Source organism: Arthrobacter sp. zg-Y1219 (assembly GCF_030125545.1).
Lineage (GTDB): Bacteria > Actinomycetota > Actinomycetes > Actinomycetales > Micrococcaceae > Arthrobacter_B.
The window spans coordinates 337,588-435,304 of sequence record NZ_JASKLY010000013.1 but is presented as its reverse complement, the minus strand read 5'-3'; the positions used below and the strand labels follow the sequence as shown (position 1 = coordinate 435,304).

General features: G+C 66.4%; 97 protein-coding genes, 2 tRNA genes, 2 pseudogenes and 1 riboswitch (1 of these 102 cut by a window edge). Of the genes and pseudogenes, 45 read left to right on the top strand and 56 right to left on the bottom strand.

Going from position 1 to position 97,717, the window contains the following annotated elements:
• Positions 1 to 1,293 (bottom strand): HNH endonuclease signature motif containing protein (locus tag QNO00_RS11300; RefSeq protein WP_284024582.1); only part of this gene is annotated, 1,293 nt, incomplete at its 3' end.
• Positions 1,294 to 1,862: 569 nt separating this feature from the next.
• Here QNO00_RS11300 and QNO00_RS11295 point away from each other — a divergent pair.
• A complete protein-coding gene (locus tag QNO00_RS11295; RefSeq protein WP_502863347.1) occupies positions 1,863 to 3,164 on the top strand; it encodes an Nramp family divalent metal transporter in 1,302 nt (433 codons plus the stop codon).
• Here the strand turns inward: QNO00_RS11295 and QNO00_RS11290 are convergent.
• Genes QNO00_RS11290 through arsB form a run of 4 tightly spaced genes read right to left on the bottom strand, consistent with a single transcriptional unit; the run spans position 3,161 to position 7,238 of the window.
• On the bottom strand, positions 3,161 to 4,693 hold the full coding sequence (locus QNO00_RS11290; protein ID WP_284024581.1) for an FAD-dependent oxidoreductase: 1,533 nt from the start codon (positions 4,691 to 4,693) through the stop codon (positions 3,161 to 3,163). The two genes, QNO00_RS11295 and QNO00_RS11290, sit on opposite strands and share 4 nt — an antisense overlap.
• On the bottom strand, positions 4,694 to 5,662 hold the full coding sequence (trxB, locus tag QNO00_RS11285; RefSeq protein WP_284024580.1) for a thioredoxin-disulfide reductase: 969 nt from the start codon (positions 5,660 to 5,662) through the stop codon (positions 4,694 to 4,696).
• A 29-nt stretch (positions 5,663 to 5,691) separates the two neighbouring features.
• Complete coding sequence (locus QNO00_RS11280) at positions 5,692 to 6,111, bottom strand: arsenate reductase ArsC (protein WP_284024579.1); 420 nt, start codon at positions 6,109 to 6,111, stop codon at positions 5,692 to 5,694.
• Complete coding sequence (gene arsB / locus QNO00_RS11275) at positions 6,108 to 7,238, bottom strand: ACR3 family arsenite efflux transporter (RefSeq protein WP_284024578.1); 1,131 nt, start codon at positions 7,236 to 7,238, stop codon at positions 6,108 to 6,110. The genes QNO00_RS11280 and arsB overlap by 4 nt, the downstream gene beginning before the upstream one ends.
• 234 nt (positions 7,239 to 7,472) lie before the next feature.
• Between arsB and QNO00_RS11270 the strand changes: the two genes are divergently transcribed.
• From QNO00_RS11270 to QNO00_RS11260, 3 genes are all read left to right on the top strand, one after another.
• Positions 7,473 to 7,790, top strand: a complete 318-nt coding sequence (locus tag QNO00_RS11270) for an ArsR/SmtB family transcription factor (protein ID WP_442860521.1) — start codon at positions 7,473 to 7,475, stop codon at positions 7,788 to 7,790.
• On the top strand, positions 7,783 to 8,331 hold the full coding sequence (locus QNO00_RS11265) for a GNAT family N-acetyltransferase (RefSeq protein WP_284024577.1): 549 nt from the start codon (positions 7,783 to 7,785) through the stop codon (positions 8,329 to 8,331). The genes QNO00_RS11270 and QNO00_RS11265 overlap by 8 nt, the downstream gene beginning before the upstream one ends.
• An 87-nt stretch (positions 8,332 to 8,418) precedes the next feature.
• A complete protein-coding gene (locus tag QNO00_RS11260; RefSeq protein WP_284024576.1) occupies positions 8,419 to 8,997 on the top strand; it encodes a GNAT family N-acetyltransferase in 579 nt (192 codons plus the stop codon).
• A gap of 18 nt (positions 8,998 to 9,015) precedes the next feature.
• On the opposite strand, the gene QNO00_RS11255 is transcribed toward QNO00_RS11260, so the two are convergent.
• The 3 genes from QNO00_RS11255 to QNO00_RS11245 form a co-directional block, all read right to left on the bottom strand.
• Complete coding sequence (locus QNO00_RS11255; RefSeq protein ID WP_229966281.1) at positions 9,016 to 9,894, bottom strand: ABC transporter permease; 879 nt, start codon at positions 9,892 to 9,894, stop codon at positions 9,016 to 9,018.
• Positions 9,891 to 10,826 (bottom strand): ABC transporter ATP-binding protein, encoded by a 936-nt coding sequence (locus tag QNO00_RS11250; protein WP_284024575.1) that lies wholly within the window; start codon positions 10,824 to 10,826, stop codon positions 9,891 to 9,893. Before QNO00_RS11250 ends, QNO00_RS11255 begins: the two co-directional genes overlap by 4 nt.
• 63 nt (positions 10,827 to 10,889) lie before the next feature.
• Complete coding sequence (locus QNO00_RS11245) at positions 10,890 to 11,435, bottom strand: GNAT family N-acetyltransferase (protein WP_284024574.1); 546 nt, start codon at positions 11,433 to 11,435, stop codon at positions 10,890 to 10,892.
• An 80-nt stretch (positions 11,436 to 11,515) separates the two neighbouring features.
• On the opposite strand from QNO00_RS11245, the gene QNO00_RS11240 reads away from it, so the two are divergent.
• Positions 11,516 to 12,196, top strand: coding sequence for a DUF6308 family protein (locus QNO00_RS11240; protein WP_284024573.1), 681 nt, complete (start codon positions 11,516 to 11,518; stop codon positions 12,194 to 12,196).
• An 88-nt stretch (positions 12,197 to 12,284) separates the two neighbouring features.
• On the top strand, positions 12,285 to 12,683 hold the full coding sequence (locus tag QNO00_RS11235; protein WP_284024572.1) for a hypothetical protein: 399 nt from the start codon (positions 12,285 to 12,287) through the stop codon (positions 12,681 to 12,683).
• 8 nt (positions 12,684 to 12,691) lie between these two features.
• Here QNO00_RS11235 and QNO00_RS11230 read toward each other — a convergent pair whose 3' ends face one another.
• The 3 genes from QNO00_RS11230 to QNO00_RS11220 all read right to left on the bottom strand — a co-directional run bounded on the left by QNO00_RS11230 (position 12,692) and on the right by QNO00_RS11220 (position 16,551).
• Positions 12,692 to 13,837 carry a glycerol dehydrogenase gene (locus QNO00_RS11230; protein WP_229966286.1) on the bottom strand — a complete coding sequence of 382 codons (1,146 nt, stop codon included), beginning with the start codon at positions 13,835 to 13,837 and terminating at the stop codon, positions 12,692 to 12,694.
• A gap of 123 nt (positions 13,838 to 13,960) precedes the next feature.
• A complete protein-coding gene (locus QNO00_RS11225; RefSeq protein WP_284024571.1) occupies positions 13,961 to 15,610 on the bottom strand; it encodes an ABC transporter permease in 1,650 nt (549 codons plus the stop codon).
• The gene (locus QNO00_RS11220) at positions 15,607 to 16,551 is read right to left on the bottom strand and encodes an ABC transporter ATP-binding protein (RefSeq protein ID WP_284024570.1); all 945 of its coding nucleotides are present in this window, start codon (positions 16,549 to 16,551) and stop codon (positions 15,607 to 15,609) included. The genes QNO00_RS11225 and QNO00_RS11220 overlap by 4 nt, the downstream gene beginning before the upstream one ends.
• A 208-nt stretch (positions 16,552 to 16,759) precedes the next feature.
• On the opposite strand from QNO00_RS11220, the gene QNO00_RS11215 reads away from it, so the two are divergent.
• The 5 genes from QNO00_RS11215 (at position 16,760) to QNO00_RS11195 (ending at position 21,543) form a co-directional block, all read left to right on the top strand.
• Complete coding sequence (locus QNO00_RS11215) at positions 16,760 to 17,377, top strand: DUF2867 domain-containing protein (protein WP_284024569.1); 618 nt, start codon at positions 16,760 to 16,762, stop codon at positions 17,375 to 17,377.
• Positions 17,364 to 17,987, top strand: coding sequence for a TetR/AcrR family transcriptional regulator (locus tag QNO00_RS11210; protein WP_284024568.1), 624 nt, complete (start codon positions 17,364 to 17,366; stop codon positions 17,985 to 17,987). Before QNO00_RS11215 ends, QNO00_RS11210 begins: the two co-directional genes overlap by 14 nt.
• 50 nt (positions 17,988 to 18,037) lie before the next feature.
• Positions 18,038 to 18,469 carry a LexA family protein gene (locus tag QNO00_RS11205; protein WP_229966291.1) on the top strand — a complete coding sequence of 144 codons (432 nt, stop codon included), beginning with the start codon at positions 18,038 to 18,040 and terminating at the stop codon, positions 18,467 to 18,469.
• A gap of 32 nt (positions 18,470 to 18,501) precedes the next feature.
• Positions 18,502 to 19,788, top strand: coding sequence for a Y-family DNA polymerase (locus QNO00_RS11200; RefSeq protein ID WP_284024567.1), 1,287 nt, complete (start codon positions 18,502 to 18,504; stop codon positions 19,786 to 19,788).
• 237 nt (positions 19,789 to 20,025) lie between these two features.
• Complete coding sequence (locus tag QNO00_RS11195) at positions 20,026 to 21,543, top strand: P-loop ATPase, Sll1717 family (protein ID WP_284024566.1); 1,518 nt, start codon at positions 20,026 to 20,028, stop codon at positions 21,541 to 21,543.
• Between the two features lie 858 nt (positions 21,544 to 22,401).
• Here the strand turns inward: QNO00_RS11195 and QNO00_RS11190 are convergent.
• Positions 22,402 to 22,476, bottom strand: a tRNA-Ala gene (locus QNO00_RS11190).
• Between the two features lie 52 nt (positions 22,477 to 22,528).
• Positions 22,529 to 22,663: pseudogene (locus QNO00_RS11185) on the bottom strand (site-specific integrase); the annotation flags it as partial.
• 134 nt (positions 22,664 to 22,797) lie between these two features.
• On the opposite strand from QNO00_RS11185, the gene QNO00_RS17400 reads away from it, so the two are divergent.
• From QNO00_RS17400 to QNO00_RS11180, 3 genes are all read left to right on the top strand, one after another.
• Entirely contained in the window at positions 22,798 to 23,025 is a 228-nt protein-coding gene (locus QNO00_RS17400) for a helix-turn-helix transcriptional regulator (protein ID WP_502863341.1), read from the top strand.
• Positions 22,995 to 24,011: an HNH endonuclease gene (locus QNO00_RS17395; RefSeq protein WP_502863340.1), complete on the top strand. Its 1,017-nt coding sequence runs from the start codon at positions 22,995 to 22,997 to the stop codon at positions 24,009 to 24,011. Before QNO00_RS17400 ends, QNO00_RS17395 begins: the two co-directional genes overlap by 31 nt.
• 319 nt (positions 24,012 to 24,330) lie before the next feature.
• Positions 24,331 to 25,086, top strand: a complete 756-nt coding sequence (locus QNO00_RS11180) for a hypothetical protein (protein ID WP_284024565.1) — start codon at positions 24,331 to 24,333, stop codon at positions 25,084 to 25,086.
• A 246-nt stretch (positions 25,087 to 25,332) separates the two neighbouring features.
• Here the strand turns inward: QNO00_RS11180 and QNO00_RS11175 are convergent, their stop codons facing one another.
• Together QNO00_RS11175 and QNO00_RS11170 are read right to left on the bottom strand one after the other, a co-directional pair.
• Entirely contained in the window at positions 25,333 to 25,614 is a 282-nt protein-coding gene (locus QNO00_RS11175; RefSeq protein ID WP_284024564.1) for a hypothetical protein, read from the bottom strand.
• A 471-nt stretch (positions 25,615 to 26,085) separates the two neighbouring features.
• Positions 26,086 to 26,158: transfer RNA gene (locus QNO00_RS11170), tRNA-Ala, on the bottom strand.
• Positions 26,159 to 26,387: 229 nt separating this feature from the next.
• Here QNO00_RS11170 and QNO00_RS11165 point away from each other — a divergent pair.
• A complete protein-coding gene (locus QNO00_RS11165) occupies positions 26,388 to 26,804 on the top strand; it encodes a four-helix bundle copper-binding protein (RefSeq protein WP_229966295.1) in 417 nt (138 codons plus the stop codon).
• Positions 26,805 to 26,831: 27 nt separating this feature from the next.
• Here QNO00_RS11165 and QNO00_RS11160 read toward each other — a convergent pair whose 3' ends face one another.
• Complete coding sequence (locus QNO00_RS11160; protein ID WP_284024563.1) at positions 26,832 to 27,347, bottom strand: mycothiol transferase; 516 nt, start codon at positions 27,345 to 27,347, stop codon at positions 26,832 to 26,834.
• Positions 27,348 to 27,529: 182 nt separating this feature from the next.
• Here QNO00_RS11160 and QNO00_RS11155 point away from each other — a divergent pair, with 182 nt between their 5' ends.
• The 3 genes from QNO00_RS11155 (at position 27,530) to corA (ending at position 30,912) form a co-directional block, all read left to right on the top strand.
• Complete coding sequence (locus tag QNO00_RS11155) at positions 27,530 to 27,754, top strand: hypothetical protein (protein WP_284024562.1); 225 nt, start codon at positions 27,530 to 27,532, stop codon at positions 27,752 to 27,754.
• 134 nt (positions 27,755 to 27,888) lie between these two features.
• Complete coding sequence (locus tag QNO00_RS11150) at positions 27,889 to 29,802, top strand: heavy metal translocating P-type ATPase (RefSeq protein WP_284024561.1); 1,914 nt, start codon at positions 27,889 to 27,891, stop codon at positions 29,800 to 29,802.
• Positions 29,803 to 29,916: 114 nt separating this feature from the next.
• Positions 29,917 to 30,912 carry a magnesium/cobalt transporter CorA gene (gene corA / locus QNO00_RS11145; protein WP_229966299.1) on the top strand — a complete coding sequence of 332 codons (996 nt, stop codon included), beginning with the start codon at positions 29,917 to 29,919 and terminating at the stop codon, positions 30,910 to 30,912.
• Here corA and QNO00_RS11140 read toward each other — a convergent pair.
• From QNO00_RS11140 to QNO00_RS11120, 5 genes are all read right to left on the bottom strand, one after another.
• Entirely contained in the window at positions 30,890 to 31,432 is a 543-nt protein-coding gene (locus QNO00_RS11140) for a hypothetical protein (RefSeq protein ID WP_284024560.1), read from the bottom strand. The two genes, corA and QNO00_RS11140, sit on opposite strands and share 23 nt — an antisense overlap.
• Positions 31,433 to 31,518: 86 nt before the next feature.
• Entirely contained in the window at positions 31,519 to 31,968 is a 450-nt protein-coding gene (locus QNO00_RS11135) for a glycosyltransferase family 2 protein (protein WP_284024559.1), read from the bottom strand.
• A gap of 100 nt (positions 31,969 to 32,068) precedes the next feature.
• Entirely contained in the window at positions 32,069 to 32,950 is an 882-nt protein-coding gene (locus tag QNO00_RS11130) for a manganese catalase (RefSeq protein ID WP_284024558.1), read from the bottom strand.
• A 169-nt stretch (positions 32,951 to 33,119) separates the two neighbouring features.
• Positions 33,120 to 34,001 (bottom strand): manganese catalase, encoded by an 882-nt coding sequence (locus QNO00_RS11125; protein WP_229966301.1) that lies wholly within the window; start codon positions 33,999 to 34,001, stop codon positions 33,120 to 33,122.
• Between the two features lie 152 nt (positions 34,002 to 34,153).
• A complete protein-coding gene (locus QNO00_RS11120; RefSeq protein ID WP_284024557.1) occupies positions 34,154 to 35,314 on the bottom strand; it encodes an acyl-CoA dehydrogenase family protein in 1,161 nt (386 codons plus the stop codon).
• 138 nt (positions 35,315 to 35,452) lie between these two features.
• Here QNO00_RS11120 and QNO00_RS11115 point away from each other — a divergent pair, with 138 nt between their 5' ends.
• Positions 35,453 to 36,919, top strand: coding sequence for a S10 family peptidase (locus QNO00_RS11115; RefSeq protein ID WP_284024556.1), 1,467 nt, complete (start codon positions 35,453 to 35,455; stop codon positions 36,917 to 36,919).
• Positions 36,920 to 36,938: 19 nt separating this feature from the next.
• Here QNO00_RS11115 and QNO00_RS11110 read toward each other — a convergent pair whose 3' ends face one another.
• Positions 36,939 to 37,439, bottom strand: coding sequence for a DUF456 domain-containing protein (locus tag QNO00_RS11110; protein ID WP_229966304.1), 501 nt, complete (start codon positions 37,437 to 37,439; stop codon positions 36,939 to 36,941).
• A gap of 182 nt (positions 37,440 to 37,621) precedes the next feature.
• On the opposite strand from QNO00_RS11110, the gene QNO00_RS11105 reads away from it, so the two are divergent.
• Positions 37,622 to 38,614: a hypothetical protein gene (locus tag QNO00_RS11105; RefSeq protein WP_284024555.1), complete on the top strand. Its 993-nt coding sequence runs from the start codon at positions 37,622 to 37,624 to the stop codon at positions 38,612 to 38,614.
• 103 nt (positions 38,615 to 38,717) lie between these two features.
• Here QNO00_RS11105 and QNO00_RS11100 read toward each other — a convergent pair whose 3' ends face one another.
• Both QNO00_RS11100 and QNO00_RS11095 read right to left on the bottom strand, forming a co-directional pair.
• Positions 38,718 to 39,626, bottom strand: a complete 909-nt coding sequence (locus QNO00_RS11100) for an SDR family oxidoreductase (RefSeq protein ID WP_284024554.1) — start codon at positions 39,624 to 39,626, stop codon at positions 38,718 to 38,720.
• A 255-nt stretch (positions 39,627 to 39,881) separates the two neighbouring features.
• A complete protein-coding gene (locus tag QNO00_RS11095) occupies positions 39,882 to 41,051 on the bottom strand; it encodes a multidrug effflux MFS transporter (protein ID WP_284024553.1) in 1,170 nt (389 codons plus the stop codon).
• Positions 41,052 to 41,220: 169 nt separating this feature from the next.
• On the opposite strand from QNO00_RS11095, the gene QNO00_RS11090 reads away from it, so the two are divergent.
• Positions 41,221 to 41,667, top strand: a complete 447-nt coding sequence (locus tag QNO00_RS11090) for a universal stress protein (protein ID WP_284024552.1) — start codon at positions 41,221 to 41,223, stop codon at positions 41,665 to 41,667.
• A gap of 10 nt (positions 41,668 to 41,677) precedes the next feature.
• On the opposite strand, the gene QNO00_RS11085 is transcribed toward QNO00_RS11090, so the two are convergent.
• Positions 41,678 to 43,204, bottom strand: a complete 1,527-nt coding sequence (locus QNO00_RS11085) for an MFS transporter (RefSeq protein ID WP_284024551.1) — start codon at positions 43,202 to 43,204, stop codon at positions 41,678 to 41,680.
• A 122-nt stretch (positions 43,205 to 43,326) separates the two neighbouring features.
• Between QNO00_RS11085 and QNO00_RS11080 the strand changes: the two genes are divergently transcribed.
• Genes QNO00_RS11080 through QNO00_RS11070 form a run of 3 tightly spaced genes read left to right on the top strand, consistent with a single transcriptional unit; the run spans position 43,327 to position 44,980 of the window.
• On the top strand, positions 43,327 to 43,899 hold the full coding sequence (locus tag QNO00_RS11080) for a TetR/AcrR family transcriptional regulator (RefSeq protein WP_229966310.1): 573 nt from the start codon (positions 43,327 to 43,329) through the stop codon (positions 43,897 to 43,899).
• Between the two features lie 22 nt (positions 43,900 to 43,921).
• Positions 43,922 to 44,389 (top strand): ribonuclease E activity regulator RraA, encoded by a 468-nt coding sequence (gene rraA / locus QNO00_RS11075; protein ID WP_284024550.1) that lies wholly within the window; start codon positions 43,922 to 43,924, stop codon positions 44,387 to 44,389.
• Positions 44,390 to 44,398: 9 nt separating this feature from the next.
• Positions 44,399 to 44,980 (top strand): dienelactone hydrolase family protein, encoded by a 582-nt coding sequence (locus tag QNO00_RS11070; RefSeq protein ID WP_284024549.1) that lies wholly within the window; start codon positions 44,399 to 44,401, stop codon positions 44,978 to 44,980.
• On the opposite strand, the gene QNO00_RS11065 is transcribed toward QNO00_RS11070, so the two are convergent.
• The 7 genes and pseudogenes from QNO00_RS11065 to uraD form a co-directional block, all read right to left on the bottom strand.
• Entirely contained in the window at positions 44,977 to 45,822 is an 846-nt protein-coding gene (locus QNO00_RS11065) for an HpcH/HpaI aldolase/citrate lyase family protein (protein ID WP_229966313.1), read from the bottom strand. The two genes, QNO00_RS11070 and QNO00_RS11065, sit on opposite strands and share 4 nt — an antisense overlap.
• Positions 45,823 to 45,940: 118 nt before the next feature.
• The gene (gene allB / locus QNO00_RS11060; RefSeq protein ID WP_284024589.1) at positions 45,941 to 47,290 is read right to left on the bottom strand and encodes an allantoinase AllB; all 1,350 of its coding nucleotides are present in this window, start codon (positions 47,288 to 47,290) and stop codon (positions 45,941 to 45,943) included.
• Positions 47,290 to 48,150: a bifunctional allantoicase/(S)-ureidoglycine aminohydrolase gene (locus tag QNO00_RS11055; protein ID WP_284024548.1), complete on the bottom strand. Its 861-nt coding sequence runs from the start codon at positions 48,148 to 48,150 to the stop codon at positions 47,290 to 47,292. Before QNO00_RS11055 ends, allB begins: the two co-directional genes overlap by 1 nt.
• Complete coding sequence (locus tag QNO00_RS11050) at positions 48,151 to 49,455, bottom strand: DUF6986 family protein (RefSeq protein ID WP_284024547.1); 1,305 nt, start codon at positions 49,453 to 49,455, stop codon at positions 48,151 to 48,153.
• A complete protein-coding gene (gene pucL / locus QNO00_RS11045) occupies positions 49,455 to 50,519 on the bottom strand; it encodes a factor-independent urate hydroxylase (RefSeq protein ID WP_284024546.1) in 1,065 nt (354 codons plus the stop codon). The genes QNO00_RS11050 and pucL overlap by 1 nt, the downstream gene beginning before the upstream one ends.
• 3 nt (positions 50,520 to 50,522) lie before the next feature.
• Positions 50,523 to 50,864 (bottom strand): hydroxyisourate hydrolase, encoded by a 342-nt coding sequence (uraH, locus tag QNO00_RS17390; RefSeq protein WP_229966675.1) that lies wholly within the window; start codon positions 50,862 to 50,864, stop codon positions 50,523 to 50,525.
• Positions 50,865 to 50,870: 6 nt separating this feature from the next.
• Positions 50,871 to 51,377 (bottom strand): annotated as a pseudogene (uraD, locus tag QNO00_RS17385) (2-oxo-4-hydroxy-4-carboxy-5-ureidoimidazoline decarboxylase); the annotation flags it as partial.
• Between uraD and QNO00_RS11035 the strand changes: the two are divergent.
• The 4 genes from QNO00_RS11035 (at position 51,376) to QNO00_RS11020 (ending at position 56,825) form a co-directional block, all read left to right on the top strand.
• Positions 51,376 to 51,570 carry a hypothetical protein gene (locus QNO00_RS11035; RefSeq protein ID WP_284024545.1) on the top strand — a complete coding sequence of 65 codons (195 nt, stop codon included), beginning with the start codon at positions 51,376 to 51,378 and terminating at the stop codon, positions 51,568 to 51,570. The pseudogene uraD and the gene QNO00_RS11035 overlap by 2 nt on opposite strands.
• Before the next feature lie 429 nt (positions 51,571 to 51,999).
• Positions 52,000 to 53,142, top strand: coding sequence for an XdhC family protein (locus tag QNO00_RS11030; protein ID WP_349643481.1), 1,143 nt, complete (start codon positions 52,000 to 52,002; stop codon positions 53,140 to 53,142).
• 9 nt (positions 53,143 to 53,151) lie between these two features.
• A complete protein-coding gene (locus tag QNO00_RS11025; protein ID WP_284024543.1) occupies positions 53,152 to 54,015 on the top strand; it encodes an FAD binding domain-containing protein in 864 nt (287 codons plus the stop codon).
• The gene (locus QNO00_RS11020) at positions 54,012 to 56,825 is read left to right on the top strand and encodes a molybdopterin-dependent oxidoreductase (RefSeq protein WP_284024542.1); all 2,814 of its coding nucleotides are present in this window, start codon (positions 54,012 to 54,014) and stop codon (positions 56,823 to 56,825) included. The genes QNO00_RS11025 and QNO00_RS11020 overlap by 4 nt, the downstream gene beginning before the upstream one ends.
• A gap of 10 nt (positions 56,826 to 56,835) precedes the next feature.
• Here the strand turns inward: QNO00_RS11020 and QNO00_RS11015 are convergent, their stop codons facing one another.
• The 4 genes from QNO00_RS11015 to QNO00_RS11000 form a co-directional block, all read right to left on the bottom strand.
• Complete coding sequence (locus QNO00_RS11015; RefSeq protein WP_284024541.1) at positions 56,836 to 56,997, bottom strand: hypothetical protein; 162 nt, start codon at positions 56,995 to 56,997, stop codon at positions 56,836 to 56,838.
• A 46-nt stretch (positions 56,998 to 57,043) separates the two neighbouring features.
• On the bottom strand, positions 57,044 to 58,441 hold the full coding sequence (locus QNO00_RS11010) for an FAD-binding oxidoreductase (RefSeq protein ID WP_229966323.1): 1,398 nt from the start codon (positions 58,439 to 58,441) through the stop codon (positions 57,044 to 57,046).
• Between the two features lie 2 nt (positions 58,442 to 58,443).
• Positions 58,444 to 60,300, bottom strand: a complete 1,857-nt coding sequence (locus QNO00_RS11005; RefSeq protein ID WP_284024540.1) for an L-lactate permease — start codon at positions 60,298 to 60,300, stop codon at positions 58,444 to 58,446.
• Between the two features lie 226 nt (positions 60,301 to 60,526).
• The gene (locus tag QNO00_RS11000) at positions 60,527 to 62,101 is read right to left on the bottom strand and encodes an alanine/glycine:cation symporter family protein (RefSeq protein WP_284024539.1); all 1,575 of its coding nucleotides are present in this window, start codon (positions 62,099 to 62,101) and stop codon (positions 60,527 to 60,529) included.
• Positions 62,102 to 62,300: 199 nt separating this feature from the next.
• Between QNO00_RS11000 and QNO00_RS10995 the strand changes: the two genes are divergently transcribed.
• From QNO00_RS10995 to QNO00_RS10980, 4 genes are all read left to right on the top strand, one after another.
• Positions 62,301 to 63,785, top strand: a complete 1,485-nt coding sequence (locus QNO00_RS10995) for a mannitol dehydrogenase family protein (RefSeq protein ID WP_284024538.1) — start codon at positions 62,301 to 62,303, stop codon at positions 63,783 to 63,785.
• 289 nt (positions 63,786 to 64,074) lie between these two features.
• Positions 64,075 to 65,298, top strand: coding sequence for an ABC transporter substrate-binding protein (locus QNO00_RS10990; protein WP_229966327.1), 1,224 nt, complete (start codon positions 64,075 to 64,077; stop codon positions 65,296 to 65,298).
• Complete coding sequence (locus QNO00_RS10985; protein ID WP_284024537.1) at positions 65,295 to 66,239, top strand: carbohydrate ABC transporter permease; 945 nt, start codon at positions 65,295 to 65,297, stop codon at positions 66,237 to 66,239. The genes QNO00_RS10990 and QNO00_RS10985 overlap by 4 nt, the downstream gene beginning before the upstream one ends.
• A gap of 2 nt (positions 66,240 to 66,241) precedes the next feature.
• Positions 66,242 to 67,132 carry a carbohydrate ABC transporter permease gene (locus tag QNO00_RS10980; protein WP_442860510.1) on the top strand — a complete coding sequence of 297 codons (891 nt, stop codon included), beginning with the start codon at positions 66,242 to 66,244 and terminating at the stop codon, positions 67,130 to 67,132.
• Positions 67,133 to 67,156: 24 nt separating this feature from the next.
• Here QNO00_RS10980 and QNO00_RS10975 read toward each other — a convergent pair whose 3' ends face one another.
• The 7 genes from QNO00_RS10975 to gcvP all read right to left on the bottom strand — a co-directional run bounded on the left by QNO00_RS10975 (position 67,157) and on the right by gcvP (position 75,307).
• Positions 67,157 to 67,579 (bottom strand): ChaB family protein, encoded by a 423-nt coding sequence (locus QNO00_RS10975; RefSeq protein ID WP_229966329.1) that lies wholly within the window; start codon positions 67,577 to 67,579, stop codon positions 67,157 to 67,159.
• On the bottom strand, positions 67,579 to 67,875 hold the full coding sequence (locus QNO00_RS10970; RefSeq protein WP_229966330.1) for a hypothetical protein: 297 nt from the start codon (positions 67,873 to 67,875) through the stop codon (positions 67,579 to 67,581). Before QNO00_RS10970 ends, QNO00_RS10975 begins: the two co-directional genes overlap by 1 nt.
• Positions 67,876 to 67,963: 88 nt before the next feature.
• A complete protein-coding gene (locus tag QNO00_RS10965) occupies positions 67,964 to 69,379 on the bottom strand; it encodes an L-serine ammonia-lyase (RefSeq protein WP_229966331.1) in 1,416 nt (471 codons plus the stop codon).
• Between the two features lie 12 nt (positions 69,380 to 69,391).
• On the bottom strand, positions 69,392 to 70,693 hold the full coding sequence (glyA, locus tag QNO00_RS10960; protein WP_284024536.1) for a serine hydroxymethyltransferase: 1,302 nt from the start codon (positions 70,691 to 70,693) through the stop codon (positions 69,392 to 69,394).
• The gene (gene gcvH, locus QNO00_RS10955; RefSeq protein ID WP_229966332.1) at positions 70,690 to 71,067 is read right to left on the bottom strand and encodes a glycine cleavage system protein GcvH; all 378 of its coding nucleotides are present in this window, start codon (positions 71,065 to 71,067) and stop codon (positions 70,690 to 70,692) included. Before gcvH ends, glyA begins: the two co-directional genes overlap by 4 nt.
• Before the next feature lie 193 nt (positions 71,068 to 71,260).
• Positions 71,261 to 72,382, bottom strand: a complete 1,122-nt coding sequence (gene gcvT / locus QNO00_RS10950) for a glycine cleavage system aminomethyltransferase GcvT (RefSeq protein ID WP_284024535.1) — start codon at positions 72,380 to 72,382, stop codon at positions 71,261 to 71,263.
• Between the two features lie 18 nt (positions 72,383 to 72,400).
• Complete coding sequence (gcvP, locus tag QNO00_RS10945; RefSeq protein ID WP_284024534.1) at positions 72,401 to 75,307, bottom strand: aminomethyl-transferring glycine dehydrogenase; 2,907 nt, start codon at positions 75,305 to 75,307, stop codon at positions 72,401 to 72,403.
• A gap of 150 nt (positions 75,308 to 75,457) precedes the next feature.
• A riboswitch (glycine riboswitch) is annotated at positions 75,458 to 75,600 on the bottom strand.
• Between the two features lie 280 nt (positions 75,601 to 75,880).
• Between gcvP and cycA the strand changes: the two genes are divergently transcribed.
• Positions 75,881 to 77,434, top strand: a complete 1,554-nt coding sequence (gene cycA, locus QNO00_RS10940; protein WP_284024533.1) for a D-serine/D-alanine/glycine transporter — start codon at positions 75,881 to 75,883, stop codon at positions 77,432 to 77,434.
• On the opposite strand, the gene QNO00_RS10935 is transcribed toward cycA, so the two are convergent.
• The 6 genes from QNO00_RS10935 to QNO00_RS10910 all read right to left on the bottom strand — a co-directional run bounded on the left by QNO00_RS10935 (position 77,431) and on the right by QNO00_RS10910 (position 80,773).
• Positions 77,431 to 78,285, bottom strand: a complete 855-nt coding sequence (locus QNO00_RS10935; RefSeq protein ID WP_284024532.1) for an MBL fold metallo-hydrolase — start codon at positions 78,283 to 78,285, stop codon at positions 77,431 to 77,433. The two genes, cycA and QNO00_RS10935, sit on opposite strands and share 4 nt — an antisense overlap.
• Positions 78,286 to 78,289: 4 nt before the next feature.
• Positions 78,290 to 78,889, bottom strand: coding sequence for an Asp23/Gls24 family envelope stress response protein (locus QNO00_RS10930; RefSeq protein WP_284024531.1), 600 nt, complete (start codon positions 78,887 to 78,889; stop codon positions 78,290 to 78,292).
• A gap of 87 nt (positions 78,890 to 78,976) precedes the next feature.
• The gene (locus QNO00_RS10925; RefSeq protein WP_284024530.1) at positions 78,977 to 79,543 is read right to left on the bottom strand and encodes a DUF6286 domain-containing protein; all 567 of its coding nucleotides are present in this window, start codon (positions 79,541 to 79,543) and stop codon (positions 78,977 to 78,979) included.
• Positions 79,540 to 79,959 (bottom strand): Asp23/Gls24 family envelope stress response protein, encoded by a 420-nt coding sequence (locus QNO00_RS10920; protein WP_229966339.1) that lies wholly within the window; start codon positions 79,957 to 79,959, stop codon positions 79,540 to 79,542. The genes QNO00_RS10925 and QNO00_RS10920 overlap by 4 nt, the downstream gene beginning before the upstream one ends.
• A complete protein-coding gene (locus QNO00_RS10915) occupies positions 79,956 to 80,135 on the bottom strand; it encodes a hypothetical protein (protein WP_229966340.1) in 180 nt (59 codons plus the stop codon). Before QNO00_RS10915 ends, QNO00_RS10920 begins: the two co-directional genes overlap by 4 nt.
• 74 nt (positions 80,136 to 80,209) lie before the next feature.
• A complete protein-coding gene (locus tag QNO00_RS10910; RefSeq protein WP_284024529.1) occupies positions 80,210 to 80,773 on the bottom strand; it encodes an Asp23/Gls24 family envelope stress response protein in 564 nt (187 codons plus the stop codon).
• A gap of 209 nt (positions 80,774 to 80,982) precedes the next feature.
• Between QNO00_RS10910 and QNO00_RS10905 the strand changes: the two genes are divergently transcribed.
• From QNO00_RS10905 to ald, 7 genes are all read left to right on the top strand, one after another.
• The gene (locus QNO00_RS10905; protein WP_284024528.1) at positions 80,983 to 81,618 is read left to right on the top strand and encodes an RNA polymerase sigma factor; all 636 of its coding nucleotides are present in this window, start codon (positions 80,983 to 80,985) and stop codon (positions 81,616 to 81,618) included.
• Entirely contained in the window at positions 81,609 to 82,169 is a 561-nt protein-coding gene (locus tag QNO00_RS10900) for a hypothetical protein (protein WP_229966343.1), read from the top strand. The genes QNO00_RS10905 and QNO00_RS10900 overlap by 10 nt, the downstream gene beginning before the upstream one ends.
• Positions 82,162 to 82,566, top strand: a complete 405-nt coding sequence (locus tag QNO00_RS10895; protein ID WP_284024527.1) for an Asp23/Gls24 family envelope stress response protein — start codon at positions 82,162 to 82,164, stop codon at positions 82,564 to 82,566. Before QNO00_RS10900 ends, QNO00_RS10895 begins: the two co-directional genes overlap by 8 nt.
• Positions 82,567 to 82,574: 8 nt before the next feature.
• Positions 82,575 to 83,219, top strand: a complete 645-nt coding sequence (locus QNO00_RS10890; RefSeq protein WP_284024526.1) for a hypothetical protein — start codon at positions 82,575 to 82,577, stop codon at positions 83,217 to 83,219.
• Between the two features lie 94 nt (positions 83,220 to 83,313).
• Positions 83,314 to 84,912, top strand: a complete 1,599-nt coding sequence (aceB, locus tag QNO00_RS10885; RefSeq protein WP_284024525.1) for a malate synthase A — start codon at positions 83,314 to 83,316, stop codon at positions 84,910 to 84,912.
• A gap of 121 nt (positions 84,913 to 85,033) precedes the next feature.
• Positions 85,034 to 85,513 carry a helix-turn-helix domain-containing protein gene (locus tag QNO00_RS10880; protein WP_284024524.1) on the top strand — a complete coding sequence of 160 codons (480 nt, stop codon included), beginning with the start codon at positions 85,034 to 85,036 and terminating at the stop codon, positions 85,511 to 85,513.
• Positions 85,514 to 85,585: 72 nt separating this feature from the next.
• Entirely contained in the window at positions 85,586 to 86,704 is a 1,119-nt protein-coding gene (ald, locus tag QNO00_RS10875; RefSeq protein WP_284024523.1) for an alanine dehydrogenase, read from the top strand.
• On the opposite strand, the gene QNO00_RS10870 is transcribed toward ald, so the two are convergent.
• Entirely contained in the window at positions 86,701 to 87,441 is a 741-nt protein-coding gene (locus QNO00_RS10870) for a GAF and ANTAR domain-containing protein (protein ID WP_229966349.1), read from the bottom strand. The two genes, ald and QNO00_RS10870, sit on opposite strands and share 4 nt — an antisense overlap.
• Before the next feature lie 187 nt (positions 87,442 to 87,628).
• On the opposite strand from QNO00_RS10870, the gene QNO00_RS10865 reads away from it, so the two are divergent.
• A complete protein-coding gene (locus QNO00_RS10865) occupies positions 87,629 to 87,778 on the top strand; it encodes a hypothetical protein (protein WP_284024522.1) in 150 nt (49 codons plus the stop codon).
• Positions 87,768 to 88,190, top strand: coding sequence for a hypothetical protein (locus tag QNO00_RS10860; protein WP_284024521.1), 423 nt, complete (start codon positions 87,768 to 87,770; stop codon positions 88,188 to 88,190). Before QNO00_RS10865 ends, QNO00_RS10860 begins: the two co-directional genes overlap by 11 nt.
• A gap of 118 nt (positions 88,191 to 88,308) precedes the next feature.
• On the opposite strand, the gene QNO00_RS10855 is transcribed toward QNO00_RS10860, so the two are convergent.
• Together QNO00_RS10855 and QNO00_RS10850 are read right to left on the bottom strand one after the other, a co-directional pair.
• Entirely contained in the window at positions 88,309 to 90,528 is a 2,220-nt protein-coding gene (locus QNO00_RS10855) for a catalase (protein WP_229966352.1), read from the bottom strand.
• Between the two features lie 96 nt (positions 90,529 to 90,624).
• Positions 90,625 to 91,230, bottom strand: coding sequence for a TetR/AcrR family transcriptional regulator (locus tag QNO00_RS10850; RefSeq protein WP_284024520.1), 606 nt, complete (start codon positions 91,228 to 91,230; stop codon positions 90,625 to 90,627).
• Between the two features lie 105 nt (positions 91,231 to 91,335).
• On the opposite strand from QNO00_RS10850, the gene QNO00_RS10845 reads away from it, so the two are divergent.
• Entirely contained in the window at positions 91,336 to 91,896 is a 561-nt protein-coding gene (locus QNO00_RS10845; RefSeq protein ID WP_284024519.1) for an NAD(P)H-dependent oxidoreductase, read from the top strand.
• Between the two features lie 94 nt (positions 91,897 to 91,990).
• On the opposite strand, the gene QNO00_RS10840 is transcribed toward QNO00_RS10845, so the two are convergent.
• Together QNO00_RS10840 and QNO00_RS10835 are read right to left on the bottom strand one after the other, a co-directional pair.
• Complete coding sequence (locus QNO00_RS10840; RefSeq protein ID WP_229966355.1) at positions 91,991 to 92,182, bottom strand: hypothetical protein; 192 nt, start codon at positions 92,180 to 92,182, stop codon at positions 91,991 to 91,993.
• A gap of 36 nt (positions 92,183 to 92,218) precedes the next feature.
• Positions 92,219 to 93,178, bottom strand: coding sequence for a lantibiotic dehydratase C-terminal domain-containing protein (locus tag QNO00_RS10835; RefSeq protein ID WP_229966356.1), 960 nt, complete (start codon positions 93,176 to 93,178; stop codon positions 92,219 to 92,221).
• Between the two features lie 494 nt (positions 93,179 to 93,672).
• On the opposite strand from QNO00_RS10835, the gene QNO00_RS10830 reads away from it, so the two are divergent.
• Both QNO00_RS10830 and QNO00_RS10825 read left to right on the top strand, forming a co-directional pair.
• Entirely contained in the window at positions 93,673 to 94,641 is a 969-nt protein-coding gene (locus tag QNO00_RS10830) for a helix-turn-helix transcriptional regulator (RefSeq protein ID WP_284024518.1), read from the top strand.
• A gap of 47 nt (positions 94,642 to 94,688) precedes the next feature.
• Entirely contained in the window at positions 94,689 to 95,981 is a 1,293-nt protein-coding gene (locus QNO00_RS10825) for an aminotransferase-like domain-containing protein (protein ID WP_284024517.1), read from the top strand.
• Here the strand turns inward: QNO00_RS10825 and QNO00_RS10820 are convergent.
• Together QNO00_RS10820 and QNO00_RS10815 are read right to left on the bottom strand one after the other, a co-directional pair.
• Entirely contained in the window at positions 95,978 to 96,187 is a 210-nt protein-coding gene (locus tag QNO00_RS10820; protein ID WP_284024516.1) for a hypothetical protein, read from the bottom strand. The genes QNO00_RS10825 and QNO00_RS10820 overlap by 4 nt on opposite strands.
• 120 nt (positions 96,188 to 96,307) lie before the next feature.
• Positions 96,308 to 97,717, bottom strand: partial view of a dihydrolipoamide acetyltransferase family protein gene (locus QNO00_RS10815; protein ID WP_284024515.1) — the 3' portion only. The gene runs 51 nt beyond the window's last position; the window shows 1,410 of its 1,461 coding nt (coding positions 52-1,461); the start codon falls outside the window, past its right edge — the gene reads right to left on this strand; the stop codon is at positions 96,308 to 96,310.

Genomic DNA, 97,717 nt, shown 5'->3' with positions numbered 1-97,717 from the left:
TTCCCGGGACAGGCTCAGTTGCGGTTCGGTGCGGTAACACCTGCCGCCCGGTGAGGTCCACTCAATCACCCCGGGACGAGGCTGCCTGGCTTTCCAGAACCCTTCGGATTTGAACATGTGATGCCGCCGGCACAAATGCTCCAGATTGTCATGATCCGTCGGCCCGCCCCGAGCCCACGGCTTGGTGTGGTCGATCTCGGAAATTACCGCATTGGTCCGGCACCCCGGGAACCGGCAGGTTCCGTCCCGCACCCGCAGGACCCGTTTCAGTCCGTCGGGGACCTTTCGTCTTTTCCCGACCCGCAGGATCTCTTCGGTGTCCGGGTCGCGTTCCACCGGCGTCCATTTCATGGCCTCGCGGGCCATCCGCCGGGCCGTTACGGGACTGATCGGTCCGTATCCGTTCAGTTCGGCTGGCTGGTCATCGGCTCCGAAGATGGTTTCGGCGTTGATCAGCACCAGGATCTCCGTCCGAGCCTTGGGACCATGGCCAATACGGCAGGACCCGGGCCCCTTCCCGGAACCGGAATTCTTGCCGAGGCCCTTGCCCTTCCTGCCCTTCCCGCCCTTTCCGGCCCCTCGACCGGCGCCGTCGGCATCACCGCATTCATGGTCGTGCCCGCCGAGTAAGTCCGTGAGAATATCCGTGCGCAACTGATCCACCGTGCGCGTGTCCCCGGCGGCCTGCTCACCCCGGGCCGCAACACTGAGCTGAGTAAAAATGGCCTGGGCTTTCTCGGCCGGCAGTAACGCCGAGAGCCAGGACATCCCGTCCGGCTCCGGCCGCACCCACACCGTCCGCTGCTCAAACGCCGTCAACTGCCGCTGCACGATGGTCTCCGGATAGTACTGCTCCCGCAGCCGGTGAGCCTTCACCCGGAACTGGGTTCTGGTCTGGCCCGCCGCCAGACCCAGCAGCTCCGCCTCGAACCCGGTCAGCTCGCCCGGCACCACGCCCACACACTGCTCCACCAGGGTCTCGACGTGCCCGTAACTGATCTGTCCGGACTCCAACGCCTTCAGTGTGGCCGTGTTCCTGGTGCAGAGATCACCGGCCTGACTCATCAACGCCTTTCCGGTACCGGCAGGCACCCCCAGAATGGTCGCGGCTTCCTCCGCGGCGAGACTGAACGCCATCTCCGCGTCCCGCAACCCGGTAACGGATAGCGTCTCGTCCTCGTAAACGGTCTGCAGCCGGGACAGGACCCGAGCCTGCTGCGCCTGCACCCACCGCGACAAATGATTGAGCCGGGCCAACACCGTCCCGGTTTGCTCCTCGGTCAACGACTCCACATTCTGCAGGGTCAGGAACCCGGTAAACCCGTCCCGGTAACCGGCGCCAGACGCCTCAGGGGAATGGACAGAATCAACAGAGGATGAAGGAACTGGAGAGCCACCGGATCCTTGAACGTCAGCCCCGTCGCCGGCAACAGGATCAACCCCGGCACCGGCAGCAGGATCAGTGCCGGCCACCCCAGGCTCGGCGACAAAGACGAACCGACTGCAAGCTGCAGTCTCACCGCCAGTGCCGGGAGTCCCGGTCGAAGATCCGTTCTGATCCATGACTTCAGACTTTCACCCGGCACTGACATTTCCGTCTCGGAAAAGGCCTAAAACAGTCCCAAACAGGACGATTTGGTGACCCGCAAATACCTGTCTTTTTCAACGGACTACCTACGCCCCTTCATGTCGAGCATTTCCTCTTCCGCGCGTCCAGCCCGGAGACCCAGACCCCTCCCCCAGACCACACCCCACGACCTTCCCCGGCTCCCCAGGTCCCATAGGTCAAGACTTGGCTCCCCTTTTTCGAGACACCGCTAACTTTTCTTCGGCCTACCGAACTACCGTGCTAGGTTGCTGGTATGAGCCGCAAGACGCCACTCCTCCAACCAGGGGGATCCGAACCGGCGGGACACCCACCAGCGGGTTCCCCACCGCCGGTATCACCGCCTGCGCCCAAACGCCTGCTCTGGATGCTTGGCCCGGCACTGGTTGCCGGGGTCGCCTATCTGGATCCCGGCAACGTCGCCAGCAACATGACTGCGGGAGCCCGCTTCGGCTACTTGCTGGTGTGGGTTGTGGTTGCGGCGAACACCATGGCGTGGCTCATCCAATACCTCTCAGCCAAGCTGGGACTGGTCACCGGCAAGTCGCTGCCCGAACTTCTGGGCGAGAGGATCGGCCGCAAATCCGCGCGCCGGCTCTACTGGCTCCAGGCCGAACTGGTGGCGATGGCTACCGACGTCGCCGAAGTCATCGGCGGAGCAGTGGCCCTCTGGCTGCTGTTCGACCTGCCACTGCTGCTCGGCGGCGTCATCACCGGCTCAATTTCCTTGGCCGTGCTGGCGCTGCAGGGCAGCGGGCGGCACCGGACCTTCGAATACGTCATCATTTCCATGATGGCGATCATCGCCGTCGGGTTTACCGCCGGCGTCGTTATGGCGCCGCCCGACGCCGGTGCCCTGGCAAACGGCCTGGTTCCCAGGTTTGAGGGCAGTGAATCCGTGCTGCTTGCCGCTTCCATTCTTGGCGCCACCGTCATGCCGCACGCCATTTACGCGCATTCCGCACTGACCCGGGACCGCTTCCCGGACCGCAGCGCCAGCCTGACCACACCCATGCTGATCAGGGCCACGCGGTGGGATGTCACCATTGCCTTGGCAGTGGCCGGAACGGTGAACCTGGCAATCCTGCTGCTGGCGGCGAGTTCGCTGCAGGGGGTCGAGGGCACCGACACGTTGGAGGGCGCGCACGCCGCCATCGCTGCCTCGCTGGGCGGCGTCGTCGCGACCCTCTTTGCGGTGGGACTCCTTGCCTCCGGCCTGGCCTCGACGTCGGTGGGCGCCTATGCCGGCGCGGAGATCATGCAGGGGCTGCTGAAGGTTCGGATTCCGATGCTGCTGCGACGCCTGGTCACCCTGATTCCGGCCCTGCTGATCCTTGCGGCTGGCATCGACCCCACCTGGGCGCTGGTCCTGAGCCAGGTCATCCTGTCCTTCGGTATCCCGTTTGCCCTGATTCCGCTGGTCTGGCTGACCTCCCGCAAGGACCTGATGGGCGTGCACTGCAATCGCTGGTGGACGACGGCGCTGGGCGTGGTGATTGCGCTGCTTCTGGTGGGGCTGAACATCACGCTGCTGGTGCTGACCTTCAGCGGCGCCTAGCAGCAACCGCCTGTGCCTGGAGATCCCGGAGCGCCGGAGGATCCGGAGCCGGATTCCCCCGAACGTCCGTGAGCACTCCCGGTGGCGAAACCAAGCGAGACCGGCTGTGGTCCCGCCGCCGGGGCTTCACAGCACGACGACGCCGAAGCCGCCGGCTCGGTCTCGGTTTCGCAGCACGACGACGCTGCCGCTGCCGACGCCGGCTCGGCTTCGGCTTCGCAGCACGACGACGCCGACGGCTCAGTGTCACAGCCGCCCCCGCCAAGATCGGTGGAACAGACGCCGGTCTCCGGAAGCTCCAGCTCGAGCTGGTCAGCAGCAACCCAGTTGCCCGCCAGAGCGGCAGCAACGGACCGGACCTGCTCGTAGCCGGTGGCCAGCAGGAAGGTGGGCGCCCGGCCGTAGGACTTCATGCCGACAATGTAGAAGTCCTTCTCCGGATGGGCCAGCACCCGGGCTCCGTGCGGCGGCACCGTGCCGCAGCTGTGGAATTCCGGGTCAATCAGCGGTCCCAGGGCGCGGGGCGCTTCCACAGCAGGATCCAGATCCAGCCGGATTTCGCGCAGCATTTCCAGCTCGGGCCGGAAGCCGGTCGCCGGGATCAGGACGTCGACCTCCAGGGAGGTTTCGCCGTCGGGCGTTGAGCCGGTGACCAGCAGCGAATCCGCCGCCTTCAGTGCGGTGAGGGTGAAGGAGGTGTGCAGTTCGATCCCGCCCGACCGGACCAGATCCCGCAGCCGGGATCCGAGGGCACCCCGTGCCGGCAGCCCGTCCAGGTCTCCCCCGCCGTACAGCCGCGTGGCGTCGGCGCCGCGGATGGCCCACAGGATGCGGGTGTCCGGTGCGCTTTCAGCCAGATCGGCCAGGGACAGCAGCGTGTTGGCCGCGGAATGCCCGGCGCCCACCACCAGGACACGGCGGCCGGCGAAACGGTCCCGGTCGCGGCCGGTGACGTCGGGCAGGGGACGGGAAATCAGCTGCCGTGCGTCCTGCTCACCGAGGGCCGGAAGACCGGCCTGCCCCAGCGGATTCGGCTGGCTCCAGGTGCCGGAGGCGTCGACGACGGCGCGGGCCAGGTGGTCGGTGATGCTGCCGTCGGCGGCCTGCACCCGGAGAAGGAAGGGCGCGGCATCCCGGCCGGCGGTTCGGGTGCGGTCCAGGCCGGCGCGGCTGACAGCGAGCACACGCGAGCTGGTGTGCAGGGCTGCTGCAATCGGAGCAATGCGTGCCAGCGGTTCCACATACTGCTCGACCAGCTCGGTGCCGGTGGGCAGCGCCGCCGGATCCGGTGCCTGCCAGCCGTGGGCCTCGAGCAGCCGGCGCGCAGCGGCGTCCACGTTGTACTGCCACGGCGAGAACAGCTGCACATGGCCCCAGTCCCGCACGGCGGCGGCAGGCTGGTCTCCGGCTTCAAAGATCAGCGGAGTCAGACCGTTCTCCAGCAGGTGTGCCGCAGCGGCGAGGCCGATTGGCCCGGCGCCGATCACGGCAACGGGCAGGTCGGCGGACTCAGGAATTCGTTCAGACATTTATTTTCCTTCTACTAGTGCGGTGGCGATGCTGTCGGCGTCTTCCAGGGCGGCCAGATAGCGTTCGGCGTCGAGGGCTGCGGCGCAGCCGGTGCCGGCAGCGGTGATGGCCTGGCGGTAGCGGTGGTCCACGGCATCGCCGCACGCAAAAACGCCGTCGGCAGTGGTGGCGGTGGTGGGGGCGGCAACGGTGATGTAGCCCTCCGCATCCAGCTCCACCTGCCCGTGCATCAGTTCGGTGCGCGGCACATGGCCGATGGCGACAAACAGACCGTCGGCGCGGAGCTCGCGCTTGTCCCCGGTGACCGTGTCGGTCAGGGTTACGCCGGTGACCTTGTCGGTGCCATGAACGGCGGTGACCTCGCTGTTCCACTCGAACCGGATTTTGTCGTGGCTTTTCGCCCGCATCGCCATGATCCGTGAGGCCCGCAGCTCTCCGCGGCGGACGATCACGGTGACGGTTTTGCCGAACCGGCTCAGGAACAGGGCCTCCTCCATGGCTGAATCCCCGCCGCCGACCACCAGAACGTCCCGGTCCCGGAAGAAGAACCCGTCACAGGTGGCGCACCAGGAAATGCCGCGGCCGTTGAGCCGTTTTTCCTCCGGCAGACCCAGTTCCTTGTAGGCGGATCCGGTGGCCAGAATGACGCTGCGCGCCTTGTGCGTCTCCCCGCCGCCGGTCTCCACCCGCTTGGTGTGTCCGCCCAGCTGCAGGGACACGACGTCGTCGTACTGGATGGTGGCGCCGAACTTTTCCGCCTGCCGGCGCAGGTTTTCCATCAGGTCCGGGCCCTGGATGCCGTCGGGAAAGCCGGGAAAATTCTCCACCTCGGTGGTGTTCATCAGGGCGCCTCCGGCGGTCACCGAACCCGCCAGGACGCGGGGCCGCAGACCGGCGCGCGCGGCGTATATTGCCGCGGTGTAGCCGGCGGGACCGGAGCCGATGATGATGACCGGATCAGTGCTCACGAGGTGCTCCTTAGGCGGGCGGACGGATTCTACGACCGGGAAGGCTCCGGAAGCAGCTCGGCGAGCAGGGCCCGGACCCGGGCCTTGATGTCGTCGCGGATGGGGCGGACGGCCTCCACGCCCTGCCCGGCAGGATCAGCCAGCGCCCAGTCCTCGTAGCGCTTTCCCGGGAAGATGGGGCAGGTGTCGCCGCACCCCATGGTGATGACGACGTCGGATTCCCGGACTGCGTCAACGGTGAGGATCTTGGGGATTTCCGCCGACATGTCGATGCCGTCCTCGCGCATGGCGGCCACCGCGGCCGGATTCACGGTGTCGGCGGGGGCGGAGCCAGCGGACCGGACCTCGACCCGGCCGCCGGACAGGGCGGTCAGATACGCGGCGGCCATCTGTGAGCGGCCGGCGTTGTGGATGCAGACAAACAGGACTGAGGGTGCTGCGGAGGTCATGATTTCGCCTTATCGGTGGTGGTTTCCAGTGTGAGCGTGCCGGCTTCCGGAGGAAAGGAGCCAGCCGTGAAGAAGCGGCGGGCCCACAGCGCGGCATAGACCAGCGCCACGAGGACGGGAACCTCGATCAGGGGCCCGACGACGCCGGCCAGCGCCTGCCCCGACGCCACGCCATAGGTGCCGATCGCCACGGCAATGGCCAGTTCGAAGTTGTTGCCGGCAGCGGTGAAGGCCAGGGTGACGGTGCGGGCGTAACCGAGCTTCAGGATCCGGCCAAGCAGCATGCCGGCGCCGAACACCACCAGGAAATACACCAGCAGCGGCAGCGCGATGCGCACGACGTCGAGCGGCTTTTCGGTCACGGTGCCGCCCTGCATCGCGAACAGGACGGTGATGGTGAACAGCAGCCCGTACAGGGCAAACGGTCCGATTTTCGGCAGGAAGGTTCCTTCGTACCAGTCCCTGCCCTTGGCCCGTTCACCGAGGGTGCGGCTGAAGTAGCCGGCCACCAGCGGAATTCCCAGGAAGATCAGCACCGAGCCGGTGATCGCCCAGAAGGAGAACCCGGCGCTGGTGGTTTCCAGGCCCAGCCAGGACGGCAGCAGCTGGAGGTAGAACCAGCCGAGCGCGCCGAAGGCGAACACCTGGAACACCGAGTTGATGGCCACCAGCACGGCGGCGGCTTCGCGGTCTCCGCAGGCAAGGTCGTTCCAGATCAGCACCATGGCGATGCAGCGGGCCAGACCGACAATGATCAGCCCGGTCCGGTATTCGGGCAGGTCCGGCAGGAAGATCCAGGCCAGCGCGAACATGAAGGCCGGTGCGGCCACCCAGTTCAGCACCAGGGACGTGACCATGAGCTTTTTGTCCTGCAGCACCGACCCGGTCTGGCTGTACCGGACCTTGGCGAGCACCGGGTACATCATCACCAGCAGGCCGAGCGCGATGGGCAGCGAGACGTTGGCGATCTTCAGTGCGTCCAGCGCCGGACCGATGCCCGGCACAAAACGCCCCACCACCAGGCCGAGCGCCATGGCTCCCAGGATCCACAGGGGCAGGAACCGGTCCAGAGTGGACAGGCGGGCAACGGTTTGCTGCGTCCCCTCCCGGGTTGAAACTGTGCTCACGGAACTCCTAGGATGAACGCCGCCCGGAGGAGACACCGGCGGCCGGGCGGTAACCCAAACATTGATGATGGTCGATATGAGTATCCCCGGACATATCGACGAGTGTCAATGTGAGTGCATAATGGACGGGTGACTACCCTTCCCCTGGCCAAGCCCGTGTCAGCACCAGTACCGGAGGTCGCCCCGGAGGCCCCTGCGGATACCCGGGAACCGGACGCCGCAGCCTGCGACGGCGTGGCCGGCGCCTGCTGCACTCCGCTGACCAGCGGCGCCCTGGGCGGCGACGAGGCTGCCCGCTTGGCCCGGCTGCTCAAGGCTCTGGCCGATCCCACCCGGCTGCGGCTGGTCTCCCTGATCGCCGCCCGGGAGAACCGCGAGGCCTGCGTCTGCGACCTGACCGAACCGGTGAACCTGGGTCAGCCCACGGTGTCGCACCATCTGAAAATCCTGGTCGACGCCGGCATCCTGCACCGCGAAAAGCGCGGCGTCTGGGCATACTTCTCCCTGGTTCCGGGCGCCTTGGAACAGATCGGCTCCGTCTTTCGTGGCTGAGCGTCCGTTGGCTGACGCTCCCGGGCAGCAGCGCCCCGCCGTCGAACTGGTGCAGCTGCCGCTGACCGCCATCGATGCGCTGGCCGACGGAGACCTGGCGACCGCCAACCGACACTCGCCTGTGCCGCTGACCCGGCATTTTTCGTCCGACCGGCAGGCGGTGTGGAAAATCCGCAGCCTCCAGCTGGCCACGGCGCCCGACGACGCCGGCTGGGTTACCGGGGCGATTGTCGACAGCGCCACCGGGCGGGCCGTCGGTTGCGCCGGCTTCCACGGGCCTCCGGATTCCGCCGGCATGGTGGAACTGGGCTACTCGGTGGACCCCGTCCTCCGCCGCCGCGGCTATGCCCGTGCCGCGCTGGAGCTGCTCCTGGGCCGGGCGGCGCGCGAGCCGTCGGTCTGCACTGTGCGGGCCACGATCAGTCCGGACAACGAAGCGTCCCGAAACCTCATCCTGCAGTACGGATTTCAGGAGAACGGCTCGCAGTGGGACGAAGAAGACGGCCTCGAGATAATTTTCGAGGTTGCAGCCGGGCGTTAGCGCTCCTTGCCGTCCCGCCTCATGCCCCGAGCCGGGGCACCGACGTATCGGATCAGCCCGCCGGATCAGCAGCGCTAGGCTGGCGAGGTGATTTCCGAAAACCTCTTTGCCCACCAGGCCACCCTGACCACCGAGCGGCTGCGCCTGGAGCCGCTGGGGCCGGAGCACTTCGACGGCGCTTGGGCGGCCCTGCAGGATCCGGAGGCCATGCGCCTGACCGGCACCCATGCGGAATTCACGCCGGACCAGATCCGGAGCTGGCTGGCTGGGCTGGCGGGGCGGCACGACCGCGCCGACTGGGCCGTCATCCGGCGCCCGACAGGTCAGGATCAGGATCAGAAGGAGCAGTATCTGGGCGAAGTGGTGCTGAACGACCTGGATCCGGACAACGCATCCGTCGGGTTCCGGATTGTCCTGTCGCCCGCCGACGTGCTGGGGCAGGGGTACGGCACGGAGGCGACCCGCGCCGTCGTCCGGCACGCCTTTGATGACCTGGGCCTGCACCGGGTGGCGCTGGAGGTGTTTGCGTTCAATCCGAGGGCGCAGCGCGCCTACGAGAAGGCGGGCTTCACCGTCGAGGGCCGGCAGCGCAACGCCCTGCGCTGGGACGGGGCCTGGGTGGACGCCGTGAGCATGGGCATGCTCGCCATCGACCCGCGGGTGTAGCTGCGGGGCCCCCGGCGCTCAGGCGATCCGGCTGCGGATCCGCAGGGATGCCAAGACGGTGAACACAACGGTCATGACGGCGAGGATGAGCACCACGTAGGTGTTGGTGACGGCCCAGTCCCCCACCGAGGCGGTGATGCCGTAGATTTCCTGCAGCTCGGTCACGGCTTCCTGCTGCCCGCCGGCCATGGCATTCAGGGATTCGGCCGTCATCTCCTGGCGGATGGGCACCGATCCCTGCATGAAGGGCAGCGCGTTGATCACCGTCTGCACGCCGTTGGGCATCGCGCCGACGGGAATGTAAGCGCCGGCCACGAAGCCGAGGACCGTACCAGCAATCGTCGACAGCGCCGAGTAGGCGCCGGGGGTGCGGACAAAGGACACCGCCAGTGCGCTCAGCGATGCGAACGCCACACAGCTGAGCGCCACGAAGCCATAAATCGTGGCGATCTGTCCGGCGTCGAAGCTGACGCCGTCCACCAGATACAGGTAGGCCAGGCTGATGATGAGCACTGTGGTGGTCATGAGCAGCGCAATGACGCCGGCGGAGAGCAGGTAGCCAATGATCAGTTTGTCGCGGCGGATCGGCGAGACGAGGAAATCGCGGAACCGGCCCGACGCCGAGTCCTCCACAAACACGTTCATCGCACCCAGGCCGGAGGTGATGGAGGTGATGCCGACGATGCCCGCGAACATCCAGCTGTCCACGAATCCCTTGACCTCCCCTTCCGTGGCCCCGGGAAAGGACTGCTGCAGGTCCTCCACCTGCCCGTTGCCCAAGAACAGGGCGTAGAGCAGGAACAGGATCAAAGCCGAAAGCAGGGAGAAGAACACGCCCAGCCGGTCGCGGAAGAACAGCCGCAGGTTCCGGCTCATCAGGGTGAGTACGACGCTCATGTGTCTGCTCCTTTGCGTCCGGTCAGCGCCAGGAAGACGTCGTCCATGGTGCCGTGCCGGAATTCAAAGTCCAGGACGTCGTCGCCGTGCCGGTCCAGGATCCGCCGGGCAGTGGCGGCGTCATCGACCTCCAGCTGCACCACGCCGCCGTCGTCCTCCTCGCGGATGCGGGCGCCTTCTGCCGCTGCCAGCGCCAGCAGCGCCGGGCGGTTGTCCGTGGTGATGCTCAGGACCGAGCTGCTGTGCAGGGCGCGCAGCTGGGCCGGAGTGCCGTCGGCGATGATCCGGCCGCGGTCGATGATGCACACCCGGTCCGCTTCCTCGGTTTCCTCCATATAGTGCGTGGTGAGGAAGACGGTGAGCCCGTGCCGGTCCCGCAGTTCGCGGATGGTGGACCAGACGAGGGCCCGGCTGGCCGGATCCAGTCCGGCGGTGGGTTCGTCCAGGAACAGGATCGACGGCGAATGCAGCAGCGCGCGGGCAATGTCCACGCGGCGGCGCTGCCCGCCGGAATAGGTGCCGTAGCGGCGGTCCACGAAGTCCTCGAGGTCGATGAGCGCGCTCAGCTCCGCGATCCGGGTGTCATTGGCGGCGTTGTCCGCGGAGTAGAAGCGGGCCCGGGAGCGCAGGTTCTCCCGCCCGGTGAGCAGGGGGTCCAGCACGGAGTCCTGAAAAACGACGCCGATGTCTTTTCGAACCTCCCCACCGTCGGTGCGGACGTCATGCCCGCTCACCGACACTTCTCCCGCGTTGAACGGATTCACTGTCGTCAGGCAGGAAATGGTGGTGGACTTGCCGGCTCCGTTGGTGCCCAGGAAGGCAAACACGCTGCCGGCCTGCACCTCGAAGGAAAGGTCGTCGACGGCCGTGGTGGCGCCGTATTTCTTTGTCAGTCCACGGACCGAGATGGCCGTTTCCGTACTCGCAGTCAAAATTCCCCCGAAATTCTCGGCCGGCGGCCGGTTATTTGTTCAGAGTCTACGGAGAAGTCCGGTTCAGGCCGGGAGGTCATGCCATTCGAACCCTGTGGTGTCCTTGCTTTCCCAATCCTGGCGCAGGATGGCATAGGCCACCGATGCAACGCGGGGACCCTCAGCGGTGGGCCAGCCGAGACGGTAGTGCGCTTCCTTGAGGAAACCTGCACGGAGGAAGGTCTTGCGCATGGCGATGTTGTCCTCCCGCGTCTGGCCCTCAAACCGCACCGGTTCCGGAAACTGCTCAAACACCTTGGTGCACAGCGCGGCAAGCACCTTTGGCCCCAGGCCTTTGCCGCGGAACGCCTCGGCCAGGCGTAAATCAAACATGGGGGTGTCCTCGTCGAGGTCGTCCAGGACGACCAGCCCAATCCGCGCGCCGTCGTCGTCGATCCAGTAGCCGTGGGATTCCCCTGACCAGAAACGCCCGCTGGCCACGGCCTCACGGGCTGATTCCTCCGAATGCTCGGGCCGCACATGGAACGGAAACCGGTTGGTGGTCAGGAACCGAACCAGCTCGTCGGCGTCCCGTTTGGAATTCGCCATGGGACTGAAGGTAATGGGCATGGTGGGACTCTATAGAACGACAGTAGGGTGTGGAAGCAGCACCTGTTTTTAGGACTTTCCAACCCATCGACGGGGGAACCATGAAACGCGTTATTTCGACGGGCGAAATCACCGTTGATACGGCAGCGCAGAATCTGCGGGATTTCTTCACCGAAATTATGCCGCGCACCGGTTTGGTCCGCAGTAGTTCCCGGTTTGATTCGTGGGCCGGCGGCGGTGATGCCCCCGAAACGGTGAACCGGATTACCGCCGACGACCTAGTGGCTGCCTCCTTTCGGTCGGTGAAGATTCCGCCGCGGACAGCCATAGCCGTTTTGGAGACCCGGGCGGAGGAGATCTCCGATCTTTTGGCGCAGATCCCAGCGGATGTGGACCTTCCGGATGCGGACCCGCAGCGGGATCTGGGTGCCGAGAGTGCCGCCCGGCAGCTGTGGAACCTGCTCCGCGGAAAGCACGACGACGCGGGCTGGGGCGTGGGACCGAGCACCACCAGCAAGATCATGGCTCGGAAACGGCCGCGGCTGATCCCGGTTTATGATTCCATCATCCGCCGGGTGACCGCGCTGCCAGGACCCAAGGACCAGTGGCTCTACTGGCACACGTCCTATGCTGACGGGGTGCTGACCGAACGGTTGGCTGAAATTCGGGCCAAGTCCGGTATCACCGAACCTATTTCGGAACTGCGGGAACTGGATATCGTGCTCTGGATGCACGGCAAGCGGCAGGGTTTCGAACCGCAGGGCGAGGACCTCGAAAGCTGAACTCCAGCACAATCCAACCAGCCCCGAGCGTCTCCAAGCGTCGTATCCGTCGCACCTCTCGTATATCTGTCGCATCTAAGGAAAACCCATGAACACCAAATCCGGCACTGGTCCAGCACCCGAACGCGTCCAGCCGGACCCACCGGCCGACCCGCCCACACCGGGACGGGCAGCAGACAGCTTTTGGCTGGGGACGCCGTCGGGCATTGTGGCACTGGTCGCCCTGGTGCTCTCGGTCTTCCTGCCGCCTCTGTTTTTCCCGCTGGCGGGCCTGGCCTTCGTGCTGGCGGTGGGTGCCCTCGTCCGGCGCCGGCCGCGGCCGCGCAGCGCCCTAGTGGTAACGATCATCAGCGGGGTGCTGCTGCTGATGGTCTTGGCGATCGGGATCCTGGTATCGGGAATGATTCTCCAGATGGAAGATGCAGGGGGATCCGGCGAGCCGGGGGCTCCTGCAGCCCCTGCGTCCGCGCCTGCGGAGCAGCCCTAGCTGCCGGTTCAGTCCGCCTTGTACGGCACTGGTTCGGGTAGCCCTGCTTCGCGGCGGACCCGCCGGGAAAACCGCTCGATGGATTTCAGGGCGGCCACCACATCGGCGGGTCCGACATCGAATGGCATGGACTTCATAGTCTCCCCCGGCACCGTGGACGCCTCCGCCACCAGATCGAGTTCGCGGGCGTCCTCGACTGACAGCCCCACTTCGGTCAGCGTGTTCGGCAAACCGACCCGCGTGGTGAATTCCACAAAATCTCGGACTTCCGCGGTCGGTGCACCCTCGAGCACCAGCTGGGTCAGCGAGCCGATGTTCACCTTCTGCCCGTGCGCCAACCCGTGCGTTTGCGGTGCTGCGGTCAGCCCGTTGTGAATGGCGTGCGCCGCCGCCAATCCGCCGGATTCGAAGCCGAGGCCGGAAAGCAGCGTATTGGCCTCGATAACCTTCTCCAGCGCCGGAGTCACCACATGGTCCCGCGCGGCATCAAGTGCCGGGAGTGCGAACTCCCAAAGAACGTCCCAACTCAGCCGGGCCAGCGCTGTGCCGGTCTGGGTGGGCAGGCCCCCGGCCATGGTCAGCGAGTTGGAGGCAGCGGTTGCGCGCGCTTCGAGCCAGGTCGCCAGCGCGTCTCCTACGCCGTAGGCCAGGAACGACGCCGGTGCATTGGCGACAATCTGCGAGTCCACCAGCACCAGGTCCGGGTTCCGCGAAAAGAATCGATACTCCTCAAAGGCTCCATCGGCGGTGTAGATGACGGCGAGGGCCGACGTCGGCGCATCAGTGGAAGCCACGGTGGGCACCGACGCCCAGCGGATGCCTGCCGCATCTCCGGCTGCCTTGCACGCGTCGATGGTGCTGCCGCCACCGACCCCCACCACCACGTCGGCGCCAGCAGCCCGAATGGCGCCGGTTAACCTGTCGATCTCGGCAGCAGTGGGGGTTCCGTTAAAAACTTCGCGGGTCAGCGGCAGCTCATGGGTCTGCAGCGAGGTGGTGACATCGTGGCCCACGAAACCCCAGACGACGTCGTCGGCCACCATGAGCGGAGTCTTGCCGATCTGTGCCAGGAACTCGCCCAGGCGGTGAATAGCGCCGGCACCCTGCACATAACGACCGGGACTGATTACGGTACGAATTGGTGTCTGCTTCATCAGGAACTCCTGGTCCGCGTGGAGGACGGCAGGTCAACCGCCGCCTTCAGCGTAGGGGGCTGCCCACTCCACGGCTAGGGTGGCGCCGTCTTCCTCCGGAGCAGCCCTACGCCGCTCCGGACATCAAGAAGCCCCGACATCCCGGCGGCGGAACCCGACCAAGCCGGCGACCGCCAAAACGGCGGCGAACAGACCCATCAGGACCAGCGGTTCAGCCACCATTTCAGCACTCGGAAGCAGCGGGACGTGGGCCAGCGGTGAAAGGTCGGTGGCCCAATCGGGAAGGCCGAGCAGCGAACCCAGATACAGCACGACGGCGGCCCACACCACCGGCGCCCAGGCCAGGGGCAAGATTTGGGGGGCCAGGCCATACAGCGCGACGGCGATGGCTGCGCCCAGCGCGACGGCCGGCAAATAGGCGAGCGCAGCGAGCGTGAGCTTGCCGGCCCAGTCGGCGTCGCCGGTTCCCGCCCAGACGCCCGTTCCGGTGCCGAACCCGCCCACCGCGGTGAGCAGGATCGTCTGCACGGCCACCACGCCCAGCCAGCGGATGAGCAGCCCCGGCCGTGAGCTGCCGGTGACCAGCAGCTGTTCGACGCGGCCCGCATCTTCCTCGCCGCGCAGCCGCAGGACGCCGGAAACGCTGAAGATCAGCGGCGCGACCATGAGAAAGGAGAGGAGGGCGGAGGCGAAGCTGGTGGTCATGTCCGCCAGATCGACGGCGATCAGGTTCCCCAGCTCCGGAACATCGGCGAATGCGTCCTCCAGCGAGTTGGCCAGGGCACCAGACGCGGCTGCGAAGAGGAACACGCCAGCTGCCCAGGCCGCAAAGGAACCGCGCAGCAGCCGGCTCGCAAGGCCCGCCGGCGAGAGCAGTGTGCGGGGGGCGGCCGCGGGCCCGGGGTGCGGCTGGCGAAGCCCGGCCCCCAGATCCCGCCGCTGGGCCAGATACACGGCCAGGGCCAGAAGCAGCACGGTCGCCACGGCGGCCAGCGCCAGCGGTTCCCAGCGCAGGTCCACATAGAAGCGGGCCTGCTGGGCCCACGCAAGCGGGGAGAACCAGGACAGCCACGAGCCCTGGTTGTTGATTACGTCGCCGATGCCGCGGATCAGGAAGGCGGCCGCCAGGACGGCCATCGCGGTTCCGGTTGCGCTGCGGGCGTGTTCGGTCAGCTGGGCGGACACCGCCGCCACGCCGGCGAAGACCAGGCCGGTGAGTGCCGTCCCGACGCCGAGGGCCACCGAACTGGCCGTTTCCAGCTGCGATCCGGCAAGGGCCGCTATTGTTGCGGCGCCGACAGCCGCATTGGCGACGGCGACCGTGAGCACCGCTGCGGCAGCCGGGGCGAAGCTGCCCACAGGCAGCGCGCGCAGCATCTCCATCCGCCCGGATTCCTCCTCGGCGCGGGTGTGCCGGACCACCAGGAGGATGCTCATGATGGCCGAGGCCAGGAAAAGATACAGCGAGAGCTCGTTGGCGACCATGGCACCGAAGGTGTAGTTCTCCAGCCCAAAAGCCGGCCCGGTCATCATGACCGCCGCGGGGTTGGCCATCAGGCCCGCCCGCGCCTGCAGCGCTTCCGGCGTGTTGTAGGTGACTTCGAAGCTGGCCATGGACCCGGCCACCGCGAGTCCGACCGCCAGGGTCCAGACCAGGATGCGGATCCGGTCCAGACGCAGGTTCAGCCGCAGCAGCCCGCCGGTGGCGGCCCACGGGGCTGAGGATCGCCGCTCGACGGCGGCGGGGCGGGAAACCGCGGCTGCGGTGCTCATCGGACTGCCTCTTCCGCGGCTGCCTCGCCGTAGTGGCGCAGGAACAACTCTTCCAGCGACGGCGGGGTGATGGTCAGGTTCTGGACGCCTGCGTCGGCGAGCAGCAGCAGGATGTCGTTGACCCGGGCGTTGTCGACGTCGAACCGCAGGTAACCGTCGTCAACGCTGAGGTTGTGCACTCCGGCGGCGGCGGAGAGGGCGGCGGGATCCGCCGTCGTCGTCGCGGTCACCGCGGAACGGGTCAGATGGCGCAGCTGCGCCATGGTGCCCGTTTCGACGTCGCGTCCGGCGCGGATGATGGTCACTGTGTCGCACAGCTTCTCCACCTCGCCGAGGATGTGGCTGGAGAGCAGCACCGTGCGGCCCGCCTCCCGCAGGCTGCGGACCTCATCGGTGAACACCGCTTCCATCAGCGGATCCAGTCCGGAGGTGGGTTCGTCGAGGAGGTAGAGGTCGGCGTCGGAGGCCAGCGCAGCCACCAGGGCAACCTTTTGCCGGTTGCCCTTGGAATAGGTCCGCGCCTTCTTGGTGGGATCCAGTTCGAAGCGCTCGAGCAGTTCGGTGCGGCGTCGGGAACCCCGGCTACGCCGGGCGCCCTGCTCGCTGCCGTTGCGGCCGCCGCTGTGCAGGCGGGTGAAGATGTCGATCGCTTCACCGCCGGTCAGGTTCGGCCAGAGGCTGGTATCCCCCGGAACATAGGCGATGCGCCGGTGGATGGCGACGGCGTCAGCCCAGGGATCGAGTCCCAGGACTCGGGCGGTTCCGGCGTCCGCACGCAGGACGCCGAGGAGGACGCGGATGGCTGTGGACTTTCCGGCGCCGTTTGGCCCGAGGAAGCCGGCCACCTGCCCGGGCTCGACGGCGAGCGAGAAGCCGTCCAGGGCGCGGGTTGAGCCGAAGGTCTTGACCAGATTGGCGGTTTCGATGGCGAGCTGGGTCATGAGGAACTCCGGTGCGATGAGGCGTTGCTGGGAGTGCTGTTGACTGGGCAGGCCGGCTGCCCGGAAGGCGGTTGACGGTCCTCAAGACGAGGACCATGGGCACCTGAAGCGAATCGATGTACCATATGGTACATCGATTCTTTGTGATGCACATCTCATTTTTCTCGCCATCCTTCTCTCCCGATTTCCTCCGCAAGGAGACCTGACCATGGCACACCCATCCACGGAACATCCACCGGCAGACGGCCCCTGGCGAATCCATGAGGTCGCTCCTGATTTCCGCCTTTACGGAGTCTGGGACCTGCCCACCCCCGGCGGAGCCGGGGACTTCCCCAAGCTGGTCCATCTGTTCGCCGCCGGAGATACCGCCGACAACCCCTCCCGCATCGCCCGCCTGCTTTTCGCCATTCGATGGAAGCTGGGCGCACTGTTCGGCTGGGACGGCGCCGGGGCCGGGATCGGCAGCCGGGTCCAGTCATTGCGCGAGCGGCTGCCATCCGATCTGCGCGAAGCCCCGCCCGGTCCGGCCTTTCCCACCCTCCCGTTCTCTCCGGTTTTCCTCCTGGAGCGCGAAGCTGCTGCCGAAATGGCCAACCGCACGGTGCACGGGGTGCTGCACCTGAGGTGGGTGCCTGACGGGACCGGCGGCTACCACGGCCAAATGGCCGTACTGGTGAAGCCCAACGGCCTGCTGGGCCGAATGTACATGGCAGGGATTACTCCCTTCCGGCACCTGCTCGTCTATCCACCCCTGCTGCGCGGCATCGGAGAGGACTGGCGCCGCGCTACGGCGCAGAGATGCGCGGATCCGCATGGCCGGGCGTGAGGCCGGCTCCGGCCGGGAGCAGTTGCTGCAGGCCGCGTTGGCGTATTTTGCGGCGAATGGAGTGCACAACCAGAGCCTGCGCAGCCTCGCCGCAAACATTGGCACCAGCCATCGCATGCTCAACTATCACTTCGGCTCCCGCGAAGGGCTGCTGACCGAGGTGGTGGCCGCCGTCGAGCGCCGGCAACGGGAGGCGTACGCCAGCCTTTTCCGCGTCGACTCGGACCCTGCCGCCTCCCCGCGCGAGATGACCGCACTTTTTTGGAACCGCATGGTTGATGAAACATTGACCTACGGCCCGCTGGTATTCGAGCTTGCATCCCATGCCATGCAGGGCGAGCCGCATGCCCGCATTCTGAGGCAAACCCTGGTGGCCCCCTGGCTTGACGCCATGGAAGACAGTTTGGTCCGAGTGGGCTACGACCCCGGTTCCGCCCGCATGCAGGCCCGGCTGGCCCTTGCCGTGGTCAACGGCCTGCTGTTTGACCTGCTGCTGACAGGCGACCGGGCCGGCGCGAGTGAGGCCCACGGCCACTTCCTGGACCTCATCGGCCTCGGCGACCGGACCTGGCCAGGCAGTGACGGCACCGGCGGGGCGGTGCTAACCTGAGAGCACTCGAAAGTGTGTTCTAGAAAAGTCGATTCTTGGGAGGATGCGGCATGGCGGTTTTTTCCTCGAACCCTTCCCCGCGCTCCGGAGGCAACGACGCGGCTCCGGCCAACCGTTCATCAACGCTTCCCGCAGGCTTCGCCTCCCCCGCGCAGGACTACTACGACGCCGGCATCGATCTGAACCGGCATCTGATCCGCGATGCCACCTCCACGTTCATCATGCGGGTCTCCGGGGACGCCATGGACGGGGCCGGCATCAGCGACGGAGACGAGATCATCGTGGACCGGTCACTGACGCCCAAGGACGGGTCCGTCGTCGTCGCCGTCCTGAACGGCGAACTGACCATCCGGCGCCTGCTGCTCACCGGACAGGGGATCTACCTGCACGCCGACAGCCCGGGATCGACCGACATCCGCGTACCCGATCCGGCCGAGCTGTCCGTCTGGGGCGTGGTGACCCGGTGCCTGCACCACGTCTGACCCCTCCCGCTTCCAGCAACCGGAAGCCGCCCGTGGCTGAGCAGCAGCGTTTCGCCCTGGTGGACGTGAACAGTTTCTACGTCTCCTGCGAGCGCGTGTTCGATCCGAAACTGGCCGGCATTCCCGTGGTTGTGCTCTCCAACAACGACGGCTGCGTGGTGGCGCGCTCCGATGAGGCCAAGGCGCTGGGCATCAAGACCGGGGATCCGTGGTTCAAGCTCGCCGAATCCGCCCCGAAGCTGGGCCTGGTGCAGCGCTCGAGCAACTATGAGCTGTACGGAGACCTGAGTTCGCGGGTGATGCAGCTGCTGGCCCGCTTTTCCTCGGAACAGGAAATCTACTCCATCGACGAGTGTTTCCTGCACCTCCACGGAACCGACGAGCAGCTGCGCAGCCGCGGCGCCGACATCCGCGCCGCGGCCGCGCGGAACATTGGCCTGCCGGTCTGCGTGGGAATCGGGGCCACCAAGACGCTGGCCAAATTCGCCAACCGGATTGCCAAACAGAATCCGCATCTGGGCGGAGTCTGCAATCTCGACACCCTGGGCCCCGCCGTCGTCGACACCATCATGTCCCGGGTGCCGGTGACCGGGCTGTGGGGCGTGGGGTCGCGCAACGGTGCGCGGTTGAATGCACTGGGGATTCACACGGTCGCTGACCTGCGCGACGCCGATCCCGCCGCGATCCGCGCAAAGTTCTCGGTCGTGCTGCAGCGGACCGTGCTGGAACTGAACGGCACCGCGTGCATCCCGATGGAAACGGAATCCGCCGACAAGCAGCAGGTGCTCTTTTCCCGCAGCTTCGCGACGCCGGTGACCACCCGCGAATCGATGCGCCAGGTCATGAGCCTCTACGCCCAGAAGGCAGCCATCCGGCTGGCGAAGGAGGGCCAGCTCGCCACCGTAATGACGGTGTTTGCCGCGACGTCCCGGTTCAACACGACGGCGGCATCCGCGCCCTCGGTGACGGTGCGGCTGGAGCGGCCCACCGCGGATCCGCTGGTCCTCACCCGGGCGGCCATCACGGCGATGGACTCCCACGTGGTGGAGGGAGCACCGTATGCCAAGGCCGGCATCATGCTCACCGGCCTGTCCCCCGCCGGGGCGGAACCCGTTTTCGACCTGTTTGCCGCCGGCCCCGAACAGCCCGACATCGGTCCGCTGCTGGCCCAGGTCACCGACAAGTACGGCGCCGCCAGCATCGGGCTGGGGCTGGCCGGCCTGGCCTCGGCCAAACCGGACTGGACCATGGCCCGGAAGTTCGCCTCGCCGCGCTTCACGACGGAATGGTCCGATCTGCCGGTGGTGAAGGCGGTCTAGGCGCGGGAACTACATGCGAAAAGGTTGCCCCGCATCAGCCGGGGCAGCCTTTCGACTGTGCGTAAGTGGAGCCAGCAAGGTTCAGACAGTCTCGTGGAGTATCGCGAGATCCAGTCCCATCCGGGGGGCGCACACAAAGATCCCAAGAAAAAACCACTACAAGTGGATTTCCGTCCTCTACTATAAGTCCAAAGGTTGCCAAGCAAACGTGGGGGAAGAATGAAATTAAGTTCACTGTTGGAATCCATTGATGTTGGTAGTGACGTAGCAGAGAGCGACCTTGGTCTCCAGCAGCACTTCATTGCCACGTCAGCCTTCGACCAAGTTGTTCGCGACGAAACAGACCTCGTGCTCGGACCTAAGGGCGCCGGTAAGACAGCAATCTTTCGGATGCTTGCTAATGACCAGTATCCAATACCGCAGCTGGCCGATACCGATATTATTGCTGCCTTTAATACCGAAGGCGACGTTCTATTTCAGAATCTGCGTTTATATGTCGATGACTTTGACGAGTCAAGTCTTCGGCTACTTTGGACAAGTTACATCCTCAGCCTCACCGGATGGCATCTCGTCACGACCTATGATGCGATTCCTGAAGCGCAGCAGCTTCGTGCCTCACTACTTGCCAACGGCCTACAAGAAGTATCGGCAAAACCTCGTTCCGCATGGGGATGGGTAACTGAGTTCTTTAAACGGGTTGGTCATGCGAAAACAATTGAAGGTCGGTTGGATTTAGGAACAGGCCTCCCGGGCATGTCCGGTAAGGCCGAATTTGTGGATCAATCAAAAATGCCGAACGCTGGGTCGATCGACACGGATGGTCTGATGGCTCAGATAATTGCCCTGTTAGATAAGGTTGATCGTCGGTGCTGGCTTATTTTTGATCGATTGGACGAGGCATTTGAGGACGATTCTGAGTTAGAGCGTATTGCTCTTCGTAGCCTTATGCGTGCGCATTCCAACCTGGCTTCTTATAGTCGGCGATTCCGAACAAAGTTGTTCCTGCGTATTGATATTCTGGATCGTATTACCACGGAAAAAGGCTTTGTGAACATCACCCATCTCAGGTCAATGGAGATCAGTTGGACTCGACAGCACATCTTAGACATGTTGATTAAACGAATGACTACTCATGATGACGTTATGAAGCTTCTTTTTGCTCGGAATGTGCAAACACCCAAAGGCGCACTAAATGTATTGCTTTCGGGCGTCGATGAAAGTCCTAAAAGAGCGGCAGCTGGCCGGGGAGGTAAACAAATAACGGACCCTTTGACGTATATTCTAGATAAGACCACGGACGCGTCACAGGAATATAACCCTCGAAACGTGGTATTCATGATCGATCGTGCCAAATCCCTGGAGGCGTCAGCTTGCAAAAGATCCGATAGCGATATTCTGCAGTCCGATAGATCGGCAATCAGTCAAGAATCACTGATAAGGGCATGGCGCCTACTTAGTGAAAAGCGTCTAGTTGATACATTGTACGCTGAGCACAATAGCTTACGTCAAGCCATTGAGGCATTTCAGAACGGTCCACAGTCATTCAGTCGTGAGTATGTGGCCGATCGCCTCAAAGGATTAGAGGGTGAGCCTAGAAATGTTAACGCGTGGATACGTGAGCTTCAGTATGCCGGTTTTCTTAAACAGGTAGGCGTAGGTACTTATCGTATACCGGACATATGGCGACCAGCATTGAAGCTGGTACCCCTTCCGCCAGGCCATAAGCCACGCCACAGTAATCCGAGACCCAGGTAGGGAGTACATGAGATTTGGCGGCCACAAGTGGGGGGGGTGTTCGTCAGCGCTTTGCATAGGCGGTAGGTTCAAGTAGTAAGAGGATATGTCAACGTTCTCTTACGTATTGTTCCCCGCGGAAGCGCCAGAAAGAAAAAGAGTAATTCGACGATGAATCGAGTCGCCGGGATGTTCAGCGCCGCATCTTCCCTGATTAGTCCGGAGTCGCTCGGGACTGCCCCGAGTTTGCCTGACTCCTGACTATGGCAGCCGTTCGAATGGCGGCATACAGCCACTGCAGTCATAGCACTCGGCCTCGAACGCTGAGGGATGTTCCTTTGGTGGCGAAACCGGAGAAGTAACTCGAGTGTCGGGTCCGAAACCTCCTAGCTCAATCTTCGCGATTCGATAGATTCGTTACTGGGCGGTCTTATCCGGCACGTCCTCCCCATGACCAGTGTCCCGATTGCGTAGTCCGAGGAAACTCAAACCGCTGTCTGGCCTACCTTTCGGCGTGGTGTATAAGCGGGTCCTTCAGCGCGACACCTTTTCGCCGCTCCCCCGACGACAAAAATTCCATATGAACCCTCGCGGGTGCGGGTGCGGGCACCCGCAGGTCGGATTCGAATTCGGCGACCTTGGCAAGGACGTTGAAGAGGAGTCGGTGAGGTCGTGGACGGATCCGCCGTTCCGGTGGGTGAGGTCTTCGATGATGTCCCGGGCGTGCGCGCGGTGGATCAGAAGACTGATGGACAGCGGGACGCACTGCTCACTGCAGTGGTAAAGGATGATGCACGCCATGAGAATCACCGATGCACCCCGACACGCCAAGGGGCCTGCTTCCCTTTATCAACAAGGAAACAGGCCCCTTCGCGTCTGTGGAGCTTAGGGGAATCGAACCCCTGACCTTTTCATTGCGAACGAAACGGTTTCGCCTTGTTCCTAAAGGCATCCAACCCGGTCGGGTGACAAAAAAGTGACGGTCATATTTGAAACCGACGCTCAGGAGAGCGTCATTGAGCCTCTTGGCACTGTCATGGAGGTCGTCGTCAAAGAGGCCCGCATACGTATCCAGTGTCATGGTCGCCGACGCGTGCCCGGCAATACGCTGAACCACCTTTACATTTGCGCCTCCCTTGACGACCGTTCTGGTCCTCCCGCCCAATCTGGGTCGGGCCGCAAGGAGAACAGGAGAAGGCGACACCACAGGTGTCGTCCCTATTGATGTTCAACTAGCCGGCCCTATATGGGCCCCTTACAAAGGGGTAAACACCCATGCACCACTCTTCGTCTTGCGAGTTCATTGACGCCACGACGGCGCAGAGCATTACGAGCAACATCTTTCTCAGTCGTGAGGAGGCTGCGGCATACCTTGGCCTGTCGGCCAAGACTCTTGCAACACACCTCAAAGACGGTCCTCGCTACCACAAGTTTTTTGGCAGCGTTCGATACAACATCCAGGACCTCGACTCATGGGCCAAGCAGCAGATGGTCGTTCGATGAGCTCGGACGAGTCAGACATTTCAACAATGCTGGGGGCCTCCGCTGGCGCTCGGCCCAGAATGAACTCAACAGACGTTGCCGTGCTTAGGTTTTTGCAGAGCCAGGCAGTTGGCGGTTTTGCTTCCGCTTCCCACAGGTGGATTGCAGAGCATGTCGGACGCTCCCGTCAGACTGTTGGGAAATCCATACGAAGGCTGCGGAGTGAAGGCGTGCTTGAAGTAGTTGGTGCTCCTCGCAGGACTTCGATTAGCAAATTCCGTATATCAAACCTGTCCACTTCCTTTACCAACACACCCCTCAAGGACTTGTACCCAGATTGGGAAGTTAGGCAAATCTTCCGCAGCACGGACCTGTTCGGCCCCGGAATCCTCTACGAAAATGCCCCCAAGGACACACCTCTACGCCTCGCCGACATATGTGAGGTGGCGCCCGGGCGCACAAGGACGACAGCCAGTAGGCAGCTTCAAAGGTTGGAATCGCTGCCGATGCCCCTTGCCGTCTCAGCCAAGGACCCAACGCACACACAACGACTCCTCTGGACGTTCCCGCTTTTGAGCGAAAGCGGCGAGCAGGAGATTCTCCAAAGACTCAGTGCGCTGCATGCACCGTATGCCCCAAAATCCCGCGAAGAAATGGAGCTTCGGCATTCATGGGAACGAGCCCAGACCAGCCAAGCCTTGTCTCTCAGGAGCTATCCCTGGATATATGAACACGAGATAGGCCCAAACTCTGTGCGTGATCCTGAGAGCGGATGCATTGTGTTCATGGGCCCTCGAAACAGGAATGGGTACTGGATGCCTGTCCCCAACCGACCTGGCATAGGCGCCCACCGCGTCGCATGGGTGGTCAAGCGTGGCCCTGTCCAGCCTGGCTACGAAGTGCACCACAAGTGCGGAACTAGAGCATGTGTGGATCCAACCCATCTGGAAGCCTTGCCTGTTGCGGAGCACCGAATAGTGACACCCTCTCGTCGGCACGCCTCCTAACAGCCAACGCAGAACAGACGACCTTGGGTGAATCATGCCTCTCTCTGCGCCGAAAGTTGGACGCTCTTCTATCCCGTAGGCAATCAAGGGTGCCTCCACCTTCGGGGAGAACAGGGGGACGACAGGGGCCCTCCCCCCTCCCCGTGACCTCCGTGGCTGAGACCGAACCCAATTCGACTATCACTAGTTCGTCGCTACAGGGCAATGCATGGTTTTATGGGACCGGCATGTACTAGCCACAGACCCAGGGCTCTGCCACCAAAAGCACACATAACAGGAGGGGTGGCCTGTGCCTAAGCCGTCTATACGTCTTGCGATCATGGAAGACTTCATCGGATCTCATCCGCTCTTGTTCTCTGCCATGGCGCTCGCAGTAAGCGCAGGGATTGAGTTGCTCCAAGCGTGGCCCGAGTTCATGCCTTTGGGCCACGAAATCGGAGAAGTTGCAAGGAACCTTGGATACGGCATCGCGGCAGCGTGTGTCTTCAACTGGATCATCGTTGAGATTCCAGCAAAGCGGGAAGCCCGACGCATTCTTGATTCCTACTGGTGGAACCTAAATGAGATGGCCCTCTCCGGTGCAATGCTGCTCGCCCAGTACCGACAAATGGCTCCTAAGGGTGAATACAACACCCAAACTGAGACAGGGATGAAGGACTTCCTCAAGACGATCCCGTTGATCCCGTCCCAGACATCCATGCAAGGGACCACAGTCAAGTCCGGCCCCGAGTTGTGGGTGCTTTCTGATCCCTTCGCCCACACGACCCTAATCGAATACGTCGAAGGCCAAGGAGCCGTTATCAGCCCTTTCCTTCACCGATTGGATCCCGGGGTGGCGGACTGCGCTATCGAACTGATGCACTTTCGCCAGCGGATGAACGGTCTTAGGCCCGTCTTCAGACCACCTGGAAGCTTGGAGCAGGAGTTCTTGCATATCTGGGAATTCGTACGCCATTCCCGGAGGCTGCGTCAGGCTCTTTTGACACACTACCCAGAACATGAATTACGCGTTCCCACTATCCTCCCTCTGTCGCCAGATCAGCCCGTGCATCAGATCGTGGATGCAGATCTCTAGACTCCAAACCTGCGACACTGGACGCCAAGCTCTTCGCGCTAATGATCGTCTGACGATTGTGAGACTGCGAGCGCTCGCCACCCAGCCACGAAGTACCGGCCGATGATCAGGCTGAATACTCATTCCGTGGAAGCTTCGGGAACGATGACCGGTTCCTTAGGACGGCAAGGTGGTTCGCAGAAGCGGATCCCCTAATGAACGCCTCCGAGGGGAGATTCTCGACCTCCCGTTTGCTCTTGGTGATGGCTACTCACTTTCGCCGGAGCTGACCGCGTCTCCGTCTCTCTCGCTCTCGACTTCCTCGGGCTCAAACTTGTAAGTTCCTGACCACGTCACGACGGGCCCCATCCATCCGTAGCTGGAGAGACCCTCCAGATCGGTAAGTACATCTGCCCCACTGATCACCTTCAGTACTTGGAAATCAGCAGACCGTTGGCGGGTTTCGCCGCGAAGCGTTACCTTCGCACGTTTGCCCTCCTCAAAAACCCACTCATCACCTTTAGATTTCCACGTCGTCTTAGTAGCCATATAGCGATGATAGAGCAGCCGCTGACCGGCCGACCTTTGAAGTCGGCTGCGCCAACCGTCAGTTTTTCAGAAGTCGCCCGCATCAAAGCGGCAACGGCAGCAGAAAAGTAAGGCGCTGGCCTTACGGCCACACCAACCTGACTAAGGCGCGAGACCCCCACATTCCCTGCTCTTTAGCGTCGCCAACAAGGCATAGAGGGCCTGCAAAGCCTCTAAGGTCCATCAGTCCCGAAATGAATTCTTGTCCCCGCTAAACCCAGCTGGGAGACTGCGACCCCTCAATGGACCCAGCTTCCCTTTACGCCCCTGGCTGATCACTACGGCCCGCGTGTCTGATGACGAAAAAGTGACGACAAGCTAGAGAAAACGGGGGAAATTACGGGAACGTTAGAGAATCGCGCTCGCTTCCCGACAACGGGCGAAGGGGCCTGCTTCCCTTTATCTGTAAGGAAACAGACCCCTTCGAATCTGTGGAGCTTAGGGGAATCGAACCCCTGACCTTTTCATTGCGAACGAAACGCTCTACCAACTGAGCTAAAGCCCCAGCCCGGCACGAAACCGGACGGCTCCGAAGAGCTAACCCCGATTCTAGACCCGCGCACAGGCTCCGGCGCAAATCGGCCGGCAGCAAACCTGCAAGGATCGACGCCGATCCGCGCCAGACCCCTGCCTCCGGTCCCGCGGCGCGGCTATCCTGAACGCCCGGGCCGGCATTGAGCCCAACTGCATCTCCCCGACCGTGCCGTTAGGCGAAGCGAAAAAGGAGCAGCACCATGTCCCTCATCGAAGATGTGCTCAGTGAACGGCCCGACGGCGCGGGAACAGATCTGCTGGCCGTCTCCACCTGCGTCATCGCCTGCTTCGACTGCGTGCAGGTCTGTACCGCCTGCGCCGATGCCTGCCTCAGCGAAGACATGCTCGGCGACATGGTCGAATGCATCCGCAAGGACCTGAACTGCGCCGATATCTGCGCAGCCACCGGGACCGTGGTGGCCCGCACCGGAACCCGGTATTCGGGCTACGACGGCAGCACCACGGCACTGCTGCGTGCCTGCGCAGCCGCCTGCCGCCAATGCGCCGAAGAGTGTGCCCAGCATGCCGCCGAACACGGGCACTGCCGGATTTGCGCCGAGACCTGCCGCCGCTGCGCCGCCATGTGCGAGGAACTGCTGGCGGTGATGGCCCGGTAAACCGCCGGAACGACGACGGCGGCCCGGCTACGCGCGGGAAGCCAGAATCATGCCGCGCAGATAGGCGGCCTGGCCCACGTGTTCCAGCCCGTCCCCCAGGATGCTGACCAGCCGCACGCCCAGAGTGACCGGCGGATCCCAGGCCGTGTCCACCACGGAGTCCAGATCCCCGCCGGTCACGCCGGAGACGAAGGCTGCGGTGCGGGAGTGCACCGCCTCGTAGTACGCGAGCAGCACGTCGGCCGACGGCACCTGAACGGCAGCCACCTGGGCGGAATCATGCCCGTACCCGGTGTCGTCCACCGCCAGAGGCAGCCCGACCCGGCCGTACCAGTCCTCCGCCGTCCACGCCTGTTCGTGCCCCGCCAGCGGAGCGACCTGCGCGTCCTCGCTCCGGGCCAGATGCCAGACCAGCCAGGAGATGGAGTTGCCTGCCGGATACGGCCGGTGGTTCAGCGCTGCGGCATCCAGCCCGTGCACCGCCCGGCGCACGGCCTGGGGCAGACGCCCGAAGGCGTCGATGAGAAGGTCGCTCTGTTCCATGTCCGTACTCCAAGGTTTGCATTCGGCAAGGTTCGCATTCGGCGCCAGCTGCGGAAGGATAGGCCGCCATCCTTTCATTCACCGGTCCGCCGGGAAAGGGCAGAAGGACGGACCCGTTGCCGCCCCAAGAAAAACCGGCGGCAAGCGGTTCCATCTGCTCCCGGCCGACCTAAAATTGCGAGATGAGTTGGACTGACGAGCGTCCTCCCTGGCTTCCGCCGTTGCCCTCGCCGCACCGCGGGCGGATGCGGATCGTCGTGGGCATGGTTCTGGTCGTCGCCTGCATGATGGGCATCCTCGTCGTCGCTTTCCTGGGCGAAACGCTGAGCCTGTACACGTGGTGGCCGCTGGCCATCGGCCTGGCCTTTCTGATGTCCGGCCTGTTGAGCCGCCGCGGCATGCCGTGACAGCACCGGCTCCCCTCCTTTCGCGGCGACAGTGCCGGCAACCCGGACCAGGCATCCCGCGCAACAGGGCCGGCAACCGTTAGGTTAGGTTCCTCTTGCTGGAAAAGCCCCACCGGCGGGCCTATAACGAGAGCATGAGACTCTCCGTGATCCGGAGGTATCCGGAGGTGGCAGCGACCATCGTCGTCGGGCTGGCCGTCTTCGCGCTGCTGGGAACCGGCCTGCCGACAGCCGCCGCACGGCTCGCCTCCGGCTATGCACTGCTGGTTGCCGCCGTGACCGGCGCCCGAATGGTCCGCGACCTCCTCCGCGGCCACTGGGGACTGGATGTCCTGGCCGTGCTTGCCATCCTGGCCACGGTGGCGGTGGGCGAATACGTTGCCGCCCTGATCATTGTCCTGATGCTCTCCGGCGGTGAGGCGCTGGAGGACTTTGCCGCGCGGCGGGCGCGCAGCGAACTTGATGCACTGTTGGAACGGGCGCCGCAGGCGGCCCACCGGCTGCCGCCGGACAGCGAAACACCGAGGGACATCCCGGCTGCCAGCGTCGTTGTCGGCGACGTGCTGCTGGTCAAGCCGGCCGAGCTGGTTCCCGTGGACGGCATTCTGCTCAGTGCGGAGGCCTCCTTTGACGAATCATCGCTGACCGGTGAATCGCTGCCGGTCACCCGCGCCGCCGGCGAGACGGTGATGAGTGGTTCCGTAAACGGCCCGCAGGCGGTTCGAATCCGGGCCACGGCGACGACGGCGGACAGCCAGTACCAGCGGATCGTCGCCTTGGTCCGCGAAGCCGCTGCGTCGAAGGCTCCCGTGGTGCGCCTGGCCGACCGGTTCGCGGTGCCGTTTACCGCGGTTTCGCTGCTCATTGCCGGCGGTGCCTGGCTCCTCAGCGGAGATCCGGTGCGCTTCGCCGAGGTCCTGGTGCTGGCTACTCCCTGCCCGCTGCTGATCGCCGCCCCCGTTGCCTTCCTGGGCGGCATGAGCCGCTCGGCGCGCAACGGCATCATCGTCAAGGGCGGAGCCACCCTGCAGCAGCTGGCCCGGGCCCGCGGCATTGCCTTCGATAAGACCGGCACCCTGTCTTACGGCCGGCCGCACCTCGTGGCGGTTTCCCCCGAACCTCCGTTTAACGCCGGCGAGGTGCTGCGGCTGGCCGCTTCGGCCGAGCAGTATTCCTCCCACGTGCTCGCCGCCGCCGTGCAGGCTGCGGCGCTCGAGAAGGGACTGGTCCTGAGCCCGGCAACATCGGCCGCCGAGGTCGCCACCAACGGAGTGCAGGCACAAGTGGCGGGCCGCACCGTCCTGGTCGGCAAGCGCCGTTTCGTGGCAGCAGCGGTCCGGAACGGGCTTCCCGGCGCTGGCCCTGCCGCCGGAGCCGCCGGAGAGCTTCTGGTTTACGTCGGCGTGGACGGCCGTTTCGCCGGCACCCTGACCCTGCGCGACACCCCGCGGGACAACGCCCGCGCCACTCTGGAGCGTCTGGCCCGGCTCGGGTTGGGGCAGCCGGTGATGCTCACCGGCGACGGGCGGGCCTCGGCGGAAAGCACCGCTGCCGCGCTGGGCATCCGGACCGTCCATGCGGAATTGCTGCCGGAGGACAAGGTGCGTCTGGTCGCCGCCCTGCCGCTCCGGCCGGCGATCATGGTGGGCGACGGCGTGAACGACGCCCCGGTGCTGGCAGCGGCCGACGTCGGCATTGCGATGGGTGCCCGCGGATCCACTGCGGCCGGAGAATCCGCTGACGCCGTGATTGTCGCTGACGACATTTCCAAGGTGGCCGACGCCGTCGACATCGGACGGAGGACCCTGCGGGTGGCGCTGGAGAGCATCTGGCTGGGCATCCTGCTCAGCGTCGGACTGATGCTCACCGCGGCCTTCGGGTTCATCCCCGCCGTTGCCGGGGCCCTGACCCAGGAGCTGGTGGACCTGGCCGCGATCCTGAACGCACTGCGGACCCTCGGCAGCGGAACAGGTTACGTTCCCGCTTCATCCGTTCCGGACCCGGCTGAAGAAGTCCGCGGAGTGCCGCCCGGCAACGCTCAGCACTAAAGGCCGCGAGAGCGGTCGCCGGCAGTCCGCCGAAGAAGGGGACGGGATGGATAATGGAAGCTGCCGCGCCACAGCCGCGGCACTGTGCACAGTTCAAGCAGCTAGGGGACGTCCATGACCTTGATCGACAACGGCGTGTATGTGGACGGCAAACGGCAACACACGCCCGACAACCTCGATGAGACTTTCGAACTGACCCGGTCCTCCGGCGGCATGGCGTGGATTGGCCTGTACCGGCCGGACGACATCGAGCTCCTGGCCGTCGCCGAGGAGTTTGGCCTGAACGTGCTGACCGTTGAGGATGCCCTCGCCGGGCATCAGCGGGCCAAGCTGGAACACTACGACGACACGCTGTTCGCGGTCCTGCGGCCGGCACGCTACCTTGACGACGTCGAACGCGTGGAGTTCGGCGAACTGCACGTTTTTGTGGGCCCCAACTTCGTCGTCACCGTCCGGCACGCCGAATCTCCGGATCTGGGCCGGGTCCGCAAGCGCCTGGAACAGGAACCGGACCTGCTGGCCCTAGGCCCGCACGCCGTACTTTATGCGGTGCTGGACCAGGTGGTGGATGAATACGCGCCGGTGGCGGCCGGGCTGGAAAACGACATCGATGAGATTGAGGACCAGCTCTTCGGCGGCGACGCCGAGGTGTCGCGCCGCATCTACGAACTCTCCCGCGAAGTCATCCAGTTCCAGCGCGCGCTCTCTCCGCTGGAGGGCGTGGTGGGCAGCCTGCAGCGGCACGCGGAAGAGTACGGGGTTCCGGCAGAGCTCAAGGACAACCTCGGCGACGTCCTGGACCACATCCTGCGGCTGATTGACCGGGTCAACGCCTACCGGGCCCTGCTGGAGAATGCCCTGAATCTGGCCTCCACGCTGGCCTCGAACCGGCTGGCCGAAACCAGCATTGAGCAGAACGAGCAGGTCAAGCGCATCTCCTCGTGGGCTGCCATCCTCTTTGCTCCCACCCTGGTGGGCACCGTTTACGGGATGAACTTCGAGGACATGCCCGAATTGGGCTGGACCTGGGGCTATCCGATGGCTGTGGCGGCGATGGCGGTTATGGGCTTCGTCCTCTACCTGACCTTCAAGCGGAACAAATGGCTGTGACAACGCGCATCCGTTTCCGCACACCTTCCCCCACGCCCTCCCCCGAGAAGATCGATACGTGGGCGGTCCCGGCCCGGCGAAGCCGGCGCACGGAATGCCCGGCCGTCCGAAGCCGGATCCCCGCATAGGGAACGCCGCCCCGAATCCGCCATCCCGCCGCAAGCCACACGCCCACCGCGCGTTCGAGCACCCACAGCGGTGCCCAGAACGCGGCATCCGCCATGAACACCCGGGTTCCGCCCGCACGCCGGCGGCCTGTTTCAGCCACGAGGATGCTGGCCGCGGCGAGCATGGCCAGCCGTGCCGGTTGCCGCAGGGACAGCAGAATCACCGGCAGCAGAGCCGCTTCCGCGGCCAGGCGAGCTGGCTGGGCGAAATCGTCATATGCCTGCCGCACCCGCTGCCGGCGAAAATGCGGCACCGAACACGGCACCCGGGACACGAAGAGGTCATCGGCCCGCACTTCGCGTCCTCCTGCCGCCCGGATGGTCCGCAGCAGCTCAAGGTTTTCGAACAGCACATCGCCGCTGTAACCGCCGGCGTCCAGCAGCGTTGACCGCCGGACCGCCAGCGTTCCGGGGTAGTCCGAGCGGAACGCCCGGTTTATCAGGGTTCTGGCCGTGTCCCACCGGGCGTCCAGGGCAGCGGGGCCGGAAAGTAGTTTTGCGGGCGGACGACGTCGGCGTCGGCGAGCAGCGCCACGGCCCGCTCCAGGCCGGTTCGCGTATACCGCACGTCGTCGTCGGCAAGGACGAGGTACTCGCGCGCGCTGAGCTGCACGCCGGTCAGCACGCCCTCCACCTTTCCATTGCCGTAGCCCATGCTGCGGGGCCTGCAGTGGCGCACTGCGGAGGGAAAGGCCTGCTCATGTGCGTCAAACAGGGCGGCGGGCGACCCGTCCACCACGAGGACCGGGATCCACTGGACCAGCTGGTTCAGATACGCACACAGGGATTCGAGTCCAGCGTCGTCGCTCCATTTGAGCGGCAGAATGTACTGGGCTCCAGCAAGTTGAGGTACTGCGGTCTTCGGCATTCCCGCCTTGGTTCGGGCCACAGCCCTTCCGTCTCCTTGTCCACGCTGCTTCCACACTGTTGCTTCCAGACGGCCGCGGTCCGCGGCCGCCCCGCAGGACGGCCACGGAACCTGGATGATGCTATTCCCTGTGCAGCTTGTCCTGAACGCTGCCGGCGATCTTCTCCACGATGTTCGGCAGGTCGGTGGTGCCGTAGTAGCGGGCGTCCACCCGGGTGGGCGGCGGCATGGGTGCCGACGTCGTCGGGCCGTCGTGGTAGCTGAACTCGCCCAGACCGTCCGGCGTGGGTCCGGAGGCCCAGGACCCTTCGGCGGCAGCTTTCCCGTCGGAGAAGTTCAGGTACTGATAGGACACCGACCGTTCCTCCTTCTTGATCGGGAAGTTGGACGGCACGGGCAGCGACTCAGCGCCTTCGGCCTGCAGTTCCTTCGCCGCCGCCATCCACTGGTTCTGGTGCATGGTGTCCCGCGCGAGCAGGAACGAGAGCATGTCCCGGACCCCGTGGTCATCGGTCATGTGATAGAGCCGGGCGACGGCGAGGCGGCCCTGCATTTCCGCGTTGGCGTTGGCAGTGAAATCCGCCAGCAGGTTCCCGCTGGCGGTAATGTAGCCGCCCGTCCAGGGGTTGCCGTTGGAGTCCACCGGCCGCGCGCCGGCACCGGCAACGATGGCGTGCTGCACATCCATGCCGCCGATCACCGCCGCCACCGTGGGATCGTTCTGCACGGCATCCTCGGTCACTCCCAGTGGCGCCTTTTCCAGCAGCTGGGCGATCATGATGGCCAGCATCTCCACGTGGCCCATTTCCTCCGCCCCGATGCCGAACAGCAGATCACGGTATTTGCCGGGAATGTGGGAGTTCCAGGCCTGGAAGCCGTACTGCATGGCCACGGTGATCTCACCGTACTGGCCGCCCAGAACCTCCTGAAGCTTGCGAGCGTAAACAGCGTCAGGCTTGTCCGGCGTGGACTTGAACTGCAGCTCCTGCTTGTGAAAGAACAATCTGCACCTCCGAAAGCGTCCCGTCTTACGGCCCGGGTGGACCCGCGGGGCTGGTGGCAAAAAAATAGCCCAGAACCAAAGTCATCAGCAAGCTTTGTATTCTTGCGGCTGCCGACACAGCGGCAGCTGCCTGCCCGCCGAAACCACGCAGCAGGCAGGCCCGCTCCGGCTACTCTTTCTTCATCTTGTCCTGCGCGGCACCCGCAGCCTTTTCGACCACGTTCGGCACGTCCGTGGTTCCGTAGTAGCGGGCGTCCACCCGGGTGGGCGGCGGCATGGGCGCCGTCGTCGTCGGCCCGTCGTGGTAGGTGAACTCGCCGTGGCCGTCCGGTGTCGGGCCGGAGGCCCAGGATCCCTGGGACGCTGCCTGCCCGTCGGAGAAGTTCAGGTACTGGTAGGAGACCTCCCGGTGTTCCTTGCTCAGCGGGAAGTTGGACGGGACCGGCAGCTGCTCCAGGCCCTCGGCCTGCAGCTCCAGGGCGGCGGTGGTCCACTGATTCTGGTGCATGGTGTCCCGGGCGAGCAGGAACGAGAGCAGGTCCCGCACGCCGTGGTCATCGGTCATGTGGTAAAGCCGGGCGACGGCGATTCGGCCCTGCATTTCGATGTTGGCGTTGGACGTGAAGTCCGCCAACAGGTTCCCGCTGGCGGTAATGTAGCCGCCCGTCCAGGGGTTGCCGTTGGAGTCCACCGGCCGCGCGCCGGCACCGGCCACGATGGCGTGCTGCACATCCATGCCGCCGATCACCGCCGCCACCGTGGGATCGTTCTGCACAGCGTCGTCGGTGATGCCCAGTGGCGCCTTTTCCAGCAGCTGGGCGATCATGATGGCCAGCATCTCCACGTGGCCCATTTCCTCCGCCCCGATGCCGAACAGCAGATCACGGTATTTGCCGGGAAGATGCGTGTTCCAGCCCTGGAACCCGTACTGCATGGCCACGGTGATCTCACCGTACTGGCCGCCCAGGGCTTCCTGGAGTTTGCGGGCAAAAACGGCGTCCGGCTGGTCCGGCGTGGATTTGAACTGAAGCTCCTGCTTGTGGAAAAACATCTGTACCTCCGGGAGGGTTGGAGCGCCCGGTTCCGCGTCTCTGGGGAGGGACCGGCAAGCCGGTGCACTTCAGCCAAAACTAATCCGGGATGACCGCCCACGGAAGAGCAGCCGGCCTGGTTGCCCCTGTCATCCTCCAGTTAATCGGCGCATCACCGGAAGGCCGGAATGCCCGTAAGGTGCTGGCCCAGGATCAGCAGGTGGACCTCGTCGGTACCTTCGTACGTGCGCACGGATTCCAGGTTGTTGGCGTGACGAAGCGGGGAATAGTCCAACGTGATGCCGTTGCCGCCCAGGATCGTCCGGGCTTCGCGGCAGATGGCGATCGCTTCGCGGCAATTGTTCAATTTGCCGGCGGAAATCTGATGCTTCTGCAGCCGGCCCGCATCCTTCAACCGCCCGATCTGCAGAGCCAGAAGTGTTCCCTTGCTGATCTCCAGCGCCATGTTCACCAGTTTTTCCTGCGTGAGCTGGTACCCGGCCAGGGGCTTCTCGAACTGCAGGCGTTCCTGCGCGTAGCCCAGGGCGGCCTCGTAGCTGTCCCGGGCAGCGCCCATCGCGCCCCAGATGATCCCGTACCGCGCTTCGTTGAGGCATTCGAAGGGCCCGCGCAGCCCCTTGGCCTTGGGCAGCATCGCGTCCCCGGGCAGGCGAAGATCCGTAATCTCGATGTCGCATTGGATGGAGGCGCGCATCGACAGTTTCTGCGTGATGGGCGTGGCCGTGAAGCCCGGGGTGTCGGTGGGCACCACGAAGCCGCGGACGCCGTCGTCCGTCATTGCCCAGATCACTGCCACATCGGCCACGGAGGCCAGACCGATCCAGCGCTTGGAACCGTTGAGGATCCAGTCGTCGCCGTCGCGCCGGGCACGGGTGAGCATGTTCCCCGGATCGGATCCCGCGGTGGGCTCGGTGAGCGCAAAACAGCCGATGGCGGTTCCGGCGGCCATCCGCGGCAGCCATTCATTTTTCTGCTCCTCGGAACCGTGTTTGAAGATGGCGCTCATCGCCAGGGATCCCTGCACGGAGACGAAGGTGCGCAGCCCGGAATCGCCGGCCTCCAGCTCCAGCGCGGCCAGCCCGTATTCGACGGCGCTTCGTCCGGGGCAGCCATAACCCTGCAGATGCATGCCAAGCAGTCCCAGTTCGGCCATCTGCGGCACGATGTCCAGCGGAAACTCGGCGGCGTCATACCAGCGGGCTATGTTGGGCCGAATTGCGGTATCGACGAAGGACCGCACACCGGCGCGCAGTTCCCGTTCCTCGGCGGTGAGGAGGGAGTCGAGGTCCAGGAGGTCGGGGCTGTCCGTCATGGTGTTTTCCTGTCGGGTAGGGGCGGCGTCCCGGAAATCCTAGCCCGTGCGGCAGGCGCCGTCCGCCCCCGCGTCCGCCGGCCCGTAATCCGGCCACCCGTTCCGGGTTCCTGCCGGCGGGGTGGCTAGACTGCTCCAATGCCCCAAGACGATCAGCCCCAAGACGCCGGCAACCAGCCCTCCCCGGGCGAGGCGGCCACCGACGATTTTGTTGTCCGCAGCCACACCTTGCCCTCCGGCCTGGACTACACAACCACCGCCGGGCGGATGGTGCTGCGGCAGGAGGAGACCAAGGACGGAAAATCGGACGGATTCCGGCCCAAGGCAGAGATTTTCCTCGTGGCCTACACCGCAGATCAGGCGGATTCCGCGGCCAACCGCAGGCCGGTGGTCTTCGCGTTCAACGGCGGCCCCGGCTCCTCCTCGGTCTGGCTGCACATGGGCCTGCTGGGGCCCCGGATGGTGGACTCCGGAGACGCCGGATCGCTGACCCCTCCCCCGTTCGGGCTGACGGACAACCCGGAAACGCTGCTGCAGCATGCGGATCTGGTGATGATCGATCCCGTGAACACCGGCTTTTCGCGCGTCGTGGACGGCAACGAGTCCGGGGAGTTCCACGGCTTCGAGGCGGACCGTGATCTGGTGGCGGAAGTCATCCGGCTCTGGACCACCCGCAACAACCGCTGGCTCAGTCCCAAGTACCTGGTGGGCGAGTCATACGGCACGCTCCGCGCCGTCGCCGTCGCCGGCCGGCTGTTCGACGCCTACGGCATGGCCGTGAACGGACTGGGGCTGATCTCCACCGTGCTGAATATGGCCACCCTGGATTTCGCGCCCGGCCGCGACACCCCGTATGCGCTCCACCTGCCCACCTACGCAGCGATAGCGCATTTCCACGGCCGGCACGGGAACCGGACGCTGCCCGACGTGGTGCGCGAGGCAGAGGACTACGCCGGCCGGGAGTACGGCTACGCCCTGACGCAGGGCGCGCGGCTGAGCTCCGAAGCGTTCGACGACGTCGTCGGCCGGCTGGCCGAAATCACCACCCTGGACCCGGGGTTCATCCGCCGCACCAATCTGCGCTGGGACTACGCGCAGTTCTCCGCCGAGCTGCTCCGGCAGGAGAATCTGGTGGTCGGGCGCATCGACGGCCGTTTCACCGCTCCGCCGGCGCACCAGCAGGATTCGGCCAACTGGGATGACCCCAGCCTGCGCGCCATCAACGGACCCTATGCGGCAGCCGTAAACCACTATGTGCGGGCGGAACTGGGCTACGAGAACGATCTGCCGTACGAAATCCTCACCGGCCGGGTCCAGCCGTGGAGCTACAAGAGCTTCGAAGGGGTACCGGTGGATGTCACCGAAACCCTCGAACGGCTCCTGGCCCACAACGCGCATCTGCGGGTGCATGTGGACTACGGCTACCACGACGGCGCCACGCCCCATTTCGCCGCCGAATACGTCTGGGCGCACATGCGCCTGGATGATGCGGCACGGGCACGGTTCTCGCATCACTATCACGAGGCCGGGCACATGATGTATCTGAAACCGCAGTGCCGGCTGGATCAGCTGGCGGCGCTGGGCGAGTTCGTGCGTTCGCGCTGAGCCGGCGGAACTTTGCCGCCTACTTGGCGGCGAAGTGCCACCAGGTGCCGCCGACAAAGACGGTGCCGGCGGCAAAGGCCAGGGCCAGTTCCAGCAGGATGCCCAGGCCCATCGCCTTCAGCGCCGCGTAGCTGGCCGACCAGGCCTCGGGCAGGCTGCGGCGGCGCAGGAACTCGCTCAGCAGCAGCCCCGCGGCGAACCCGACGATCAGCCCCACCACGGGGATAACGAACATCCCCACGACGCCCGCCACCACCCCGGCCAGGACTGAGGTATTGGGAACTTTGCGCTGCTTCAGGCGGCGGCCGGTCAGCACCGCGCTGGAAAGCAGGCCCGCCAGGGCCAGTGCGGCGCCCACGCCGAACGTCCACCATGCGGCGGTGCTCTGCAGCCCCAGGGCCCAGCCGAGCAGTGCGGCGATAATCAGGATGCTGCCCGGCAGGACCGGAATAACGATTCCGGTCAACCCCACGGCGATGGCCAGGGCAGCGATGACGGTGATGACAATGTCGGGGTCCATCCCCTCAGTCTTCCATCCGCCCGGTCTTCCGCCCGCCGGAGCTTCCACCGCCGGCCGGGCTCCGGGGGCGGAGCCAGCCTGATCCGAGACGCTCGGCACGGCAGTCGCCAAGCCGCACGAGTCGATACTAAGGTTGCTTATAGAGCGGTTACCCCTGCACCCAACAGCACCAGGAGAGACAAATGAGCACGGACTCAGGCAACAACGGCCGACCCGGAGCAGCCAACGGCTCCGAAAACGCCGGCAACCCGACGGCACCCGACGGCGGACGGCTGCGGGATCGCTCCGGCCGGATCCCGGCGGCCGACGAAACGCAGGTACTGCCGGCCGGCACGGATCCGTCCGGGACTTCTCCGGCCTCGGGGGCAACCGCTGCGGGAGCTTCCGCGCACCCGTCGGCCGGGCAGCCGAACCAGGGCGACGACGACGGCCGCACCCGGGCCATGCCCCTGAGCGCCACCAAAGACCCCAACTCGGACTATGACGCCACCGGCGGGTCCCATCCGGACAGCGACCGGCTGGACAGCGACCGGCTGGACAGCGACCGGGCGGCAGACAGCAGGGACGCCGGCCGCCGCACCGCCCTTCCGGGCAAAGCCAACCGCGAGGCACTGCTGGCACTGGAGAAGGAGCGGTTCGGCGGCATGAAGTTCGGAGCTGCCTTCTTCGGCTGGCTGACCGCCACCGGCATGGTGGTCCTCCTGTCGGCGCTGGCCGCCGCCATTGGTGCCGCCGTCGGCTTCTCCACCGACAATGACCTCGGCCAGTCCCTGGACCAGGCGATGGCCAACCAGAGCGCGGGGATCATCGGCACCGTCATCCTGCTGGTTATCCTCCTGCTGGCGTACTGCGCCGGCGGTTACGTGGCCGGCCGGATGGCCCGCTTCAACGGCCTGAAGCAGGGCCTGGCGGTCTGGCTGTGGGCCCTGATCGCCGGAGTGGTTGTGGTGGTGCTGGGACTGATCTTCGGCGACGACATCCGCAGCATCACCCAGCTGAACACCGTCGCACCGCTGCCCGAGGATCTTGACGGAGCCACTGCGGTGACCTGGATTGCGATCGCCGCCACGCTGGCCGCCACGCTTATTGGCGCCCTGATCGGCGGGCTGGCCGGCATGCGCTACCACCGCCGGATCGACCGCGCCGACTTCAGCGACGCTGACGCCCGCGGCTAGCAAAGCCTGACTCCGGAAGACAGAACGCCGGAAGACAGAACCGGCCCGCACCTTCGAAAGGTGCGGGCCGGTTCTGCGTTCCGGGCTTGTTCCAGCGGCCCCGTTACGGCGAGGGAGTGCCGCCGTTGACGTTCAGGGTCTCACCGATCACATAGCTGGATTCGGGAGACGCCAGGAACACGTAGGCCGGAGCCAGCTCGGTGGGCTGACCGGCCCGGCCCAGCGGGGTGTCCTTGCCGAACTCGGGCAGCTTGTCCTTGGGCTGACCGTCGGATACCTGCAGCGGCGTCCAGAACGGCCCCGGCGCCACGGCGTTGACGCGGATGCCCTTGGGGGCCAGCTGCTGGGCCAGGCCCTTGGTGAAGTTGTTGATGGCCGCCTTGGTGCTGGCGTAGTCCAGCAGGAACGGCGAGGGGTTGTAGGCCTGGATCGAGGTGGTGTTGATGATGCTTGATCCGGCCGGCAGGTGCGGCAGGGCAGCCTTCGTAATGCGGAAGAACGCGTAGATGTTCGTCTTGAACGTGTCATCCAGCTGCTCGTCGGAGAGGTCTTCAAGGTTGTCCACGGCAACCTGCTTGCCCGCGTTGTTCACCAGGATGTCGAGCCCGCCCAGGGCCTCGACGGCATCCGTCACCAACTGGGCACAGTAGGCGGCGTCGCGCACGTCGCCGGGCAGCGCCACGGCCTTGCGGCCGGCGGCCTCGACGAGGCGGACGATTTCCCGCGCGTCTTCCTCTTCCTCGGGCAGGTAAGCCAGCGCGACGTCGGCGCCTTCCCTGGCGTACGCAATGGCCACTGCCGCGCCGATGCCGGAGTCGGCACCGGTAATGAGGGCCTTGCGGCCTTCCAGCCGTCCGGTGCCGCGGTAGGACTCCTCGCCGCGGTCCGTCTTCGGCTCCAGGTCGGCATCCAGGCCGGGCTCGGACTGGTCCTGCTTCGGCGGAGTGATCACCGGGAAGCGGTCCACCGGGTTCTGGAAGGTGTACTGGTCGTTCGAGCTGCCGTTGGTCATAGAGTTTCCCACTTTCGGTAGGTCATTCTGCATGCGGTACGCGTCTTCCGCAGCGGACGTTCCACCGCCGCCGAAGTAAGCGTAAGTATGCTTAGTATCCTAGACCGATTGGACTTCCCGGCTCAAGTTCCACCCTCACCGGGCTTAGAACAGCATGTTGAGGAAGCCCACGCTGACGCTGCCCAGCAGCGCGATAATCAAGAGCCAGACAATGACGGTTCGGTACTTATTCATGGTTCGCATAGGCCTACGAGTCTACCCAGCCGCCGGGTGCCGCGTGCGGGTGGCGGCCAGCGCCGCTGCTGCGAAGAGCGCGGAAACACTCATGATCACCGCCAGCGGCAGCGCCGATTCCGCGCCCGCCAATCCCGTCAGCGGCGAAACCAGGGCTCCGACGAGGAACTGTCCCCCGCCCAGAACCGCAGATCCGCTTCCGGCGGCGAGTCCAACTTCGGCCAGGGCCAGGGCCGTGGTGTTGCCCATGACGAAGCCCACCGAGCTGGCCGCGAAAAAGATGGGCACGGCCAGCAGCAGGGGCGGTGCCGCGAAAACCGCCAGCGCCAGCACCGCCAGCGACATGCCGAGCAGGACGGCAACTGCGGCGGTAACGGTCGTCCGCGGCGGTACGCGCCGGGCCAGCCGGGCAGAGACGAACCCGGCGGACACCAGCCCCATGGCATTGATGCCGAACACTATCCCGTAAGCGGATGCCGAGAGTCCCATCAGGTTCTGATAGACAAACGGGGAGGCCGAAATGTAGCTCATGAGCACGCCGAAGGTGCTGGCAAACAGGACGGCGTAACCCAGGAATTTCCGGTTGCGCAGCACCGCGGAAACACCGGCCAGCACCGGTCCGCTGCTGCGGTGGCCGGGGGGCTGGGTTTCGGAAAGCACAAACACCACGCAGGCGAACATGACGAGGGCGAGCCCAGCCAGCACCCAGAGCACGCCGCGCCAGCCCAGGGATTCCGCCAGGAGCCCGCCCACCGTCGGAGCCACGACCGGCGCCACCCCGCCAATGGTCATGAGCAGGCTGAAGGTGCGGGCCGACGTCGCGCCCGTGGTGAGGTCGGCGACCATGGCGCGCGCGATGACCACACCGGCCGAAGCGCACAGGCCCTGGAGCAGCCGTCCGGCGATGAGGACAGCCAGCGTGGATGCCAGGGCGCAGATTGCGGAGGCCACGACAAAGCCTGCCGAGCCCAGCAGGAGGGGGCGGAAGCGGCCGTACCGGTCCGACAGCGGACCGAAAAACAGCTGGCCGGCTCCCATGCCGAGCAGGAACGCGGTGAGCGTCAACTGGACTCCGGTGGCCGACGCGCCAAGCTCATCGGTCATGACCGGAAAGGACGGGAGATAGAGGTCCGTCGCGAAGGGGCCCGTGGCCGAAAGCAGGGCCAAGACCAGCAGCAGGCCTGTTGTCATGGCGGTGGCCGGTCTGCGGCGATGAGCACGAAACATATGCACGATGCTACGGCCACCCTCCCCCGGCCTTTATCGCGGGGATGGATGAGCGGACGATGGAGGGAGCACGACGGGAAGCTGCCTCCGTCGCGCCCTGGATGAAATGCCCCGCGGAAGGAACGGACAGGCAATGAGCACAAATGATGAGGACCGCAAGCCCATTGTCGTGGGAGTCGATGGTTCCAAGCTCTCCCTTGAAGCGCTGTGGAAGGCCCGCCGGCTGGCCGCCGTGCTGGATAACCCGCTCCAGGTGGTCACCGTCTGGGGAACCAGCGTTTCACTGACTGCTCCCGTCGCCTCCGATACCTGGTCTCCGCAGGTGGAGGCCGAACAGGTGCTCAATCAGGCGCTGGCGGATGCCTTCGGGACCGACGTTCCGAAGGACCTGGTGAAGACGCCTTTGGCGGGAAGTCCGGTGCTGCTGCTGATAGAAGCCAGCCGGGGCGCGGAGATGCTGGTGGTTGGAAACCGTGGCCACGGTGGTTTTGCCGGGCTGCTGCTGGGCTCCGTCAGTTCGGTGCTGGCGGCCCATGCCCTCTGCCCGGTGCTCATCGTGCACCGCGGCGAGTCCGGTTAGCAGCAGTGAGCTAGCTGTCGGCGGTAGCCCGGCGCAGCATCACGACGGCCCCGGCGGAGGCAACCAGCATCAGGACCACGCCGATCAGGGAGGTGGTGGTGACGCCGGAGTCGAAGGCCGCACGGGCTGATTCCAGCAGCGCGGATGCCGAACCCTCGGGCAGCCGCTGGGCTGCCTCGACGGCGCCGCCGAGGGTTTCGGAGGCTGCAGCGGCGTCGGCGGGGGCCAGCCCCCCGGGCAGCACAACCCCGTTCCGGTAACCCGCGGTCAGGATGCTGCCCAGGACCGCGGTGCCCAGAACCGCACCCACCTCGTAGGCGGTCTCGGAGATTGCCGAGGCCGCTCCGGCCTTGGTGGGCGGCACGGAGGACAGAATCAGGTCATTGGAAATGGTCTCCGCAGCACCCACGCCAAGCCCCAGGACCATAAAGGCAACCATTAGTCCGCCGACGCCGCCGTCGCCTCCGGCGGCCAGGATGATGGTGTAGCCGACGGCGTTCAGGAGCAGTCCGCCGGCAATGATGTAGCCCGGGCGGATATGCCGGACCACCCGCACCACGGCCAGTCCGGCGATGATGGTCAGCAGCAGGCCCGGCAGCATGATCAGCCCCGCCTGCTGCGGAGACTTCTCCAGGACCAGCTGCAGGTGCTGGGAGAGGAAGAAGATGAACCCGACCAGCGAGAAGACACTGAGCAGATTGGCGCCGATCGAGCCGCTGAAGGTGGGGTTGCGGAAAAGCCGCACATCCAGCATGGGATGCAGGCGGCGCAGCTGGCGGCGGACGAAGAGCACGCCAAACATCAGCCCGACGGCGATCGGCAGCAGTGACTCGACGCCGACTCCCGACGTCGAGATCGCCTTGATGCCGTACACGACCGGGAACATGGCAGCCATGACCAGCAGCACGCTCCACAGGTCCACCGGCCCCGGGTGGGGGTCGCGGGATTCGGGCAGCAGGATCGGGCCGAGGACCAGCAGCGGAATGAGCACCGGCACGGAGAGCAGGAACACCGATCCCCACCAGAAGTGTTCCAGCAGCAGTCCGCCGACGATGGGGCCCAGCGCGGCGCCGCCGGAGAATCCGGCCGCCCAGACGGCAATGGCAATCCGCCGCTGGGACGGAACGGTGAAGATGTTCCGGATCAGGGACAGCGTGGCCGGCATCAGCATGGCACCGAAGAGTCCCAGCAGCGCGCGGGCACCGATCAGGGCCTCGGCGGAGGGCACGAAGGCGGCGGCAGCGGAAACCAGCCCGAAACCGGCGCCGCCGATCAGCAGCAGCCGGCGGCGGCCAATCCGGTCACCGAGGGCGCCCATGGGCACCAGCAGGCCGGCGAGGACCAGGGCGTAGATGTCCACGATCCACAGCAGTTCGGTGCCCGTGGGCGCGAGCGCGCGGGACAGCGACGGGATGGCGAAGCTCAGGACCGTGTTGTCGACGGAAATCAGCAGCACCGGCAGCATCAGCACTGCCAGACCCAGCCATTCACGCCGTCCGGCTCGTTGAATGGGGGATGCTTCCTGTACCGCGGGCACAGCTGTCTCCTTCGCAGGTTTGTCAGGGGAAAGTGGAGGGGTGGTGGCAGCGCCGGCAGGACTCACCGGCCGGCTACTGTACCGTCTAGACTGTACAGCATCGGATGGCGTAGCGTAAACGTATGCCTGAGCACATTTCCACCCGGGACCGCATCCTCTCCGCCTATGAGGAGTTGCTGATCAATGAAGGTCCCCGCGGCGCCACCATGGACGCCGTCGTTGCGCTGGCCGGTGTCTCCAAGGGCGGCCTGCTCTATCACTTCAAGAACAAGGAAGCCCTGGCCGCTGCCCTGATCGCCCGCCTCGAGGAACTGGCCGCCGCTGACATTGAGGCCATGGGCACCGACCCCGAGGGCCCGTCCCGGTACCTGGTGCGGGAATCCGTCTACGTGGACAGCGCCCTGGACCGCGCCTTGATCGGCGTCGTCCGGCTGGCGCAGGCCTCGGACCCGGAGGCATCGGCCATGCTGGAGCGGATTCACCGCAACTGGATGCAGCTGATCCTCGAGGAGGTCGGCAACCCGGCCATCGCCCGCGCCATCCTGCTGCTCGGGGACGGCCTGTATTACAACGAGGGGCTGGCCGGGGGCTGGCCCCGGGAGAAAGGCGCCGCCACCACCGAATCGGTGGCCGAACTGCTCGAGGTCGTGGAAGTCCTGAAGGCCCATGCGGCGTCCCTCCAGCACTCCCGCTGAGCCCTGTGCCACAGTAGGTGCCATGGAAATCAGCACAGCAGACCTCTACGACGAACACGGCGAGAACCTGGCGTCAGTGCCCCTGCAGTTCCAGGACCTGGGCGGCAGCCCGGGGTTCAGCGGCCCGGTCCGCACCATTCGCTGTCAAGAGGACAACGGGCTGGTCAAAAGCATCCTGAACTCGCCCGGCGACGGCGCGGTGCTGGTGGTCGACGGCGGCGGGTCGCTGCACACCGCGCTCATGGGCGACATGATCGCCGAGGCGGCCGTGGCCAACGGCTGGGCCGGCGTCGTCATCAACGGCGCGATCCGGGACCGTGCCGCCCTGGCAAAGCTGCCGCTGGGCGTGAAGGCACTGGGCTCGAATCCGCGCAAGAGTGCCAAGGAATCCGCGGGTGAAGTGGACGTCACGGTGACGTTTGGCGGCGTTGCGTTCCGCCCCGGCGCCGTGCTGTACGCCGACGCCGACGGCATCCTCGTCGAACGCTAAGGAGTTGCCGTGGCCAATGTCCTGCTGTTCCATCATGCCCAGGGCCTGACTCCCGGCATGGATGCCTTTGCCGACGTGCTGCGGGAGGCCGGGCACACCGTTACCGTTCCGGACCTGTTCGAGGGCCGCACGTTTGCCGGGCTCGACGCCGGCCTGGCCTATGCGCAGGAGCTCGGGCTTGAGGAGATCGAGGAGGCCGGGGTCCGGATTGCCGGCCGGTTTCCGCCCGGCATGGTCTACCTCGGATTTTCACTGGGCGTGCTGTGCGCGCAGCGGCTGGCGCAGACCCGGCCCGGCGCCCGCGGCGCGGTGCTGATCAGCGGCTGCGTCCCGCTCGGAGTCTTTGCCGATTCCTGGCCCGACGGCGTGCCCGTGCAGATCCACGGCATGGACGAGGACCCCGTCTTCACGAAGGAAGGCGACCTGGATGCGGCCGTGAACCTGGCGGAGTCAGCGGACGACGCCGAGCTGTTCCTCTATCCGGGCAGCTCACACCTGTTCGCCGACATCAGCCTGGACGACTACGACGAAACGGCAGCACCCGCACTCACGGCACGGGTGCTGGACTTTTTATCCCGGATCGAGGGCTAGGCGTTCCAGAGACCGTAGGAGTCCGCCAGCGAGGAGATCTTCTGCGCGCGGGCCAGTCGGGGCAGGTAGGAACCGTCACCCACGACGGCGCCGGCAGCGTGCGCCTCAAGCAGTTCGTGGGCCCAGAGGACCTCGGATTCGCTCGGCGAGAGGCCATGGTTGATGAAGTCGGCGGCGTCGGGCAGCAGGCAGAGCTTGCCGGTCATGCCCATGGACTGGGTGACCTTGCAGGCCTCCAGCAGCTTCTCGCCGAGGGCGCCCACCGTGGGGCCGTCGATCGGGCCGGGCAGCTGGCCGACGCGGGACGCGACCACCAGCTTGGAGCGGGCGTAGGCCAGCGCCATGGGATCGTCGGAGGCGCCGGTGTCGCGGCGGAAGTCGCCCACGCCGAAGGCCAGGCGGAAGGTGCCGGGGGCGGAAGCGATCGCCGTCGCATTCTCGATGCCCAGCGCGGATTCCACCAGGGCGAGCACCGGGGTGCCGGCCTGCAGGCGCATCGCGGTGTGGGTGACCTGCTCGGGCTTTTCCGTCATGGCGAGCATGACGCCGCGCAGGCCGGGGGCCTTGGACAGCGCCGCGAGGTCATCGGCCCAGTAATCGGTTTCGATGCCGTTGACGCGCACCCAGGCGGTCATGCCGGTGGACAGTGCTTCGACCACTCGTTCGCGGGCCTCGGCCTTGCCGGGCGCGGGGACGGCGTCTTCCATGTCGAACACCACGGAGTCCGCCTCGGACGCGAGCGCCGGCGCAAAGTTCGCTTCGTCGGCTGCCGATGCCAGGAGCCAGGAACGGGACAGTTTTGCGGGCAGCGACGCGGCGCGGCTGTTTCGAAAGGGGGCCATGGATAAGACACTACTTTCACGGCGGCGGTTCCCTTAAATGCCACGGCTGGATTGTGCCGACCATCACTTTTCCGGTGCGGGCAGGGGTGCCGGCCGGCCCCGCCCGGGGAGCCGGCGGTTAGGCTTCCCCGCGCCGCAGCAGCCGTCCGCGCGGAACCAGGCAGTCGACGTCGGCCCCGGCCAGGATGGTGCGGCGGACGACCCCGCTGAGCTCCCTGCCGGCATAGGGGGTGACGGGGTTCTTGTGCTGCAGGGCCGCCGGGTCCACGGTGAAAGTGTCCTCCGCCGCGAACACCGCCAAGTCGGCATCACGGCCCGGGGTGATGGCGCCCTTGCGGTGCAGGCCGGCCAGTTGTGCCGGCGCCGCTGACATCCAGTGCAGCACCCGCTCGAGGGGGACACCGCGGGTCTTGGCCTCGGTCCAGATCAGCGACAGCCCCAGCTGCAGGGAGGAGACGCCGCCCCAGGCCAGTCCGAAGTTTCCGCTGTCCAGGGCCTTCAGGTCCGGGGTGCTGGGCGAGTGGTCCGAGACGATGCAGTCGATGATCCCGTCCGCCAGGCCCTGCCAGAGCAGCTCCCGGTTCGCCTCCTCGCGGATCGGCGGGCAGCATTTGAAGGCGGTGGCGCCGTCGGGGATCTCCTCGGCGGTGAGCGTGAGGTAGTGCGGGCAGGTTTCCGCGGTGAGCCGTACGCCGTCGGCCTTGGCGCGGGCGATCCGCGGCAGCGCGTCGGCTGAGGACAGGTGCAGGATGTGTGCGCGGGCACCGGTGCGCCGGGCCGCCGCGATCACCTGGCCCACGGCGGTGTCCTCGGCGGCGCGCGGCCGGGAGGCGAGGAACCCGGCGTACCGTGGGCCGGCGGCTTCGGGAGCGGCACCGATGACGTCGGGGTTTTCGGCGTGCACGATCAGCAGCCCGTCGAAGGTCTTCAGCTCGGCCAGGTCCGTTTCCATCTCTGCCGGGGAAAGGTGCGGAAATTCGTCCACTCCGGAGGAGACCAGGAAGCACTTGAAGCCGAACACGCCGGCCTCGTGCAGGGGCCGCAGGTCCGCCGTGTTGCCCGGCACCGCGCCGCCCCAGAAACCGACGTCCACGAACGCCTGCGGCGCGGCGCAGGCCTGCTTGGCTTCCAGTGCCGCGACGCTCACGGTGGGCGGGATGCTGTTCAGCGGCATGTCGATCAGGGTGGTGACGCCGCCGGCCGCCGCGGCGCGGGTGGCGGAGTTGAAACCCTCCCATTCGGTGCGTCCCGGCTCATTCACATGGACGTGGGTGTCCACCAGGCCCGGAAGCAGGGTTTCGTCGTCGGCCAGTTTGATCAGCCGGTCGCCGTCGAGCCCGGCGCCCAGGGGCTCGACGGCGGTGATCACGCCGCCGCGGATGCCCACCTCGGCCGCGCGGAGGCCCGCCGGGGTGAGGACGGCACCGCCCCGGATCACCAGGTCATGGCGGTGCGCTTCGGTGCCCATCATTTGCCCCCGAGCAGGACCTGGCGGTTGACGTCCTTGTAGAGCAGGTAGCGGAAGTTGGAGGGCCCGCCGGCGTAGCAGGCCTGCGGGCAGAAGGCGCGCAGTGACATGTAGTCGCCCTCCTGCACCTCCACCCAGTCCTGGTTGAGCCGATAAACGGCCTTGCCCTCGAGCACGTAGAGCCCGTGTTCCATGACATGGGTTTCAGCGAAGGGAATCACCGCACCGGGCTCGAAGGTCACCACGTTCACGTGCATGTCGTAGGCGATGTCGTCCACCGGGATCATCCGGGTGGTCCGCCATTTGTTGTCGGTGCCGGGCATCGCCGCCGGTTCAAGGTCCGCTTCGTTGCCGAACACCGGTGCCGGAGAGTGCCCGGCCAGCGGCTGGTGGGCCTTGCGGATCCACTGGAACTTTGCGGGCGCCCCGCCGCCGTTGGAAACCTCCCAGCGGGCCTGCGGGGGCAGGTAGGCGAATCCGCCGGGGGCCAGCCGGTGCTCCCGGTGCTCCGGAAAGTCCAGGCCGTCAAGGGATATATCCAGCTCCCCTTCGAGCACAAACACGAAGGATTCCACCACGCCCGGTTCCGGCTCCGGGGTGCTCGAGCCGCCGCCGGGACCCACTTCCACCAGGTACTGGGCGAAGGTGGTGGCGCCGCCGGCCACCGGGCGGTTCAGGATCCAGGTGCGGGTGTTGGTCCAGCCGGGCAGCACGCTGACCACGATGTCACGCAGCACGCCGCGCGGGATCACCGTGTAGGCCTCGGTGACCACGGCGCGTGACGTGAGCAGCTCGGTCTGGGCCGGAAGCCCGGCATCGGGGGCGTAGTAGCGGGGGGCGTCGCGATCGGGCGTGTTCACTTAGCGGACCTTCTCTGTGGAAGCGGGAGTGGCGTGGGGATGGGCGAGGGCGGCCAGTTCGGCACCATTTAGGCCGGTGTCCCTGGCGACCTCGTCCCCGGTCAGGGCTCCGCAGAGCAGCCCGCGGTGGACAAAGCGGGCCAGCGCACGGGCGGTGGCCGGTTCGTCGAGCACGCTGCCGGGGCGCTGCTGCACGTAGTTGCACAGGCGGGCGGCGGCGTCGTCGAACCCCTTCCGATAGAAGGAGTAGGTGGCGAGGTAGCGGGTGGGCAGCTGGGCCGGATGCAGGTCCCAGCCCTGATAGAAGCCGCGTTCCAGGGAACGGAGCACCAGCCGGGCGTGCAGCTGCCAGGCCGAGCGGACCTCTGCCGGGCTGCCCAGGGGCAGGATGTTCGTGGACCCGTCGGAGAGCCGGACGCCGGTGCCCGCCGCTGCCACCTGCAGCACTGCCTTGGCGTAATCGGCGGCCGGGTGCTCCATGGACTGCTGCGCGGGAGCGATCTGCAGGGCGTCACTGTAGTCGTAGGTGCCGTAGTGCAGGCCCGAAACCCGGCCCTTGGCGCGGTGGATCAGCGGCGCCACCGGCACGGTGCCGTTGGCGGCGAGAATCAGCTGCGGAGTTTCCACCTGCACCTCAAACCGCAGGCGCCCGGGGGGAAGCCCGTGCGCTTCCTCCAACCGTTCGCAGGTGTAGGCCATGGCCTCCACCTGGTCCACGGTGGAGACCTTGGGCAGGGTCAGCACCAGGCCATTGGGAAGCGGGCCGGCGTCGAGCAGCCCGGCCAGGAACAGGTCCAGGGTCCGCACCCCGCGGGCGCGGGTGGCCGCTTCGAAGGATTTGAACCGGATGCCAACAAACGGCGGAGCGGTTCCGGCGCGCATGGCCCCGGCCACGGCGGCGGCGGCGGAAACGGCGTCGGCGTCCTCCTCCGCCTCCGGCCGCAGGCCGTAGCCGTCCTCGAAGTCCAGGCGCAGGTCTTCAACGGGTTCGGTGTGCAGCTTTGCTTCCACCAGGGGCACGACGGCGGCCGCGAGGTCGGCGCCCAGGCCGATCAGGGCAGCCAGTGCCGGCAGCCCGCCGTCGTCGTTCGCCGCCGCCAGACCGGCCGTGCCCCAGTCGGAGGGCAGGCCGGGCCGGCAGCGGTCGGCGGGCAGGTAGACGGTGTGCACCGGCTGCCGGGTGCCGGCGTCGCCGGGATACGCGGCGGCCAGCAGCCGGTCGGTGTCCGCCAGGGCGGCGTCCAGGCGGAGCAGGTGCTCGTCCCCCAGAACGGGGGACGGCTGGGAGCCGGAGCTGTGAATCATCAACAGAATCCGCCGATGGTGTCCCAGATCGGGGAATCCTGCCGGGCGCCTTCGCGCAGGACCGATGCCTCGATCAGCCCGTAGGGCCGGTCAGCGGCAAAAAAGACCTCTTGGGGATTGTCCAGGCCGAAGGGAGCCAGATCCACCAGGAAGTGGTGGTTGTTCGGCAGGGACAGCCGGACCTCCTCGATCTCCGGATGGGCTTCAAGCACCGCCCTGCCCATTTCGAACATGGTCTGCTGCAGGGCCAGCGAGTGGGTGTTCGCGAAGGCTTCCAGCAGCAGGTTCCGCACCGAGGCGTAGGTCGTGTTGAAGTCCGCGACGCCGGATCCGGTGCCCGCGGCGTAGCGCCACTTCGCCGTGACGTCGGTGGCGAGGACGCGGTCGGTGGTCTCCGCGAGGGTGGTGAAGCGGTCCCGCGGGAAGCCGTGGAACTCGGAGCCGGTGGATTTCAGGACGGTCAGGCCGCTGATGCCGGAAACCAGGTGCAGCTGTCCCCCGACCGAAAGCAGCACCGCGGTGCGGACTTCCGACTTGTCCTTGGCGAAGGCATGGTCGTGGTTGTTGATCCGGTTCCAGAAGTACTGCTCCGCCGCCCAGCGCCCGCCGGTGACCCAGTCGAAGCCGGAGGTGAAATGCCGGGCCAGCCGCATCAGGAACTCTTCGGGCGAGCCCACGCCGTCGCGGGCGAAGGCATAGATGGTGTTTTTCTGCGTGTCGGTGGCCACCACCCGTGAGTTGTTTCCCTGGGTGTGGGCGGCCTCGAAATCACCGTGCAGCTGGGAGGTGATGCTGAGGTCCTCCAAATGGTGCCGGGCCGTGTCGCGGCTGACCTTGACCAGCCGGACCTCGGCCTTGCCGTACTGGTTGCGGCCCAGGACAATCTTCGGTCCGGAGCCGGCGCCCGGATTGCCGTCCTGAGGATTGCCGTCAGGCGGGTTGCCGGCCCGGGGATTGCCGTCAGGCGGGTTGCCGTCCAAGGTGTCCCCCAAGGTGTTACCCAAGCTGTTCCCGGTGATGTCCCCCGTGCTGTCCCCTGTCGGGGCGTGCGTCGCTTCTGTCATGGTTCAGCTTCCTCGGTAGGTGGAGTAGGCGAAAGGGCTCAGCAGCAGCGGTACATGGTAGTGCTGGGCCGGGTCGGTCAGGCTGAAAACAAGGGAAACGCTGGGGAAAAAGGTGTTCGTTCCCGCGGCGGCAAAGTAGTCGCCGGTGGCAAAGTCGATGCGGTAGGTTCCCGGTTCGAGCGCCTCGGGGCCGAGGCTGCCGATCCTGCCGTCCCCGTCAGTGGTTCCCGCTCCGATCCGGTTCCAGCCGCCGTCGCCGTGGGACCAGAGGGAGGCCGCGACGCCGGCGGCGGGCTTGCCGGTTCCGGTGTCCAGGACGTGGGTGGTGATGCGGCTGCGGGTCATGGAGCTCAGCAATCCTTCGAGTCGGAGGATGGCGATGTCGCGCAGCTGGGCGGCGATGACGGGGATTTCTTCGGCTGAAGTGTTCCCGAGCCGCTCCTGGAGGGAAGCCAGAATCTCCTCGGCGGTCCGGCCGGCGGCGCGGATGAGGAAGATCCGCCCGAATTTCTCTTCATAGGCGCGGTTGCCGGCCAGCAGCCGGTCCTGGGCGCCGTCGAGGCCCGGGACCGACGCCTGCTCGCCGCGGGAGAACCCGGCCTCGGCACCGTTGCCGGCCGGGCGCTCGCCAATCCGCGGATGATGCGCCAGCGCGGCGTCAATTTCGGCTTCGGTCCAGTCGGGGGCAGCGAGCTCGGCGAAACTCAGCAGCTCCCCGGGGGTGGCGAAGGGCCGGGCCGCTGCGATTTCGCTGCTCCAGCGGGGAATGTCCACGCAGGGGCGCAGCATGGCTTCCGCGTCCGCAGCCGGCGCCGCGTTGAACGCTGTGAGGAAGTCTTCGGAGGAATCTGCTGCCATGGGTGTCAGCTTTCAGGTAGGCATTCCGCCGCTGCCGGCGCTGAACACCCTTGACCATCGGACTCGCCGACTTGATTCGATGTTTTCCGGCAACGCAATTGTTATTTCGGCCAGTTTGGGGGCCAGAACTGCACCTGTCAAGGAACCGGCAGTGGCGCCGGAACAAAACGTCACGCTGTTTCCTGCGCGTTAAATTCCCGCTGCCCGTGGGTTAATTGGCGGCGGAAAAGTCCCACACAGCTGCCCCCGGTCGAGCCGCCCGCACTGCCACCGCCCGTCCAATGGCCGCCCGCTCGCCGGTGCGGCGGGCAAAGCGATCCCGGCGGCAGGGGATCCCGCGCGGCGGATCAGCGTGGTACGCTTCCGTGAAATTACCGGAGCCATTACGGCACTCGAGGATATTTTTGGTCGAATGAGAAATAGCATTCTTACCGATCGAGGCGGCAATTCGCAGCCGTAAACTCCATCGCCGTCTTTTATTGTTCTTGCCATTGTTGGAACTGTTTTCGCGGAGTCAAGGCCCCCGCCGTGCGGTGGGGGAAACTTCCCGCTTGGTTGCAGGGTTGACCGGCGGCGGTTGCCGTCGGCCGGTGTTGCTGGAGGGTTGGCCGCAGTGTTGGACATGTTGGATGCACTGGCCTCGGCCGTGAGGGGCGGCGAGCCCTGCGCCGCCGCCACCGTGGTCCGCGCGTCGGGGTCCGTTCCCCGCCCCGTGGGCACCTCAATGCTGATCACCCGGTCGGGAAAAATCACCGGGTCCCTGTCGGGCGGCTGCGTGGAAGCCGCCGTCGCCGCCGCGGCCGAGGAGTCGCTCGCCGACGGCCGGGCGCGGCTGGAGACCTTCGGCTACGACACCGCCGACGCCTTTGCCGTGGGCCTGAACTGCGGCGGCACCCTGGAGGTCCTGATTCAGCCGTTTCCGCCCGGCCGGCTGCCGGCCGTTCCCGCCGCCGGCACCCCCTGCGCACTGATCACCCGGGTTGATGCCTCAGCGGCTGCGGTGCCGTTGCTGGTGCCCGACCCGGCCGCCGCGGCAGCCAACCCGGCGGAGCTCCTGTCCCGGCACGGCGCGGAGCTGCGGTCCCTGCTCGGCGTGGATCCGCGGCTGGCGGCCGCCCGCCTCGCCCCGCTGCTCGCCGCCGGCCGCACCGGGCTGGTGGAACTGGGCGGCACTGAGTGCGGCGGCGCTCCGGTGGTCCTGTTCCTGGAATCCCGGCTCGCCCCGCCGCGCCTTGTGCTGATCGGCGCCAACGACTTCTCCGCCGCGCTGGCCCGGCAGGGCCGGCTGCTGGGCTACCACGTCACAGTCTGTGACGCCCGGCCGGCCTTCACCACCGCTGAGCGGTTTCCGGCGGCCCACCTCGTGCGCGTGCAGTGGCCGGACCGGTACCTGCAGGAGCAGGCGGAAGCCGGAGAGCTGGACGCCCGGTCGGTGATCTGCGTGCTCTCCCATGACGCCAAGTTCGATGTGCCGGTGCTGGTCACGGCCCTGCAGCTGAACGTGGCCTATGTGGGGGCCATGGGGTCGCGCCGCAGCCACGAGGCGCGGATGGCCGCCCTGCGCACGGCCGGACTCACCGGCGGGCAGCTGCAGCGGCTGCACTCCCCCATCGGTTTGGACCTTGGCGCCGCCAGCCCGGAAGAAACGGCCCTCTCAGTGTTTGCCGAAGTGGTGGCAGGCCGGTCCGGAGCGGCCGCCAGCGGGCTGCCGCTCCGGGAATGTTCCGGCCCCATCCATCCGTTCAACCGACAACACGTCAGCTAGGGGAAACGCATGGATTTGCCCACCGTCTCGGAACTGGTCAGCACCGCTGACCCGCGGTCCTGGCGTCCCGGGGACGCCTGGCTCGCCGGCGGCACCGTGCTGTTTTCCTACGGCAGCGACACGCTGGAACGCCTGCTGGACATCACCACGGCCGGGTGGGAACCGCTGACCGCGTCCGACGCCGGCCTCGAGATTGCGGCCACCTGCACCATCGCCGACCTGTATGCCTTTCCCGCGGCCGCTCCCCGGACCATGCGTGCGCTGTGGACCGCCCTGGACCTGGTGCGTCCCTGCTGCGACTCGTTTGTGGCGTCCTTCAAGATCTGGAACGTGTCCACGGTGGGCGGCAACGTCTGCGCCGGGCTGCCCGCCGGACCCATGACCTCCCTCACCGCGGCGTTGGACGGCGTCGCCCTCCTGTACGCCGCTGACGGCACGACCCGCCGGCTGCCGGTGGCCGAGCTGGTGACCGGGGACGGCCGGACCGGCCTGGCGTCCGGGGAGCTGCTGCGCAGCATTACCGTCCCGGCCGCGGCGCTTCGTTCCCGCACCGCGTTCCGGCGCCTGTCCCTGACCAACCTGGGCCGCTCCGCGGTGCTGCTGATCGGCCGCTTGGGGGAAGACGGCGGTTTTGTGCTGACCGTGACCGCCTCCACCAAGCACCCGGTCCAGTTGCGCTTCCCCTCCCCGCCCTCCGCGGCTCAGCTGCGCACGGCACTCGGGGCGGCAGTGGCGCCGGAGCTCTGGCACGACGACGTCCACGGGCTGCCCGCATGGCGGCGCTCCATGACCGAACGGCTCGCGGAGGAAATCCGGGCCGAACTCGCGGCTCCGCCGGCCCCCGGTTCCCGCCCGAAGGATGGTTCCCAATGACTTATCGGATCAACAACACCAAGGTCGACGCCGCCCCCTTCCCCGGCCAGTGCCTGCGCACCTTCCTGCGGGAGCAGGGTTATCTCGGCGTGAAGAAGGGCTGCGACGCCGGCGACTGCGGCGCCTGCACCGTGCATGTGGACGGCAAGCCTGTGCACAGCTGCCTCTATCCCGCTGTCCGCGCCGACGAGCGGGAGATCACCACCATCGAGGGCCTGGCCGGCGAGGACGCACTGCACCCGATGCAGCAGCAGTTTCTGGATGCGCAGGGATTCCAGTGCGGCTTCTGCACCGCCGGAATGATCATGACCGCCGCGACCTTCGACGAAGAACAGAAGCAGGACCTTCCGCGGAACCTGAAGGGCAATCTGTGCCGCTGCACGGGCTACCGGGCCATCGAGGACGCGGTGTGCGGGGTACGGCACGCGGCCGTTCACGGGTCAGGGACCGGGAATGCCAGCGACGAGCGCACCGGGAGCGCCGCCGCGGAATACGCCGGCGACATCGGCACCGGGCAGGCCGGGCACACCGGCAGCATTGGCAGCAACGTCCCTGCCCCGGCCGGCCCGGCCATCGTCACCGGGAGCGCCCGCTATACCCTGGATCTTCCGCGCGCCGTCCTGCCTGAGGGGCTGCTGCACCTGAAAATCCTCCGCTCTCCGTATCCGCATGCCAGGATCACCTCGATCGATGTTTCCGAGGCACTGGCGGTCCCGGGCGTCGAAGCAGTCTTCACCCACCACGATGCTCCGCTGCAGCGTTTTTCCAGCGCCCAGCACGAACTGCACACCGATGACCCTGACGACACCCGGATCCTGGACGACGTCGTGCGCTTCAAGGGCCAGCGCGTGGCGGCCGTCGCGGCGTCGTCGGTGGCTGCCGCCGCGGAAGGAACCCGGCGCATCAGGGTCGAGTACGAGCTGCTGCCGGCAGTTTTCAACCCGGCCGCAGCCATGGCGCCCGGCGCTCCGCTGCTGCACCCCGGGCCGGACGGCGGAAGCAACATCGTGGCCGAACTGCATTCCGAAATCGGAGACCTCGACGCCGGGTTCGCCGCCGCCGACGTCGTGCATGAAAACACCTACGAAAGCCAGCGGCTGCAGCACGTCGCCCTGGAAACTCACGCCGCCGTCGCCTGGTTCGACGAGGCCGGCCGGCTCACCGTCCGCACCTCCAGCCAGGTGCCGTTCCTGGTCCGGCGCACCCTGTGCCGGATCTTCGAGCTGCAGCCCGGGTCCGTGCGGGTGGTCGCCGGGCGGGTGGGCGGCGGCTTCGGCGGCAAGCAGGAAGTGCTCACCGAGGATCTGGTTGCCCTGGCCGCGCTGCGCCTGAACCGGCCCGTCCAGCTGGAACTGACCCGGGAGGAGCAGTTCACGGCCAGCACCGTGCGGCATCCGTTCGCCGTCCGTGTCCGGGCCGGAGCCGCCCGCGACGGCACGCTGACCGCGCTGGAGCTGGACGTCACCACCAACACCGGAGCCTACGGAAACCATGCCCCGGGCGTGATGTTCCACGGCTGCGGCGAGTCGGTTGCGGTGTACCGGTGCCGCAACAAGAAGGTGGACGCCCGGGCCGTCTACACCAACACCATCCCCTCCGGGGCGTTCCGCGGTTACGGCCTGAGCCAGATGATTTTCGCCGTCGAATCAGCGATGGACGAACTGGCCCGCGGCATCGGCATGGATCCGCTGGAGTTCCGCCGCCGCAACCTCATCGCTCCGGGTGATGCCATGCTCTCCACCGCCGCCGAACCGGCGGAGGATGTGCACTACGGCAGCTACGGCCTGGACCAGTGCGTGGACCTCGTCCGTGCTGCGCTGGACCGCGGGCTGCAGTCCGACGACACGTCGGGAGCGGACCTGGCTGCGGAATGGCTGCTCGGCACCGGCACCGCCGTCGCCATGATCGATACGGTGCCGCCGCGCGGACACATCTCCCACGCGAAGATATCCCTGCTGGCCGACGGGCGCTACGGGCTCGACGTCGGCACTGCCGAGTTCGGCAACGGCACCACCACCGTCCACACCCAGCTGGCCTCCACTGCCCTGCACACCAACCCGGGACAGGTGGTGATCCGCCAGTCCGATACCGACCTGGTGGACCATGACACCGGCGCCTACGGTTCCACCGGCACGGTGGTGGCCGGCAAGGCCACGCTGGCCGCCGCAGCGGAACTGGCAGTGCTGCTGAAGGGATTCGCTGCGTCGCTCTTCGCCAACACCTCCGCCCAGGTGCAACTGGAGGCCGCGGCGGTGGAGTGCGACGGCGAGCGCCTGTCCCTGGCCGAGGTCGCGGCCCGGGCGCAGGAGGCCGGCATAGAACTGTCGGCGGAGGGACGCTGGGGCGGCACCCCACGGTCGGTGGCGTTCAACGTCCAGGGCTTCCGCGTGGGGGTGCACAGCGGCACGGGTGAAATCCGGATCCTGCAGAGCGTGCATGCCGCGGACGCCGGCGTGGTTGTGAACCCCGCCCAGTGCCGCGGCCAGGTTGAGGGCGGAATCGCGCAGGCCCTGGGCGCTGCACTGTTCGAGAAGGTGCGCGTCAGCGACACCGGCGAGGTGCAGACTCGAATCCTGCGCGAGTACCACGTGCCCACCTTCGCCGACGTGCCGCGCACCGAGATCCTCTTCGCCGACACCGACGACGCCCTCGGGCCGATGGGCGCCAAATCCATGAGCGAGAGTCCGTTCAATCCGGTGGCCCCGGCGCTGGCCAACGCCGTCCGGGATGCCACGGGCCTGCGGTTCAGCGAGTTGCCGCTGGCGCGGGACTCCGTCTTCCTGGCCCTGCAGGCAGCGCGGACCGCCTAGAGCGGGCCGCTCAGTGAGGACCGCTTATGCCTGTTCCGCTCGAACCGGCGCGCATTTCCGCGATCCGCAGCCGCAGGAAAATGATCAGCAGCACCAGTGCCCACACCGCCAGCACGGCTAGCGCGGCGACAAACAGCAGATACACCATTCCAAAACCCTGGATAGCCATCATGATTTCCCCCATCGGTGAGCGGCAGTTTCCGCGAGCCTACTCCGGGTCACAGGGCCTTTCCGGGATTCAGGATGCCCAGCGGGTCCAGGGCGCGGCGGATGGAGTGCTGAACACCCAGGGAGACATCCCCGAGTTCGGCACCCACCCAGTCCCGCTTGAGCAGGCCCACCCCGTGCTCTCCGGTCAGGGTTCCGCCGAGCCGGTTGGCAAGGAAAAACATCTGCCCGAGCGCTTCCTTGGCCGGCCCTTCGGTGACCGAGTCCTGCGGGTCCATCACAATCATGGGATGCAGGTTTCCGTCCGAGGCATGGGCGATCGTAAAGATGCGCGCACCCGTGGCGGCGGAGATCTCCTCCAGCCCGGTAACGGCTTCCGCCAGCCGGCCCCGCGGCACGCCGATGTCACCGATCGACACGCGGCCGATCTTCTCCAGGGACGGAATGGCCTCGCGCCGTGCAAGCACCAGGGCGGCGGCCTCCTCGTCGTCGGCGGCTTTGCTGCAGGACCCGGCGTGCGGACTGACGGCGTCGAGCACCACATCCTGTTCCAGGAAGGCGCCGTAGCCGTCAGTCTGCACCAGCAGGAAGGAGGCGCCGCGGGACCGGTAGTTCGTGCCCAGCGCAGCATCGACGGCCTCGAGGGTGGGCCCGTCCATGAGCTCCATCATCGACGGTTGGATGCGGGCGGCCACCACCGCCGACGCAGCCCGGGCGGCGCTTTCGACGTCGGGGAAGAACGCCGCCACGGTGGCGGTGGCCACCGGCAGCGGACGCAGCCGGAGGGTGGCCTCGACGACGACGCCGAGCGTTCCTTCGGAGCCGATGATCAGCGCGTTCAGGTCATACCCGGTGACGCCCTTGATGGTCTCCCGCCCGGTGCGCAGCTCCCGCCCGTCCGCCAGGATGACCCGCAGCGCCAGCACCGATTCACGGGTCACGCCATATTTGGCGCACCGCATTCCTCCGGCGTTGGTGGCGATGTTCCCGCCAATGGAACAGATGGCGGTGCTCGCGGGATCCGGTGCGTAGAACAGCCCGTACTCGGCAGCCGCCGCATTTATTTCCGCGTTCAGCACTCCGGGCTGGACCACGGCCAGCTGTTCCACCGGGTCGATGCGCAGGATCCGATTCATTCCGGAGACATCCAGCACCACTTCACCGGAGCGGGCTGAGGATCCGCCGGCCAGCCCGGTGCCGGCCCCGCGGGGCACCACCGGAACACGGTGCGCGGTCGCCAGCTTCAGGGTTGCCGCCACGTCCTCGGCGGAGGCGGCAAACACGACGCCGTCCGGATGCGTGTCGGCGACGAAGCCGGAGCGGTCGGTGCTGGCGTGTTCGCGGTGGACGGCGTCGCGCGAGGCATGCGGGGCCGCGCCAAGCAGGGCGTCGCTGGCCCCCGGCCCGGACACATCCAGGGTGGACTCGGAATCGGAGAAAAGACTCATGGCTACGGCACCATCCATCCCAGGACCGAGGTGGATTGGAGCCAGACCAGGAGCGTCATCAGGGCCAGCAGCCCAAGGCTCCAGCCAAGGAGTTTGCGGAACAGGGTGCTTTCGGACCCTTCCAGTCCCACCGCTGCTGCGGCAATGGCGAGGTTCTGCAGCGACAGCATCTTGCCCATCACGCCAGCCGACGAGTTCGACGCCGCCATCAGGGTGGCGGACAGCCCGGTTTCATTGGCGGCGGCAACCTGCAGTTGGCCGAACAGCGAGTTGGAGGATGTGTCGGATCCGGTCAGGGCCACCCCGATCCAGCCCAGCAGGGGTGACAGCAGGGCAAAGAATCCGCCGGCGGACGCGAGGGCGACGCCCAGCGTGGTGGTTTGCCCGGAAAGGTTCATCACGAAGGACAGCGCCAGCACGGCGCACACCGTCACGATCGTCCAGCGCAGCTGCTTGAGCGTTTCCCCGTAGACCTTCAGTCCCTGCCCCGGCCGGATCCGGTACAGCAGCATGGTCAGGATTCCGGCAAACAGCAGCAGCGTGCCGGTGGCCCGGATGTGGTCAAAGCGCAGGGTCTGCGCGCTCACCGCCTTGCCGTTCGAGTCCACCACGTCCAGGCCGGGCCAGCGGAACGTGACGCTGCCGATTTCGGTCAGCCAGATCTTGATCCCGGGCACCTGCGCCAGCGAAAACACCGCGATGATGATCAGGTAAGGCGCGGTGGCCATCAACACGCTGCGGGCATCAGGCCGGGTGGTGCCGCCCGCCGCAGCGGATTTTCCGGCACCGGGGGGTGCACCGGAAGCCGTGGTACCGCCGACGGGTGCGCCGGAAGCCGTGGCTCCGCTGACGGGTGCGCCGGAAACCGTGGTTCCGCTGACGGGTGCGCCGGAAGAGCGCCGGCCCCGGCCGCCGCTGCCGGGCTGGCCGGCAGCCGATTCAACGGTGTCAGTGGTTTTCGGAGCCGCTGCCTCTTGGGCGTCAGGCACTTCGGTCTCCTGCACCTCCCCGGACATGCCGATGATTTCTGCCGGCTGCCAGACCCGGAGCATGAGCAGCACCGCGGCGACGGTGGCCACTGCTGCCACAACGTCGGTCAGCTCCACCACGAAGAAGTTCGACGCCACGAACTGCGCGAGCCCGAAGACGAAGCCTGACACGAGGGCCACCGGCCAGGTCTGCCGCAGTCCGCGTTTTCCGTCCACCAGGAAGACCAGGATGAGCGGAACCACAAGGGCGATGAAGGGGGTCTGCCGCCCGGTCATGGAGGACAGTTCCTGGAGCGGAATCCCGGTCACCCCGTTCAACGCAATGATGGGGGCTGCCATCGCGCCGAACGCGACGGGGGCGGTATTCGCCAGCAGCGCGACGATGGCGGATTTCAGCGGCTTCATCCCGGCGGCCATCAGCATGGCTGCCGCGATGGCCACGGGCGCACCGAAGCCGGCCAGGGACTCCAGCAGGGCACCGAAGCAAAACGCGATCAGGATGGACAGGATCCGCAGGTCATCGGAGATGGAACGGATGGTGCGGCCAAGCACTTCGAACCAGGGCGTGGCTACCGTGAGTTTGTAGATCCACAAAGCGTTGATCAGAATCCAGAGGATCGGAAAGATCGCGTAGAACGCACCGAGGCCGGTGGCGGCCACCACCTGGTCCACGGGCATCCGCCACGCAATCACGGCCAGCAGGATGGAGAGCACCAGGCTGATGACTCCCGCCTGGTAGGCCTTCATGCGGAAAACTCCCAGCAGGACAAACAGCACGAGCAGCGGCAGGGCAGCCAGAACCGCCGAAATCGCCAGCGATCCCCCCACTGGATCCAGAATCTGTTCAAATGCCTGCGCCTGAATATCCACGAAAACCCCTTTGTTCTGCCGTGGCCGATGCCCACTCAGGACAGGGGCATCCCCCCGTTCGGTGAACGTAGCGTTGACCCTAGGGCCGGAGCCCTTCGCGGTCAACGGTGCATAACAAAAAAACTCCTCCGCCGGCAGGCAGTGCCCGGGGCCGGCGGAGGAGTTTCGTCAGGGGTTGGTCATCCGGGTTGTGCTACCCCGGGGCGGGAGGTTCAGGCGCGGGGGTTCAGGCGGTGGCTGCCGCCTCCTTGATGTCCTGGTCGTCGATGCCGAGCATCTCCAGCTTTCCGCTCTTGCGGTCCGCCAGGTACTCCTTCATTTCCTTCTTGATCACGGGCAGCAGCAGGTAGACGCCGAGCAGGTTCACGAACGCGCAGACAAAGAGCGCGGCGTCGGCGAAGCTGATGACCTGGCTGAAGGACAGCACGCAGCCGGCCACGGTGAAGGTCAGGAAGATGACCTTGTAGGTGACCTCGCGGCGCTTGCCCCGGCCGAAGAGGTACTCCCAGGACTTCAGGCCGTAGTAGGACCAGGTAATGAGGGTGGAGTAGGCGAAGAGCGCGACGGCGATGGAGAGCACGATCGGGAACCAGGGCAGGACGGTGGCGAAGGCATCGGAGGTGAGGATGACGCCGTCGGGCGCAGATCCGCCGGCCTGGACCTGGTCGATTCCCGCCTGCAGGCTGGGCGTGGAAGCCATGATGATGGCCAGCGCCGTCATGGTGCAGATGAGGACAGTGTCCACGAGCGGCTCGAAGAGCGCCACGAAGCCTTCGCTGACCGGGCGGCGGGTCTTGACCGCCGAGTGGGCGATGGCCGCGGAGCCGACACCCGCCTCGTTGGAGAAGGATGCCCGCTGGAAGCCGACGATCATGACGCCGACGACGCCGCCGGCGAAGCCCTCGGGGCGGAAGGCGCCGTCAATGATGGCGCCGAAGGCTGCCGGGACGTTCTCGAAGTTGACGATGATGACGAACAGGCAGGCCACAATGTAGATGCCGGCCATGGCGGGCACCAGCTTGGAGGTGGTGGCGCCGATCGATTTGATGCCGCCCAGGATCACCACGGCCACCAGGACGGCCAGGACCAGCCCGAAGATCAGGGCCGCTCCCGCGCTGCCGAGGATGCCGTCGTCGCCGCCGGTGACGTTCTGGATCTGCGCGAACGTCTGGTTGGCCTGGAACATGTTGCCGCCGGCCACACCGAAGATCAGGATCGCGACCGCAAAGATTCCGGTGAGGATTTTGGCCGGCCACCGGCCGAAGCGCGCGAAGGCCACGGGCAGGTATTTGAACGGACCGCCGCTGATGGAGCCGTCGGCATGGACTTCGCGGTACTTCACGCCGAGGGTGCATTCAGCGAACTTCGAGGCCATGCCGAGCAGCCCGGCCAGGATCATCCAGAACGTGGCGCCGGGGCCGCCCAGGGCCATGGCCGCACCGACGCCGGCAATGTTGCCCAGGCCGACGGTGCCGGAAAGGGCGGAGGTGAGTGCCTGGAAGTGCGGCACCTCGCCCGGATCGTCGTGGGAGGAGAACTTGCCGCGGACCACCTGCACGGCGACCTTCAGCCCGCGGAACTGGATGAAGCCGAAGTAGAACGTGAAGACGATGCCGGCCAGGATCAGCCAGGCGACGACGGCGGGGAAACTGAAGTCTCCGATGGTGATCGGGAAGAAGACGATCCCGGAGAACACCGTGGTGATCGGTTCGAAGAACGAGTTGACGGCGGAATCGATGGTTCCGAGCAAACCACCGTCCTCCGATGCCGGTGCCATGGAAACTGCCCGTGCTGCGTTCATGGTTCGAGCCCCTGTTTTCTGTAAGTATGTTGCCGAATGCGACAACATAGCCTTGCTTAATACATAGGTGTTGCACAAATCACACGTTGCCTTACAATCCGTCGTGCCGCCGTCGTTCCGCCGGCCGTGGAATGTGCCCCGATCGCTCCCGTGCTAGGTTGAGCGGCACCAACCGCCCCGTCCCCCAGCAGGTGTGACCATGAGCAAACTGAGCACTGCAACGTTGTCCGGCGTCTCCGCCAAGCTGCCCGTCCCCTCCTATGACCGCGCCGGCCTCAGCGTCGGCATTGTCCATTTCGGCGTCGGCGGTTTCCACCGCGCGCACCAGGCCATGTACCTGGACCGGCTGATGAATGCCGGCGGGGCCCGGGACTGGGCCATTTGCGGAGTCGGCGTCCTGCCGGGCGATGCCGCCATGAAGACCGTCATGGAGAACCAGGACTGCCTGTACACGCTGGTCCTCAAGAATCCGGACGGCACCCGGGAGGGGCGCGTCATCGGGTCCATCGTCGAGTATCTGCTGGCCCCGGAGGACCCTGAGGCCGTGATCGAGAAGATGGCAGCGCCCGGCACGAAAATTGTCTCCCTGACCATTACCGAGGGCGGTTACAACTTCCATCCCGTGACCGGTGAGTTTGATGCTGCCAACCCCGCCGTGGCGGCTGACCTGGAGCCGGGGGCCGTTCCGTCAACGGTCTTTGGGCTGGTCACCGAGGCGCTGCTGCGGCGCCGGGACCGCGGTCTCCCGCCGTTCACCGTGATGTCCTGCGACAACATCCAGGGCAACGGCGACGTTGCGGCCAAGATGTTCACCGCCTTCGCCGGCCTGCGGGATCCTGGGCTGGGTGAGTGGATGCAGGAAAAGGTGGCCTTTCCGAATTCAATGGTGGACCGCATTACACCGGTCACCACCGACGAGGACCGGGCCATGGTGGCGGCGGACTTCGGCGTGGACGACGCCTGGCCGGTGGTCAGCGAGGACTTTGAGCAGTGGGTGCTGCAGGATGATTTCCCGCTGGGCCGCCCGCCTTTCGAGGACGTCGGCGTGCAGGTGGTGGACGACGTCGAGCCCTACGAACTCATGAAGCTGCGGCTGCTCAACGCCAGCCATCAGGGGCTGTGCTACTTCGGCTACCTCGCCGGCTACCGGTACGCGCACGAGGTCTGCCAGGATCCGCTTTTCGCCCGGTTCCTGCTGGATTACATGGACAAGGAAGCCACCCCCACGCTGAAGCCGCTGCCGGACGTGAACCTGGCCGGGTACAAGCACAAGCTGATCGAGCGGTTTTCCAACCAATATGTCCGCGACACGCTCGCCCGGCTGTGCGCCGAGAGCTCGGACCGGATCCCCAAATGGCTGCTGCCGGTCATCCGGGAGAACCTGGCCAGCGGCGGGGAGATCCACCGTTCGGCTGCCGTCGTCGCCAGCTGGGCGCGGTATGCCGAAGGCTTCGACGAGCAGGGCGAGCCCATCCAGGTGGTGGACCGGCTGCGGAAACCGTTAATGGCTGCCGCAGGACGCAACCGCGAGGATCCGCTCGCCTTCGTGTCCAACCGCGAACTTTTCGGAGACCTGGCGTCCAATGACCGGTTCATCCGGGCGTACACCGCTGCTCTGGCTTCACTGCACGACGCCGGCGCCCGGGCCACGGTTTCCGGCCTGGTTTCGGAGCGGGGACGTTAAGCCGCGGAGCGGGGGAACTACACAGCCGCTGCAGTCCTGCCGAAAGTTTGCGGACCATTGCTCATTTGACAGGGCCTGTTTATAGTTCACCGAAATAAGCGCAGGGCAATTCTCACATGATCAAAGGTGACGTATGAGACGACGCAGCAGACCCCGCAGGTTTCGGCCCGGCATCGGAAGATCGGCGGCGGCATCGGCGGCGGTGCTTGCACTCGTGCTGTCCGGATGCGGCGCTGAAAGCTCCGAAGGACCGGAAGAAATCGTGGTGGCCATTGTTTCCAATCCGCAGATGACTGACGCCATTTCGCTGGAGGAGGACTTCCGCGAGCAATATCCGGATATTGACGCGCGATTTGTTTCCCTGCCGGAGAATGAGGCCCGCGCCAAGATCACGGCCTCGGTGGCCACCGAGGGCGGCGAATTCGACGTCGTCATGATCTCCAATTACGAGACCCCGATGTGGGCGGAAAACGGCTGGATCACCAACCTGCAGGAGTATGCCGACACCACTGCCGGTTACGACCCGAACGATTTTGTGCCCAACATCCGCGAAGCACTGAGCTACGAGGGGGACCTGTATTCCGTTCCCTTCTACGGCGAATCTTCCTTCCTCGCCTACCGGGAGGACATTTTCGAGGAGAACGGGCTCACCATGCCGGAGCGGCCCACCTGGGAGGACGTTGCCGGATTCGCCGAACAACTCCACGATCCGGACAACGGATTCTCCGGCATCTGCCTCCGCGGCCTGGCCGGCTGGGGCGAGGTGATGGCGCCGCTCGGAACCATGATGAACACCTACGGCGGAGGCTGGTTCGACGAGGACTGGAACGCCACGCTGGACTCGCCCGAGGTGGAGGCCGCCGTGACCGACTACGTGGACCTGGTCCGCACGTCCGGGCAGCCCGGAGCCGCCACCAGCGGGTTCGGCGACTGCCTGACCCAGTACAGCCAGGGCACCGCCGCCATGTGGTACGACGCAACCTCCATGGTCTCGTCAGTGGAGGACCCGGCCTCCTCCCTGGTGGTCGGCAAAACGGGCTACGCCCAGGCGCCCGTGCAGGAAACGGAATCCTCCGGCTGGCTGTACAGCTGGTCCCTGGCCATCCCCACCACCAGCGAGAAAAAGGACGCCGCCTGGGACTTCATCTCCTGGATGACCAACAAGGAATACATCCAGCTGGTGGGCGAGAAGATCAGCTGGGAACGCGTGCCGCCCGGCAGCCGGCTGTCGACCTACGAGATTCCCGAATACGCCGCCGTGGCCGAGGCCTATGCCGAGCCCACCCTGTCCTCCATGGCCGGCGCCTCGCAGGAGACCAGCATGGCCAACCCGGTGCCGTATCCGGGCCTTCAATTCGTGGGGATCCCGGAATTCCAGGATCTGGGCACCCGCGTGGCGCAGCAGATCTCGGCAGCCATCGCCGGACAGAAATCGGTTCCCGAGGCCCTGGAGCAATCACAGCGCTACGCCGAAACCGTCGCGGAAAGCTACCAGTCAGGAGAAAACAGATGACCAGCCTGGTGGACAAACATCAACAGAAGGTCCGCCGCGAGACGGAGCAACGGCGGGCCCGCGGCATGTCCAGCGCCGAGGGCTGGAGGCGGCGCGGGCCCCTGCTGCCGGCTCTGGTCTTCACGCTGATCGTGACCCAGGTGCCGTTCCTGTTCACCATTTGGTATTCCCTCCAGAACTGGAACCTGCTCAATCCCGAGGGCGACCGGTTTGTGGGGCTGTCCAACTATGTGGAGATCTTCGCCGACTCCACCTTCCGCCAGGCAGCGATGAACAGCGTGATCTTCACGTTGGGCTGCGTGTTCTTCGCGATGCTCCTCGGCATCGTCTTCGCCCTGCTGCTGGACCGCTCCTTCGCGGGCCGCGGGGTGGTCCGCACCCTGTTGATCACACCGTTCCTGATCATGCCGGTGGCCGGCTCCCTGCTCTGGTCCGTGTCCATCCTCAACCCCAGCTACGGCCTGTTGAACTGGCTGATCGGTCTGGTGGGCATTTCCCCGGTGGACTGGACCTCCGTCCACCCGATCGCCTCGATCCTGATGTCCCTGGTGTGGCAGTGGACACCGTTCATGATGCTGCTGGTCCTGGCCGGGCTCCAGGCGCAGCCCAAGGACGTGCTGGAAGCGGCCCAGGTCGACGGGGCCGGCTGGTGGCGGACCTTCATCTCCGTGACCCTTCCCCAGCTCCGCCGCTACATCGAACTCGGGATCCTGCTCGGCGCGATCTATGTGGTGAACACCTTTGACCAGATTTACCTCATGACGGCCGGCGGGCCCGGGACAGCCAGCGCCAACCTGCCGTTCTACATCTATCAGCGGGCCTTCCTGGGCTTCGACATCGGGCAGGCAGCCGCCATGGGTGTCGTGGTGGTTATTGCCACGATCATCATCGCGACCTTCGCCCTCCGCCTGATCTTCCGCAGCTTCGACGTAAAGGACTAGCCGTGGCCACACAGACAGAATCGGCTTCTTCCGAAAGCACCCCGTCGGGCCGCCGCCCGGCAGCACCGGCACGCCGCAGCAAACCAGAGACGACGTCGTCACTGTTGACGGTGCTGACCTGGGTCATCGCCATTGCATTCTTCTCACCGGTCCTGTGGATGGTGCTCACCTCCTTCAAACAGGAGTCGGCTGCGGCCTCCAATCCGCCGTCGTTCTTCTTCACCCCCACCCTGGACCAGTACCGGGCCGTCATCGATGCCGGGGCCGGCTCCTACTTCGTCAACTCGCTGATTGCCACCGGCGTCTCCACGCTCCTGGTCGTGATCATGGCGGTGCCCGCGTCGTATGCGCTCAGCATCCGGCCCGTCAAGAAGACGCAGGACGTGCTGTTCTTCTTCATCTCCACCCGGATGCTCCCGGTGGTGGCGGTCATCATGCCGATCTACGTCATTGCCGGCCAGCTGAAGGTCCTGGACAACATCTGGACCCTGGTGGTCCTTTACACCTCGATGAACCTGCCCATCGCGGTATGGATGATGCGCTCCTTCTTCCAGGAGGTGCCCAGCGAGGTGCTCGAGGCGGCGCAGATGGACGGAGCCGGGCTGCTGAAAACGCTGTGGCGGGTGCTGATGCCCATGGTGGCACCGGGCCTGGCCGCCACCGCACTGATCTGCGTCATTTTCGCGTGGAACGAGTTCTTCTTCGCCCTGAACCTCACGGCGGCCAGGTCTGCGACCGTGCCGGTGTTCCTGGTCTCCCAGATGACCAGTGAAGGCCTGTACCTGGCGCAGCTGTCCGCCGCCTCGGTGCTGGCTTCCCTGCCGGTGGTCCTCGCGGGCTGGGTCGCGCAAAAGCAGCTGGTCCGCGGGCTGTCCATGGGCGCCGTGAAGTAAGGGCCGGCGCTGCCCGGATCGGCCCTAGCCTTCCCGGGCCCGGCGGGTTTCCCTGTCGTTGGCCTTCCGGATCGCGGCCACCAGCTCGGCCTTGCTCATGGCTGAACGCCCGGGGATGTCCAGGTGCGAGGCCACATCGTAGAGGTGCGCCTTGGAGGCATTGGCATCCACTCCGCCGGCCGTTGCAGCGGAGGAATTCCGGCCGCCCTCGGCCCGGGCATCCGAGGGCCCGGACTCCTCCTTGGCCTCCCAGCGGTCGCCCACCTTTTCATGGGTGTGCTTCAGGGCGGCGAAGGCGGTGCGGGCAGCCCGCTCCTCATCGCCGTACTCCTCCGCCGCGGAGTCGAACGTCTTGGCGAAGGTGTCCTGGGCTTTGCTGTCCGAGCGCTGCAGGGTGGAGGGTATTTCCTCCTCGATGGCGTGGCCGTCCTTGCCGGTTTTAGGCATTACGCGTCCTTGCCGGGGATCTGGCCCGGTGCGGGAATCGGGCCATTGCCGGGAATCGGCCGAGGTCCGGGGATCGGGCCCGGGGCTCCGCCGATAAAAGGAGCCGCGCTGCCGAAGACCCCGTTCGGTTCCATGGCCGACAAAACCTCATCAGCATCGGTGTCATCGGGCAGCGGTTCGGGCTGCCGCCACGCCTGCGTTCGGTCCGGAACGGCATTGCGGGTCAGGCCGTCGGTTTCCAGCTTCATTTCCTCGTCCAGGCGCCGCCCGTGGGTGGTGTTTCCGCGTTCGGACATGATGGGTTCCTTCCGCAGGTACGGTTACTCAGCGTCCTTACGGTCTATCAAAGGAACCGCACGGGCTCAACCCGCCGCGGCTGCCCGCTTAGCACTCCACCACGTTCACGGCCAGGCCGCCGAGCGCCGTTTCCTTGTACTTCGAGCTCATGTCGCGGCCGGTTTCACGCATCGTCACGATCACCTCGTCCAGCGAGACGCGGTGGTCGCCGTCGCCCCAGAGCGCCATCTTGGCGGCATTCACGGCCTTGGCGGCACCAATGGCGTTGCGTTCGATGCACGGTACCTGCACCAGCCCGCCGATCGGATCGCAGGTCAGCCCCAGATTGTGTTCCATGGCGATTTCGGCGGCGTTCTCCACCTGCTCCGGAGTGCCGCCCAGGATCTCCGCCAAGCCGGCGGCAGCCATCGACGACGCCGACCCCACCTCGCCCTGGCAGCCCACCTCCGCGCCGGAGATGGAGGCCTGTTCCTTGTAAAGCACGCCAACGGCGCCGGCGGTCAGCAGGAAGCGCACGACGACGTCGTCCCGCTCCTCCTGCGTCGCGTTCTCCATGCCCGGGCCGTAGTGGGTGGCATAAAACATCACGGCGGGAATGATGCCGGCCGCACCGTTGGTGGGTGCGGTGACCACGCGGCCGCCGGAGGCGTTTTCCTCGTTGACCGCCAGGGCCACCAGGTTCACCCATTCCTGCCAAAACTTGGGATTCCGGTCTGGGTCCTCTGCGCGCAGCCGGGCATGCCAGGCCGGCGCCCGGCGGCGGACCTTGAGTCCGCCGGGCAGCAGGCCGGTGCGGCGGATGGCTGAATTCTTGCACTCCTCCATGACGTCGCGGATGTGCAGCAGGCCGGCGCGGATCTCCGCCTCGGTTCGGGACGCCAATTCGTTGGCGAGCATCACGCCGCTGATGCTCAGGCCGTTGTCGGTGCAGTGCCGCAGCAGTCCGGCGGCGGTGCGGAACGGAAGCGGCAGCTGCGCCTTGGTGGATTCCAGCTCCAGGGCGGCCGCGCGCTCCTCGCCGTCGCGCACGATGAACCCGCCGCCCACTGAGAAGAACGTGGCCTCGTGCAGCACGCCGCCGTCGGCCGCCGTGGCGGCGAACTTCATACCGTTGGTATGCCGGGGCAGGACGGTGAGGGGGTGCAGGACGATGTCCGCTTCGCCGTATTCCAGAATGCGGAGGCCGGCACCGGGGATCTGCGAACACAGCTGCAGTTTCCGTGTCGCTTCGATCGCTGCGAGCCGCTCTTCAACTTCGCCCGGCAGGATCTTTTCCGGGGCGAAGCCTTCCAGCCCCAGCAGCACAGCGGTCATGGTGCCGTGGCCGCGGCCGGTCGCCGCGAGCGACCCGTAGAGGTCAACGCGGAGGCCGGCCACGGCATCCAGGACGCCGGCGTCGACCAGCTCCGCCGCAAACACGGCAGCGGCACGCATGGGGCCCACGGTGTGTGAGCTCGACGGGCCGATGCCTACGGAGAACAGATCAAAAACGCCAACAGCCACTTACAGGTTCCTTTAGACGTGCGCCGGTGAGGATGCCAGGTCGGCAACCTCGGTGTACAGCGGATGCGCTGCGGCCAGCGCGGAGACGCGGGCCTTCAGCGGCGAGAGGTCATCGTCCTCGCCGGCAATGAGCGCCAGCGCAATGATGTCCGCCACCTCGCGGAACGCGTCCTCGCCAAAGCCGCGCGTGGCCAGGGCCGGCGTTCCGATCCGGAGGCCGGAGGTCACCATCGGCGGGCGCGGATCAAAGGGCACGGCGTTGCGGTTGACGGTGATGTCGATCTGCTCGAGCCGGTCTTCGCCTTCCTGCCCGTTGAGGGCGGCGTTGCGCAGGTCCACCAGCACCAGGTGCACGTCGGTGCCGCCGGAGATCACGGAGATGCCCTTGGCGGTGACGTCGTCGGCCAGCAGCCGCTCGGCCAAGATCCGGGCACCGGCCAGGGTGCGCTCCTGGCGTTCCTTGAACTCGGGAGTGGCCGCGATCAGGAACGCGGTGGCCTTGCCGGCAATCACATGCTCCAGCGGGCCGCCCTGCTGGCCCGGGAAGACAGCTGAGTTGATCTTCTTGGCGATGTCGGCGTCGTTGGAGAGGATGATGCCGCCGCGCGGTCCGGCCAGGGTCTTGTGCGTGGTGGAGGTGACCACGTGGGCGTGCGGCACCGGGCTCGGATGCAGCCCGGCGGCGACGAGGCCGGCGAAATGTGCCATGTCCACCATCAGGTACGCGCCCACGGAGTCGGCGATGCGGCGGAATTCAGCGAAGTCCAGCTGCCGGGCGTAGGCGGACCAGCCGGCGACAATCAGCTTCGGCTGGTGCTCCTGAGCCAAGCGCTCGACCTCGGCCATGTCGATGCGCTGGGTGTCTTCGGCAACGTTGTACGGCACCACGTTGTAGAGCCGGCCGGAGAAGTTGATCTTCATGCCGTGCGTGAGGTGTCCGCCGTGCGCCAGGGACAGGCCCAGGATGGTGTCGCCCGGACGGATCAGGGCGTGCATCACCGAGGCGTTGGCCTGCGCGCCGGAGTGCGGCTGCACGTTGGCGAAGCCGGCGCCGAAGAGGTCCTTGGCCCGGTCAATGGCCAGCTGCTCAATGACGTCCACGTATTCGCAGCCGCCGTAGTAGCGCCGGCCCGGGTAGCCCTCAGCGTACTTGTTGGTCAGCACCGAGCCCTGGGATTCCATCACGGCCACTGAGGTGTGGTTTTCCGAGGCGATCATTTCCAGGCCGGACTGCTGGCGGCGGCGCTCGTTGTCGATCTGCCGCGCCACCTCCGGATCAATCTGCGCGAGGTGCGAGTTCAGGTAATCGGTCACAGCTCGCCGCCGTTCTTCTCTGCGTACTCCTCGGCGGTCAGCAGCGCGCCCTCGGAGGTGGCGTTGACCGTGAAGAGCCAGCCGGCGCCGTACGGATCCTCGTTCAGCAGGGCCGGGTTGTCGATGGCCTCCTGGTTGATCTCCATGATCTCGCCGGAGACCGGTGCGTACAGGTCCGAAACGGACTTGGTGGATTCCACTTCGCCGCACGTCTCGCCGGCGGTGACGACGGTGCCGACCTCGGGCAGGTCCACGTAGACCACATCGCCCAGCGCATCGGCGGCAACGGCGGAAATGCCGACCTTCACGGGGCTGGAGGAGTCCACCCACTCGTGTTCGGCCGAATAGCGGAGTCCTGCGTTTACTTTGCTCATGGTGTGCCTTTCGGTGCGTCTGCTGGTTCTTCGGGTTACTTCAAAGTCTAGGTCCGGGCACCGGAAGCGCGGCATTCTGCCGCCCTTAGACACCTCGCTCGTTCCTCGCTCGGCGATGCGGGCTACACAGAATGCCCCGCGACCGGCGCGCTTGGGTCACCCTGACCCGAACGCGCCGACCTGTCTCGGGGTGCTACTTCTCGCGCCGGTAGAACGGAAGTTCCACAACCGTGAACTGTTCGGGCTTGCCGCGGAGGTCGACGTCGAGGGTGGTTCCGGGCTCGGTGCAGGCCGCGTCGACATAGGCGAGGGCGATCGGATAACCGAGGGTGGGGCTCGGAGCGCCGGAGGTGACTTCGCCGACTGCCGTGCCGTCCCTAAGGACCGGATAGTGTGAGCGCGCGGAGCGTCGGCCGGCACCCTTCAGCCCGACCAGGCGGCGGGCGGGACCGGCGGCCTTGCGGGCCTCGAGCGCGGCACGGCCCACAAAGTCCCCCTCCTTGGAGAGGGCGACGACGGGGCCCAAGCCTGCGGCGTACGGGTCCGTGTCCAGGGTCAGTTCGTTGCCGTAGAGCGGCATTCCGGCCTCGAGCCGGAGGGAGTCGCGGCAGGCCAGCCCCGCGGGAATCAGGCCCCGCCCCTCCCCGGCGGCCAGCAGCGCTGACCACAGGGCCGGCGCGGCGTCGTTGGGCACATAGATCTCGAAGCCGTCCTCGCCGGTGTAGCCGGTGCGGGCCACGAGCAGCTCCAGGGTCCGCTCCCCCGCCCGGATGCCCACCGTGGCGGCGGCGTAGTACTTCATGCCCGTGACCAGGTCCTGCTGGTCGGCGGGCACCAGGGCCAGCAGGATGGCTTCAGCCTCGGGGCCCTGCACGGCCACCAGCGAGGTCTCCGCGGAGACATCGTGCACGCGCACGTCAAAGCCTTCGGCGCGGGCGGCCAGTTCGGCGGCCACCACCGGTGCGTTGCCGGCGTTGGGCACCACCAGGTAGGAGTCCTCGGCGAGCCGGTAACTGATCAGATCGTCGATGATCCCGCCGTCGTCGTTGGTGATCAGCGAGTACTTGGCCCGGCCAATCTTGACGGCGGAGAGCTTGCCGGCCAGGGCGTAGTCCAGGAACGCGCCGGCGTCCGGGCCGGCAACCTCGACTTCGCCCATGTGCGAGAGGTCAAAGAGGCCGGCGGCCGTGCGGACGGCGCGGTGTTCGGCCAGCTCGGAGCTGTACTTCAGGGGCATCTGCCAGCCGCCGAAATCGGTGAAGGCAGCGCCGAGCCGTTTGTGCTCTTCAAAGAGCGCCGTGTATTTTTCAGTCATCGTCGTACCTGTGTCTCTCTAGTTTTCAAAGTCTTCGATGGGCGGGCAGGAGCAGATCAGGTTGCGGTCGCCGGCAGCGCCGTCGATCCGGCCCACCGGAGGAAAGTACTTGTCCATCCGCTGGCTCTTCATCGGGAAGGCAGCCTGTTCGCGCGGATAGGCGCGGTTCCATTCGTTCCCGGCGACGACGACGGCGGTGTGCGGGGCGTTGCGCAGCGGGCTGGACTCAAGGGAGAAGTCCCCGGCGGCGACCTGGTCGATTTCGGCGCGGATGGCGATCATGGCGTCGATGAACCGGCCAATCTCGCCCAGGTCCTCGGACTCGGTGGGTTCCACCATCAGCGTGCCGGCCACCGGGAAGGACAGTGTGGGGGCGTGGAAGCCGTAGTCCACCAAACGCTTGGCAACGTCTTCGGCGGTGACGCCGGTCCGTGCGGTGAGCTCGCGCAGGTCCAGGATGCACTCGTGCGCCACCAGTCCGCCCTTGCCCGTGTAGAGCACGGGGAAGTACTCGTTGAGCCGGGCGGCGACATAGTTGGCGGAGAGCAGCGCGCTCTTGGTGGCTTCGGTCAGGCCTTCGCCGCCCATGAGGTTCACGTAGGCCCAGGAGATCGGCAGCACGCCGGCGGAACCGAAGCGCGACGCTGACACCGGGATGTCCTCACCCTCGGTCCAGGTGGCGGCGTCGCCGGGCAGGAACGGCGCCAGATGCGACTTCACTGCCACCGGGCCCACGCCGGGGCCGCCGCCGCCGTGCGGAATACAGAAGGTCTTGTGCAGGTTCAGGTGCGAGACGTCGCCGCCGAACTCACCCGGCTTGGCCAGCCCGACAAGCGCGTTGAGGTTCGCGCCGTCAATGTAGACCTGGCCGCCGGCCTCGTGCACGGCGTCGCAGACGTCGCGGACGTCGTCGTCGAACACGCCGTGGGTGGAGGGGTAGGTGATCATGATCGCGGAGAGGTTCTCGCGGTGCGCGTCGATCTTGGCGCGCAGGTCGGCGTGGTCAATGGCGCCGTCGTCCGCCGTGGCCACGACCACCACCTTCATGCCGGCCAGGACGGCGGAGGCGGCGTTGGTGCCGTGCGCGGAGGCCGGGATCAGGCAGACCGTGCGCTGCGTTTCGCCGCGGGAGGAGTGGTAGCCGCGGATGGCGAGCAGGCCCGCCAGCTCGCCCTGCGACCCGGCGTTGGGCTGGATGGACACCCGGTCGTAGCCGGTGATGACGGCGAGCTTGGCTTCCAGGTCCGTGATCAGTTCGCGCCAGCCCTCGGTCTGGGAATCCGGGGCGAACGGGTGGATGGATGCGAACTCCGGCCAGGTCATGGCCTGCATTTCCGCGGTGGCGTTGAGCTTCATGGTGCAGGAGCCCAGCGGGATCATGGTGCGGTCCAGGGCCAGGTCGCGGTCCGAGAGGCGGCGCAGGTAGCGCAGCATCTGGGTTTCGGAGCGGTGCGTGTGGAAAACCGGATGGGTCATGAACTCCGAGGTGCGCAGCAGCTGCCCGTCCAGTTCAAAGCCGGCCGGGGCCGACGCGGCGGCGGCCACGCCGTCGGCCGGGATGCCGAAGGCGGCGGCGACGTCGGCCAGCACGGCGGGTGTGGTGGTTTCGTCGCAGGAGATGCCCACGGTGTCGGCGTCGATGTGCCGCAGGTTGATGCCGCGGGCCTCGGCGGCCGCCACGACCGCGGCAGCCTTGCCGGGAACGCGGGCGGTGACTGTGTCGAAGAAGCTACCGTGGAGCAGCTCGATTCCGGCGCCGTGCAGCGCGGCGGCCAGCGACCGGGCGGAGTCGTGGGCGCGGCGGGCAATCGCGGTCAGGCCCTGCGGCCCGTGGTAGACGGCGTACATGGAGGCCACGATCGCCAGCAGCGCCTGCGCGGTGCAGATGTTGGAGGTGGCCTTCTCGCGGCGGATGTGCTGTTCCCGGGTCTGCAGCGCCAGCCGGTAGGCGGGGGTGCCGGCGGAGTCCTTGGAGACGCCCACCAGGCGGCCGGGCAGCGAACGCTCCAGGCCCTTGCGCACTGCCATGTAGGCCGCGTGCGGGCCGCCGAAGAACAGCGGCACACCGAAGCGCTGGACCGAGCCGACGGCGATGTCGGCACCCTGCTCGCCGGGAGGCGTGATCAGGGTCAGCGCCAGCAGGTCAGCGGCCACGGTGACCAGCGCGCCGCGGTTCTTCGCCTCGGCGATGACGGGGGCGAGGTCACGGACGACGCCGGAAACGCCGGGCTGCTGCAGCACGACGCCGGTGATCTCGCCGTCGGGCAGCCCGCCGGCCAGGTCGGCGACGATCACCTCGAAGCCCAGCGCCTTGGCCCGGCCCTTCACCACGGCGATGGTCTGCGGCAGCGTCTCGGCATCGAGGACAATGGCGCCGTCGGACTTGCCCTTGTTCGAGCGGCGCATCAGCAGCACCGCTTCGGCCACCGCTGTGGCTTCATCGAGCAGGGAGGCGTTGGCGATGGGCAGGGCGGTGAGGTCCTGGACCATCGTCTGGAAGTTCAGCAGGGCTTCGAGGCGGCCCTGGGAAATTTCGGGCTGGTACGGCGTGTAAGCGGTGTACCAGGCAGGATCCTCCACGACGTTGCGCAGGATCACCGGCGGGGTGTGCGTGCCGTAGTAGCCCTGGCCGATCATTTGCACGGCTGTCCGGTTTTTGCCGGCGATGGCGCGGAGCTGCGCCAGGGTTTCTTCTTCGGAGCGGGCCGGATCGAGAATCAGGGGGCTCCCCTGCCGGATGGCGGCGGGCACTGCCATGTCAGCCAGAGCATCCAGGGAATCGAACCCCACTGCCTTAAGCATCTCAGCGGCCGAACCGGCACGGGCGCCAATATGGCGGTCAACAAACGCCGCTGCGGAAACCGAACCCGCTGCAGCCGCATGTGCGGCGATGGGGGTTGAAGCAGTGGACAGATCAGCAGTCATGAGGGGCTCCAGGAAAGGCAGACGGGGGTACGCCAACGATTGTTGAGTCCTCCCCGCTCTGTAGGGGACCTGAGAGATTCCGCGGGGGTGGCCCCGCTTGCACCGTCGGTGAGTTCCGCGCCAAGGCGCGGAGCTGCTTTCCAGAGTTGCCTCGCTGTGGCGGTACAGGGGCCTGAGAGATTCCCGGGGAGGGTTTGCTCCTACGGCGCCCGCCGAAGCCGTAGTGATACGGCTTCGGTTTTACGGCTGCAGTTTTACGGCTGCAAGCTGCGGGACTCTCCCGCCACGGCTGATAAAGGCATATTCACTTGTGTATTTCCACCAGTGACCATACCCTCCGGCACGAGTCCCAACAAGAGAGTGACGGCCGCCGCTTCCTCTTTGACGATCGTCCGCCCCTGCCCGCGGCCGCGGCTGGCCGCGAAAACCGCCAAATTGACATCGTCCGCGCCGGGCTTCCAAACTTGATTGTCGGCGGTGGCGCCAACAGCCTCAGGCGGCCTCACGCAGGGCGCCGGTCCGTGTGCGTGCGGCGTCACATGTGCCGGCTGGTGCCTATTGAGAAAGAGCCCAATGCCCGACCGCTTGCCCAGCCCCTCCCCCGCACCTTCCCCCGCGCCGTCCCCGGATTCTTCCGTAGCGCCTTCCCCTGTGCCTTCCCCCGCCCCTTCCCCCGTGGATACATCCGCCGGAGGACAAAGTTCCGCCGAGCCGGAACTCTCCCGCTCCCTCTCCAACCGCCACATCCAGCTCCTGGCGATCGGCGGTGCCATCGGGACCGGCCTGTTCATGGGGTCGGGAAAGACCATCTCGGCGGCGGGACCGTCAGTGATCTTCGTCTACATGACCATCGGCTTCATGCTGTTCTTCGTCATGCGGGCCATGGGTGAACTGCTGCTCTCCAACCTCAAGTACAAGTCCTTCAGCGACTTCTCCGCGGATCTGCTGGGACCCTGGGCCGGCTTTTTCACCGGCTGGACCTATTGGTTCTGCTGGGTGGTCACCGGGATCGCGGATGTGGTGGCGATCTCCCACTACGTCACGTTCTGGTGGGCCGACGCTCCGCTGTGGATCCCGGCGCTGGCCTGCATCCTGGTGCTGCTGGCCCTCAACCTGCCCAGCGTCAAGGCGTTCGGTGAGGCCGAATTCTGGTTCGCCCTGGTCAAGATCCTGGCCATTGTCACCCTTATCGTGGTGGGCCTGGTCCTGATTTTCACCCGCTTCGAGTCCGGTGACAACAACGTCGCCGGCTTCAACAACCTTTGGGAGCACGGCGGCCTGTTCCCCACCGGCCCCATGGGCTTCGTGGCCGGATTCCAGATCGCGGTGTTCGCGTTCGTGGGCATTGAACTGGTGGGAACGGCGGCGGCTGAAACGAAGGATCCGGAAAAGAACCTTCCGCGGGCCATCAACTCGATTCCACTGCGCATCATGCTCTTCTATGTAGGTGCCCTGGTGGTGTTGATTTCGGTGATTCCCTGGGACAGGTTCAGCGCTGACGAGAGCCCCTTCGTGGGCATGTTCACCCTCGCCGGCCTGGGTGCGGCAGCCGCCGTCGTGAACTTCGTGGTGCTGACCTCAGCTGCATCGTCAGCAAACTCGGGGATATATTCCACCTCGCGCATGGTTTTCGGTTTGGCGCACGACGGCGACGCCCCCGGGGCGTTCGGCCGCCTGTCGCGGCGCAAGGTGCCGCAGAACGCCCTGTTCTTCTCCTGCACCTTCCTGCTGGCCGGAGTGGTGCTGCTTTACGCCGGCGAGTCGGTCAGCGCGGCGTTCACGCTGGTCAGCACCATTTCGGCGCTGTGCTTCATGTTCGTGTGGACGATCATCCTGGTGAGCTACCTGGTGTACCGCCGCCGCCGGCCGCAGCTGCACGAAGCATCCATTTTCAAGATGCCCGGCGGCGTGGTGATGGTGTATGTGGTGCTGGCCTTTTTCGGCTTCCTGCTGTGGGCGCTGACCACCAAGGCTGACACCCTGCAGGCGCTGCTGGTCACTCCGATCTGGTTCGCCCTGCTGGGCGTGGTCTACGCTTTCCTGCGCCGGACGCCGCTCCATCAGGCACGGGTGGCCGAACACAAGGCCATGGTCGCGGCGGAACGGGCAGGTACCCGCCTCAGCTAGCCGCGGGTGAAGTCGAGATAACGGCGGGCGGACTCCTGCACGATGCGGTCGGCGCCGTGCGGGATCACCCGGTCCCACCAGCCGCCGTAGAGGCGCTCGTAGCGCAGCGGTGCCAGCCGGGCCGCAGCTTCCTGAACAACTTGGGGACGCTCCGGTATCTGGTTCGGGTAGCTGTAGAGGAAAGACACGTGCGTGCGGTCGGGGATGACATTGATGATGTCACCGCTGAAGAGGGCGCCGCCGCCGTCGGGGTCCCCGGACCAGTGCAGCACCGTCCCGCCCGGGAAATGAATCCCCGCCCGGTACAGGGTCAGGTCCTCGCCCAGGCTGCGGTCATCGCCGTCCCAGAACTCCAGGACCGGATCGGGGCGGCCGACCCAGGACCGGTCGGCGGCGTGCAGGTAGACCGGCACGCTGAATTCACGGGCCCATTCCACCATCGTTGTATAGAAGTGCGGATGGCTGATGGCTATGGCGCTGATCCCGCCCTCGGCACGGATCAGGGCCGCGAGTTCATCATCCAGATACGCCTGGCAGTCCCAAAGAACATTTCCGCCCGCCGCCTTGACCAGCAGCGCCCGCTGCCCGATGGCGAAGGCCGGTTCGCAGCCGATGCCCAGCACCCCCGGCCCCTGGGCATGGATGCTCCCGCGGTGCGACGGACCGCGCAGTCTGGCGAGCGTGGTCCAGGCCTGGCCGGTCAGCGGCACGTACTGGCGTTCGTCGTCGCAGATGGGACAGTCCGAACGCGCAGCGCCGTACTGCGTTCCGCAGGCGACGCACAGCGGCAGGACCGCCGCGGCGAGGACCGGAGAGTCCGCGTCCCGCTCGGCCGGGAATTCATGTGGCATGGGCCTAATAAACCACGGTTCCCGTTGAGCTGACAGTGTTGCCGGACAACGCCGTCTTGTTGCTGGCCTCCAGGTGGATCCCCAAGCTGTGCAGCGGCGTTTCGAGGGCAGAGGCGAGGTTCGGAACAACTGTTCCCTGGATCCGGTTGATGACCTCCCCAATGTCGGCGCGGGCGTTGACCGTCACCTTCAGGGTCAGGTCGGGGTGGTCGACGGTTCCGCGCAGCAGCGCAGTGGAACCCACCACCCCGGGTATCTGGTCCGTTTCATACTGGACAGCTCCCGCCAGCACGGAGGGATCGCACACCGTGATGCCGCGCGCGGCATCCTCCTGCAGCCGGAACGGGCCGGCGGCGAGCCGCCGGGGAATCTGGGCCAGCATCCACCACAGGCCCAGCAGGCCCAGCAGCAGTCCGGCGATCAGAGCGACGACGGGAGCGTAGTCCGGACCGGTGACTGCCTCCGGGGGGCCGCTGAGGACCGGCCCTGCCGCAGGGCCCACCACGCCGGTGGCCAGCAGCAGGACCCAGATGCCCGCTGCGAGACACAGCAGGCCAAGGATGGTCAGCCAAACACGGTTGGCCTTGCCGGGGTGCTGCCGCATGATGTTTCCCTATCTCTTTCGAAGCTGCTGCCGATCTTGCGCTTTGTCCGTCCCTGCTCCGTCTTCACGTCGGGGCACCCGGTCGTGTCAGTTGCCGGACCGGATGATGACGGTGATGGCCGGAACCGGATCCAGGCCTGCCGCCTGCAGGCGGGACCGAACGCCGTCAGCGACCCAATGCTGCAGGTCCGCAGTGTCCCGCAGCGCGGTGTTCACTGTCACCCGGACCTCCCGGTCCGTCGCCGTCGCGGTCGCCGAGGACACGCCGTCAATGTGCTCGCAGGTTGCCGCTGCCAGCCGGGCAGCGGCTCGCCGTGACATGACGGCCTGGCTCCGTCCCACAACTTCCCGCTGGGGCTCCAAATGCAGGCGCAGCGAATGGAAGCGTCCCGGGATGAACACGGCGAGCAGCAGCGCCAGGCCCACAACGGCCAGGAGAATGCCAGCCACCCAGGCTCCGACGCTGTTCCAGCTCAGGGAGGCAAGCCAGTCGGACACGCCAGTGAAGAATGGCGGCCATTGGCCCTGGGCCAGCCGTGCTATCGCCGCCCAGATCAGCAGGACCCCGACGGCCAGCAGGACCAGGCCGCAGATGATGGCCGGCACGGCACGGCTCGGCCGGGGACGCAGCGTGACGGGCGGGCCGCCGTTCACTGCAGCCTCCGCCGGCCGTCAGCCGGCGCATCGGGCCAAAGCCACGAAACGGTGACGTCGACCTGGCGCACCTCCACACCGGTCAGCTCCGTGAGCCGACCGGAAATCCGGTCCCGCAGCTGATCCGCGGCCCGCCGGAGCGGCACCGGATAGGGCAGGCCCACCTCCACCTTCATCGAGGCGAGGTTTCCCGCCAGCTCGACGTCGGCCCGCGGCCGGGCTGAAACGTCCGCCCGTGCCCCGATTCCCAGGAACCCTCCGCTGCTGCCGCCCGCGAAGGTTTCATCCTTCGCAATCTGTCCGGCCATTTTTTCGACTACCTTCCGGGAGAGCACGGTGGTGCCCCGGGCTCCGATCTCCGGCCACGGCTGGCGCCCCGCCGGTGGACCGGCGCCCTGGATTCCGGGTGCGCTCATCTGCTCGACGCTCTGCCGAACATGGACTGAAGGTCAAGTTTGCCGTCGGCTGCCATCCCCACCAGCAGTCCAACCAGACCGAAAAGCACGGCCAGCAGGAGGGCGTACCACCCCCCGAAAGCCAATACGATTCCCAGGATCAGGCCTACCGCCAAGCACCATTTTGTTGCGGACATGAAGTCCTCCTTCAGTAGGTTGCCGCCGCCGTTTCAAAGACCGGGCCGGCACATTGCTCTATCTCAAAAAGGCCCTATTCCAACCGGTCCGAGGGCTTCGGGCTTGAATCCTCGTCGTCGCCCGCGTCGTCGTCCGGCAGGTGAACGTCAGTGACGTTCACGTTGACCTCCAGCACTTCCAACCCGGTGGCGTTTTCCACCGACCGGATGACGTTGCGGCGGATGCCCTGGCTGACCTCCACGATGGAGTAGCCGTATTCGACCACGATGCTCACGTCGATCGCAGCCTGCCGCTCCCCCTTCTCCACACTGACGCCGTTGCTGACGTTGGTTTGGGATCCCGGGATCCGCTCGGTCATCGAGCTGAAGGCCCGCCGCGCGGCGTTGCCCATCGCAAACACCCCCGGCACCTCCCGGGTGGCCATGCCCGCCAGCTTCTGCACCACGGTCTCCTCGATGGTGGTGTCGCCGTGCTGCGTGTGCAGCGGACCCGACTTCCGCACCGGCTCCGTGTCACTGGAGCTGGTAGCCGTGCTGGCGGCCACGCTCCCGGTGGTTCCGCCCGGGGAGCCTGCGGTGCTGTGCCCCGTGGGCGCCGGACCGGCGGATGGTCCTGAAGGTTGTTGGGCATCTGCCATGTAACTCATCTCCTGCTCGGAACTGGACCCCGCGGGGCCGCGTGAAGGGATCGCGTACGGCATTAATGACGCTGATGGCGGGCAATCGTCACGCCGCACCACAAACTTCTTATTCTCCGGCCGTGCATGGCCTGTGAGTGTTCCGCGGAACCGGAGCGTCTGCGATATTGAAACCGGTCCGGCGGTCGCCGGACCGGACAGGGGTGCTCATGGCCACGGCTGAATCACCGGAAGAGTCCGGCACCTACACGCAGTCCCGCCGGCCGCCATTTTCCGGCAAGCCCGGCACGCTGAGCGGCTTGGATGAGGCCACCATCGTGGCTCGCGCCCAGGACGGGGACCTTGCTGCCTTTGAACACCTGGTGGAGACTTACCAGGGTCGGCTGTTCCGGCTGGCCTACCGGATGCTCAATGACCGGGGCGAAGCCGAGGACGTCGTGCAGGACACGTTGACCGCCGGCTGGCGGGCCCTTCCCGGGTTGGACCGGTCGGGCGCCTTCGGCGGCTGGGTGTACCGGACGGCCACCAACCGCTGCCTCGACGTTCTGCGCCGCCGCAGCGCCCACCCCGAGGACAGCATGGATTCAGCCGGTCTGTGGCCGGCTCTTGCAGTACAGTCCGGCGACCCGCACCGGAATGCGGAGATCGCTGCGGAGTTCGAGTGTCTCTCCCGTGCCTTGGCGGCGCTTCCGCCGGGGCAGCGGGCCTGCTGGCTGCTCCGCGAACTCCATGACCAGAGTTATGCGGAGATCGGAGCCGCATTGGGAATCAGTCCGGTCACCGTGCGCGGGCGGCTGGCGCGGGCCCGGGAGAAACTGGCGGAGGCAATGATCCAATGGCACTAGAAAACCCTTCTCCCGCTCCGGCCTGCGGCCGCACCGCCAACCGGGTCTGGCACGAGATCGGGCGTCCGCCGGATCTGCATACCCGCTCGTGTCCGGATTGCCGACAGGCCAGGAGCAGCCTGGAAGCGCTGTACACGGCGACGGTCTCGCTGCGTGACCACGATCTGAGCCACCCCGCCTTCCGCCCGCCGCGGGGCCTCAAGGACGCCATCATTGACGTGGCCTGCGCCCAGGTGCGGCGCGGGGTGCTGCTTCCGGTCGCGGCGACCGCGGACGGGACCGTGGAAGTCAGCGAACTCGCACTCGCCGCCGTCGTCCGCGATGCTGCCAGTACCGTTGGCGGGGTCCGGGCACGCCGCTGCCGCATTGATCTGACCCCCGATGCCGCCGCCGGACTGCGAATCCATCTGCGCACCGCGGTGGCACCCGGCGTGGACATCTGCCGGGCGATGGACTTCCTGCGCCGGAACATCCGCAGCGCCGTGGCTGCCTCCGTGGGGATCATTCCGCACACTGTCCACCTGACCGTGGAGGACTTGTACGATGACTGACCGGCCCCTTCGCGGCAGGATCGCCGGCAGCAAAACGGTGGCCGAACTGGCGGCACGGGTCGCCGTGGAAACACCCGGCGTTCTTCGGCTGGAACCAAGCCTGGGCCGCCTGCTGATGCGGCTCGGCGCGGCGGCCCGCAACGGGCTGCGCGGCATCCCGGAGCCCGGCTCCCTGACGAGCCGGGCGGGCGTCTTTGCCGCCGTCTCCGCCGGCCGGGCCACCGTCGACCTGGAGGTGGCCACCGATGCCAGGTTCAACGCCGTGAGGGTGGCTGCCGACCTGCAGGAACGGGTGCGGCAGGCCCTGGAGCACACGGGGGTGGCGACCGCGGCCATCAACGTCACAGTCCTGGCCATCGAAGAACCTCCGCCCGTGCCCCGATTTCCGGGGCGGTGACCTGCCCGGTGGGATCCTGGCAGAGCACTTTCGCCCAGTGGGCCCCGGCGTGGGCCGCAGTGCGCGGACTGCACAGCACTCCGGACGGCGATGCCGTGCAGATGGCGCCGGCGGGCGGCACGGTTCCTCCGCAGTACGTCGTTACCTGGCCGGGCCGGGACACCCCGCGGGCAGCAGCGGAGGTGATGGGCCGCAGGGGCGCGCGTCTGACCCTGGTGACCGATGATGCCGAAACTGCCTACGGATTTGCCGCCGGGCAGGGGCTGGTGCCGCTCTCGCGGCTGGCGCTGCTCACCGCCGATCCGTCGGACCTGCCTCAGGTGCCGCAACTCCCCGAGGGCGCGGAGCTTGGCCTGGCCGAAAGCGCGGGCGGCTCGGTGGTCGAAATCAGTGCGTCCGGCAACCCGGTCGCCCGGGGCCGGATTGCCCTGGGAAGCGGATTCGCGGTGTTCGGGGGCATCGATATCCGGCGCGCGGACCCGGACCACACGATGGAGTCCGCTGTGCTGGCTGCGCTCACCGGTGAAGCCGCGGTTCGGGAAGCACCGCTGATCCTGATGCCCGCGCTGCCGAAGTCGGCCCTCTGGTACGGCCGGCAGGGCTGGAGCACGACGGCGGACATCCTCACCTTTCTGCGGGCCAACGACACGTAGCTCCGGGCCGCGGGAAACCATCCGTGTAAACTGCCTTCCACTTGGCGCCCAGCGGGCCGCCTCAGAGCTCCACACCATCCCAGGGAGATGCACGATGGCCATAAACGTAAGCGATTTGTCCCCTGTCGAGGGGTCCGAGAAGATCCTGACACCGGATGCACTGGTTTTCCTTGAAGAACTGCACCACCGGTTCCGCGCCACCCGTGATGAACGGCTGGCGGCCCGGATCGAACGCCGCAACCGCATCGCTGCCGGGGAAAGCCTGGATTTCCTGCCGGAGACGGCCGAAATCCGTGAGGCCGACTGGACGGTGGCGCCGGCCCCGGCTGCGTTGACGGACCGGAGAGTTGAGATGACCGGACCCGCTTCACCGGCCAAAATGGCCATCAACGCGCTGAATTCCGGCGCCAAAGTCTGGCTGGCGGACCTCGAAGACGCCCAGACCCCCACCTGGCACAACGTGGTGGACGCCCAGGTCAATCTGTACGGAGCCTCTCGCGGGAACCTGTCCTTCAGCAGCGGGGAGGGCAAGGAATATGCGCTCCGGAACGACGCGCCGCTGGCAGTGATGGTTGTCCGTCCCCGCGGCTGGCACCTGCCCGAGAAGCACGTGACCGTCGACGGCGAACCCGCCGTGGGCGCACTGGTGGACTTCGGCCTGCACTTCTTCGCCAATGCCCGCGCCCTGCTGGAGAACGGCGCCGGCCCGTTCTACTACCTGCCCAAGATGGAAAGCCATCTGGAAGCCCGGCTCTGGAATGACATTTTCTCCTTCGCCGAGGACTACGTGGGCGTGCCGCAGGGCACCATCCGCGCCACGGTGCTGATCGAGACCATCCCGGCCGCTTTCGAAATGGACGAAATCCTCTACGAGCTGCGCGACCACGCTTCGGGCCTGAACGCCGGCCGCTGGGATTACCTGTTCAGCATGATCAAGGTTTTCCGCGATGCCGGGAAGGCGTTCCTGCTGCCCGACCGCGCCGACGTTGCCATGACGGCCCCGTTCATGCGGGCGTACACGGAACTGCTGGTGAAAACCTGCCACCGCCGCGGTGCCTTTGCCATGGGCGGCATGGCGGCGTTCATCCCCAACCGGCGCGAACCGGAGATCACGGCCAAGGCGTTCGAGAAAGTGACTGCGGACAAAACCCGTGAAGCCAACGACGGCTTTGACGGGTCCTGGGTGGCCCACCCGGATATGGTTGCCACCTGCCGCGAGGTCTTCGACTCGGTCCTTGGGGAGAAGCCCAATCAGGTGGACCGCCAGCGCGACGACGTCTCCGTGTCGGCTTCCGAGCTGCTGGACGTCAGCACGGCCGGCGGCTCCATCACCGAGGCCGGCCTCCGGTCAAACCTTTACGTGGCAGTGGCGTACACGGCCGTCTGGCTCTCCGGCAACGGCGCCGTGGCCATCCACAACCTCATGGAGGACGCCGCCACGGCCGAGATCTCCCGCTCGCAGGTGTGGCAGCAGGTCCGGAACGGCGTTGTCCTGGAGGACACCGGCGCCACGGTGACGCCGGAGCTGGTGGAGCGGATCCTGTCGGAAGAGACCGAGCGGCTGCGAGGCGAGGTTTCCGAGGACCTGTTCACCCGCTACTACGCCCCTGCCAGCCAGCTGATCGCTGACATCAGCCTCGCCGAGGAGTACGTGGACTTCCTGACGCTGCCCGCCTACGAGCTGATCGACTAACGTTCCCGGTGCGGCTCCGGCATCACTGCCGGAGCCGCACCGCAGCGCAGGTCCGACGCATGGAACCGGGCAAATAACGGCTGCATGCGCGCCGATCCCGGAACTTTGGCAAGATGGCAGCATGACCCAGAGCCCTCACCGCACGCCCGTACTTCCGGAACCAGAAGTACGGGCCCTGGCCCGCGCCCTCTCCGCCGGGGATGTGACTGTTTTTGTCGATGGAACGGCACTTCGCCTGCCGGCGGCCGCACGCGACGCCGTCCTGGATCTGCTCGGCCGGCTGGGCCGGGGCGAATCAGTCACCGTGGCTTCCGAAACCGGGGTCCGCGCCGAAGCCGCCGCTGCCGGCACCGTGCCGAAATCCCGCGAGCCTGCCGCCCGGAACGGTTCGAACGTGCCGCTCCTGACGACGTCGCAGGCCGCTGCCGCCGCCGGAATCTCGCACACCTACCTGCGGAACCTGACGGACGCCGGCATCATTCCCGTTGAATACCGCGGTACCCACCGCCGCATCCGCCTGTCCGACGTCGAAGCGTGGCTGGAGCAGCAGCAGGCCAAGACGGCCCGCGGGCAGCACGGGGAACCGTCGGGCGGGCAGTGACGGGCACCACTCCCCTATGCTGGTGAGAACCCGGCGGTCCGCCGCCGCACCTGCGATGTTTTGGAGCCAACTGTGATCATCGGTATCCCCAAAGAAATCAAGAACAACGAGTTTCGCGTCGCCATCACGGCTTCCGGCGTCCATGAGTTCACCATGCGCGGACATACCGTGCTTATTGAGTCCGGAGCCGGCACCGGGTCGAGCATCAGCGATTCCGAGTACGCCGCCGCAGGTGCCCGGATTCTCGAGTCCGCCGACGACGTCTGGAACGGGGCCGGGCTGATCCTGAAGGTCAAGGAACCGGTTGCTTCCGAATACCGCTACTTCCGTCCTGATTTGGTGCTCTTCACCTACCTGCATCTGGCCGCCGCCCCGGAGCTGACCCGGGCGCTGATGGATTCCGGCATGACGGCCATCGCCTACGAAACCGTCCAGGAAGGGCGGTCACTGCCGCTGCTGGCCCCCATGTCCGAGGTGGCCGGACGGCTGTCCGTCCAAGTGGGGGCCCAGTGCCTGACGTCGCCGGCCGGCGGCCCCGGACTGCTGCTGGGCGGCGTCCCCGGCGTCCGGCCGGCAAAAGTGGTGGTGCTCGGCGCCGGAGTGGCCGGCACCAATGCCGTCGCCGGGGCGGTCGGGTCCCATGCCGACGTCGCCGTCCTGGACATCAACATCGACCGGCTGCGCCAGCTCGACGCACAGTATGCAGGCCGCATCCGCACCATCGCCTCGAACGCCTTCGAGATCGAGCGCGCCCTGCTCGACGCTGACCTGGTGATCGGATCGGTGCTCATTCCCGGAGCCCGTGCTCCGAAGCTGGTCAGCAATGACATGGTTTCGCGGATGAAGCACGGCAGCGTCCTGGTGGACATCGCCGTCGATCAGGGCGGGTGCTTCGAAGACACCCGTCCCACCACCCACCAGGACCCGACGTACCGGATCCACGGCTCCCTGTTCTACTGCGTGGCCAACATGCCCGGTGCCGTCCCGAACACCTCCACCTATGCGCTGACGAACGTGACGCTTCCCTACGCCGTCGCACTGGCGGACCGCGGGATCCGCGGCGCCCTCACCTCCTCGCAGGCGCTGGCGCGCGGACTGAACGTTGCCGGCGGCGAGGTTACCCACGCCTCCGTCTCCGTGGCCCACGGGCTGGACCTGGCACCGGACTGGACGGAGCTGGTGCCCGCCTAGCGGCCGGCGGCGAAGTGGGTGGTGCCCGGCTCGCCGTTCAGCCGGCCGACGATCTCGGCCGCCAGAACCCGCACCTTGATGTTCCTGCTGTTCGAAGCCCGGCGCAGGGTGTCAAAGGCCTCCCGCTGAGTGCAGCGGTCCTGCCCCATGATGATCCCCACCGCTAGGTCAATGTCGGTCCTCGACGCGAGCACGGCCTGCAGGTCCTCCACGGTGGCCACGTGCTGTGAAACGCGTACCGCAAGCAGCAGCGCATGGGAGGCCTCGGCCGCATAGGTGCGGGCGACCCGGCGGAAGTCCTCGTCAAAGACGTCCGGATCCTTGGCGTAGAGATTCATCGCGGCTTTGGCTTCGCCGCCCAGTTTGAGCGGAACGGAATACAGTGAGCGGATTCCGACGTCCCTGATGTGCTCCATGTACTCGGGCCAGCGCGAGTCGGTGGCCGCATTGCCCACATGCACCTCATCCTGGACCCGGATGGCGTCCAGGCAGGGGCCGTCGCCGAAGGCGTACTGGATCTCATCCAGCTGGAGCGCCTCGCCGTCGCTGCTGGCCACTGTGAACTGGTGGTTCCGCGAACGCTGGAGGGTGATCCCGCAGTAAACGGTTCCGCGAGTGGACAGGGACGACGACGTCAGCACGGCGAGGGCGTGGAGAAAGTCCTGGACGTCCTCGTGCTGCATGAGCAAATCCTGCAGCCGCACCCAGGGAGCGGCGTCTGTCCTCTGGTCTTCCATGGTTCCTTGCCTTGCATTCCCGGCGACTCTGCGTCGCTGACGCCCCGTCCGGGAATTGTTCGGGGCGCGGTTCGATACTACGATAAGAAACTCACGGTCAAGACGCGGCCATGGCTTCCTGCGAACCCTTCAGCAGAGGACCACCATGGATCCCGCAGTTCACCCTCCCCTTTGCCATCAATGCGGCATGGATGATTTCCTCATTTTCGAATCCTTCATCCCGGCAGCGGACAACAGCCCGGGCGTGGCCAATTACACGTGCTCCGCGTGCGATACATTCGCCGGCCATCAGGTGCCTGCCGGCTGGACGCCGCCGGGCTGGCACCATGAGTCCTGAGCAGATTTCAGCGGGCGCCGTCGATTTTCCCCGGCTGCTCGCCGCTGCGGCCTTCCTCACGAACCGGGCCACCGAAGAATCCCTTGCCGAGCTTCGGCTCACCCAGGAGCGGACCATTATTCTTGGCCTCTTGACCTCTTCGCCCGCCGACGCGGCAGCCCTGGCCACTGCCTCCGGCCTGGCGCCCGGGTGCGTTGACGACTGTGTGCGTGCCCTGGAGTGCTGCGGCTATGCCACCATCGGCTCCGGCGGCAGGTGGACCATAACGTCCGCCGGGGCCGCCGTGGAGACCCAGGCCAGGCAGGCCGAAGTCCGGCTCCTGGCGGGCGACAACGACGACGGGCTGCGACGGGACCTTTCGGCCCTGATCCGGGCTTTGACGCCGTCGCCGGAGAGCGAACCGAAGAGCTAGCGGCGGCGCAAATCAAAGTCAGCGGCCCCCAACGGCAGCGCAGCCGCCGCCCCGAACGGGGCAGCGGCTGCGCCAATACTTCTTTACCCGGGCCTAATCTTCGCCCGGGCGGCTGTGCCTAAGCCACGGCTGTCGGGAAACGCTCCCAGACCCGGTGCGCTGCCAGCAGGCCCGTGAGGCTCGCTGTCACTTCGGTGGCACTGCCCACGACGACGCCGGGTGCCTGCGGGGAAACTCCGGCGGCCTCCAGCACGGCAGCTCCGTCGCCCCAGGCCCCAATGGCCTTGGAGTGGCGGAATGCTTCGGTCAGGAGCAGGGTGATGCGCGGATCGAGGGCGAAATTCCCCTCGGGATTGCCGGCCTTGGCGTCAAGGCTGTCGACGGCGTCGGTCGCCGGAGCTCCGGAGGCCGCCACCACGATGGCGTCGAACTCGGTGGAGCGCGCGGTCAGGTAGGTCCGCTGAATGGTCACTTCGCCGCCCAGCTTTCCGCCGTGCGGTGCGATCACCAGCGGCACCATGCCCTCGGCGTCGACGGCGGCCAGGACCTCGGCGAGGGCGCCCAGGTCGGTGGCCTCGTCAGCCACGACACCGATGATGCGCCCGGCCACGGGCCAGGTTCCGCCCAGCTGGCTCAATGCCGGGCTCGGCTCGGTGTCCTCAACGGCAACGTTGGGTGCCGGTGCTTCCAGGCCCAGTCCGGTGGCTACTTCCGACGCCAGGCGCTCATCGATGTTGGCCAGCGCCTGCAGCTGGCGCAGCCGGATGTTCTCCTCGTAGCACTTGCCCAATTCAAACGTGTAGGCCTGGACCACGTGATCCTGCTCCACGGGCGTCAGGGAACGGAAGAACATCCGGACCTGGCTGTAGTGGTCGTCGAAGGTGGCCGGATTCTCGCGGACCTTGCGGGCCGCCGGGACCTCGGCGGGAACGTCAATGAAGGCGCCCATGTCCGCGCCTGCCATGAACGGGCAGCCGCCGTCGAGGGAGTTGGGCTGGTACGGAGCAACACCGGAGTGGTCGGCGTGCTGATGGAAACCCTCACGGAACATGTCGTTGACCGGCGCGTGCGGGCGGTTGATCGGAATCTGGCTGAAGTTCGGTCCGCCCAGCCGGGTCAGCTGGGTGTCGATGTAGGAGAACAGCCGGCCCTGGAGCAGCGGGTCGTTGGTGACATCGATGCCCGGCACCAGGTGTCCCGGGTGGAAGGCCACCTGCTCGGTTTCCGCGAAGAAGTTCGTGACGTTGGCGTTCAGGGTCATCGTGCCGATGAGCTGCACCGGTGCCAGTTCCTCGGGAACGAGCTTGGTCGGATCCAGCAGGTCGATCCCCTCGAACATTTCGTCCTCGGTATCCGGGAAGACCTGGATGCCCAGGTCCCACTGCGGAAAGGCGCCGGCTTCGATGGAATCGGCGAGGTCGCGCCGGTGGTAGTCAGGATCCATGCCGTTGATGATCTGGGCTTCTTCCCAGACCAGGGAGTGCACGCCCTGGCGGGGCTTCCAGTGGAATTTCACCAGGGTGGTTTCGCCCTTGGCGTTGACCAGGCGGAAGGTGTGGACGCCGAAGCCTTCCATGGTGCGGTAAGACCGCGGAATACCGCGGTCGGACATGTTCCACATGGTGTGGTGCTGGGCCTCGGTGTGCAGGGAGACGAAGTCCCAGAACGTGTCGTGGGCGCTCTGCGCCTGCGGGATTTCACGGTCCGGATGAGGCTTGCCGGCGTGGATCACGTCAGGGAACTTGATGGCGTCCTGAATGAAGAACACGGGAATGTTGTTGGCAACCAGGTCGTAGTTGCCCTCATCGGTGTAGAACTTGGTGCTGAAGCCGCGGGTATCCCGGACGGTGTCAGCTGAACCGCGGGATCCCAGGACCGTGGAGAAACGGACGAAGACCGGAGTTTCGGTGCCCTTGGCCAGGAAACCCGCACGCGTGACGCCCTCCGCCGCACCGTTGGCCACAAACACGCCGTGGGCAGCCGCGCCGCGGGCATGCACCACGCGCTCCGGGATGCGCTCGTGGTCGAAGTGGGTGATTTTCTCCCGAAGATGATGGTCCTGCAGGAGAATGGGACCGCGCCGGCCTGCCTTGAGGGAATGATCGGTATCCTGCAGCCGGACGCCCTGCGCGGTGGTCAGATACCGGCCGCTCTGGGCGTTGGAGACCTTGGGCGCCCCGGTGGGAACGCCGGTGGGAGAGACCGTTTCCGGTCCATCCTGATCCGGCTTGGGAGGCAGCGGCTCGCGCGGCTCGGTGGGTTCATTCAGCTCGGGCGCCAGCGGCGCCGGAGCCCCCGGGATGGGAAGGTCGGGCACGGATGAGCTGTTTTCGGACATGTAGCCTCCATCATTGTTAGGACCATGTGGCCGCCAAACCGCGGCGACAGTATCCCCACCCTACTAAATTAGTAAGCCTGCTGACACTCCGACTTTTCAGCCCTCGGAGGACCCCGTCACGGAGGCCACCAGACCGGTCCACCCGTCAATGATCCGGTCAAGGGGCATACCCGCCGTGCGGTGCAAATGCAGCAGCAGCCCGGCTTCAAGGAAGGCCTCCAGCTGATAGGCAGTCAGTTCGGGATCGCGGACGGCAGGAACGGCCGACAGCAGCATGGTGAGGTGCAGAAGTTCCAGTTGGCGCGTGGCATGCCGGTGGTGCGTAAAGCCGTCCACAGCAGCGGCGCGCCGGAGTTCGCCGGTAATTTCCAGGGCCCGGATCCGTGCCTGGCCGAAGGCATGCAGGCGCTCCAGCGGCTGCGCTCCCGGCCCAAGCGGAGCCGGTCCCCGCATATAGCTCTCCTGAAAGCCGCGCTGGGCGTGATCCAGGAGGGCCTGCATCAGCCCGGCCCGGCTGCCGAAGCGTCGGAAGACCGTGCCCTTGCCCACTCCGGCGCGGCGGGCCAGGTCATCCATGGTGAGGGCGTCGACGCCGGCTTCTGACACGATGGCCAAGGCGGTGCCCAGCAGCAGGCGCCGATTTCGGGCAGCGTCCAGGCGCTCCCATCCGCCGATGTCTTCTTCGCGCCCGCTGCCCTGCATGCGGGACAGTCTAACCCGCGCGGAATATAAGCGGACCACAGTCCGTTTATAGTATGAGAAGAGCAGACAGCGCCCGTTCCGGGCACGTCCCAAAGAGGAGTTCCCTTGAGCACCAAAGTACTAACCCTGGTCGGCAGCCTTCGCGCCGGCTCGGTCAACCGCCAGCTTGCCGACACCGCAGCCCTCACCGCCGGCGACGACGTCGACATCGTGATCTTCGACGGGATTGGACAGGTCCCGTTCTACAACGAGGACATCGATGTCGAGGGATCCGTTCCCGAAGCTGCTGCCGCCCTGCGCGCCGCGGCAGCTTCCGCTGACGCCCTGCTGCTGGTCTGCCCGGAGTACAACGGCACCATGCCCGCCGTTCTGAAGAACGCCCTCGACTGGCTTTCCCGCCCCTTCGGCACGAGCGCCATCTCCGGCACTCCTGCTGCCGTCATTGGCTCGGCCTTCGGCCAGTACGGCGGGGTCTGGGCGCACGACGACGCCCGCAAGGTCCTGGGCATCGCCGGCGCACGCGTCATTGACGACGTCCGCCTCTCCATCGGCGGCTCGGTTTCGCGTTTCGCGGAGATCCACCCGAAGGACGATTCCGAGATCGTGGAGCAGCTCCGCGGCGTCGTGTCGACGCTTGCCGGAGAAGCCGAGGCCTCCGCAGCCTAAGGCACGCAGACAAACGGGGCCTCACGCCTCAACGCCCGCAGCATCAGAGAGGGACGTCTTCACCCGGGTGAAGACGTCCCTCTCTTCATCGGCGCTAGTCCCAAAATCCGCCGGCCCACGCCGCATCCCGCAGGTAGTCCCGTGCGGGGCCAACATCCCAGAGCTCTCCATGAGACTCCACCATGCCTTGGTCCCGAAGGACGTCGACAACGTCTTCGGAGCATCCCAGGACTTCAGAGAGATCCCGGGAGTTGGCCGCTACCACCAACTCATTGCGACTAGCCACTGCGGCTTCCTTCCTGATGTTGGGTCTTCGGCCGGCCTAATGCCTGTCGAGGAGTGCTGCTTCGCGTTCAACGCTCCAGCTCCGGGCGTACAGTCCCAAAGCCGCTTCTTCACGGAGCGACAGTCCCAGCCGGTTGAGAAGCATGTGTGCCTGGTAGACGGTGAGGTGCTGGGCGCTTCGGCTCAGCCGGGCTTTGTCGGCGCGGTACAGATACGTGTCTATGGTCCGAAACCAGCGTCGACGCCAGTTCTCCACTGCCGATTCAGCCGCCGTTGCCGCCATCAGCCGCTGGGTGGGCATGACCTTTGCCGCCACTTGGACCGTCATCGCCTGCCGCACGCTGGCGGCCCGCGAACCAAAGCCTGACGTGCAGCTGCGCAGATGGCTGTCCCAGTAATAGTCCCAGGAGATCCGCCGGCGGTCCGGCCAGCTGGCCGAGCGCGGGCCCTTCATCATTGCCCGTGCCGAATCAAAGAGCAGCAGGGAGCCGAGGGCCCACCTGTTCTGGACCTTGGGAAAGCGCGCCGTCGCCCATGCCCCGAGGTCGGATGAGAGCTCAAAAACTTCTTCGGCGAGGGCAAGGCCTTCGACCCCTCCGTACTTGGCCAAATCTGCTTCCATCCGCAGATTTTGCTGCTCTGTACCGCCGGGGTTCGGGCGGTCAGTTGCCGGTTCACTGTACTCGTGGGTCACCTCCAGGTGGCCGATGACTCCCGATGCCTGGTCCCGGAGCGCCGCCAGCAGGAATTTCAGCCGCTCCAAGACCTCGGGTTCCGCCAGGATCCTGAGCCGCACGTGCGCGTTTGCCGGCTCCATGCACCTCGTGTAATACCATCGGCGGGCTCCCTTGGCCTGTGCCTGGGCCGCCAGCGGGGTAACCAACTCTCCAATGATGCCGTCCGCTACATCGAAGCCCCCGGTGTAGAAGGAGAGCGTCCACCATTGTGCGGTTGAGTGAGTTCGTGAGGCGTTTCGAACTGCTGTCAGCTGACTCATGGCATGCATCCCCTCCGGGGTTGTTGCTTGGCTACCGCCGCTGGGCGGGGTCTTGCAGTTTTCTCGTAGTGAAGGTGTTGTCGTAAAGGTGTTGATGCAGGCCCCCTAAGGGGCATCCCTTAGAGCCAGTCCCAAACCTTGCTGGTCATTTTCGTTCCCCCTCCTGTGCCTGCGGCTGATCCCCAGCCTGTGCGAGTGATTGACTCCGAAAGCTTCCCCCGCCCCGCGAGTCTTCGTCTACCCCTTCCGGTGCCCGGTTCCTGTCATGCCCCGTTTCACCCCCGGTGCCGCCGGCCCCCGCCCCCAGCCCAACGGAAACGCCCGAGATCAGCGCAGCAAACCGGCATTTTCCAGCCGTCAGCCGAGGCTCAGGGGTTAGTGGCATTAACTGGCCATGTCAGCCTTTCCATCTGTCGGACCGGAAGCCGGCCGCCACCGTGCGCGGACCGCCGATGGATAGGGTAGCCTCAGCACCACCGAAAGGAGCCGCTGCAGTGGATGATGTATGTCTGGCCGTGTACCGGTACGCCGTCAGCAGTCCCGGCTGGAGGGTTGACGAAGCCTCCGAGGCGCTGGGCTTCACCACGCGCTCCATCGAATCGGCCATCGAGCAGCTCATGGAGCGGCGCCTGCTGATGCGGGCCAACGAAGGCCCCCGGAGCAGGTTCGCGGCAGTCTCGCCGGACGTCGCACTGGCGGAACTCGTAGACCCGGACGAACGTGCGCTGCTCGATCTGCGCTCGAGGATCGCCGCGACCCGTCGGGAGCTGGCCGGCCTTGCCCATGTCTTTGCCGAAGCCAGCCGGCAGGCTTCCACCGATGCCGCCGTCGAAGTCCTGGAGGACCCGGACCAGGTGATGAGCGTCCTCATCGAGTACGGCCGCTCCGCATCCGACTGCGTCCTGATGGCGCGCCCCGGCCCGGGAGCCACTGCCGACGCGCAGGAGGAAAGCATCCAGAAGGATGTCGATCTGCTGCGGCAGGGGGTGCGGCGCCGGACGCTCTACCATTCCAGCATCCGGGACCACATGCCCACCCGCAGGGCAGTGGAGATTGTCACGGCAGCAGGCGGCGAATTCCGGACCCTCCCGCACATGCTGCTGCGGATCGTGATCTTCGACGGCAAGGTGGCCGTGGTTCCGCGCGCGCGGTGTGCTGATGACCGGGCCGGATTGGTCGTCCGCGACCCCCACCTGATTCACCTCTTCGTGCGCATGTTCGATTTTGCCTGGGAACTTGGCGAGCCGTTCCTGGCAGAAGACCCGCAGCCAGGGCAGCTGAGCAGCCTGCAGCGGTCAATCCTCCGTGCCCTCGCCTCGGGGCAGTCAGATGAGGTCATCGCCCGGAGGTTGGGGATCAGCGTGCGGACCTGCCGCCGGCACATTGCCAAAATGCTGGAGGACCTTGGCGCGGAAAGCCGGTTTCAGGCCGGAGTGAAGGCGCACCGGGCAGGCTGGATTTAGACAACGAATGTTGTCTCCGCGTGAACTGAAGCGGCTAGGATATGGGGATGACTTTCGAGGAGACCTCCGCCACTGCCCTTAACGCGGAGACTCAGACTGCCCTTGAGCGGGCTGTCGCGTCGACCCACCGCCATGAAGCGCTGTTCTCGGACCGGGCGTTCCACATCAAGCAGTCGGCCGTGCGCGATGTTTTCGACATCTCCATCCGGCCCGGGCTGGTGTCCCTGGCAGGCGGCAGCCCCTACCTGCGCTCCCTGCCCCTCAAGGAGCTGGGCGAGTCGGCACGCAGCATCATTGCCGACCACGGCCTGGAATCGCTGCAGTACGGAGCCGGGCAGGGCATGGCCGAACTGCGGCGCCAGGCCTGTGAGGTGATGGCGGCCGAAGGAATCCCCGACGCCGATCCCGACGACGTCGTCATCACCACCGGATCACAGTCAGCACAGGATGTCGCCGCGAAGGTCTTTTGCAACCCCGGCGACGTGGTGCTCTGCGAGGACCCCACCTATGTGGGCGCCCTCAACGCATTCGAAGCCTATGAGGTGGATGTGCACGCCGTGCCGACGGACAGCGAGGGCCTGGTTCCCGAGGCCTTGGAGCAGAAGATCGCCGCGCTGCGCGGGCAGGGCAAGTCCATCAAGATGCTGTACACGATTCCCAGCTTCAACAACCCCAGCGGCGTCACCCTGGCGGCCGGCCGCCGGCAGCGGATCGTCGACATCTGCGCCGACGCGAACATCCTCATCCTCGAAGACAATCCGTACGGCATGCTGCGCTTTGACGGCCGGCCGCTGACGCCGCTGCGCGCCGGAAATCCGCACGACGTCCTGTATTTGGGCTCGTTCTCGAAGATCTTTGCGCCCGGCGTGCGCGTGGGTTGGGCACTGGTTCCCACACACCTGCACCGCCGCTTTTACCTGGCCTGCGAAGCCGTGGTCCTCTGCCCGTCGCCGCTGACCCAAATGCTGGTCTCCGCTTACCTGCGGGACTATGACTGGATGCAGCACATCCGGAACTCGCGGGTACTGTATGCGGCTCGCTGCGCCGCCATGCTTTCGGCACTGTCAGAGCACCTGCCCGACGGCGTGAGCTGGACGGTGCCCGACGGCGGGTTCTTCGTGTGGCTCAGCCTTCCGGAGGGCGTGGACACCTATCCCCTGCTGTACGAGGCCATCGACGCCGGCGTGGTCTTCATTCCGGGCGCTGCCTTCACCCCGTCGGATGAGCCCTCCAACAAGCTGCGCCTGGCGTTCAGCGCCGTGTCCGAGGAGGACATCCGTGAAGGAGTGCGGCGGCTGGCCCCGGTGCTGCGCCGGGCGCTGGATGCCGCTGCCGGTTAGCGGTTCCGCCGGCGCCGCTCCAGGAAGGGAAAGACGACGGCGAACAGGGCAATGATGATCAACAAGCGCCAAATCGTGCCCAGGCCCGGAAACAGGATGATGAGCAGGCTGGAGACGATAAACGCCACAGCGAGCAGCATGACCGTGCGTTTCCAGTCGATCTGCGGGGCGCCGCCTTGGCTCTGGGGGCTGCGAGGATTTGTCATGGTCCCCTGATCGTATCCGCCCGGACGCGGGACCGCAGCGCCGGCGACCCGCAGCAGCGGCCAAACCGGCCAGTCCGCTGCCGCTACCCGGCCAGACGCATCCCCGGCAGCCCGCCCGGATTAGTCCAGCAGCAGCGCCGGTTCCTCGAGGATCGAGGCGACGTCGGCCATGAACCGCGCCGAAAGATCACCGTCCACCACGCGGTGGTCGAACGAGCCGCCCAGCGTGGTTATCCAGCGCGGGATGACTTCGCCGTCGAGCACCCAGGGCTTTTGCTTGATCGTGCCAAAGGCCACGATCGCGACTTCCCCGGGGTTGATGATCGGCGTTCCGGTGTCGATGCCGAGCGCGCCGATGTTGGTGATGGTCAGGGTGCCGCCCCGCATGTCGGCAGGCGGCGTCTTGCCGGCGCGTGCGGTGGTCGCCAGGGCGTTGAGCGCCACTGCCAGTTCCTTCAGGGACAGGTCCTGGGCATCCTTGATGTTCGGCACCATCAAGCCGCGCGGCGTGGCTGCAGCGATGCCGAGGTTCATGAAGTGCTTGACCAGGATCTCCTCGCCCGCCCAGGTCGCGTTGACCGAGGGGTTGCGGGCCGCCGCCCAGATGACCGCCTTGGCCAGGATCAGCAGCGGGGAAACCTTGATTCCTTCGAAATCGCGCGAGGCTTTCAGCCGCTTCACGAATTCCATGGTGCGGGAGGCATCCACGTCCACGAAAATACTCACGTGCGGAGCGGTAAACGCGCTTTCGACCATCGCCTTGGCGGTGGCCCGACGCACCCCCTTCACCGGAACGCGCTCAATCCGCTGATCCCGTGGCTGCTGGGCCCCGGCCCAGAAGGTGTCGGCCGAGTCCTGCTCGGAATCACGCTGGGCCTGATAGCTGATCAGGTCCTGCTTGGTCACTTCGCCGCTGGCACCGGTTGCCGGGACGTCGGCGAGGTTGATGCCCAGGTCCTTCGCCGCCTTGCGCACCGGCGGCTTCGCCAGCACCCGCTGGATCAGGCGGCTGAGGGTATCCTGCACGGCGGCGCCGGCAGAGGCGACGCTCTGCGGGCGGGGATCTTGGCCTGCCGGCTGCGAGGAGGGCGGCGCGGGCACGCCGGCGGTTTCACTCAAGGGAGCGGAGGGCGTGGCCTCGGCCGGGTTTGCGGTGGCCGTGGCAGGCTCAGCGGGGGTGGCGGCAGGCCGGCTGACCCGCGGCCGGCGCTTCACGGCGTCGGCCTTGGGACCGGTGCCGGTGAGCGAGGCGCTGGGCTGCTCGTCGTCGTGCGCTGCCGCCGGAACGGGCGCCGGAGTCATCGGAGCACCCGGCTGTTGGCCGCCGTCGTCCGCCGGGGAACCGGCAGTGACGCTGATGATCGGCGATCCGACGTCGACGGTCTGGCCTTCCTGCACCAACAGTGCCGAGACCGTGCCGGCGTAGGGCGAGGGCAGCTCCACCAGCGACTTGGCGGTTTCAATCTCAACGATCACATCGTTGACGGCAACCGTGTCTCCGGCCTTGACCTTCCACTCGACAATGTCAGC

Coding starts and splice junctions, on each gene's coding strand:
- QNO00_RS11295 (WP_502863347.1), top strand. CDS start 1,863: ATGAGCCGCAAGACGCCACTCCTCCAACCAGGGGGATCCGAACCGGCG.
- QNO00_RS11290 (WP_284024581.1), bottom strand. CDS start 4,693: ATGTCTGAACGAATTCCTGAGTCCGCCGACCTGCCCGTTGCCGTGATC.
- QNO00_RS11280 (WP_284024579.1), bottom strand. CDS start 6,111: ATGACCTCCGCAGCACCCTCAGTCCTGTTTGTCTGCATCCACAACGCC.
- QNO00_RS11255 (WP_229966281.1), bottom strand. CDS start 9,894: ATGAGCGTCGTACTCACCCTGATGAGCCGGAACCTGCGGCTGTTCTTC.
- QNO00_RS11245 (WP_284024574.1), bottom strand. CDS start 11,435: ATGCCCATTACCTTCAGTCCCATGGCGAATTCCAAACGGGACGCCGAC.
- QNO00_RS11240 (WP_284024573.1), top strand. CDS start 11,516: ATGAAACGCGTTATTTCGACGGGCGAAATCACCGTTGATACGGCAGCG.
- QNO00_RS11235 (WP_284024572.1), top strand. CDS start 12,285: ATGAACACCAAATCCGGCACTGGTCCAGCACCCGAACGCGTCCAGCCG.
- QNO00_RS11230 (WP_229966286.1), bottom strand. CDS start 13,837: ATGAAGCAGACACCAATTCGTACCGTAATCAGTCCCGGTCGTTATGTG.
- QNO00_RS11225 (WP_284024571.1), bottom strand. CDS start 15,610: ATGAGCACCGCAGCCGCGGTTTCCCGCCCCGCCGCCGTCGAGCGGCGA.
- QNO00_RS11220 (WP_284024570.1), bottom strand. CDS start 16,551: ATGACCCAGCTCGCCATCGAAACCGCCAATCTGGTCAAGACCTTCGGC.
- QNO00_RS11215 (WP_284024569.1), top strand. CDS start 16,760: ATGGCACACCCATCCACGGAACATCCACCGGCAGACGGCCCCTGGCGA.
- QNO00_RS11210 (WP_284024568.1), top strand. CDS start 17,364: ATGGCCGGGCGTGAGGCCGGCTCCGGCCGGGAGCAGTTGCTGCAGGCC.
- QNO00_RS11205 (WP_229966291.1), top strand. CDS start 18,038: ATGGCGGTTTTTTCCTCGAACCCTTCCCCGCGCTCCGGAGGCAACGAC.
- QNO00_RS17400 (WP_502863341.1), top strand. CDS start 22,798: ATGCACCACTCTTCGTCTTGCGAGTTCATTGACGCCACGACGGCGCAG.
- QNO00_RS17395 (WP_502863340.1), top strand. CDS start 22,995: ATGGGCCAAGCAGCAGATGGTCGTTCGATGAGCTCGGACGAGTCAGAC.
- QNO00_RS11180 (WP_284024565.1), top strand. CDS start 24,331: ATGGAAGACTTCATCGGATCTCATCCGCTCTTGTTCTCTGCCATGGCG.
- QNO00_RS11175 (WP_284024564.1), bottom strand. CDS start 25,614: ATGGCTACTAAGACGACGTGGAAATCTAAAGGTGATGAGTGGGTTTTT.
- QNO00_RS11165 (WP_229966295.1), top strand. CDS start 26,388: ATGTCCCTCATCGAAGATGTGCTCAGTGAACGGCCCGACGGCGCGGGA.
- QNO00_RS11160 (WP_284024563.1), bottom strand. CDS start 27,347: ATGGAACAGAGCGACCTTCTCATCGACGCCTTCGGGCGTCTGCCCCAG.
- QNO00_RS11155 (WP_284024562.1), top strand. CDS start 27,530: ATGAGTTGGACTGACGAGCGTCCTCCCTGGCTTCCGCCGTTGCCCTCG.
- QNO00_RS11150 (WP_284024561.1), top strand. CDS start 27,889: ATGAGACTCTCCGTGATCCGGAGGTATCCGGAGGTGGCAGCGACCATC.
- corA (WP_229966299.1), top strand. CDS start 29,917: ATGACCTTGATCGACAACGGCGTGTATGTGGACGGCAAACGGCAACAC.
- QNO00_RS11125 (WP_229966301.1), bottom strand. CDS start 34,001: ATGTTTTTCCACAAGCAGGAGCTTCAGTTCAAATCCACGCCGGACCAG.
- QNO00_RS11120 (WP_284024557.1), bottom strand. CDS start 35,314: ATGACGGACAGCCCCGACCTCCTGGACCTCGACTCCCTCCTCACCGCC.
- QNO00_RS11115 (WP_284024556.1), top strand. CDS start 35,453: ATGCCCCAAGACGATCAGCCCCAAGACGCCGGCAACCAGCCCTCCCCG.
- QNO00_RS11110 (WP_229966304.1), bottom strand. CDS start 37,439: ATGGACCCCGACATTGTCATCACCGTCATCGCTGCCCTGGCCATCGCC.
- QNO00_RS11105 (WP_284024555.1), top strand. CDS start 37,622: ATGAGCACGGACTCAGGCAACAACGGCCGACCCGGAGCAGCCAACGGC.
- QNO00_RS11100 (WP_284024554.1), bottom strand. CDS start 39,626: ATGACCAACGGCAGCTCGAACGACCAGTACACCTTCCAGAACCCGGTG.
- QNO00_RS11095 (WP_284024553.1), bottom strand. CDS start 41,051: ATGACAACAGGCCTGCTGCTGGTCTTGGCCCTGCTTTCGGCCACGGGC.
- QNO00_RS11090 (WP_284024552.1), top strand. CDS start 41,221: ATGAGCACAAATGATGAGGACCGCAAGCCCATTGTCGTGGGAGTCGAT.
- QNO00_RS11080 (WP_229966310.1), top strand. CDS start 43,327: ATGCCTGAGCACATTTCCACCCGGGACCGCATCCTCTCCGCCTATGAG.
- rraA (WP_284024550.1), top strand. CDS start 43,922: ATGGAAATCAGCACAGCAGACCTCTACGACGAACACGGCGAGAACCTG.
- QNO00_RS11065 (WP_229966313.1), bottom strand. CDS start 45,822: ATGGCCCCCTTTCGAAACAGCCGCGCCGCGTCGCTGCCCGCAAAACTG.
- allB (WP_284024589.1), bottom strand. CDS start 47,290: ATGGGCACCGAAGCGCACCGCCATGACCTGGTGATCCGGGGCGGTGCC.
- QNO00_RS11050 (WP_284024547.1), bottom strand. CDS start 49,455: ATGATTCACAGCTCCGGCTCCCAGCCGTCCCCCGTTCTGGGGGACGAG.
- pucL (WP_284024546.1), bottom strand. CDS start 50,519: ATGACAGAAGCGACGCACGCCCCGACAGGGGACAGCACGGGGGACATC.
- uraH (WP_229966675.1), bottom strand. CDS start 50,864: ATGACCCGCAGCCGCATCACCACCCACGTCCTGGACACCGGAACCGGC.
- QNO00_RS11035 (WP_284024545.1), top strand. CDS start 51,376: ATGGGTGTCAGCTTTCAGGTAGGCATTCCGCCGCTGCCGGCGCTGAAC.
- QNO00_RS11030 (WP_349643481.1), top strand. CDS start 52,000: ATGTTGGATGCACTGGCCTCGGCCGTGAGGGGCGGCGAGCCCTGCGCC.
- QNO00_RS11025 (WP_284024543.1), top strand. CDS start 53,152: ATGGATTTGCCCACCGTCTCGGAACTGGTCAGCACCGCTGACCCGCGG.
- QNO00_RS11020 (WP_284024542.1), top strand. CDS start 54,012: ATGACTTATCGGATCAACAACACCAAGGTCGACGCCGCCCCCTTCCCC.
- QNO00_RS11015 (WP_284024541.1), bottom strand. CDS start 56,997: ATGATGGCTATCCAGGGTTTTGGAATGGTGTATCTGCTGTTTGTCGCC.
- QNO00_RS11010 (WP_229966323.1), bottom strand. CDS start 58,441: ATGAGTCTTTTCTCCGATTCCGAGTCCACCCTGGATGTGTCCGGGCCG.
- QNO00_RS11000 (WP_284024539.1), bottom strand. CDS start 62,101: ATGAACGCAGCACGGGCAGTTTCCATGGCACCGGCATCGGAGGACGGT.
- QNO00_RS10995 (WP_284024538.1), top strand. CDS start 62,301: ATGAGCAAACTGAGCACTGCAACGTTGTCCGGCGTCTCCGCCAAGCTG.
- QNO00_RS10990 (WP_229966327.1), top strand. CDS start 64,075: ATGACTGACGCCATTTCGCTGGAGGAGGACTTCCGCGAGCAATATCCG.
- QNO00_RS10985 (WP_284024537.1), top strand. CDS start 65,295: ATGACCAGCCTGGTGGACAAACATCAACAGAAGGTCCGCCGCGAGACG.
- QNO00_RS10975 (WP_229966329.1), bottom strand. CDS start 67,579: ATGCCTAAAACCGGCAAGGACGGCCACGCCATCGAGGAGGAAATACCC.
- QNO00_RS10970 (WP_229966330.1), bottom strand. CDS start 67,875: ATGTCCGAACGCGGAAACACCACCCACGGGCGGCGCCTGGACGAGGAA.
- gcvH (WP_229966332.1), bottom strand. CDS start 71,067: ATGAGCAAAGTAAACGCAGGACTCCGCTATTCGGCCGAACACGAGTGG.
- gcvT (WP_284024535.1), bottom strand. CDS start 72,382: ATGACTGAAAAATACACGGCGCTCTTTGAAGAGCACAAACGGCTCGGC.
- gcvP (WP_284024534.1), bottom strand. CDS start 75,307: ATGACTGCTGATCTGTCCACTGCTTCAACCCCCATCGCCGCACATGCG.
- cycA (WP_284024533.1), top strand. CDS start 75,881: ATGCCCGACCGCTTGCCCAGCCCCTCCCCCGCACCTTCCCCCGCGCCG.
- QNO00_RS10935 (WP_284024532.1), bottom strand. CDS start 78,285: ATGCCACATGAATTCCCGGCCGAGCGGGACGCGGACTCTCCGGTCCTC.
- QNO00_RS10930 (WP_284024531.1), bottom strand. CDS start 78,889: ATGCGGCAGCACCCCGGCAAGGCCAACCGTGTTTGGCTGACCATCCTT.
- QNO00_RS10920 (WP_229966339.1), bottom strand. CDS start 79,959: ATGAGCGCACCCGGAATCCAGGGCGCCGGTCCACCGGCGGGGCGCCAG.
- QNO00_RS10915 (WP_229966340.1), bottom strand. CDS start 80,135: ATGTCCGCAACAAAATGGTGCTTGGCGGTAGGCCTGATCCTGGGAATC.
- QNO00_RS10910 (WP_284024529.1), bottom strand. CDS start 80,773: ATGGCAGATGCCCAACAACCTTCAGGACCATCCGCCGGTCCGGCGCCC.
- QNO00_RS10905 (WP_284024528.1), top strand. CDS start 80,983: ATGGCCACGGCTGAATCACCGGAAGAGTCCGGCACCTACACGCAGTCC.
- QNO00_RS10900 (WP_229966343.1), top strand. CDS start 81,609: ATGGCACTAGAAAACCCTTCTCCCGCTCCGGCCTGCGGCCGCACCGCC.
- QNO00_RS10895 (WP_284024527.1), top strand. CDS start 82,162: ATGACTGACCGGCCCCTTCGCGGCAGGATCGCCGGCAGCAAAACGGTG.
- aceB (WP_284024525.1), top strand. CDS start 83,314: ATGGCCATAAACGTAAGCGATTTGTCCCCTGTCGAGGGGTCCGAGAAG.
- QNO00_RS10880 (WP_284024524.1), top strand. CDS start 85,034: ATGACCCAGAGCCCTCACCGCACGCCCGTACTTCCGGAACCAGAAGTA.
- QNO00_RS10870 (WP_229966349.1), bottom strand. CDS start 87,441: ATGGAAGACCAGAGGACAGACGCCGCTCCCTGGGTGCGGCTGCAGGAT.
- QNO00_RS10865 (WP_284024522.1), top strand. CDS start 87,629: ATGGATGATTTCCTCATTTTCGAATCCTTCATCCCGGCAGCGGACAAC.
- QNO00_RS10860 (WP_284024521.1), top strand. CDS start 87,768: ATGAGTCCTGAGCAGATTTCAGCGGGCGCCGTCGATTTTCCCCGGCTG.
- QNO00_RS10855 (WP_229966352.1), bottom strand. CDS start 90,528: ATGTCCGAAAACAGCTCATCCGTGCCCGACCTTCCCATCCCGGGGGCT.
- QNO00_RS10850 (WP_284024520.1), bottom strand. CDS start 91,230: ATGCAGGGCAGCGGGCGCGAAGAAGACATCGGCGGATGGGAGCGCCTG.
- QNO00_RS10835 (WP_229966356.1), bottom strand. CDS start 93,178: ATGAGTCAGCTGACAGCAGTTCGAAACGCCTCACGAACTCACTCAACC.
- QNO00_RS10825 (WP_284024517.1), top strand. CDS start 94,689: ATGACTTTCGAGGAGACCTCCGCCACTGCCCTTAACGCGGAGACTCAG.
- QNO00_RS10820 (WP_284024516.1), bottom strand. CDS start 96,187: ATGACAAATCCTCGCAGCCCCCAGAGCCAAGGCGGCGCCCCGCAGATC.